The 110,442-nt window shown below is 67.3% G+C and carries 112 protein-coding genes, 2 tRNA genes and 2 pseudogenes (1 of these 116 only partly in view); 27 read left to right on the top strand and 89 right to left on the bottom strand.

Annotation, left to right across the window (positions count from 1 at the left end; genetic code table 11):
* The 13 genes from dapF to ruvA form a co-directional block, all read right to left on the bottom strand.
* Nucleotides 1–87: the start of a diaminopimelate epimerase gene (gene dapF, locus ABD767_RS03740; protein WP_344868288.1), read on the bottom strand. It extends 771 nt beyond the left edge of the window; only the first 87 of its 858 coding nucleotides appear in the window; it begins with the start codon at nucleotides 85–87; the stop codon falls past the left edge of the window.
* On the bottom strand, nucleotides 84–914 hold the full coding sequence (nadE, locus tag ABD767_RS03735; RefSeq protein ID WP_103044245.1) for an ammonia-dependent NAD(+) synthetase: 831 nt from the start codon (nucleotides 912–914) through the stop codon (nucleotides 84–86). The genes dapF and nadE overlap by 4 nt, the downstream gene beginning before the upstream one ends.
* 10 nt (nucleotides 915–924) lie before the next feature.
* Nucleotides 925–2,187, bottom strand: a complete 1,263-nt coding sequence (locus ABD767_RS03730; protein ID WP_103044244.1) for a type III PLP-dependent enzyme domain-containing protein — start codon at nucleotides 2,185–2,187, stop codon at nucleotides 925–927.
* Between the two features lie 162 nt (nucleotides 2,188–2,349).
* On the bottom strand, nucleotides 2,350–3,573 hold the full coding sequence (locus ABD767_RS03725; protein ID WP_103044243.1) for an LL-diaminopimelate aminotransferase: 1,224 nt from the start codon (nucleotides 3,571–3,573) through the stop codon (nucleotides 2,350–2,352).
* Nucleotides 3,574–3,583: 10 nt separating this feature from the next.
* Entirely contained in the window at nucleotides 3,584–5,050 is a 1,467-nt protein-coding gene (locus tag ABD767_RS03720) for a glutamate synthase small subunit (protein WP_103044242.1), read from the bottom strand.
* Between the two features lie 25 nt (nucleotides 5,051–5,075).
* Entirely contained in the window at nucleotides 5,076–9,806 is a 4,731-nt protein-coding gene (locus ABD767_RS03715; protein ID WP_103044241.1) for a glutamate synthase-related protein, read from the bottom strand.
* A 282-nt stretch (nucleotides 9,807–10,088) separates the two neighbouring features.
* The gene (locus ABD767_RS03710) at nucleotides 10,089–11,378 is read right to left on the bottom strand and encodes an ammonium transporter (RefSeq protein ID WP_103044240.1); all 1,290 of its coding nucleotides are present in this window, start codon (nucleotides 11,376–11,378) and stop codon (nucleotides 10,089–10,091) included.
* A complete protein-coding gene (glnK, locus tag ABD767_RS03705) occupies nucleotides 11,375–11,713 on the bottom strand; it encodes a P-II family nitrogen regulator (protein WP_103044239.1) in 339 nt (112 codons plus the stop codon). Before glnK ends, ABD767_RS03710 begins: the two co-directional genes overlap by 4 nt.
* 236 nt (nucleotides 11,714–11,949) lie before the next feature.
* Nucleotides 11,950–13,425: a nitrogen regulation protein NR(I) gene (gene ntrC / locus ABD767_RS03700; RefSeq protein WP_103044238.1), complete on the bottom strand. Its 1,476-nt coding sequence runs from the start codon at nucleotides 13,423–13,425 to the stop codon at nucleotides 11,950–11,952.
* Complete coding sequence (glnL, locus tag ABD767_RS03695; protein WP_344868278.1) at nucleotides 13,412–14,581, bottom strand: nitrogen regulation protein NR(II); 1,170 nt, start codon at nucleotides 14,579–14,581, stop codon at nucleotides 13,412–13,414. Before glnL ends, ntrC begins: the two co-directional genes overlap by 14 nt.
* A gap of 30 nt (nucleotides 14,582–14,611) precedes the next feature.
* Nucleotides 14,612–16,015 (bottom strand): type I glutamate--ammonia ligase, encoded by a 1,404-nt coding sequence (glnA, locus tag ABD767_RS03690; protein WP_103044237.1) that lies wholly within the window; start codon nucleotides 16,013–16,015, stop codon nucleotides 14,612–14,614.
* Nucleotides 16,016–16,188: 173 nt separating this feature from the next.
* Nucleotides 16,189–17,265 (bottom strand): Holliday junction branch migration DNA helicase RuvB, encoded by a 1,077-nt coding sequence (gene ruvB, locus ABD767_RS03685; RefSeq protein WP_103044236.1) that lies wholly within the window; start codon nucleotides 17,263–17,265, stop codon nucleotides 16,189–16,191.
* Nucleotides 17,266–17,275: 10 nt separating this feature from the next.
* Nucleotides 17,276–17,848 carry a Holliday junction branch migration protein RuvA gene (gene ruvA / locus ABD767_RS03680; RefSeq protein ID WP_103044235.1) on the bottom strand — a complete coding sequence of 191 codons (573 nt, stop codon included), beginning with the start codon at nucleotides 17,846–17,848 and terminating at the stop codon, nucleotides 17,276–17,278.
* 50 nt (nucleotides 17,849–17,898) lie between these two features.
* Here ruvA and ABD767_RS03675 point away from each other — a divergent pair, with 50 nt between their 5' ends.
* From ABD767_RS03675 to ABD767_RS03665, 3 genes are all read left to right on the top strand, one after another.
* Nucleotides 17,899–18,846, top strand: coding sequence for a PhoH family protein (locus ABD767_RS03675; RefSeq protein WP_103044234.1), 948 nt, complete (start codon nucleotides 17,899–17,901; stop codon nucleotides 18,844–18,846).
* Nucleotides 18,847–18,858: 12 nt separating this feature from the next.
* Nucleotides 18,859–19,317 (top strand): rRNA maturation RNase YbeY, encoded by a 459-nt coding sequence (gene ybeY, locus ABD767_RS03670; RefSeq protein ID WP_103044233.1) that lies wholly within the window; start codon nucleotides 18,859–18,861, stop codon nucleotides 19,315–19,317.
* A gap of 80 nt (nucleotides 19,318–19,397) precedes the next feature.
* Nucleotides 19,398–20,153 (top strand): TSUP family transporter, encoded by a 756-nt coding sequence (locus ABD767_RS03665; protein WP_103044232.1) that lies wholly within the window; start codon nucleotides 19,398–19,400, stop codon nucleotides 20,151–20,153.
* Between the two features lie 341 nt (nucleotides 20,154–20,494).
* Here ABD767_RS03665 and ABD767_RS03660 read toward each other — a convergent pair whose 3' ends face one another.
* The 3 genes from ABD767_RS03660 to ABD767_RS03650 all read right to left on the bottom strand — a co-directional run bounded on the left by ABD767_RS03660 (nucleotide 20,495) and on the right by ABD767_RS03650 (nucleotide 23,246).
* Nucleotides 20,495–21,697 (bottom strand): diguanylate cyclase, encoded by a 1,203-nt coding sequence (locus tag ABD767_RS03660; protein ID WP_103046163.1) that lies wholly within the window; start codon nucleotides 21,695–21,697, stop codon nucleotides 20,495–20,497.
* Between the two features lie 113 nt (nucleotides 21,698–21,810).
* Nucleotides 21,811–22,281: a D-aminoacyl-tRNA deacylase gene (gene dtd / locus ABD767_RS03655; protein WP_103046164.1), complete on the bottom strand. Its 471-nt coding sequence runs from the start codon at nucleotides 22,279–22,281 to the stop codon at nucleotides 21,811–21,813.
* Complete coding sequence (locus ABD767_RS03650; RefSeq protein WP_103046165.1) at nucleotides 22,278–23,246, bottom strand: cation diffusion facilitator family transporter; 969 nt, start codon at nucleotides 23,244–23,246, stop codon at nucleotides 22,278–22,280. Before ABD767_RS03650 ends, dtd begins: the two co-directional genes overlap by 4 nt.
* Before the next feature lie 65 nt (nucleotides 23,247–23,311).
* Between ABD767_RS03650 and ABD767_RS03645 the strand changes: the two genes are divergently transcribed.
* A complete protein-coding gene (locus ABD767_RS03645; protein ID WP_103046172.1) occupies nucleotides 23,312–24,793 on the top strand; it encodes an AMP nucleosidase in 1,482 nt (493 codons plus the stop codon).
* Between the two features lie 9 nt (nucleotides 24,794–24,802).
* Here ABD767_RS03645 and ABD767_RS03640 read toward each other — a convergent pair whose 3' ends face one another.
* From ABD767_RS03640 to ABD767_RS03625, 4 genes are all read right to left on the bottom strand, one after another.
* Nucleotides 24,803–26,044, bottom strand: a complete 1,242-nt coding sequence (locus ABD767_RS03640) for an acetate/propionate family kinase (RefSeq protein ID WP_103046166.1) — start codon at nucleotides 26,042–26,044, stop codon at nucleotides 24,803–24,805.
* A 28-nt stretch (nucleotides 26,045–26,072) separates the two neighbouring features.
* Complete coding sequence (locus ABD767_RS03635; RefSeq protein WP_103046167.1) at nucleotides 26,073–27,509, bottom strand: bifunctional enoyl-CoA hydratase/phosphate acetyltransferase; 1,437 nt, start codon at nucleotides 27,507–27,509, stop codon at nucleotides 26,073–26,075.
* Nucleotides 27,510–27,563: 54 nt separating this feature from the next.
* Nucleotides 27,564–29,387: a PHA/PHB synthase family protein gene (locus tag ABD767_RS03630; RefSeq protein WP_344868266.1), complete on the bottom strand. Its 1,824-nt coding sequence runs from the start codon at nucleotides 29,385–29,387 to the stop codon at nucleotides 27,564–27,566.
* Nucleotides 29,388–29,520: 133 nt separating this feature from the next.
* Nucleotides 29,521–31,116, bottom strand: coding sequence for a choline dehydrogenase (locus ABD767_RS03625; protein ID WP_103046169.1), 1,596 nt, complete (start codon nucleotides 31,114–31,116; stop codon nucleotides 29,521–29,523).
* 98 nt (nucleotides 31,117–31,214) lie between these two features.
* Here ABD767_RS03625 and ABD767_RS03620 point away from each other — a divergent pair, with 98 nt between their 5' ends.
* Nucleotides 31,215–32,063, top strand: coding sequence for a 3-hydroxybutyryl-CoA dehydrogenase (locus tag ABD767_RS03620; RefSeq protein WP_103046170.1), 849 nt, complete (start codon nucleotides 31,215–31,217; stop codon nucleotides 32,061–32,063).
* Between the two features lie 171 nt (nucleotides 32,064–32,234).
* Here the strand turns inward: ABD767_RS03620 and ABD767_RS03615 are convergent, their stop codons facing one another.
* From ABD767_RS03615 to ABD767_RS03520, 20 genes are all read right to left on the bottom strand, one after another.
* Entirely contained in the window at nucleotides 32,235–32,468 is a 234-nt protein-coding gene (locus tag ABD767_RS03615; protein WP_344868261.1) for a hypothetical protein, read from the bottom strand.
* Nucleotides 32,469–32,694: 226 nt separating this feature from the next.
* A tRNA-Met gene (locus ABD767_RS03610) sits at nucleotides 32,695–32,771 on the bottom strand.
* A gap of 21 nt (nucleotides 32,772–32,792) precedes the next feature.
* Nucleotides 32,793–33,185, bottom strand: a complete 393-nt coding sequence (rplQ, locus tag ABD767_RS03605; protein WP_103045889.1) for a 50S ribosomal protein L17 — start codon at nucleotides 33,183–33,185, stop codon at nucleotides 32,793–32,795.
* Between the two features lie 91 nt (nucleotides 33,186–33,276).
* Nucleotides 33,277–34,269, bottom strand: coding sequence for a DNA-directed RNA polymerase subunit alpha (locus ABD767_RS03600; RefSeq protein ID WP_103045890.1), 993 nt, complete (start codon nucleotides 34,267–34,269; stop codon nucleotides 33,277–33,279).
* A gap of 113 nt (nucleotides 34,270–34,382) precedes the next feature.
* Nucleotides 34,383–35,006, bottom strand: a complete 624-nt coding sequence (gene rpsD / locus ABD767_RS03595; protein WP_103045910.1) for a 30S ribosomal protein S4 — start codon at nucleotides 35,004–35,006, stop codon at nucleotides 34,383–34,385.
* Between the two features lie 94 nt (nucleotides 35,007–35,100).
* A complete protein-coding gene (rpsK, locus tag ABD767_RS03590; protein WP_103045891.1) occupies nucleotides 35,101–35,505 on the bottom strand; it encodes a 30S ribosomal protein S11 in 405 nt (134 codons plus the stop codon).
* A 16-nt stretch (nucleotides 35,506–35,521) separates the two neighbouring features.
* Nucleotides 35,522–35,887 carry a 30S ribosomal protein S13 gene (rpsM, locus tag ABD767_RS03585; RefSeq protein WP_103045892.1) on the bottom strand — a complete coding sequence of 122 codons (366 nt, stop codon included), beginning with the start codon at nucleotides 35,885–35,887 and terminating at the stop codon, nucleotides 35,522–35,524.
* A 22-nt stretch (nucleotides 35,888–35,909) separates the two neighbouring features.
* The gene (rpmJ, locus tag ABD767_RS03580; protein ID WP_003050535.1) at nucleotides 35,910–36,023 is read right to left on the bottom strand and encodes a 50S ribosomal protein L36; all 114 of its coding nucleotides are present in this window, start codon (nucleotides 36,021–36,023) and stop codon (nucleotides 35,910–35,912) included.
* Between the two features lie 149 nt (nucleotides 36,024–36,172).
* A complete protein-coding gene (gene secY / locus ABD767_RS03575; protein WP_344868253.1) occupies nucleotides 36,173–37,486 on the bottom strand; it encodes a preprotein translocase subunit SecY in 1,314 nt (437 codons plus the stop codon).
* A 20-nt stretch (nucleotides 37,487–37,506) separates the two neighbouring features.
* On the bottom strand, nucleotides 37,507–37,938 hold the full coding sequence (gene rplO / locus ABD767_RS03570) for a 50S ribosomal protein L15 (protein WP_344868251.1): 432 nt from the start codon (nucleotides 37,936–37,938) through the stop codon (nucleotides 37,507–37,509).
* A 10-nt stretch (nucleotides 37,939–37,948) separates the two neighbouring features.
* On the bottom strand, nucleotides 37,949–38,131 hold the full coding sequence (gene rpmD, locus ABD767_RS03565) for a 50S ribosomal protein L30 (RefSeq protein WP_103045895.1): 183 nt from the start codon (nucleotides 38,129–38,131) through the stop codon (nucleotides 37,949–37,951).
* 14 nt (nucleotides 38,132–38,145) lie between these two features.
* Nucleotides 38,146–38,667 (bottom strand): 30S ribosomal protein S5, encoded by a 522-nt coding sequence (rpsE, locus tag ABD767_RS03560; protein ID WP_103045896.1) that lies wholly within the window; start codon nucleotides 38,665–38,667, stop codon nucleotides 38,146–38,148.
* A 15-nt stretch (nucleotides 38,668–38,682) separates the two neighbouring features.
* Nucleotides 38,683–39,048, bottom strand: a complete 366-nt coding sequence (gene rplR, locus ABD767_RS03555; protein WP_103045897.1) for a 50S ribosomal protein L18 — start codon at nucleotides 39,046–39,048, stop codon at nucleotides 38,683–38,685.
* An 11-nt stretch (nucleotides 39,049–39,059) separates the two neighbouring features.
* Nucleotides 39,060–39,593, bottom strand: coding sequence for a 50S ribosomal protein L6 (rplF, locus tag ABD767_RS03550; protein ID WP_103045898.1), 534 nt, complete (start codon nucleotides 39,591–39,593; stop codon nucleotides 39,060–39,062).
* A 25-nt stretch (nucleotides 39,594–39,618) separates the two neighbouring features.
* The gene (gene rpsH / locus ABD767_RS03545) at nucleotides 39,619–40,014 is read right to left on the bottom strand and encodes a 30S ribosomal protein S8 (protein ID WP_103045899.1); all 396 of its coding nucleotides are present in this window, start codon (nucleotides 40,012–40,014) and stop codon (nucleotides 39,619–39,621) included.
* Nucleotides 40,015–40,034: 20 nt separating this feature from the next.
* Nucleotides 40,035–40,340 (bottom strand): 30S ribosomal protein S14, encoded by a 306-nt coding sequence (gene rpsN / locus ABD767_RS03540; RefSeq protein ID WP_103045900.1) that lies wholly within the window; start codon nucleotides 40,338–40,340, stop codon nucleotides 40,035–40,037.
* A 10-nt stretch (nucleotides 40,341–40,350) separates the two neighbouring features.
* Nucleotides 40,351–40,890 (bottom strand): 50S ribosomal protein L5, encoded by a 540-nt coding sequence (gene rplE, locus ABD767_RS03535; RefSeq protein WP_103045901.1) that lies wholly within the window; start codon nucleotides 40,888–40,890, stop codon nucleotides 40,351–40,353.
* Nucleotides 40,891–40,899: 9 nt separating this feature from the next.
* Complete coding sequence (rplX, locus tag ABD767_RS03530; protein WP_103045902.1) at nucleotides 40,900–41,220, bottom strand: 50S ribosomal protein L24; 321 nt, start codon at nucleotides 41,218–41,220, stop codon at nucleotides 40,900–40,902.
* Nucleotides 41,221–41,231: 11 nt separating this feature from the next.
* Complete coding sequence (gene rplN / locus ABD767_RS03525; protein WP_103045903.1) at nucleotides 41,232–41,600, bottom strand: 50S ribosomal protein L14; 369 nt, start codon at nucleotides 41,598–41,600, stop codon at nucleotides 41,232–41,234.
* 163 nt (nucleotides 41,601–41,763) lie between these two features.
* Complete coding sequence (locus tag ABD767_RS03520; RefSeq protein WP_344868245.1) at nucleotides 41,764–43,389, bottom strand: glycerol-3-phosphate dehydrogenase/oxidase; 1,626 nt, start codon at nucleotides 43,387–43,389, stop codon at nucleotides 41,764–41,766.
* A gap of 129 nt (nucleotides 43,390–43,518) precedes the next feature.
* Between ABD767_RS03520 and ABD767_RS03515 the strand changes: the two genes are divergently transcribed.
* The 3 genes from ABD767_RS03515 (at nucleotide 43,519) to proC (ending at nucleotide 46,716) form a co-directional block, all read left to right on the top strand.
* Complete coding sequence (locus ABD767_RS03515; protein WP_103045905.1) at nucleotides 43,519–44,286, top strand: DeoR family transcriptional regulator; 768 nt, start codon at nucleotides 43,519–43,521, stop codon at nucleotides 44,284–44,286.
* Nucleotides 44,287–44,312: 26 nt separating this feature from the next.
* A complete protein-coding gene (gene glpK, locus ABD767_RS03510; protein ID WP_103045906.1) occupies nucleotides 44,313–45,812 on the top strand; it encodes a glycerol kinase GlpK in 1,500 nt (499 codons plus the stop codon).
* 67 nt (nucleotides 45,813–45,879) lie between these two features.
* Entirely contained in the window at nucleotides 45,880–46,716 is an 837-nt protein-coding gene (proC, locus tag ABD767_RS03505; protein WP_344868241.1) for a pyrroline-5-carboxylate reductase, read from the top strand.
* 15 nt (nucleotides 46,717–46,731) lie between these two features.
* Here proC and ABD767_RS03500 read toward each other — a convergent pair whose 3' ends face one another.
* The 7 genes from ABD767_RS03500 to recG all read right to left on the bottom strand — a co-directional run bounded on the left by ABD767_RS03500 (nucleotide 46,732) and on the right by recG (nucleotide 53,977).
* Entirely contained in the window at nucleotides 46,732–47,559 is an 828-nt protein-coding gene (locus tag ABD767_RS03500; RefSeq protein WP_344868239.1) for a hypothetical protein, read from the bottom strand.
* Between the two features lie 70 nt (nucleotides 47,560–47,629).
* Entirely contained in the window at nucleotides 47,630–48,523 is an 894-nt protein-coding gene (gene ubiA, locus ABD767_RS03495) for a 4-hydroxybenzoate octaprenyltransferase (RefSeq protein WP_344868237.1), read from the bottom strand.
* 238 nt (nucleotides 48,524–48,761) lie between these two features.
* A complete protein-coding gene (locus tag ABD767_RS03490) occupies nucleotides 48,762–49,289 on the bottom strand; it encodes a Dps family protein (protein ID WP_344868235.1) in 528 nt (175 codons plus the stop codon).
* 99 nt (nucleotides 49,290–49,388) lie between these two features.
* A complete protein-coding gene (locus tag ABD767_RS03485; protein ID WP_344868233.1) occupies nucleotides 49,389–50,390 on the bottom strand; it encodes a LysR substrate-binding domain-containing protein in 1,002 nt (333 codons plus the stop codon).
* A gap of 164 nt (nucleotides 50,391–50,554) precedes the next feature.
* Entirely contained in the window at nucleotides 50,555–51,031 is a 477-nt protein-coding gene (locus ABD767_RS03480) for a type II toxin-antitoxin system VapC family toxin (protein ID WP_344868231.1), read from the bottom strand.
* Nucleotides 51,028–51,795 (bottom strand): hypothetical protein, encoded by a 768-nt coding sequence (locus tag ABD767_RS03475; protein ID WP_344868229.1) that lies wholly within the window; start codon nucleotides 51,793–51,795, stop codon nucleotides 51,028–51,030. Before ABD767_RS03475 ends, ABD767_RS03480 begins: the two co-directional genes overlap by 4 nt.
* 52 nt (nucleotides 51,796–51,847) lie before the next feature.
* The gene (gene recG / locus ABD767_RS03470) at nucleotides 51,848–53,977 is read right to left on the bottom strand and encodes an ATP-dependent DNA helicase RecG (RefSeq protein ID WP_344868348.1); all 2,130 of its coding nucleotides are present in this window, start codon (nucleotides 53,975–53,977) and stop codon (nucleotides 51,848–51,850) included.
* A 74-nt stretch (nucleotides 53,978–54,051) separates the two neighbouring features.
* Here recG and ABD767_RS03465 point away from each other — a divergent pair, with 74 nt between their 5' ends.
* From ABD767_RS03465 to ABD767_RS03455, 3 genes are all read left to right on the top strand, one after another.
* Nucleotides 54,052–55,302 carry a cyclic di-GMP phosphodiesterase gene (locus ABD767_RS03465; RefSeq protein ID WP_344868227.1) on the top strand — a complete coding sequence of 417 codons (1,251 nt, stop codon included), beginning with the start codon at nucleotides 54,052–54,054 and terminating at the stop codon, nucleotides 55,300–55,302.
* Between the two features lie 82 nt (nucleotides 55,303–55,384).
* Entirely contained in the window at nucleotides 55,385–56,500 is a 1,116-nt protein-coding gene (gene queA, locus ABD767_RS03460) for a tRNA preQ1(34) S-adenosylmethionine ribosyltransferase-isomerase QueA (protein WP_344868225.1), read from the top strand.
* 3 nt (nucleotides 56,501–56,503) lie between these two features.
* On the top strand, nucleotides 56,504–57,379 hold the full coding sequence (locus ABD767_RS03455; protein ID WP_344868223.1) for a DMT family transporter: 876 nt from the start codon (nucleotides 56,504–56,506) through the stop codon (nucleotides 57,377–57,379).
* A gap of 120 nt (nucleotides 57,380–57,499) precedes the next feature.
* On the opposite strand, the gene ABD767_RS03450 is transcribed toward ABD767_RS03455, so the two are convergent.
* From ABD767_RS03450 to trpE, 8 genes are all read right to left on the bottom strand, one after another.
* Nucleotides 57,500–58,219 (bottom strand): uracil-DNA glycosylase, encoded by a 720-nt coding sequence (locus ABD767_RS03450; RefSeq protein WP_103044545.1) that lies wholly within the window; start codon nucleotides 58,217–58,219, stop codon nucleotides 57,500–57,502.
* A complete protein-coding gene (locus tag ABD767_RS03445) occupies nucleotides 58,216–60,882 on the bottom strand; it encodes a diguanylate cyclase domain-containing protein (protein WP_103044544.1) in 2,667 nt (888 codons plus the stop codon). The genes ABD767_RS03450 and ABD767_RS03445 overlap by 4 nt, the downstream gene beginning before the upstream one ends.
* Nucleotides 60,883–61,007: 125 nt before the next feature.
* A complete protein-coding gene (trpC, locus tag ABD767_RS03440) occupies nucleotides 61,008–61,808 on the bottom strand; it encodes an indole-3-glycerol phosphate synthase TrpC (protein ID WP_103044543.1) in 801 nt (266 codons plus the stop codon).
* A gap of 5 nt (nucleotides 61,809–61,813) precedes the next feature.
* Nucleotides 61,814–61,966, bottom strand: coding sequence for a hypothetical protein (locus tag ABD767_RS03435; protein ID WP_344868217.1), 153 nt, complete (start codon nucleotides 61,964–61,966; stop codon nucleotides 61,814–61,816).
* Nucleotides 61,963–63,006: an anthranilate phosphoribosyltransferase gene (trpD, locus tag ABD767_RS03430; protein ID WP_103044542.1), complete on the bottom strand. Its 1,044-nt coding sequence runs from the start codon at nucleotides 63,004–63,006 to the stop codon at nucleotides 61,963–61,965. The genes ABD767_RS03435 and trpD overlap by 4 nt, the downstream gene beginning before the upstream one ends.
* A 52-nt stretch (nucleotides 63,007–63,058) precedes the next feature.
* The gene (locus ABD767_RS03425) at nucleotides 63,059–63,640 is read right to left on the bottom strand and encodes a glutamine amidotransferase-related protein (RefSeq protein WP_103044541.1); all 582 of its coding nucleotides are present in this window, start codon (nucleotides 63,638–63,640) and stop codon (nucleotides 63,059–63,061) included.
* Nucleotides 63,637–63,978 (bottom strand): chorismate mutase, encoded by a 342-nt coding sequence (locus ABD767_RS03420; protein ID WP_103044540.1) that lies wholly within the window; start codon nucleotides 63,976–63,978, stop codon nucleotides 63,637–63,639. Before ABD767_RS03420 ends, ABD767_RS03425 begins: the two co-directional genes overlap by 4 nt.
* A complete protein-coding gene (gene trpE / locus ABD767_RS03415) occupies nucleotides 63,975–65,474 on the bottom strand; it encodes an anthranilate synthase component I (RefSeq protein WP_103044539.1) in 1,500 nt (499 codons plus the stop codon). The genes ABD767_RS03420 and trpE overlap by 4 nt, the downstream gene beginning before the upstream one ends.
* A gap of 360 nt (nucleotides 65,475–65,834) precedes the next feature.
* Here trpE and ABD767_RS03410 point away from each other — a divergent pair, with 360 nt between their 5' ends.
* Entirely contained in the window at nucleotides 65,835–67,604 is a 1,770-nt protein-coding gene (locus ABD767_RS03410; RefSeq protein ID WP_103044538.1) for a methyl-accepting chemotaxis protein, read from the top strand.
* Nucleotides 67,605–67,651: 47 nt separating this feature from the next.
* Here the strand turns inward: ABD767_RS03410 and gph are convergent, their stop codons facing one another.
* Nucleotides 67,652–68,395, bottom strand: a complete 744-nt coding sequence (gph, locus tag ABD767_RS03405) for a phosphoglycolate phosphatase (protein WP_344868210.1) — start codon at nucleotides 68,393–68,395, stop codon at nucleotides 67,652–67,654.
* A gap of 58 nt (nucleotides 68,396–68,453) precedes the next feature.
* Between gph and ABD767_RS03400 the strand changes: the two genes are divergently transcribed.
* A complete protein-coding gene (locus ABD767_RS03400; RefSeq protein WP_344868208.1) occupies nucleotides 68,454–68,834 on the top strand; it encodes a hypothetical protein in 381 nt (126 codons plus the stop codon).
* 9 nt (nucleotides 68,835–68,843) lie between these two features.
* Here the strand turns inward: ABD767_RS03400 and rpe are convergent, their stop codons facing one another.
* A complete protein-coding gene (gene rpe / locus ABD767_RS03395) occupies nucleotides 68,844–69,527 on the bottom strand; it encodes a ribulose-phosphate 3-epimerase (protein WP_344868206.1) in 684 nt (227 codons plus the stop codon).
* A gap of 70 nt (nucleotides 69,528–69,597) precedes the next feature.
* Between rpe and apaG the strand changes: the two genes are divergently transcribed.
* The 5 genes from apaG to thiL are packed head-to-tail and all read left to right on the top strand — an operon-like array spanning nucleotide 69,598 to nucleotide 75,394.
* Entirely contained in the window at nucleotides 69,598–70,005 is a 408-nt protein-coding gene (gene apaG, locus ABD767_RS03390; RefSeq protein WP_103044535.1) for a Co2+/Mg2+ efflux protein ApaG, read from the top strand.
* Nucleotides 70,002–72,011, top strand: a complete 2,010-nt coding sequence (locus ABD767_RS03385) for a site-specific recombinase (protein ID WP_344868203.1) — start codon at nucleotides 70,002–70,004, stop codon at nucleotides 72,009–72,011. Before apaG ends, ABD767_RS03385 begins: the two co-directional genes overlap by 4 nt.
* Nucleotides 72,008–73,270, top strand: a complete 1,263-nt coding sequence (locus ABD767_RS03380; protein ID WP_344868201.1) for a cation:proton antiporter domain-containing protein — start codon at nucleotides 72,008–72,010, stop codon at nucleotides 73,268–73,270. Before ABD767_RS03385 ends, ABD767_RS03380 begins: the two co-directional genes overlap by 4 nt.
* Nucleotides 73,267–74,397, top strand: a complete 1,131-nt coding sequence (locus ABD767_RS03375) for a YbdK family carboxylate-amine ligase (protein ID WP_344868198.1) — start codon at nucleotides 73,267–73,269, stop codon at nucleotides 74,395–74,397. Before ABD767_RS03380 ends, ABD767_RS03375 begins: the two co-directional genes overlap by 4 nt.
* 10 nt (nucleotides 74,398–74,407) lie before the next feature.
* Entirely contained in the window at nucleotides 74,408–75,394 is a 987-nt protein-coding gene (thiL, locus tag ABD767_RS03370; RefSeq protein ID WP_103044531.1) for a thiamine-phosphate kinase, read from the top strand.
* 12 nt (nucleotides 75,395–75,406) lie between these two features.
* Here thiL and ABD767_RS03365 read toward each other — a convergent pair whose 3' ends face one another.
* The 6 genes and pseudogenes from ABD767_RS03365 to ABD767_RS03340 all read right to left on the bottom strand — a co-directional run bounded on the left by ABD767_RS03365 (nucleotide 75,407) and on the right by ABD767_RS03340 (nucleotide 84,032).
* On the bottom strand, nucleotides 75,407–76,600 hold the full coding sequence (locus tag ABD767_RS03365) for a GIY-YIG nuclease family protein (RefSeq protein ID WP_103044530.1): 1,194 nt from the start codon (nucleotides 76,598–76,600) through the stop codon (nucleotides 75,407–75,409).
* Nucleotides 76,590–78,680 carry a DEAD/DEAH box helicase gene (locus ABD767_RS03360; RefSeq protein ID WP_103044529.1) on the bottom strand — a complete coding sequence of 697 codons (2,091 nt, stop codon included), beginning with the start codon at nucleotides 78,678–78,680 and terminating at the stop codon, nucleotides 76,590–76,592. The genes ABD767_RS03365 and ABD767_RS03360 overlap by 11 nt, the downstream gene beginning before the upstream one ends.
* Before the next feature lie 96 nt (nucleotides 78,681–78,776).
* Nucleotides 78,777–79,836, bottom strand: a pseudogene (locus ABD767_RS03355) (PDDEXK nuclease domain-containing protein).
* Nucleotides 79,829–82,624 (bottom strand): DNA methyltransferase, encoded by a 2,796-nt coding sequence (locus ABD767_RS03350; RefSeq protein WP_103044528.1) that lies wholly within the window; start codon nucleotides 82,622–82,624, stop codon nucleotides 79,829–79,831. Before ABD767_RS03350 ends, ABD767_RS03355 begins: the two are co-directional and overlap by 8 nt.
* Before the next feature lie 370 nt (nucleotides 82,625–82,994).
* Nucleotides 82,995–83,070, bottom strand: a tRNA-Arg gene (locus ABD767_RS03345).
* A 341-nt stretch (nucleotides 83,071–83,411) separates the two neighbouring features.
* Nucleotides 83,412–84,032: a TetR family transcriptional regulator gene (locus tag ABD767_RS03340; protein WP_103044526.1), complete on the bottom strand. Its 621-nt coding sequence runs from the start codon at nucleotides 84,030–84,032 to the stop codon at nucleotides 83,412–83,414.
* Nucleotides 84,033–84,187: 155 nt separating this feature from the next.
* Between ABD767_RS03340 and ABD767_RS03335 the strand changes: the two genes are divergently transcribed.
* The 4 genes from ABD767_RS03335 (at nucleotide 84,188) to ABD767_RS03320 (ending at nucleotide 90,692) form a co-directional block, all read left to right on the top strand.
* A complete protein-coding gene (locus ABD767_RS03335; protein WP_103044525.1) occupies nucleotides 84,188–85,468 on the top strand; it encodes an efflux RND transporter periplasmic adaptor subunit in 1,281 nt (426 codons plus the stop codon).
* An 18-nt stretch (nucleotides 85,469–85,486) separates the two neighbouring features.
* Nucleotides 85,487–88,633, top strand: a complete 3,147-nt coding sequence (locus ABD767_RS03330) for an efflux RND transporter permease subunit (RefSeq protein WP_344868192.1) — start codon at nucleotides 85,487–85,489, stop codon at nucleotides 88,631–88,633.
* 23 nt (nucleotides 88,634–88,656) lie between these two features.
* The gene (locus ABD767_RS03325) at nucleotides 88,657–90,084 is read left to right on the top strand and encodes an efflux transporter outer membrane subunit (RefSeq protein WP_425549890.1); all 1,428 of its coding nucleotides are present in this window, start codon (nucleotides 88,657–88,659) and stop codon (nucleotides 90,082–90,084) included.
* 71 nt (nucleotides 90,085–90,155) lie between these two features.
* Nucleotides 90,156–90,692 carry a c-type cytochrome gene (locus ABD767_RS03320; protein ID WP_103044522.1) on the top strand — a complete coding sequence of 179 codons (537 nt, stop codon included), beginning with the start codon at nucleotides 90,156–90,158 and terminating at the stop codon, nucleotides 90,690–90,692.
* 154 nt (nucleotides 90,693–90,846) lie between these two features.
* Here ABD767_RS03320 and ABD767_RS03315 read toward each other — a convergent pair whose 3' ends face one another.
* The 10 genes from ABD767_RS03315 to ABD767_RS03270 all read right to left on the bottom strand — a co-directional run bounded on the left by ABD767_RS03315 (nucleotide 90,847) and on the right by ABD767_RS03270 (nucleotide 98,638).
* Nucleotides 90,847–91,374 carry a DUF2946 family protein gene (locus tag ABD767_RS03315; protein ID WP_103045764.1) on the bottom strand — a complete coding sequence of 176 codons (528 nt, stop codon included), beginning with the start codon at nucleotides 91,372–91,374 and terminating at the stop codon, nucleotides 90,847–90,849.
* Between the two features lie 97 nt (nucleotides 91,375–91,471).
* Entirely contained in the window at nucleotides 91,472–91,888 is a 417-nt protein-coding gene (locus ABD767_RS03310; RefSeq protein WP_103045763.1) for a F0F1 ATP synthase subunit epsilon, read from the bottom strand.
* Between the two features lie 91 nt (nucleotides 91,889–91,979).
* Entirely contained in the window at nucleotides 91,980–93,401 is a 1,422-nt protein-coding gene (atpD, locus tag ABD767_RS03305; protein WP_103045762.1) for a F0F1 ATP synthase subunit beta, read from the bottom strand.
* 18 nt (nucleotides 93,402–93,419) lie between these two features.
* On the bottom strand, nucleotides 93,420–94,286 hold the full coding sequence (gene atpG / locus ABD767_RS03300; protein WP_103045761.1) for a F0F1 ATP synthase subunit gamma: 867 nt from the start codon (nucleotides 94,284–94,286) through the stop codon (nucleotides 93,420–93,422).
* 18 nt (nucleotides 94,287–94,304) lie between these two features.
* Nucleotides 94,305–95,864 (bottom strand): F0F1 ATP synthase subunit alpha, encoded by a 1,560-nt coding sequence (gene atpA, locus ABD767_RS03295; protein ID WP_103045760.1) that lies wholly within the window; start codon nucleotides 95,862–95,864, stop codon nucleotides 94,305–94,307.
* Nucleotides 95,865–95,908: 44 nt separating this feature from the next.
* Nucleotides 95,909–96,439: a F0F1 ATP synthase subunit delta gene (locus tag ABD767_RS03290; protein ID WP_103045759.1), complete on the bottom strand. Its 531-nt coding sequence runs from the start codon at nucleotides 96,437–96,439 to the stop codon at nucleotides 95,909–95,911.
* A gap of 11 nt (nucleotides 96,440–96,450) precedes the next feature.
* Nucleotides 96,451–96,921: a F0F1 ATP synthase subunit B gene (locus ABD767_RS03285; protein ID WP_103045758.1), complete on the bottom strand. Its 471-nt coding sequence runs from the start codon at nucleotides 96,919–96,921 to the stop codon at nucleotides 96,451–96,453.
* Between the two features lie 38 nt (nucleotides 96,922–96,959).
* Nucleotides 96,960–97,208 carry a F0F1 ATP synthase subunit C gene (gene atpE / locus ABD767_RS03280; RefSeq protein WP_011803767.1) on the bottom strand — a complete coding sequence of 83 codons (249 nt, stop codon included), beginning with the start codon at nucleotides 97,206–97,208 and terminating at the stop codon, nucleotides 96,960–96,962.
* A 54-nt stretch (nucleotides 97,209–97,262) separates the two neighbouring features.
* The gene (gene atpB / locus ABD767_RS03275) at nucleotides 97,263–98,126 is read right to left on the bottom strand and encodes a F0F1 ATP synthase subunit A (protein WP_103045757.1); all 864 of its coding nucleotides are present in this window, start codon (nucleotides 98,124–98,126) and stop codon (nucleotides 97,263–97,265) included.
* A 26-nt stretch (nucleotides 98,127–98,152) separates the two neighbouring features.
* The gene (locus ABD767_RS03270) at nucleotides 98,153–98,638 is read right to left on the bottom strand and encodes an ATP synthase subunit I (RefSeq protein ID WP_103045756.1); all 486 of its coding nucleotides are present in this window, start codon (nucleotides 98,636–98,638) and stop codon (nucleotides 98,153–98,155) included.
* A 150-nt stretch (nucleotides 98,639–98,788) separates the two neighbouring features.
* Between ABD767_RS03270 and ABD767_RS03265 the strand changes: the two genes are divergently transcribed.
* Both ABD767_RS03265 and lipB read left to right on the top strand, forming a co-directional pair.
* On the top strand, nucleotides 98,789–99,067 hold the full coding sequence (locus ABD767_RS03265; RefSeq protein ID WP_103045755.1) for a DUF493 family protein: 279 nt from the start codon (nucleotides 98,789–98,791) through the stop codon (nucleotides 99,065–99,067).
* 1 nt (nucleotide 99,068) lies between these two features.
* Nucleotides 99,069–99,761: a lipoyl(octanoyl) transferase LipB gene (gene lipB, locus ABD767_RS03260; RefSeq protein WP_344868182.1), complete on the top strand. Its 693-nt coding sequence runs from the start codon at nucleotides 99,069–99,071 to the stop codon at nucleotides 99,759–99,761.
* 40 nt (nucleotides 99,762–99,801) lie between these two features.
* Here lipB and ptsP read toward each other — a convergent pair whose 3' ends face one another.
* The 3 genes from ptsP to ABD767_RS03245 are packed head-to-tail and all read right to left on the bottom strand — an operon-like array spanning nucleotide 99,802 to nucleotide 102,289.
* A complete protein-coding gene (gene ptsP / locus ABD767_RS03255) occupies nucleotides 99,802–101,550 on the bottom strand; it encodes a phosphoenolpyruvate--protein phosphotransferase (protein ID WP_103045754.1) in 1,749 nt (582 codons plus the stop codon).
* A gap of 56 nt (nucleotides 101,551–101,606) precedes the next feature.
* Nucleotides 101,607–101,876 carry an HPr family phosphocarrier protein gene (locus ABD767_RS03250; RefSeq protein ID WP_103045753.1) on the bottom strand — a complete coding sequence of 90 codons (270 nt, stop codon included), beginning with the start codon at nucleotides 101,874–101,876 and terminating at the stop codon, nucleotides 101,607–101,609.
* Entirely contained in the window at nucleotides 101,873–102,289 is a 417-nt protein-coding gene (locus tag ABD767_RS03245; RefSeq protein ID WP_103045752.1) for a PTS sugar transporter subunit IIA domain-containing protein, read from the bottom strand. The genes ABD767_RS03250 and ABD767_RS03245 overlap by 4 nt, the downstream gene beginning before the upstream one ends.
* Before the next feature lie 215 nt (nucleotides 102,290–102,504).
* On the opposite strand from ABD767_RS03245, the gene ABD767_RS03240 reads away from it, so the two are divergent.
* The 3 genes and pseudogenes from ABD767_RS03240 to ABD767_RS03230 all read left to right on the top strand — a co-directional run.
* A complete protein-coding gene (locus ABD767_RS03240; protein WP_103045751.1) occupies nucleotides 102,505–103,008 on the top strand; it encodes a redoxin family protein in 504 nt (167 codons plus the stop codon).
* A 143-nt stretch (nucleotides 103,009–103,151) separates the two neighbouring features.
* On the top strand, nucleotides 103,152–103,595 hold the full coding sequence (locus ABD767_RS03235) for a GNAT family N-acetyltransferase (protein ID WP_425549889.1): 444 nt from the start codon (nucleotides 103,152–103,154) through the stop codon (nucleotides 103,593–103,595).
* Nucleotides 103,596–103,836: 241 nt separating this feature from the next.
* Nucleotides 103,837–104,271 (top strand): annotated as a pseudogene (locus ABD767_RS03230) (flagellin N-terminal helical domain-containing protein); the annotation flags it as partial.
* Here the strand turns inward: ABD767_RS03230 and ABD767_RS03225 are convergent.
* The 13 genes from ABD767_RS03225 to ABD767_RS03165 form a co-directional block, all read right to left on the bottom strand.
* A complete protein-coding gene (locus ABD767_RS03225) occupies nucleotides 104,259–104,777 on the bottom strand; it encodes a redoxin family protein (protein WP_103045749.1) in 519 nt (172 codons plus the stop codon). The pseudogene ABD767_RS03230 and the gene ABD767_RS03225 overlap by 13 nt on opposite strands.
* 100 nt (nucleotides 104,778–104,877) lie before the next feature.
* Entirely contained in the window at nucleotides 104,878–105,147 is a 270-nt protein-coding gene (gene rpsQ, locus ABD767_RS03220; RefSeq protein WP_103045748.1) for a 30S ribosomal protein S17, read from the bottom strand.
* Between the two features lie 13 nt (nucleotides 105,148–105,160).
* The gene (gene rpmC, locus ABD767_RS03215; protein WP_103045747.1) at nucleotides 105,161–105,358 is read right to left on the bottom strand and encodes a 50S ribosomal protein L29; all 198 of its coding nucleotides are present in this window, start codon (nucleotides 105,356–105,358) and stop codon (nucleotides 105,161–105,163) included.
* An 11-nt stretch (nucleotides 105,359–105,369) separates the two neighbouring features.
* A complete protein-coding gene (rplP, locus tag ABD767_RS03210; RefSeq protein ID WP_103045746.1) occupies nucleotides 105,370–105,786 on the bottom strand; it encodes a 50S ribosomal protein L16 in 417 nt (138 codons plus the stop codon).
* Nucleotides 105,787–105,788: 2 nt separating this feature from the next.
* Nucleotides 105,789–106,643, bottom strand: coding sequence for a 30S ribosomal protein S3 (gene rpsC / locus ABD767_RS03205; RefSeq protein WP_103045745.1), 855 nt, complete (start codon nucleotides 106,641–106,643; stop codon nucleotides 105,789–105,791).
* Nucleotides 106,644–106,658: 15 nt separating this feature from the next.
* The gene (gene rplV, locus ABD767_RS03200; RefSeq protein ID WP_103045744.1) at nucleotides 106,659–106,991 is read right to left on the bottom strand and encodes a 50S ribosomal protein L22; all 333 of its coding nucleotides are present in this window, start codon (nucleotides 106,989–106,991) and stop codon (nucleotides 106,659–106,661) included.
* A gap of 9 nt (nucleotides 106,992–107,000) precedes the next feature.
* Entirely contained in the window at nucleotides 107,001–107,276 is a 276-nt protein-coding gene (gene rpsS / locus ABD767_RS03195) for a 30S ribosomal protein S19 (protein WP_103045743.1), read from the bottom strand.
* A 10-nt stretch (nucleotides 107,277–107,286) separates the two neighbouring features.
* The gene (rplB, locus tag ABD767_RS03190) at nucleotides 107,287–108,111 is read right to left on the bottom strand and encodes a 50S ribosomal protein L2 (protein ID WP_103045742.1); all 825 of its coding nucleotides are present in this window, start codon (nucleotides 108,109–108,111) and stop codon (nucleotides 107,287–107,289) included.
* Nucleotides 108,112–108,114: 3 nt separating this feature from the next.
* Nucleotides 108,115–108,450 carry a 50S ribosomal protein L23 gene (rplW, locus tag ABD767_RS03185; protein WP_103045741.1) on the bottom strand — a complete coding sequence of 112 codons (336 nt, stop codon included), beginning with the start codon at nucleotides 108,448–108,450 and terminating at the stop codon, nucleotides 108,115–108,117.
* Nucleotides 108,447–109,067, bottom strand: coding sequence for a 50S ribosomal protein L4 (gene rplD / locus ABD767_RS03180; protein WP_103045740.1), 621 nt, complete (start codon nucleotides 109,065–109,067; stop codon nucleotides 108,447–108,449). Before rplD ends, rplW begins: the two co-directional genes overlap by 4 nt.
* Nucleotides 109,067–109,741 carry a 50S ribosomal protein L3 gene (gene rplC, locus ABD767_RS03175; protein WP_103045739.1) on the bottom strand — a complete coding sequence of 225 codons (675 nt, stop codon included), beginning with the start codon at nucleotides 109,739–109,741 and terminating at the stop codon, nucleotides 109,067–109,069. Before rplC ends, rplD begins: the two co-directional genes overlap by 1 nt.
* Before the next feature lie 237 nt (nucleotides 109,742–109,978).
* A complete protein-coding gene (gene rpsJ, locus ABD767_RS03170; RefSeq protein ID WP_103045738.1) occupies nucleotides 109,979–110,290 on the bottom strand; it encodes a 30S ribosomal protein S10 in 312 nt (103 codons plus the stop codon).
* 26 nt (nucleotides 110,291–110,316) lie between these two features.
* Nucleotides 110,317–110,442: EF-Tu C-terminal domain-related protein (locus ABD767_RS03165; RefSeq protein WP_076887029.1), on the bottom strand; the 126-nt coding region annotated here is incomplete at its 5' end.

The raw sequence follows: 110,442 nt of genomic DNA, 5'->3' as shown, positions 1-110,442 counted from the left end.
TGCCTTGCGCGTCGCGTCGATCACCACGAAGTCGTTGCCCAGGCCGTGCATCTTGGCAAAGCGCAGTGCCGGGCGGTGCGCCGTCATGGCGTGGCGGGCAACGCGCGCTTGTGGCGCGTGGCCTCGAAGGCGCGCACGATGCGTTCGAAGTCGCCCGCATCGACGCTCTGGCCGTGCAGAAAGGCGTCGATTGCCGCGTAGCGCACGCCGTGCGCCGCCTCGTCGGGCAGGCCGGGGCGGCCGTCCTCCAGGTCGGCCGTCGGCACCTTGCGCACCAGGTGTTCGGGCGCGCCCAGCGCCTCGCCGATCGCGCGCACCTGGCCCTTGACCAGGCCGGCCAGCGGTTCCAGGTCGCAGGCGCCGTCGCCGTGCTTGGTGAAAAAACCCATGACTGCCTCGGCCGCGTGGTCGGTGCCGATGACCAGACCGTTGGTGGCGTTGGCAATCGCGTACTGCGCGACCATGCGCACGCGTGCCTTGATGTTGCCCAGCACGCTGTCGTGCTGGGGCGTGGCCAGCGGCTGCAGCAGGTCGGCCAGCGGCGCAGCCAATGCCGTGACCGCGCCTTCGATGGCTACGGTGCGCACCTCGTCGGGGCGGATGAAAGCCAGCGCCGCCTGCGCGTCGGCCTCGTCGAACTGCGCCCGGTACGGCAGGCGCACCGCGATGAAGCGCCAGCGCCCGTCGCCGGTCTCGGCACGCAGCCCTTCGGCCGCCAGCTGCGCCAGCCGCCCGGCGACCGACGAGTCGACGCCGCCGCTGATGCCCAGCACCAGCGTGCGGGTGTGGCTGGCGCGCAGCTGCGCCTGGATGAAGGCGACGCGCCGCGCGATCTGCGCCTGCACGTCGGCGGGGCCGGCAAACGGCGGGGTGACCCGCAGGCTGTCGATGATGGCTTGTTGTGTCGGGTGCATGGCGGGCTCCTCAGCGTGGCGGCCAGGTGTCGGGCGGGAAGTCCAGCGTAGCAAAGTGGTCTTGCAGCGTCTCGGCGCGGCGAATGCGCTCGACGCGCCCGTCACGGGTGAGCAGCAGTTCCTGCGGGCGCAGCCGCCCGTTGTAGTTGAAGCCCATCGCGTGGCCGTGCGCGCCGGTGTCGTGAATGACGAGCAGGTCGCCGTCGTCGATGGACGGCAGCGGCCGCTGCACCGCGAACTTGTCGTTGTTCTCGCACAGCGCGCCGACCACGTCGACCGGCACGTCGCCCGCCCCGGCCGGTTTGCCGGGCACGTCGATGTGGTGGTAGGCGCCGTACATGCCCGGGCGCATCAGCGCCGACATGCAGGCGTCGACGCCGACGTACTCGCGATAGCTGTGCTTGTGGTTGATCGCCCGCGTGACCAGCACGCCGTGCGGGCCGGTGACGTAGCGCCCGCTCTCCATGTGCAGCGCCGGCGCCCAGCCGTGCTGCGCGCGAAACTGCGCGAACAGCCCGGCCGCCTGCGCGCCCAGCGCCTCGACGTCGAACTCCGCCTGATGCGGCTGGTAGGGAATGCCCAGGCCGCCGCCCATGTTGACGAAGTCAAAACGGATCGCAAGCCTGTCGCTGAGCGTCTGCACGACCGACAGCAGCATGGCGATGGTCTCGACCATGTAGCGGTAGTCCAGCTCGTTGGACGCCAGCATGGTGTGCAGGCCGAAGCGTTTTGCACCGCGGGCGATGGCCGCGCGGAATGCGTCTTCGATTCTCTCGTGCGGCACGCCGTACTTGGCCTCGACCGGGTTGCCGATGATGGCGTTGCCACTGCGCGCCGGTCCCGGGTTGTAGCGAAAGCAGATCCGCTCGGGCATGCGCGGCAGCTTGGCGACCAGACTGACGTCGTCCAGGTTCAGGATGCTGCCGCCGTCCGCCAGCGCCGCGTCGAACTCGTCGGGCGCGGTGTTGTTGGAGGTGAACATCAAATCGTCGCCACGCGCACCAATGCCGCGCGCCAGTTGCAGCTCGGCCACCGAGCTGCAGTCAAAGCCAAACCCCAGCTCGCGCGCGATTGCCAGGATGCGCGGGTTGGGCAGCGCCTTGGCCGCGTAGTACTCGCGAAAGCCGGGCACGCCGGCAAAGGCGCGGTTCAACCGCTCGCCAGTGGTACGGATGCCGGCCTCGTCGTAGAGGTGGAACGGCGTGCCGAAGTGCTCGGCGATCTGGGGCAGCAGCGGGTACAGGCGCTGGCGCAGGGAGGGAGATGCGGGCATATCGGGCTTTCGGATCAGTGGATGGCTGTCTTGCACCTTCCCCCTTTGGGGGAAGGTGGGGATGGGGGCCGGTGGAGCGCCGGCGTCCTGCCGGCATGGTGGCGCGGGCGTCGCCGGCCCCCACCCCTGCCCTCCCCAGAGGGGGAGGGAGTTGGCACCAGATCACGCCAGCGCGCGGGCGATGCGCTGCATCGCGGCCTCGACGTTGGCCTGGCTGTTGAACGCGCTGATGCGCACATGCCGCTGGCCGCAGCGGCCGAAGCCTGCGCCCGGGGTGCAGACGACGGCGGCCTTGTCCAGCAGCAGATCGAAGAACGCCCAGGCGTCGCGGCCGGTGTCGACCCAGATGTAGGGCGAGTTGTCGCCGCCGGTGCAGGGCAGGCCCAGCGCCTGAAAGCCGGCGCGGATCGCCTGCGCGTTGCGCAGGTAGCCGTCGGTCAGCGCGCGGGTCTGCTGCCGGCCTTCGGGCGAGTAGACCGCCTCGGCGGCGCGCTGCACCGGGTAGGACACGCCGTTGAACTTGGTCGTGTGCCGGCGCGTCCACAGGCCGTGCAGCGCCACCGGCTCGCCCGTGTCGCACCAGGCCATGCAGTCCCGTGGCACGACGGTGTAGGCGCAGCGCAGACCGGTGAAGCCGGCGGTCTTGGAGTAGCTGCGCATCTCGATGGCGACCTCGCGCGCGCCCGGGATCTCGTAGATCGAGTGCGGCAGGCCGTCGTCGCGGATGAAGGCTTCGTACGCCGCGTCGAACAGAATCAGCGCCTTGGCCGCACGCGCCCAGTCCACCCAGGCCTGCAATTGCGCGCGTGTCATCGTCGCGCCGGTGGGGTTGTTGGGCGAGCACAGGTAGATCAAGTCCACCGGCTGGTCGGGCAGCTGCGGCACATAGCCGTTGGCCGCCGTGCATGGCAGGTAGACCAGGCCTTGGTAGCGGCCCTGCACCGCGGCGCCGGTGCGCCCGGCCATCACGTTGGTGTCGACGTAGACCGGGTAGACCGGGTCCGGAATCGCGACGCGGATGTCGGTGGCGAAGATCTCCTGGATGTTGCCGACGTCGCACTTGGCGCCGTCGCTGACAAAGACCTCGTCGGCATCGATCTGCGCGCCGCGCGCCTGGAAGTCGTGGCGCGCGATCGCCTCGCGCAGGAAGTCGTAGCCCTGCTCGGGGCCGTAGCCGCGAAAGGTGTCGGCCTGCGCGAGCTCGTCCACGGCCGCGTGCAGCGCGGCAACGCAGGCGGGCGGCAGCGGTTCGGTCACGTCGCCAATGCCCAGGCGGATCAGCCCGGCGTCCGGGCGGCGCTGCTGGAAGGCGCGCACGCGCTGCGCAATATCGGCGAACAGGTAGCTCGCCTGCAGCTTCTGGTAGTGCGGATTGATGCGGATCATGGCTGCTTTCTCAACGAGGAAGATGGGTCTGGCCCATCAGATAGAAGTCGATGGCGCGCGCGGCCTGGCGGCCTTCGCGGATCGCCCAGACGACGAGCGACTGGCCGCGACGCATGTCGCCTGCGGCAAACACGCCGGGCACGCTGGTGGCGTAGCCGGTCGCGTCGTCGGTGCCGGCACGGGCGTTGCCGCGCGCGTCCAGCGCCACGCCAAAGCTGGCAAGCACGCTGGCCACCGGGTTGGTGAAGCCCATGGCCAGCAGCACCAGGTCGGCCTGCCAGAGCTTTTCGCTGCCCTCGACCTCAACGAACTGGCCGCCTTCGCGGCGCAGCTGCACCGTCTTGAGCGCAGTCAGCCGCCCGCCCTCGCCGATGAACTCCTTGGTGGCAATCGCAAACTCGCGCTCGCAGCCCTCCTGGTGGCTGGACGAGGTGCGCAGCTTGTACGGCCAGTACGGCCAGGTCAGCGCCTTGTCCTCGTGCAGCGGCGGCATCGGCATCAGCTCGAACTGCACCACGTCGGCCGCGCCCTGGCGGCGCGCGGTGCCAACGCAGTCCGAGCCGGTGTCGCCACCGCCGATGACGATGACGCGCTTGCCCCGCGCGACGATCTGCCCGGCCACCGCGCTGCCGGCGTTGACGCGGTTTTGCTGCGGCAGGTATTCCATCGCGAAGTGCACGCCGGCCAGCTCCCGCCCCGCTACCGGCAGGTCGCGCGACTGCTCGGCGCCGCCGGTCAGCAGCACGGCATGAAATTCCTGCTGCAGCTGCCGGGCGCTGACGGTCTCGGTCGCGCCGTTGGTGACCTTGCTGTCTGCCGGCCAGTCGCCGACCAGCGTGTGGGTGCGGATCTGCACGCCTTCTGCGACCAGTTGCTCGACGCGGCGGTCGATGTGCGACTTGTCGAGCTTGAAGTCCGGAATGCCCAGGCGCAGCAGGCCGCCGACGCGCTCGTTCTTCTCGAACAGCACCACCTCGTGCCCGGCGCGCGCCAGTTGCTGCGCGGCGGCCAACCCCGCGGGGCCGGAGCCGACGATGGCGACGCGCCGGCCGGTACGCACCCGGGGCGGCTCGGGGCGCACCCAGCCCTCGGCCCAGCCGCGGTCGATGATGGCGTGCTCGATGGACTTGATGCCCACGGGCTGGGCGTTGATGTTGAGCGTGCACGCCGCCTCGCACGGCGCGGGGCAGATGCGGCCGGTGAACTCGGGGAAGTTGTTGGTGGACTGCAGCACCTGCAGCGCGCGCTTCCAGTCGTCGCGGTACACGAGGTCGTTGAAGTCCGGAATGATGTTGCTGACCGGGCAGCCGCTGCTGCAAAACGGCGTTCCGCAGTCCATGCAGCGCGCGCCCTGCTGGCGCGCCTTGTCAGCGGCCAGCGGGTATACGAACTCCTTGTAGTGGCGCACGCGGGCCTCGACGGGCTCATACGTCTCTTCGATGCGCTCCAGTTCCAGGAAGCCGGTGATTTTTCCCATGGTGTTCTCGCTTTCTGCGTTCTGCTCAGGCCGCTGCGGGCAGGGGCTGCTCTGCGGCGCGCAGCATGTGCGCCTGCAGCGCGTGCCGGTATTCGTGCGGAAAGACCTTGACGAAGCGCGCGCGGGCGGCGGGCCAGTCGGCCAGGATGGCGCGGGCGCGGGCCGATCCCGTCCACTGCGCGTGAGAGCGCAGCAGCGACAGCAGCAGCAGCTCGTCGGCCAGATCCTGGTGCAGCGGGATGTCCGCCGCGGCCTGCGCCGGCGCGGCAAGCACGGGGGCTAGCGCCACCTGCGCGGTGTTGCAGCGTGCGGCGAACGCGCCGTCCTCGTCGTACACATAGGCGATGCCGCCCGACATGCCGGCCGCAAAGTTGCGCCCTGTGGCGCCCAGCACCACGGCGGTGCCGCCGGTCATGTATTCGCAGCCGTGGTCGCCCACGCCCTCGACGACAGCGCTGGCGCCCGACAGGCGCACGCCGAAGCGCTCGCCGGCAACGCCGCAGAAATACGCCTCGCCCGAGGTCGCGCCGTACAGCACGGTGTTGCCGACGATGATGTTGCGCGTCGCGTCACCCGCAAACGTGCTGCCCGGGCGCACCACGATGCGCCCGCCCGACAGGCCTTTGCCGGTGTAGTCGTTGGCCTCGCCGGTCAGGCGCAGCGTGATGCCTTTGGCGAGAAAGGCGCCGAAGCTCTGGCCGCCGGTGCCGCTGGCCTCGATGCGCACGCGGTCGTCGTCCAGGCCGTCGGGGTGCAGCCGGATCAGCTCGCCCGACAGCAGCGTGCCTGCGGTGCGGTGCACGTTGCGCACCTCGGCGTCGATGCGCACCTGGCCGCCGCGGGCAAGGCCGGCGCGCATCGCGTCCATCCACTCCATGTCGATCGCGCGCCCAAGCTGGTGGTCCTGCTGCTCCTCGTGGCGGCGCGCCACGCTGTCGGGCGCGGTGGGCAGCGCCAGCACGCGGCTGAAGTCCAGCCCGCGCGCCTTCCAGTGCGTGATGCCGGCGCGGGTGTCGAGCAGGTCGGCGCGGCCGATCAGCTCGTCGAGCCTGCGCACGCCCAGCTGCGCCATGATGCGCCGCGCCTCCTCGGCGACGAAGAAGAAGAAGTTGACCACGTCCTCGGGCGTTCCGGTGAAGCGCTGGCGCAGCACCGGGTCCTGCGTGGCCACGCCCACCGGACAGGTGTTCAGGTGGCACTTGCGCATCATGATGCAGCCCGACGCGACCAGCGGCGCGGTGGCAAAGCCGAATTCGTCCGCGCCCAGCAGCGCGCCGATGACGACGTCGCGCCCGGTCTTGAGCTGGCCGTCCACCTGCACGCGCACGCGCCCGCGCAGGCGGTTCAGGACCAGCGTCTGCTGCGTCTCGGCCAGGCCCAGCTCCCAGGGCGTGCCGGCGTGCTTGATCGACGACCAGGGCGAGGCGCCGGTGCCGCCGTCGTGGCCGGCGATCACGATGTGGTCGGCCTTGGCCTTGGCAACGCCCGCGGCCACGGTGCCCACGCCGACTTCGGATACCAGCTTGACCGAGACGTCGGCGCGCGGGTTCACGCTCTTGAGGTCGTGGATCAGCTGCGCCAGGTCTTCGATGGAATAGATGTCGTGGTGCGGCGGCGGCGAGATCAGCCCGACACCCGGGATCGAGTGGCGCAGCCGCCCGATGTAGGGCGAGACCTTTTTGCCCGGCAGCTGCCCGCCCTCGCCGGGCTTGGCACCCTGCGCCATCTTGATCTGGATCTGGTCGGCCGACACCAGGTAGCCGGTGGTCACGCCAAAGCGCCCGGACGCCACTTGCTTGATGCGCGAGCGCAGGCTGTCGCCGTCCTGCAGCGCGTAGTCGGCCTCGACCACGCCGCCCAGCACCTGCGACAGGCGCGTGCCCTTGGTGATCGAGATGCCGCGCATCTCGCCCTGGTAGCGCGCCGGGTCTTCGCCGCCCTCGCCGGTGTTGCTCTTGCCGCCGATGCGGTTCATCGCGATCGCCAGGTTGGTGTGCGCCTCGGGCGAGATCGAGCCCAGCGACATGGCACCGGAGGCAAAGCGCTTGACGATCTCGGCCGCGGGCTCGACCTCATCGAGCGCAATGGCCTTGGCCGGGTCGATGCGCAGCTCGAACAGGCCGCGCAGCGTCATGTGGCGCCGGCTCTGGTCGTTGATGATGGCTGCGTACTCCTCGAAGGTCTCGTAGCGCCCGGCGCGCGTGCCGTGCTGCAGCAGGGCGATGGCGTCGGGCGTCCACATATGCTCCTCGCCGCGCGCGCGCCAGGCGTATTCGCCGCCATCGGGCAGCATGCCGTCGCGCAGCACATCGCCGCCAAACGCGAGCCGGTGGTTGCGCAGCATTTCCTCGGCCAGGTCGAAGATGCCGATGCCGCCGATCTGGCTGGTCGTGCCGGCAAAGTGGGCGCGCACCAGCGATTCATGAAGGCCGACGGCCTCGAAGATCTGCGCGCCGCAGTACGACATATAGGTGCTGATGCCCATCTTGGACATGGTCTTGGACAGGCCCTTGCCGACCGCGTGGGTGAAGTTCTCCACCGCCGCTTGCGCGCTCACGCCCTGCGCGGGCGCCAGGTCGGCCACGGTCTGCAGCGCCAGCCAGGGGTGGACCGCCTCGGCGCCGTAGCCGGCGAGCACCGCGAAGTGGTGCACCTCCCAGGCGCTGCCGGTCTCCACCACCAGGCCGGCCGCGGTGCGCAGCCCGGTGCGCACCAGGTGGTGGTGGATGGCGGACAGCGCCAGCAGCGCCGGAAGCGCCACATGCTCGCGGTCCATGTGCCGGTCGGTCAGGATCAGGATGTTGCAGCCCGACTCGATGGCCTCGGCCGCGCGCGAGCACAGTGCGGCCAGCCGCGCCTCGATGCCCTGCGCGCCCCAGGCGGCGGGATAGGTGATGTCGATCTCGCCGCTGCGCAGCTTGCCGCCGGTATGGCTGGCAATCGCGCGCAGCCGCGCCATGTCGGCAAAGTCCAGCACCGGCTGCAGCACTTCCAGGCGAATCGGCGGGTTGACCGCGTTGATGTCCAGCAGATTCGGGCGCGGGCCGATGAACGAGACCAGCGACATCACGACCGCCTCGCGGATCGGGTCGATCGGCGGGTTGGTCACCTGCGCGAACAGCTGGCGGAAATAGTCGTACAGCGGCTTGCTGCGCTCGGACAGCACGGCCAGCGGCGCGTCGTCGCCCATGGAGCCCATGCCCTCGCCGTCGCCGCGCGCCATCGGCGCGAGCAGCAGCTTCAGGTCTTCGCGGCTCATGCCGAAGGCCTGCTGGCAGTCCAGCAGCGGCGCGGGCAGCGCCGGCTCTGCATCGGCAGCTTCCACCGCAATGCCGTCGAGCCGGATGCGCACGTTGTCTATCCACTGGCGGTAGGGGCGCGCCGACGCGTAGAGGTTCTTGATCTCGTCGTCCTCGACGATGCGGCCCTGCTCCAGGTCGATCAGAAACATGCGCCCGGGCTGCAGCCGCCACTTGCGCACGATGCGCTCGTCGGGAATCGGCAGCACGCCGGCCTCGGACGCGAGCACGACCAGGTCGTCGTCGGTGACGACGAAGCGCGCCGGGCGCAGGCCGTTCCTGTCCAGCGTCGCGCCGATCTGGCGCCCGTCGGTGAAGACCATCGCTGCCGGGCCGTCCCAGGGTTCCAGCATCGCGGCGTGGTACTCGTAGAAGGCGCGGCGCTGCGCGTCCATCAGCGTATGTTGCTCCCAGGCCTCGGGAATCATCATCATCACCGCCTGCGCCAGCGGGTAGCCGGCCATCACCAGCAGCTCCAGCGTGTTGTCGAAGGTGGCGGTGTCGGACTGGCCGTCCAGCGTGATCGGGTAGAGCTTGCGCAGATCCGCGCCCAGCACCGGCGAGCGCATCTGCCCCTGGCGCGCGCGCATCCAGTTGAAGTTGCCCTTGACGGTGTTGATCTCGCCGTTGTGCGCCACCATCCGATAGGGGTGGGCCAGCGGCCACGAGGGGAAGGTGTTGGTCGAGAAACGCTGGTGCACCAGCGCCAGTGCCGACACCACGCGCTCGTCCTGCAGATCAAGGTAATAGCGCCCGACCTGGCCGGCCAGCAGCAGGCCCTTGTAGATCACGGTGCGGCACGACATGCTGGGCACGTAGTACTCGGCGCCGTGGGTCAGCGCCAGCGCGGTGATGCGCGCCGACGCGGTCTTGCGGATCACGTAGAGCTTGCGCTCGAGCGCGTCGGGCACCAGGATGTCGGCGCCGCGGCCGATGAAGACCTGGCGCATCACCGGCGCGCTTGCACGCACCGCGTCCGACATCTCCAGCGTGTCGTCCACCGGCACCTCGCGCCAGCCCAGCAGCACCTGGCCTTCGGCGTGCACCGCGCGCTCCAGCGCATCGATGCAGGCCTCACGCGAGGCGGCCTCCTTGGGCAAGAAGATCATGCCCACGCCGTACTCGCCCGGCGGCGGCAGTTCCACGCCCTGCGCGTGCATCTCGGCGCGGTAAAAGGCGTCGGGAATCTGGATCAACAGGCCCGCGCCGTCCCCCATCAGCGGGTCGGCGCCCACGGCGCCGCGGTGGTCCAGGCTTTTCAGAATGCGCAGGCCCTGGGCGACGACGGCATGCGACTTGACGCCCTTGATGTGCGCAACAAAGCCGACGCCGCAGGCGTCGTGCTCGGCCTGCGCGTACAGGCCCTGCGCGTGGGCGGTGCGGATTTCTTCGGGGCTGGCCGGTGCAACGGGCTGCGCTGCGCCGGCGCTTCGGGATTGGGGATCCACCTGGGTCATGGTCGGGCCTTCTGAAAATGCGAACAGGTCTCGTGTCCAGCGGGCGCCGCCACCGCGGCACCCCTGCCCGATTCCTGTTGCAAAGACCGTGCCAGGCCTGCGCGGCGCACCACGCCAGGGCGGCGCACCGGCAATGGGCCCGCCGCCGGGCCGCATCGCGCACCAAAACAGTGCATTCGTGCATCAAGAGCGCGCGCCGCGCTGGTGCAGGCACCGAAAGCAAAACGCCGCAGCCATTGGCCGCGGCGTTTTGCGTACCGGTAGTCCGACAGACTCCCAGCGTCAGCTGCTGTACGCGCGCTCGCCGTGCGAGGCGATGTCCAGCCCCTCGCGCTCGGCCTCCTCGGGCACGCGCAGGCCGACCAGCAGGTCGGCCACCTTGAAGGCCAGCGCCGCGGCGGCGCCCGACCAGACCAGCGTCAGCAGCACGCCCTTGATCTGGATCCAGACCTGCGCGGCCATGGCAAAGTCCGCAGCGCCGGTGCCGCCCAGCACCGGCGCGGCAAACACGCCAGTCAGGATGGCGCCGGCAATGCCGCCCACGCCATGTACGCCGAATACGTCGCAGGCGTCATCCACACGCAGCAGGCGCTTGAGGCCGCCCACGCCCCACAGGCACAGCGGACTGACGACCAGGCCCATGGCGAGCGCGCCCATCGGCCCGACGAAGCCCGCCGCCGGCGTGACCGCAACCAGCCCGGCGACCGCGCCCGAGGCCGCGCCCAGCATCGACGCCTTGCCCTTGTGCAGCAGGTCGCCCACCATCCACGACAGCGTGGCCGCGGCCGTGGCCAGCACCGTGTTGATGAAGGCCAGGCCCGCCGTGCCATTGGCCGCACCGGCCGAACCGGCGTTGAAGCCGAACCAGCCCACCCACAGCAGCGACGCGCCCACCATGGTCAGCGTCAGGCTGTGCGGCGTCATCGCCTCCTTGCCAAAGCCGATGCGCCTGCCCACCATGGCCGCGCCCACCAGCGCCGCCATGCCGGCGTTGATGTGCACCACGGTGCCGCCGGCAAAGTCCAGCGCGCCGTCGCGCCCCAGCAGGCCACCGCCCCAGACCATGTGCGCCATCGGCACATAGCTGAGCGCGAACCACAGCGCCGAGAAGACCAGCACGGCCGAGAAGCGGATGCGCTCGGCGAACGCGCCGACGACCAGCGCGACGGTGATTGCGGCAAACGTGCCCTGGAAGGCGACGAACACGTATTCGGGCACCGTCGGCAGCATGGCCGAGAGCGTGTCGGGCGCGATGCCCTTCAGGAACAGCCGGCCCGCGTCGCCCAGGAACAGCCCCTCGCCGCTGAAGGTGAAGCTGTAGCCGAACAGCGCCCACAGCACGCTGACCAGCGCGAAGACGACGAAGACCTGCACCAGCACCGACAGCATGTTCTTGGCGCGCGCCAGGCCGCCGTAGAACAGCGCCAGGCCCGGAATCGTCATCAGGATGACGAGCAGCGTGGAGGTCAGCATCCAGGCGGTGTCGCCCGAGTCGAGCCGGGGCGCGGGCATGTCGTCTGCGCGGGCGAGCGACGCCAGCGACAGCAGCACGAAGGCAATCGGTATCCTCATAGCGCGTCCCCGCCTTCCTCGCCGGTGCGGATGCGCACGACCTGGGCCAGCTCCGAGACGAAGATCTTGCCGTCGCCGATCTTGCCGGTGCGCGCCGCGCCCTCGATCGCCTCGATCACGTGCTCGACGCGCGCGTCGTCGACCGCGGCCTCGATCTTGACCTTGGGCAGAAAGTCGACGACGTATTCGGCGCCGCGGTACAGCTCGGTGTGGCCCTTCTGGCGCCCGAAGCCCTTGACCTCGGTCACCGTGATGCCCTGCACGCCGATGTCCGACAGCGCCTCGCGCACCTCGTCGAGCTTGAAGGGCTTGATGATGGCGGTCACCATTTTCATAGGGTGGCCCTCCCGGTGGCGGGGGCGCCGGTGAAAAGGGCAGGCGCCGGAGTGGCGAAGATGCGGTCTTGCATGGTCTCTCCTGTGGTCAAAAGCTTGTGCTTGCGACCTAGCGAGATTCATGCCAGTTCTGCGGCGCCGGCGCTTCCCGTGCGCGCCTGTGCGCCAGCGTGCAAAGAGCGGCCCGCGTGCGCGATGGCGGGGCAGCGCCCGCACCAGCACGGGGCAACGCCACGTCAATCCTGGGGCACGTCGTCGGGCACGTCGTCGGGTGCCGCATCGCCCAGACCCAGCTCCCGGATCTTGCGCGTCAGCGTGTTGCGCCCCCAGCCCAGCAGCGCGGCCGCGTCCCTGCGCCCGCCGGCGGCGTGCTGCAGCGCGGCGCCGATCAGCGTGCGCTCGAACGCCGGCAGCGCCTGCTGCAGCAGGTCGTGGCGGCCCTGGGCCAGCGCGTCGGTGGCCCATTGCGCCAACGCGCGCTCCCAGTCCTGCGCGAGCGCGCCGGTGGCGTCGCCGGCACCTGCTGCGCCGCCCTCGCCGGCGGGCGGGTGCAGCAGCTCTGGCGGCAGGTCGCCCACGTGCACCTCACGGCTGGAGGCCATCACCGTGATCCAGCGGCAGGCGTTCTCCAGCTGGCGCACATTGCCCGGCCAGGGCAGCTGGGCCAGGTGGCGCTGCGTGGCCGGCAGCAACACGCGCGGCTCCATGTGCAGCTCGGCGGCGGCCTTGTGCAGAAAGAAGTCGGCCAGCCGCAGGATGTCCTCGCGGCGCTCGCGCAGCGCCGGCAGCTGGATGCGGATGACGTTGAGCCGGTAGAACAGGTCTTCGCGAAAGCGCCCCTGGCGTACCAGCGCCTCCAGCTTCTGGTGCGTGGCGGCAATGATGCGCACGTCGGCGCGCACGCTGGCCACGCCGCCCACGCGGTGAAAACTCCCCTCGGAGAGAACGCGCAGCAGGCGCGTCTGGGCGTCCAGCGGCATGTCGCCGATCTCGTCGAGAAACAGCGTGCCGCCGTGGGCCTGCTCGAAGCGCCCCTGGCGCTGGGCGGTGGCGCCGGTGAACGCGCCCTTCTCATGGCCGAACAACTCCGACTCGATCAGCTCGCGCGGAATGGCCGCGACGTTGAGCGCGACCAGCGGCCCCTGGCTGCGCGGGCTGTGGCGGTGCAGCGCGCGCGCCACCAGCTCCTTGCCGGTGCCCGACTCGCCATTGATCAGCACCGTGATGTCGGACTGCGACAGCCGCCCGATGGTGCGAAACACCTCCTGCATCGCCGGCGCCTCGCCGATCAGCCGGTCGATCTGCGAGATGGCCCGCACCGCCGCGGCCGGGCTGCTCTCGCGCGCATGGGCGACGGCGCGGCGCACCAGCGCCACTGCCTCGTCCACGTCGAAGGGCTTGGGCAGGTATTCGAAAGCGCCGCCCTGGTAGGACTGGATTGCGCTGTCCAGGTCGGAATGCGCGGTCGTGATGATCACCGGCACCTGGGGGCAGGCGCTGCGCAGGTGCTCCAGCAGCGCCAGGCCGTCCATGCCCGGCATGCGGATGTCGCTGACGATGGCCTGCGGCCAGGCGCCGGGCGGCTGCTGCACCACGGCGTCGGCGCTGTCGAAGCTGCGCGTGGCCAGCCCCGCCTGCTGCAACGCCTTTTCCAGCACCCAGCGGATGGATTTGTCGTCGTCGATGATCCAGACGAGGTCAGGTGCGGGCATGCGTTGCGGCTCCAGGGTTGCGGTGGTCGGGCGGCGGGCCGAACGGCACCAGTATCTTGAAGACGGTGCGCCCGGGGCGGCTGTCGCATTCGATGAAGCCGCCGTGCTGCTGCATGATGGACTGCGCGATCGGCAGGCCCAGGCCGGTGCCCTGCGAGCGGCGGCCGATCACCATCGGGTAGAACAGCGTCTCGCGCAGCGCCTCGTCGATGCCCGGGCCATTGTCCTGCACCTCGACCAGGCACAGCAGCGGGTGGCGCTGGGTGCCGATGGTGAATTGCCGCAACACGCGCGAGCGCACCGTGATGCGCGGCGGCTGGCCGTCCGGCGCGGGCGGCATCTCCAGCAGGGACTGCGCCGCGTTGCGCGCGATGTTGAGCACGACCTGGATCAGTTGGTCGGCGTCGGCCCAGACCTCGGGCAGGCTGGGGTCGTAATCGCACACCCAGGCAATCGCACTGCCCACCTCGGCCTGCAAAATCATGCGCACCCGCTCCAGCACCTGGTGGATGTTGACGCTGCGCAGCCGCGGCGGCTTGCGCACGTCCAGCATGCGGTCGGCCAGGTCGCGCAGGCGGTCGGCCTCGCTGATGATGACCCGCGTGTACTCGCGCAGCTCGGCGCTGGCAAGCGCGCGCTCGAGCAGCTGCGCCGCACCGCGTATGCCGCCCAGCGGGTTCTTGATCTCGTGCGCCAGGCCGCGCACCAGTGCGCGCGTGGCCTGGTTGGTGGTGAAGAGGTTGTCCTCGCGGTGGATGTGGATGCGCCGATCCAGCGGCTGCAGCTCGATGAGCAGCAGCGAAGGCGCGCCCGGCGCCGCGGGCAGCGGCGGCACCGGCGTGACGGTGTAGTCCACCGTCGCGCTCAGCGTGCTGCCCGGGCTGCGCAGCTGCACCTGGCGCTGGGTATAGGGCTGCTGCGTGGCCAGCGCCTGGCGCAGGTGCTCACCGTCCCAGTCCGCGCGCGCAAAAAAAGCCGCCAGCGGCTGCTGGCGCAGCTGCGGCAGGCTGGTGGCCAGCAGCTGCTCGGCGGCGTGGTTGGCCCACTGCACGTGCAGCTGCGCGTCCAGCAGCAGCACGGGCGTGGACTGGTGCTCCAGCAGGTGCGCGTGCAGCGCGAGTTCTGGAGAAGCAACACCCTGCTGTGCATCCGTCACGCCCACGACCGCCACCCCAGCCCTTGTTGTTCAAAGGCTATAGTACATGTCGAATTCCACTGGATGCACCGCCTGGCGCAGGCGATCGACCTCCTCCATCTTGCAGTCCACATAGGCCTGCAGCATGTCCTCGGTGAACACGTCCCCCTCCAGCAGAAACCGATGGTCGGCCTGCAGCGCCAGCAGCGCCTGGTCCAGGCTGTGCGCCACGCGCGGAATGTTCGCGGCCTCCTCGGGCGGCAGGTGGTAGAGGTTCTTGCTCATCGCGTCGCCCGGGTGCAGCCGCCGGCGAATGCCATCCAGCCCCGCCATCATCAGCGCCGCAAAGCACAGATAGGGGTTGGCCGTCGGGTCGGGAAAGCGGCATTCGATGCGCTTGGCCTTGGGGCTGGCGACGAACGGAATGCGGATCGACGCCGAGCGGTTGTTGGCCGAGTACGCCAGCATCACCGGCGCCTCGTAGCCCGGCACCAGGCGCTTGTAGGAGTTGGTGCCCGGGTTGGTGATGGCGTTGAGCGCGTGGGCGTGGTGGATGATGCCGCCGATGTAGTGCAGCGCCAGCTCCGACAGGTCGGCATAGCCCGGGCCGAAGAACAGGTTCTTGCCGTCCTTGAACAACGACTGGTGCACATGCATGCCCGAGCCGTTGTCGCCCACCAGCGGCTTGGGCATGAAGGTGGCGGTGCGGCCCGCCGCGTGCGCCGCGTTGTGCACGCAGTACTTGAGGATCTGCACCTCGTCGGCCTTGGCGACCAGGGTGTTGAACGCAACGCCGATCTCGCACTGCCCGGCCGTGGCCACCTCGTGGTGGTGCACCTCGATCTTCAGGCCCATGGCCTGCATGGCGGTGCACATGGCGGTGCGCACGCCGCTGAGCGAGTCCACCGGCGGCACCGGAAAGTAGCCGCCCTTGACGCGCGGGCGGTGGCCGCTGTTGGCGCCGTCGGCCTGCGCGCTGGCCCAGGCGCCCTCGGCCGAGTCGATCGCGTAGCTGACGCCCTGCATCTGGGCGTTCCAGCGCACCGCGTCGAAGACGAAGAACTCGGGCTCGGGCCCGAAGTAGGCCGTGTCGGCAATGCCGGTGGAGCGCAGATAGACCTCGGCGCGGCGGGCGATCGAGCGCGGGTCGCGCGAGTAGCCCTGCATGGTCGCGGGTTCAAGCACGTCGCTGCGCACGATCACCGTGGGCTCCTGCGCAAACGGATCCATCACGGCGGTGCCGTCGTCGGGCATCAGCACCATGTCGGACGCCTCGATGCCCTTCCAGCCGACGATGGACGAGCCGTCGAACATCTTGCCGCTCTCGAAAGCGTCTTCGTCCATGGCTTCGGACGGAAAGGTCACGTGGTGTTCCTTGCCCAGCGTGTCGGTAAAGCGCAGGTCAACCCAGCGCGCGCCTTGCTCTTGGATCAGGGATTGGGTCTTGGATGGCATGGCCGTGTTTCCATTGAAAGAAAAGGAGGTGCTTTCTTCAATGCAACAACCATGCCACTACCGGCCACGGCGCCGGGGCCAACGGCCGCGCCCGGTGCGGGCGTGCGTTCGCGGCCCATCGTGGTGCATGGCGGCGCGCCCGTGCACCACGATGGGGCACGGGCGCGGTACCGTCAGCCTCCGAACAGATCCGCCCCGCCGCGCCCGGCCGGCGCCTGCAGCCCCAGGTGGCGAAACGCCGCCAGCGTGGCCACGCGTCCGCGCGGGGTGCGCTGGATGAAGCCCTGCTGGATCAGATAGGGCTCGATCACGTCCTCGATGGTGCCCGCCTCCTCGCCGATGCTGGCGGCGATGTTGTCCAGCCCCACCGGCCCGCCGTCGAAGCGATGGATCACCGCCTCCAGGAACTTGCGGTCCATCACGTCGAAGCCCATCGGGTCGACGTCGAGCATGGCCAGCGCGCGCTGGGCGATCTCCTGCGTGATGCGGCCGTCGCCCTTGACGTCGGCGTAGTCGCGCACGCGGCGCAGCAGCCGGTTGGCGATGCGCGGCGTGCCGCGCGAGCGGCGGGCGATCTCGGCGCTGCCTTCGGCGTCGATCGGCGCCTGCATCAGGGAGCTGGAGCGCGTGACGATGCGCGCCAGTTCCTCGGGCGTGTAGAACTCCAGCCGCGCGACGATGCCGAAGCGGTCGCGCAGCGGGTTTGTGAGCATGCCGGCGCGCGTGGTCGCGCCGACCAGCGTGAAGGGCTGCAGGTCGAGCTTGATCGAGCGCGCCGCCGGCCCCTCGCCGATCATGATGTCGATCTGGTAGTCCTCCAGCGCGGGGTAGAGGATTTCCTCGACCACGGGTGAGAGACGGTGGATCTCGTCGATGAACAGGACGTCGTTCCTCTCCAGGTTGGTGAGCAGCGCCGCCAGATCCTTGGGTTTTTCGAGCACCGGGCCGCTGGTCTGGCGCAGGTTCACGCCCAGCTCGTGCGCGATGATGTGCGACAGCGTCGTCTTGCCCAGCCCCGGCGGGCCGAACAGCAGCACGTGGTCGAGCGCCTCGAAGCGCTTGCGCGCCGCGCCGATGAAGATCTCCAGCTGCTCGCGCGCCTTGGCCTGGCCCACGTATTCATCCAGCAGCTTGGGGCGCAGCGCGCGCTCCAGCGCCTCTTCCTGCCCGCCGGCGGCGCTGGCCGAGATGACGCGCTGCGCGGGCGCAGCGGCGGGTGCGGGCGCGAAGTCGTCGGTGTGGATGCTCATCGCCAGCCCCTCACCTTGCCAGCGCCTTGAGCGCCAGCTTGATGCCCTCGCTCACGCCCACGTCGGCCGGCAGCGCCTTGAGCGCGGCGGCCGCCTCCTTGTCGTTGTAGCCCAGCGCCAAGAGCGCCTGCAGGATGTCCGCCTGCGCTTCGCTCGCCACCTGGGGGCGCACGCCAATGTCGGCGCCCAGCTTGCCCTTGAGTTCGAGCAGCAGCCGCTCGGCGGTCTTCTTGCCGATGCCCGGCACCTTGACCAGGCGCGCGCCCTCCTGCAGCGTCACCGCCTGCGCCAGATCGGATACGCCAATGCCCGACAGAATGGCCAGCGCGGTGCGCGGGCCCACGCCGCTGACCTTGATCAGCTCGCGAAACGTCTGGCGCTCGGGTGCGGTGGCAAAGCCGTACAAAATCTGCGCATCCTCGCGCACGATGAACTGGGTCAGCAGGCTCACCGCCTCGCCCACGCCGGGCAGGTTGTAGAAGGTGCTCATCGGCACCAGCACCTCATAGCCCACGCCGTGGCAGTCCACCAGCACCTCGGGCGGGCTTTTGTCCAGCAGGGTTCCTGTCAATTTGCCTATCATTCCTGTCCTTTGTTGCAGTTTTTGCAACAGCTATCCAGGGAATTATCCGCGTGATCCTGCGCCACGACTTCACCCCCCACAACAACCAGCGCCTGGCCCACCTGTGCGGCCCGGCCGACGCCCACCTGCGCACCATCGAGGCGGCGCTGCAGGTGCGCATCGCCCACCGCCACGAGCAGTTCAAGGTCGACGGCGCCAAGGCGCGCGCGCAGCAAGCCATGGAACTGCTGCAGGCGCTGTACGAAATGGCCGAGCGGCCGATACGCGACGAACAGATCCAGCTGATGCTGGCCGGCGACGCGCAGATGGTCGAGGCAGGCGACGGCGCCATCGTGCTCAACACCCGCCGCAGCGACCTGCGCGCGCGCACGCCCAACCAGAGCGTTTACCTGGCCAACATCGCCACGCACGACATCACCTTCGGCATCGGCCCTGCCGGCACGGGCAAGACGTATCTCGCCGTCGCCTGCGCCGTCGATGCGCTGGAGAGAAGCGCCGTGCAGCGCATCGTGCTCACGCGCCCGGCCGTCGAAGCCGGCGAGCGCCTGGGCTTTCTGCCCGGCGACCTGACGCAGAAGGTCGACCCCTATCTGCGCCCGCTGTACGACGCGCTGTACGAGCTGATGGGCTTCGACAAGGTGCAAAAGGCCTTCGAGCGCAACGCGCTGGAGATCGCCCCGCTGGCCTTCATGCGCGGCCGCACGCTGAACAACGCCTTCGTCATCCTGGACGAGGCGCAGAACACCACGCCAGAGCAAATGAAGATGTTCTTGACCCGCATCGGCTTTGGCAGCCGCGCCGTGGTCACCGGCGACGTCAGCCAGGTCGACCTGCCCAAGGGAGCGCTCAGCGGCCTGGTCGACGCCGAGCGCGTCTTGAAGCGCGTGCAGGGCATTGCCACGACGCGCTTCACCAGCGCCGACGTGGTGCGCCACCCGCTGGTCGCGCGCATCGTCGACGCCTACGACGCGCAGCGCAGCCGCCGCGGCGCCGACTGAAAGGAAAGCGCCATGGCCACCCGATTGAGCCAGCTTGCGCTGTCGCTGCAGTTCGCCCGCGACGCTGGCGCCCACCGCTCCGTGCTGGCGCGCCACAAGGTAGCGCGCTGGATACGCCACGCCCTGGCCGTCGACGCCGAGATCACGGTGCGCATCGTCGGCGAGGAAGAAGGCCGTCGGCTCAACCACGACTTTCGCCACAAGGACTACGCCACCAACGTGCTGACCTTCGACTACCAGCAGGAGCCCACCGTGCTGGCCGACCTGGTGCTGTGCGCCCCCGTGGTCGAACGCGAGGCGCGCGAGCAGAACAAGACGCTGGAAGAGCACTACGCCCACCTGCTGGTGCACGGCGCGCTGCACGCCCAGGGCTGGGACCACGAAACCAGCGAACAGGATGCGCAGGAGATGGAAGCCTACGAGAGCGCCATCCTGCAGGAACTGGGGTTTGCCGATCCTTATATGCAGTGACGTCAGGCCCCGGACGCGGGCAAAGCAGTTGCAACCCCGGCAACGCCAATCGCGCCCATGCGGGCTCTTACCATCGGCAGATGCTTGAAACCACCCTCCTCCTGGTCGCCGCGTTTTTTGCCGGCACGCTCAACGCGGTTGCCGGCGGCGGCAGCTTTCTGACGCTGCCGGCGCTGATCTTCGTCGGCGTGCCACCGGTAGTGGCCAACGCCACCGGCACCGTGGCGCTGCTGCCCGGCTACGTGGCCAGCATCTTCGGATCGCGCGAGGACATGGAGCCCGCGCCCGGCCTGACACTGCGCGCAGTGGTGCTGATCTCGCTGGTCGGCGGCGTGCTCGGCGCGGCGCTGCTGCTGGTCACGTCGGACAAGGCGTTCAACCGCCTGATCCCCTGGCTGCTGCTGCTGGCCACGGCCATGTTCGCCTTCGGCCCGCAGCTGCGCCAATGGGCCACGCGCCAGCGCAGCGCCAATGCACATCCGTCGCGCGCCAGGGCCGTCGCCGGCCTGCTGCTCGTGTCGGGCTATGGCGGCTACTTCAACGGCGGCATGGGCATTCTGATGCTGGCGCTGTTCGGCCTGCTCGGGCAGACGCGGCTGAACGCGATGAACGCGATCAAGAACCTGGTCTCCACGCTGCTCACCGCGATTGCGGTCGCCATCTACGCCGCCGGCGGCATCGTGCAGTGGAAGGAGGCGCTGATCATGATGGTCGCCGCCACCCTGGGCGGCTACCTGGGCGCGCGCGGCGCGCGCCGGCTGCCGCCGGCGGTGCTGCGCTGGAGCATCGTCGGCATCGGGCTGGTGATGACGGTGCTGTTCTTCCTCAGGGGCTGAGAATAAGTCGGCCGTGCCCGAGAGGCGCACCAAAACGCACCCAATCGAGGCTGAGTGCTGCGGCTCCAACAGTGCCTGCACACTGCTGGACGGCACGAAGAAGGTCAGCCTCTGGCTGGCCTGCGCCCTGCAAGGGCAAAACGCAGTGCAATAGCTCGGGCCATGGCGAGCATTTGCAACGATGAGTGGGAGTGTCTGGGCGTGCAAAGCGGGCATGGTGAATCTCTTCCCGACCTCTCATTCCATTTCTATATCGATCGAGTACGCGAAGGTGAAGCGCAGACAGTGCTGTAGCACGACAAGCGAAGCCGACAAAGTAATCGGTTGATATAGAAATGGAATCAAGCAATGACGGCCGGCGAAGGCGCGGCCTGCTGCAGCGCCCCGCCATGCGCCCACTCGATCCGGTTGCGCCCTGCCTTCTTGCCCCGGTAGAGCGCGGCATCGGCCTCCTGCAGGGCGGCCTCCACCCCATCCACGCCGCGCAAGACCTGCGAGATCCCGATGGTCACGGTGCAGCGCAGCGGCCCTTGCGCCCCCGATCGTGAAACGGCCTGCTGCGCGATGGCCACGCGCAGCCGCTCGGCCAGGCGCATCACGCCTGCGTCGTCCGCATCGGCGCAGACGACGACGAACTCCTCCCCGCCGGTGCGGCTGGCCAGGTCGCCATGGCGCAGCGTCTGGCGCAGCGCCTCGGCCACGTGGCACAGCACCTGGTCGCCGGCCTGGTGGCCATGGGTGTCGTTGATGCGCTTGAAATGGTCGATGTCCAGCAACAGCAGCCGCACATGCCCGGCGGCGCGTGCGCTGAAATGCCCCTGCAGCCCGGCCAGCAGGCCGCGCCGGTTGAGCAACTGGGTGAGCGGATCGCGTCCCGCCGCATCGCGCAGCGCATCGGTCAGGCGGCGCAGCACCAGCCAGATCATCGATGGCGCCAGCACCGTGGCCAGAAAAGTCATGTAGACGTAGAACACGATCTGTAGGCGCTGGCCCATGTCCAGCGCCTGCAGCCCGTCCCGGGCCACCAGCACACCCTTGGCGACGTTGAGCAGACACAGCCCGCCAATCAGCAGCGCAAACAGGCCCATCTCCACCCGCAAATCCCGGGCGACGCCACGCATGGCCTGCACCACGGCCGCGGTCATGGCGAGAAACGCCAGCGCCGAGACGAACGACAGCATGGCGTAGCGCGCCACCGGCCCCGCCAGCCACTGCACCAGCACCTGCGCCGCCGTATAGGCCAGCGCCCACCACAGCAGCGGCCGGAGCAAAGGCGCCGCGCGGCCAAAGAACCGCAGTCCGCCGACCACGTACACCAGGGGCACGCACAGGGTCAGCGTGTGGTTGAGCGCGCTCGCCGCGTTCCAGCCCGGCGGCCCGCCCAGCAGTTGCAGCACATAGGCGAAGCCCAGCATGGCGTTGCCGGCGGCAAACGCACCCATGCCCAGTTTGTCGCCCTGCAGGCGCGTGCTGATGAGCCAGAACATGACGGCAAAGCACAGCAAGTGCGTGCACAGCATGCCGACGATGAAGGTTGCAACCATGGGTCAAACAAGCAAAGAAGGGGATGGGCGCAACGCGAGGGCAAGGTCAGACTTCCGATGGGGAATGCCTTTTCTTCCTGGTGGCAAACCGCATGGGGCTATTTTCCCGAGGGTCAATCGCCGCCCGCCGGCGCAATGCGCAGCGGTATCGTCACCGGCCCGTCGTTGACCAGGTGCACCTGCATGTCGGCGCCAAAGCGCCCGGTGGCCACCTGCGGGTGCGCGGCGCGCGCCCGGGTCACGAAGTGGTCGTACAGGCGCTCGCCCTCGGCTGGCGCCGCCGCCTGGCTGAAGCCGGGGCGATTGCCGCTGCGCGTGTCGGCGGCCAGGGTGAACTGGCTGACGATGAGCAGGCCGCCGCACGCTCCCTGCCCGTCCAGATCCTGCACGCTGCGGTTCATCTTGCCGGCGTCGTCGGCAAAGATGCGCAGCTTGAGCACCTTGGCCAGCAGCCTGTCGGCCTCGGCCTCGGTGTCGCCCTGCTCGGCGCACACCAGCACCAGCAGGCCGGGGCCGATCCGGCCGACGGCCTGGCCGTCCACCTCCACGCGCGCCTGGCTCACGCGCTGCAGCACACTGATCATGGGGCGTCCTTCTGCTGGGCGCCCGGGCCATCCTGCGCCTCGGTCTGCTCGAACACGGTTTCCGCGCCCTCGGGCAGCAGCTCGATGGTGGCGTACAGGCCGGGGACCAGCGCCATCAGCTCGGCCTCGACCTCGGCGCGCGCGGCCGCCGCGCGCCCCAGCGTCCAGTGCGCCGGCACGTGCATGTGCAGGTCGAGGAAGCTGCGCGCGCCGGCACGCCGCGAGGTCAGGTTGTCGAAGTACAGGTGGCCGCCGGCGGCCTGGCTGCGCCGCGCCAGCGCCGCCTCCACTGGCGCCAGCAGCTTCTGCTCCATCGCCTCGTCCATCAGTCCTTGCGAGGCCTGCCAGACCAGCGCGCCGCCCTCCTTCAAGATATTGAGCGCCACGCCGACGGCCACCAGCGGGTCGAGCCACAGCCAGCCGGTGGTGTTGGCCGCGACCAGCCCGACGACGACGCCCGCCGAGGTCCAGACGTCGGTGATCAGGTGGCGCGCGTCGCCCGCCAGCGCCACCGAGCGGTGCACGCGCGCCGCGCGCAGCATGACCCAGGCGAGCAGCCCGTTCATGCCGGTGCTGACGATGGACAGCGCCAGGCCCCAACCCAGCTGCTCCAGCGGCTGCGGGTGCAGAAAGCGCAGCGCCGACGCCCACAGGATGGCGATGCTGGCGCCGACGATCAAAATGCCCTCGAAGCCGGCGGAGAAATACTCGGCCTTGTGGTGGCCGTAGGGGTGCTCGGCGTCGGCCGGGCGCGCGGCGATCGTCACCATCGCCAGCGCGAACATCGCACCGGCGAGGTTGACGAAGGATTCGAGCGCGTCCGACAGCAGGCCGACCGAGCCGGTGACCCACCAGGCCAGCGTCTTGAGCACGATGGTGAGCACGGCCACGGCCACCGAGGCGCGCAGCAGGCGGTGCGGCGTGAGCCAGCGCACCAAGGGAGTGGCGGTCGCAAAGTCAGGCATGGCCGCGATTACACCAGAGCCGCCGCGTCACGCCAGCGTCACATGAAGCGTGGACAATGGCGCCCATGCCGCTCACGCCCGACTTCATCGCCCCCTCGCGCCACAGCGACCCGGCCGCCGCGCTGGCGCAGATCCAGCACATCTACCAGCAGCAGGTGGCGCACCTGCGCCTGGCCATGCAGCGCTTCGTCGCCGGCGAGACGCCCTCGCAGCCGGTGCGCGCCTGCTACCCCTTCGTGCGCGTGCACACGCACACGGTGGCGCGCGCGCCCTCGCGCCTGGCCTATGGCTTCGTCGAGGGACCGGGGCATTACGAGACCACGCTCACCCGCCCCGACCTGTTTGCCAGCTACTACCTGGAGCAGCTCTCGCTGCTGCGCGCCAACCACGGCGTGGATCTGGAGGTGGGCACCAGCGCGCAACCCATCCCGATCCACTTCTCGTTCTCCGAGCACGACCATGTCGAAGGCCAGCTCTCGCCCGAGCGGCGCCAGCTGATGCGCGACCTGTTCGACCTGCCCGACCTGGCGGCCATGGACGACGGCATTGCCAACGGCACCTGGCAACCGCACCCGGGCGAGGCGCTGCCGCTGTCGCTGTTCACTGCGCCGCGCGTGGACTATTCGCTGCACCGGCTGCGCCACTACAGCGGCACCCAGCCCGAGTGGTTCCAGAACTTCGTGCTGTTCACCAACTACCAGTTCTACATCGACGAATTCGTGCGCCTGGGGCGCGAGGAGATGGCCAACCCGGCAAGCGAATACACCGCCTTCGTCGAGCCGGGCAACGTCGTCACACGCCGCGTGGGCCTGCCAGCCGAGGCCGCCGACGCGCTGGGCGCCGCCCCCGCGCGCCTGCCGCAAATGCCCGGCTACCACCTGGTACGCCCGGGGCATGCGGGCATCACCATGGTCAACATTGGCGTGGGACCGGCCAACGCCAAGACGATTACCGACCACATTGCCGTGCTGCGTCCGCACGCCTGGCTGATGCTGGGCCACTGCGCCGGCCTGCGCCACACGCAGCAGCTGGGCGACTATGTGCTGGCCCACGCCTACGTGCGCGAGGACCATGTGCTGGACGAGGAGCTGCCGCTGTGGGTGCCGCTGCCGGCGCTCGCCGAGATCCAGGTGGCGCTGGAGCAGGCGGTGGCCGACGTCTCGCAGGTGGCGCCCGAGCAGCTCAAGCGCATCATGCGCACCGGCACCGTGGCCAGCACCGACAACCGCAACTGGGAGCTGCTGCAGGGCAACCTGCCGCAGCGGCGCTTCAGCCAGAGCCGCGCGGTGGCGCTGGACATGGAGAGCGCAACGATTGCCGCCAACGGCTTTCGCTTTCGCGTGCCCTACGGCACGCTCTTGTGCGTCAGCGACAAGCCGCTGCACGGCGAGATCAAGCTGCCCGGCATGGCCGACCAGTTCTACCGCGACCGCGTCGACCAGCACCTGCGCATCGGCATGCGCGCCATCGACATCCTGCGCGCCGGCGGCGTCGACCGCCTGCACAGCCGCAAGCTGCGCAGCTTTGCCGAAGTGGCGTTCCAGTAGGCGCTTTGGTCAGGCGGAGATCGGCTGCTGCGCCGCCAGCAGCGCCGCCGCCTCGCGCGCGGCGACGCGCCCCTCGTCGGTCGGCACCACCCACACTTCGATGCGGCTGTCGGCCGCGTGGATGGCCATGGACGCCGCGCCATTGCCATGCCCCTTGTCGTGGCCGCTGGCCAGGCGGTTGCGGCCCGCGTCGATGCGCAGCCCCATCCAGCCCAGCTGGGCGCAGACCTGCGCGCGCAGCACGGCGTCGTTCTCGCCAATGCCGCCGCTGAAGGCCAGCAAGTCCATGCCCTGCAGGCAGGCGGTGAGCGCCCCCGTCTCGCGCACCACGCGGTGGGTGAACAGGTCGATGGCGCGGTGCGCGTCGTCGTTGCCGTCGGCGGCCTCGGTGCGCAGGCGGCGCATGTCGGCCGAGATGCCCGACACGCCAAGCAGTCCCGACTGCTTGTACAGCAGTGCCTCGATCTGCGCGCGCTCCCAGCCCTGCTCCAGCAGGTACAGCAGCACGCCGGGATCGAGCGCGCCGCTGCGCGTGCCCATCATCAGCCCGTCGAGCGCGGAAAACCCCATGGTCGTCGCCACGCTCGCGCCGTCGCGCACCGCGCACAGGCTGGCGCCGTTGCCCAGGTGGGCCATCACGACGCGCCCGCTCGCGCGCAGCGTCTTCTTCTGCAGCACCGACAGGATGTACTGATAGGACAGCCCGTGAAAGCCGTAGCGGCGCACGCCCTGCTCGCGCACGCTGGCGGGCAGCGCAAACATGGCCGCCACCTCGGGCATGTGGGCGTGAAAGGCGGTGTCGAAGCACGCCACCTGCGGCACGCCGGAAAACGCCGCGCGCAGCCGCCGTATGCCCAGCAGGTTGTGCGGCTGGTGCAGCGGCGCCATCGAGTTGAAGCGCGCCAGCTGCTCCAGCACCGCGTCGGTCACCAGCACGCTGCCCGTGTACACGCCTCCGCCGTGCACCACGCGGTGGGCCACGGCCTGCATGCGTGCGCCCGCGCCCTCGAACGTGGTCAGCAGCTCGCCCAGGCGCTGCAGCGCGGCGGCGAACGCCTGCTCGGGGTCGGTGGGGGGCAGCGTCTCATGGTGGTGCAGGCCGCGCAGCTGCCAGTCCAGCGCGGGCGTGCCGCCGGGCTCCAGGCCCTGGACCTGGCCCGACAGGATGTCGGGCAGCACCTCGCCGTTTTTCAAAGGATGCAGCGAGAACTTGAGCGAGGACGAACCGGCGTTGACGGCAAGAATGGCCATGTTGAATCGTGTGCAAAGTTGGAGGGAATCAGCCCTGCTTCCAGGCGTCGGCCTGGCGCTGCCGGCGCTGGGCGTGGGCGACCAGCAATGCCAGCACGGCCGACGAGGCGCGGGCGCGCTCGCCGTCGGCGCGGCTGGTCAGCGCAATGGGCACGCGCGCGCCCAGCACTAGGCCCGAGCCGCTGGCGCCGGCCAGGTATTCGAGCTGCTTGGCCAGCATGTTGCCGCTCTCCAGATCTGGCGCGACCAGGATGTCGGCCTGGCCGGCGACGGACGAGGTAATGCCCTTGATGCGCACCGCGTCCATCGACACCGCGTTGTCGAACGCCAGTGGCCCATCCAGCAGGCCGCCGGTGATCTGGCCGCGGTCGGCCATCTTGCACAGCGCGGCCGCGTCCAGCGTCGAGGCGATGGCGGGCGTCACCGTCTCGACGGCCGACAGAATGGCCACGCGCGGCTGCTCCTCGCCCATGACGCGCACGAAGTCGATGGCGTTCTGCACGATGTCGACCTTGTCCTGCAGGCTGGGCGCGATGTTGATCGCTGCGTCGGTGATGTACAGCGGCTTGGCGTACAGCGGAGCGTCGAAGCGGAACACGTGCGACAGGCGCCGGCCGCTGCGCAACTGCGGCTGGGCCAGAACGGCTTTCAGCAGCTCGTCGGTGTGCAGGCTGCCCTTCATCAGCATCTCGACCTCCTGGCGCGCGGCCATTTGCGCGGCCAGATCGGCCGCGGCGTGGCTGTGCTCGACGGCGATGACCTGCACGCCCTCCAGCGACAGCCCGGCCTCGTCCGCCGTGCGGCGGATGCGCCCCTCGGGGCCGATCAGCACCGGCACGATCAGACCGTGCGCGGCGGCGCTCAAGGCGCCCTGGAGGGAACCCGCGTCCACCGGATGCACGACGGCGCAGCGCGCGGCCGGCAGGCCCTTGGCCTGGCCCAGCAGCGCGTTGAAGCGCGCCTCGGGGTCGAACAGCTGCAGGTGCGGCGCGTTGATGCGCTGCACGCGCTCCTTGTGCTGGGGCGGCAGCAGGTGTGCCTCGCCGTGCAGCACCAGGTCGCCATGCTGGTTGGTCACCTGGCAGTCCATCACGACGTGTTTCTTCTCGTCGTCCCTGGACTTGACGGTGGCCTGCACCGTGAGCGTGTCGCCCACGTGCACCGGCTTGGTGAACCACAGCTGCTGGCCCAGGTAAATCGTCCCCGGCCCGGGCAGCTGCGTGCCCAGCAGCGCCGAGATCAGCGACGCGCACAGCATGCCGTGGGCGATCACGCCGTGGAACAGCGTGGCGTTGGCGTACTGCGGGTTCAGGTGCGCGGGGTTGATGTCGCCCGAGACGGCGGCAAAGGCCAGGATGTCGCGCTGCGTGACGGTGCGCACCAGGCGCGCGCTGCGGCCCACGGCCAGCTCGTCGTAGGTGACGCTCTCCATCCAGTCCCGTGCGGTATCGGTTTCGCTGCTCATGGCGTCTGTTCTTTCGTTGCGGGTTGGGTTGAAGAAGGCGGTGCGGCGCCGTTCTCAGTCGGCGTAGCGCACCATCACGTAGTCGCCCGGTGCGTCGGCCAGCGCGTGCGCCGGGTCGATCGGCCTGGCCGCCACCGGCTTGCCCGAGCGCTCGGCGATCCAGGCGTGCATGGCCTCCCACCACGATCCCTGCACCGTCGGCGCGTGCTGTTTCCAGTCCTCGGGGTCGACCCAGCCCTGGTTGCTGCATTCGGTGCAGTCGATCTGGTAGCTGCGCCGCGGATGGCCGGGCTCGCTGACGATGCCGGCGTTGTGCCCGCCCTCGGCCAGCACGAAGGTCAGCTGGGTGCTGGTCTGCAGGTGGATCTTGTAGACCGACTTCCAGGGCGAGACATGGTCGCGCGTCGTCGCCACGACCAGCATGGGCGCGTCAATGTCCATCAGCGCCACGGTGGAGCCGGCAAAGCGGTACTGGCCCGAGGCCAGCGCGTTGTTCAGGAACAGCGCGTCCAGGTACTCGGCGTGCATGCGCGCGGGCAGGCGCGTGGTGTCGGCGTTCCAGCTCATCAGGTCGAAGCTGGCGTCGTCCTCGCCCATCAGGTAGCGGCGCGTGTTGCGCCCCCACAGCAGGCTGCGCGCGGCAAGGTAGATGAAGGAGCCGCCCATCTGCCGCCCCGACATGTAGCCGCGCTCGTTCATGCGCTGGCGCAGCGTGGCCAGCTGCTCGGCGTCGATGAACACGCCCAGCTCGCCGGGATCGCTGAAGTCGGTCTGCGCCGCCAGCAGGATGACCGAAGCCAGCTCGGGCAGGTCATCCGGGATCAGCTCGCGCTCGCGCTCGGTGCGCGCCTTCCTTGGCTTGTGCGCCAGCCGCCCCAGCGTTGCCGCGACGATCGCGAGGAACGTGCCGCCCAGGCAGTAGCCCAGCGCATGCACGCGCGGGCGGCCACTGAGCTGCTTGACCGCGGCCAGCGCAGCCAGCACGCCGCTGGAGAGGTAGTCCTGCATCTTCAGGTCGCGGTCGCCGGCGTCGGGGTTGCGCCAGGAGATGACGAAGACCGTGTGGCCCTGGCCAACCAGGTACTTGACCATGGAGTTGTGCGGCGACAGGTCCAGGATGTAGTACTTCATGATGCACGAGGGCACGATGAGCACCGGCTCGGGCAGCACCTTGCCGGTCGTGGGGCTGTACTGGATCAGCTCGATCAGGTGGTTGCGAAACACCACCTTGCCCGGCGTCACCGCCACGTCGCGCCCCACGGCGTAGGGCAGCGGCTCCAGCCGCCCGGACGACGGATCGGAGCGTGCGTTGAAATATTCCTGCAGATCCTGCAGAAAGTACTGGTAGCCATCGAGCAGCGATCGCCCGCCCGTCTCCTGCGCCAGGCGCAGCACCTCGGGGTTGGTGAGCAGCCAGTTGGACGGCGACAGCGCATCGAGCGCCTGCCCGGTGAAGAAATTCACCATGTGCTGGTGGTGCTTGGACATGCCGCCGCACTGCTGCGCGGCCTCGCGCCACCACGCGTCGCTGGCCTGGTAGCCGGCCTTCAGCCAGCGGTAGGGCCACTGGTTCCACAGCGGGTCGGCAAAGCGCGCGTCCTTGTCGGGCTCGTCGCCTGGCAGTGCCATCACGCCGTGCTGCCAGGCCTGGGCGCCCAGCTCCCAGGCGCGCTGCGCCAGCACCGACTGGCGCCCCGGCGAGGCCATCAGGTGCATCGCCCAGTCGGCCTGCGCCAGCGCCAGCGCAATCGGCGACAGGCCGCCGGCGGCGCGCGCCATGCGGCCCTTGACGCTGGCGTCCATCGCGTGCGCGGCTTCGTGCTGGCGTTGGCGCACCTCGTCGAACAAAGGCATTTGGGCGGGAATGTGTTCAGGCATGGCGGCAGGCTCCTATTTCCTATCGGGCAGGGGTTCCGACCTGCCTTTATTGCATTGCAACAAAACCCCTGCGGCTGTCCCCTGTTTGACAGGCCTCGGCATTACCGCCATCTGCGGGGCGAAAGCGCCGGGATCAAGCGGCCTGCCGGCAGATCATGTCGGCCGCCTTCTCGGCAATCATCACCGTCGGCGCATTGGTGTTGCCGCTGGTGATGCGCGGCATGACCGAGGCGTCCACCACCCGCAGGCCTTGCACGCCGTGCACGCGCAACTGGGCGTCGACCACGTCCAGCGCGCCCGGCCCCATGCGGCAACTGCCGACCGGGTGGTAAATCGTGTCTGCCTTGTCGCGGATGAACCGGGCAATGGCCTCGTCGGTCTGCGCCTGTGCCGAATACTCCAGCTCGCGCCCGCCCAGTGCGGCCAGTGCCGGCTGGCGCAGGATGTCGCGCATCAGATGCACTCCGCGCACCATGCGCTGCAGGTCGCGCTCTTCCTGCAGAAAGGCCGGATCGATCAGCGGCGCGGCCAGCGCATCGGCGCTGGCCAGCTGCACGCTGCCGCGGCTGTCGGGCTGCAGCAGGCAGACATGGCAGGAATAGCCATGGCCCCAGCTGGGCGTGCGCCCGTGGTTGATCAGCTTGCCGACGACGAAATGCAACTGCAGGTCGGGCACGGCCAGCGCCGGGTCGCTCTTGAGAAAGCCGCCCGCCTCGGCAAAGTTGGTCGTCAGCAGCCCGGTGCGCTCGCTGCGCCACTGCAGCACGGCGCGCAGCAGGTTCCACGCGCCCCTGGGCGACACGCCAAAGGTATCGGTCAGGCGCGGTGCGCTCATCACCTGCACCACGTCCGGGTGGTCGTGCAGGTTCTGGCCCACGCCCGGCAGGTCGTGCACCACGGCCACGCCGTGGCGCTGCAGCAGATCGCCCGGCCCCACGCCCGACAGCTGCAGGATGTGCGGCGAACGCAGCGCACCGGCGCACAGCAGCACCTCGCGCGTGACCTGTTCGCGGTGCACCTGGCCGTCCTTCAGGTACTCGACGCCGGTGGCGCGCCGCTGCCCGTCGAACAGAATGCGCGTGACATGGGCGCCAGTGACCAGGGCCAGGTTGGAGCGCCCCAGGTGCGGCGTGAGATAGCCCTTGGCCACGCTGTGGCGCTCGCCATTCTTGTGCGTGACCTGGTACAGGCCCACGCCTTCGAGCCGGGCGCCGTTGAAGTCATCGTTGCGCGCGTGGCCGGCCTGTACGCCGGCCTCGACGAAGCAGCGACTGACCCGCCTTGGCGAGCGCAGGTCGGCCACGTGAAGCGGGCCACTGTCGCCATGCCAGTCGTCCAGCCCGCGCTCGTTGCCCTCGGCGCGCTTGAACCAGGGCAACACGTCGGCCCAGCCCCAGCCGGGGTTGCCCTCTGCGGCCCAGTAGTCGTAATCGCTGGCGTGGCCGCGCATGTAAATCATCGCGTTGATCGAGCTGGAGCCGCCCACCACCTTGCCGCGCGGCTGGTAGCCCCGGCGCCCGCCCAGCCCCTCTTGCGCCACCGTCGTCTCGCCCCAGTTGAAACTGCCGCGCGCGGCCATCACGGCCAGGCCCGCGGGGCAGTGAATCAGCACGCTGTCGTCGCGCGGGCCGGCTTCGAGCAGCAGCACGCGCACGCCGCGCTCCTGCGTCAGCCGCCCGGCCAGCACGCTGCCGGCCGACCCGGCACCGATCACGATGTAGTCGTACATACGTTCTCCTGAGGATGTCACCTGTGATGCTGCACCGCACGATAAACGGGCTAACATCGCACGATTGATTGGCTTTTTAACATCGGGCAGGGGTTGACATGACGATTTCGACAGTGGGCATCATCGGCGCGGGCACCATGGGCAACGGCATCGCCCAGGCATGCGCGGTCAAGGGCATCGACGTGGTGATGGTGGACATCTCCGATGCCGCCGTGCAAAAAGGCATCGCCACCGTGGCCGCCAGCCTGGATCGGCTGATCAAGAAGGAAAAAATCACCGCCGCCGACAAGGACGCGGCGCTCGCACGCATCAAGGGCAGCACCCAGTACGACGCGCTGAAGACCGCGCAGCTGGTCATCGAGGCCGCCACCGAGAACGAGACGCTCAAGGTCAAGATCCTGCAGCAGGTCGACGCCCTCGTCGCACCCGAGGTCATCATCGCCTCCAACACCTCGTCGATCTCGATCACCAAGCTGGCCGCCGCCACCAGCCGCGCAGAGCGCTTCATAGGCATGCACTTCTTCAACCCGGTGCCGATGATGGCGCTGGTGGAAATCATCCGCGGCCTGCAGACTTCCGACGACACGCACGACCGCGTCAAGGCACTGGCCGAGCGCCTGGGCAAGAGCCCGATCACCGTGAAGAACGCCCCGGGCTTCGTCGTCAACCGCATCCTGGTGCCGATGATCAACGAGGCCTTCTTCGTGCTGGCCGAGGGCCTGGCCACGCCCGAGGACATCGACGCCGGCATGAAGCTGGGCTGCAACCACCCCATCGGCCCGCTGGCGCTGGCCGACATGGTCGGCCTGGACGTGTGCCTGGCCGTGATGGACGTCTACCTGCAGGAATTTGGCGACAGCAAATACCGCGCCTGCCCGCTGCTCAAGGAATACGTCGCCGCCGGCCGCCTGGGCCGCAAGACGGGGCGTGGGGTGTATCAGTATTGAGCCGAGCGAGCGCTGCCGCTCATGGAAAGCGAATCTGAGAAAGATACGTCTCGCAGTGGCCGAGTTGAGCGAGCCGCCAATTGTCCTTGGAATGGTGTCGTGATCTTGGCCGATTTGACACCATTGGCCTCAAAAGCAATGACATAAGTGCTGTGGGCGCTGGGCGCCGAGTCATTCGCCAGCCGGGGCCCGGCGTACAGGCCCGAAGGCTGGCTCGCGCAAATTCAGGAGCCTTGCCATACGCGCGTTTGCGAGCAGTTCTTCGCTGCAGCGCATCAACAGCTCGCGCAGTGTCATGGACTCTGCCTCGCTGCGATCGATGAAGATGCCGCGCCGCATCTCAGGCTCGATGGTGGCGGCCCAATCCTGGGCGTCGCGCTTGCTCTCGAAGGTGCCGCTGGCCACTTTAAAGCCCCTGCGCCGCACGATAGCCTGATACTGGAATTGCCTGTTTACGGACTGCCGGCTTGCGCCGGCGATGAATTGTCCGTCTACACAAATTCTGTACACCCTCGGATCTCCCGATAGCCCTACATGAAGGATTCGACGGCAAGGCACGAGGAGGATTCAACACTTTACGAGAACATAACCAAAAAAAAGCTTACGACAAATCGTAAGCCTTTGATTTTATTGGTTGCGCGAGAAGGATTTGAACCTCCGACCTTTGGGTTATGAGCCCAACGAGCTACCAGACTGCTCCATCGCGCGATATAGATTATACCCTAGCTTTTAGGCGTTCGCCTCAGCTTCCGCATTTTTATCTTCAGCACGGTCAACCAGCTCGACATAGGCCATCGGAGCGTTGTCGCCCACGCGAAAACCCATCTTCAAAATGCGCGTGTAACCACCGGGACGGGCATTGAAGCGCGGCCCCAGGTCGTTGAACAGCTTGGTGACGCTGTCGCGGCTGCGCAGGCGGTTGAATGCCAGGCGGCGGTTGGCCAGGCTGTCGGTCTTGGCCAGCGTGATCATCGGCTCGATGACGCGGCGCAGTTCCTTGGCCTTGGGGACAGTGGTCTTGATGGCCTCGTGCTCGATGAGCGAGTTCATCATGTTCTGCAGCATCGCCAGGCGGTGCGCGCTGGTGCGATTGAGTTTGCGAAGGCCATTTCCGTGGCGCATGGTGCTTTCCTTTTACTTCAATTAATACGGGCAGCCGTATCAGGTACTGCCCGCTGCACTGACTCTCGAAGTGAGAGCCCAAGATTATATATCAGCGCTTTTCCAGACCGGCGGGCGGCCAGTTCTCCAACTTCATGCCCAGGGTCAGGCCACGCGAAGCCAGCACTTCCTTGATCTCGTTGAGCGACTTGCGGCCCAGGTTCGGGGTCTTGAGCAGCTCATTCTCGGTACGCTGGATCAGATCGCCGATGTAGTAGATGTTCTCTGCCTTCAGGCAGTTGGCCGAGCGCACCGTCAGCTCGAGTTCGTCGACCGGGCGCAGCAGGATGGGGTCGAAGGTCGACGCACCACGCTGGCTGCTGCCCTGCGCAGCGAAGATGTCTTCGCCGCCCTCGAGCTGAGCAAACACGGCCAGTTGCTCGACCAGAATCTTGGCCGAGGCGCGCACTGCGTCTTCGGCGGTGATCGCACCGTTGGTCTCGATGTCCAGCACCAGCTTGTCCAGGTCGGTGCGCTGTTCGACGCGGGCGCTCTCGACCGTGTAGCTCACACGCTTGATCGGCGAGAACGAAGCGTCCAACACGATGCGGCCAATCGACTTGGATGCCTCATCCGCATAGCGGCGCAGGTTGCCGGGTACGTAGCCGCGGCCCTTCTCAACCTTGATCTGCATGTCGAGCTTGCCGCCCTGGGACAGCGTGGCGATCAGGTGTTCCGGGTTGACGATCTCGACGTCGTGCGGCGTCTGGATGTCATGCGCCGTGACCACACCTTCGCCGTCCTTGCGCAGAGAGAGCGTTACTTCGTCGCGGTTGTGCAGCTTGAACACCACGCCCTTGAGGTTGAGCAGGATGTTGACCACGTCTTCCTGGACGTTGTCGATCGACGAAAACTCATGGACGACACCGGCGATCGTCACTTCAGTGACTGCATACCCGATCATGGACGAGAGCAGAACGCGGCGGATAGCGTTGCCCAGCGTATGGCCGTAGCCGCGCTCAAAAGGCTCCAGCGTGACTTCGGCGCGGTTGGCGCCGAGTTGCTCGACACTGATGGTCTTGGGCTTGAGCAAATTGGTTTGCATGCAGACTTCCTCTCAATACCCCCGGCTCGTTACACCGGTAAGGCTGATGAAGCACCCGCAGCGCAATGCCTTGCGGTGCGGGCGCGTTTTTGGAGTGATCTCAGGATTCAGAATCAACGCGAGTACAACTCGACGATCAGCGATTCGTTGATATCCGCACCAAACTCGTCGCGGTCGGGAGCCTTCTTGAAGACGCCTTCGACCTTCTCGGCGCTGACCTCAACCCAGGCGGCGATGCCCACTTGCTGGGCAAGCTGCAGGGCCTCGACGATGCGCGCCTGCTTCTTGGACTTCTCGCGCACTGCGACCACGTCGCCAACCTTGACCAGGTAGGAGGCGATGTTCACGCACTGGCCGTTGACGGTGATGGCCTTGTGCGACACCAGCTGGCGCGCTTCGCCACGGGTCGAGCCAAAGCCCATGCGGTAGACGACGTTGTCCAGGCGGCTTTCCAGCAGACCCAGCAGGTTGGCACCCGTGTTGCCCTTGCGGCGGTCGGCCTCTTCGAAGTAACGGCGGAACTGCTTTTCCAGCACGCCGTACATACGCTTGACCTTCTGCTTCTCGCGCAGCTGCAGACCGTAATCGGAGGTGCGCTGGCCCGAGGTGCGGCCGTGCTGGCCGGGCTTGGAGTCGAACTTGGCCTTGTCCGCGATTGAGCGGCGAGCGCTCTTGAGGAACAGGTCGGTGCCTTCACGGCGGGAGAGCTTGGCCTTGGGGCCGAGATAACGTGCCACTTGGTTTTCCTTGTCAATCAACTACCGCTGCCATGCAACAGCGGGAGCCACCAACGCGCAAGGCGTTTGGTGGCGGTGGGCTTCAAAAAAAGAATTAGATACGACGGCGCTTTTGAGGGCGGCAGCCGTTGTGGGGAACCGGCGTCACGTCGGAGATCGACGTGATGCGGATGCCCAGCGCACCCAGCGCGCGCACCGAAGACTCACGACCCGGGCCGGGACCCTTGATCTCGACATCCAGGTTCTTGATGCCCTGCTCCATGGCGGCGCGGCCAGCCACTTCCGAGGCCACCTGGGCAGCAAACGGCGTGGACTTGCGCGAACCCTTGAAACCCTGGCCGCCGGAGGAGGCCCAGGACAGGGAGTTGCCCTGGCGATCGGTGATCGTGATGATGGTGTTGTTGAACGAAGCGTGGACGTGAGCAACACCGTCAGACACGTTCTTGCGCACTTTTTTGCGAACGCGCTGCGCTGCGTTACTGGCAGGAGACTTGGCCATTGTGTTCTTTCAGTCCTTATTTCTTCAGTGCCGCTGCGCCCTTGCGCGGACCCTTGCGGGTGCGGGCGTTGGTGCGGGTGCGCTGGCCGCGCATGGGCAGGCCGCGGCGATGGCGGAAGCCCCGGTAGCAGCCGATGTCCATCAGGCGCTTGATGTTCATCGTGGTTTCGCGGCGCAGATCGCCTTCCAGCGTGAAATGCGCCAGCTGATCACGGATTTTTTCCAAGTCGGCGTCGGTCAAATCCTTGACCTTCTTGGAGTATTCGATGCCGCATGCTTCGCAGATCTTGCGTGCACGCGAACGCCCGATGCCGAAGATGGCCGTCAGACCAATCTCAGCATGCTGATGGGGCGGGATGTTGATACCAGCGATACGAGCCATGTGTGTCCTCTTTAAATCAGAATCAACCTTGGCGCTGCTTGTGGCGCTGGTCGGTGCAGATCACACGTACCACACCCTTGCGGCGGATGATCTTGCAGTTGCGGCAAATTTTCTTGACTGAGGCCGAAACTCTCATTGCATTCTCCTAAGCTTGTCCAATCGTTTCCGGCTTGCGGCACGGAAATTTCATACCAGTGCCCGCGACGAAACGATGGGCATCTCTTGATTGCAATTTCTGGCGAACCGAAGATTATAGGGCATACGCCAAAAATTGCGTTGGCAGTTTCACAGTGTCGTCTTGAAATTGGCTTTCTTGAGCAACGACTCGTACTGCTGGCTCATCATGTAGTTCTGCACCTGCGACATGAAGTCCATCGTGACGACCACGATGATCAACAGCGACGTTCCACCGAAATAGAACGGCACGTTATATTTCAGGATCAGGAATTCGGGCAGCAGGCACACCAGCGTGATGTAGATCGCACCCACCAGCGTCAGGCGCACCAGGATCTTGTCGATGTAGCGCGCCGTATGCTCTCCGGGGCGGACCCCGGGGATGAAGGCGCCACTCTTTTTCAGGTTGTCCGCGGTTTCCCGGCTATTGAAGACCAGGGCCGTGTAGAAGAAGCAGAAAAAGATGATGGCAGCCGCATACAGCAGCACATAGATCGGCTGTCCGGGTGTCAGCATGCCGGCCATGTCCTTGAGCCAGCGCATCGACTCACCCGCACTGAACCAGTTCACCACGGTGGCCGGCAGCAGGATGATGGACGAAGCGAAGATCGGCGGAATCACACCTGCCATGTTCAGCTTCAAGGGCAGGTGCGACGATTGTCCGCCATAGACCTTGTTGCCGACCTGGCGGCGCGCGTAGTTGACCAGGATCTTGCGCTGACCACGCTCGATGAACACCACGAAGTAGGTCACGAGCGCCACGATGGCGATGATCAGGATGGCCGCGATGACACTCATTGCACCGGTGCGCACCAGCTCCAGCATCCCACCGATCGCACTGGGCAGGCCCGCCGCGATACCAGCAAAGATCAGGATGGAAATGCCGTTGCCCAGACCACGCTCGGTGATCTGCTCGCCCAGCCACATCAGGAACATGCTGCCCGCCGTCAGACTGACCACTGCCGTCAGGCGAAAGCCAAAACCCGGGCTCAGCACCAGGCCTGCCGAGCTCTCCAGCGCCACGGCAATGCCGAGCGACTGGAAGATGCACAGGCCCAAGGTGCCATAGCGTGTGTACTGCGTGGTCTTGCGTCGGCCCGCCTCGCCCTCTTTCTTCAGTTGCTCGAACGTCGGAACGACGTAGGTCATCAGCTGCATGATGATCGACGCCGAGATGTACGGCATGATCCCCAGCGCGAAAACCGTGAAGCGCGACAGCGCTCCACCCGAGAACATGTTGAAGAGGTTGAGGATTCCGCCCTGCTGGCCGCTGAACAGCTGCTGCAGTTGGTTCGGGTCGATTCCCGGAACGGGAATGTGCGCACCGATGCGGTACACGACCAACGCGAGCAACAGGAAGACCAGGCGACGGCGCAGATCGCCGTACTTGCCCGTCTTTGCCAGTTGAACTGCGTTCGTAGCCACGTTTGTCCTTTACGCAGGTATCAGGCGACGCTGCCGCCAGCGGCCTCGATGGCCGCCTTGGCGCCAGCGGTCGCACCGATGCCGGTCAGCTTGACCGCCTTGGTGATCTCGCCGCTCTTGACGACCTTGACCACGCGGATCAGGTCGCCGACCAGGCCAGCGCTCTTGAGCGCCAGCAGATCGATCTCGGGCAGGCCCAGGCGGTCAAGCGTCGAGAGCGTGATCTCGGCGTTGAACTTGATCGTCTGCGACTTGAAGCCACGCTTGGGCAGGCGACGCTGCAGCGGCATCTGGCCGCCTTCGAAGCCCACCTTGTGGTAGCCGCCCGAACGCGACTTCTGGCCCTTGTGGCCACGACCCGCGGTCTTGCCCAGGCCGGAGCCGATGCCGCGGCCGACGCGGCGCTTGGCGTGCTTGGCGCCGTCTGCGGGCTTGATGCTATTGAGTTCCATCATCAATCCTTTACAGAACCTTCACCAGGTAGGCGACCTTGTTGATCATGCCGCGCACCTCAGGCGAATCCTTCAACTCGCTGATGCTGTTGAGCTTGCGCAGGCCCAGGCCGCGCACGGTCGCGCGGTGCGACTCCTTGGTACCGATGATGCTGCGCACCAGCTGCACCTTGATGGTTTGTTGGGTTGTCATGCAATACCTTCCTGTCAGGCGTTGAACAGGTCTTCGACCTGCTTGCCACGCTTGGAAGCCACTTCAGCCGGGGTCGTGGAATTGGCCAGAGCGTCCAGCGTCGCACGCACCATGTTGTAGGGATTGGACGAACCATGGCTCTTGGCCACGATGTCGGTGATCCCCATCACTTCGAACACGGCGCGCATCGGGCCGCCGGCGATGATGCCGGTACCCTTGGGAGCGGGAGCCAGCATGACGCGGGCGGCACCGTGGTGGCCGTTCACGTCGTGGTAGATCGTCCCGTCGCGCAGCGACACCTTCATCAGCTTGCGGCGTGCTTCTTCCATCGCCTTTTGCACGGCGGCGGGCACTTCCTTGGACTTGCCCTTGCCCATGCCAATACGGCCATCACCGTCGCCCACCACGGTCAGCGCAGCGAAGCCGAGGATACGACCACCCTTCACGACCTTGGTGACGCGGTTGACCGCGATCATTTTTTCGCGCAGACCGTCGTCACGACCTTCGTCTTGCACCCTGGGAGAAAATTTCGCCATTGTTATCTGCTCCGCTTAGAACTGCAGGCCCGCTTCGCGGGCGGCTTCTGCCAATGCCTTGACACGGCCGTGGTAGGCGTAGCCTGCACGGTCGAAAGCCACCTTCTCGATGCCGGCGGCCTTGGCCTTCTCGGCAATGCGCTTGCCGATGGCAGTGGCCGCGGTGGCGTTGCCGCCCTTGCCGGCGCCGCCGATGGCCTGGCGCACCTCGGCCTCCAGCGTGGAGGCACTGGCCAGCACCTTGGTGCCATCGCTGGAGATCACATTGGCGTAGATGTGCAGATTGGTACGGTTCACCGTCAGACGTGCCACGCCCTGCTGTGCAATGCGGATGCGCGTTTGACGCGCGCGGCGCAGACGCTGCTCTTTCTTGGTCAACATGCTGCAGTTCCTTACTTCTTCTTGGTCTCTTTGATCACGACGCGCTCATCCGCATAGCGGATGCCCTTGCCCTTGTAGGGCTCGGGCGGGCGAACGGCGCGGATCTCGGCGGCCAACTGGCCGACGCGCTGACGGTCGGCACCTTTGATCACGACTTCGGTCGGCGTCGGGCAGGCCACGGTGATGCCCGCGGGCATCTCGAAGTCCACCGGATGCGAGAAGCCGACGTTCATGTTCAGCTTGGAGCCCGAGGCCGAGGCCTTGAAGCCCACGCCGATCAGCGACAGCTTTTTCTCGAAACCCTTGCTCACGCCGACGACCATGTTGTTCACCAGCTGGCGCACGGTGCCGCTCATGGCGTTGGCTTCACGGGAAGCGTCGACCGGCTCGAACGACAGCTTGCCGTCGTTGCTGGTCACCTTGACCAGCGTGTTCTGGGCCATGGCCAGCGAACCGCCGGCGCCCTTCACGCTGATCTGTTGTGCATCGATGGCCACATCCACGCCTGCGGGGATCTGGACCGGCATTTTTGCTACGCGAGACATTTCAGTATTTCTCCTTCAATGCCCGTCAGGCCACATAGCACAGCACTTCGCCGCCGACACCGGTGGCACGCGCCTTGCGGTCGGTCATCACACCCTTGGGGGTGGTGACGATGGCCACGCCCAGGCCGTTCATGACCTGTGGAATGGCGCCTGCACCCTTGTACACGCGCAGGCCGGGGCGGCTCACGCGCTCGATGCGCTCGATCACCGGGCGACCGGCGTGGTACTTCAGGGCGATTTCAAGTTCGGACTTGCCGGCTTCGGTCTTGACCTGGAAGCCGTCGATATAGCCCTCATCCTTGAGCACCTGCGCGATGGCGATCTTCACCTTGGAAGAAGGCGCCGAAACGGTGGCCTTGGACACCATTTGCGCATTGCGGATGCGGGTCAGCAAGTCAGCGATGGGATCACTCATGCTCATATTGTTCTCTCCTGCTTCGCTTACCAGCTGGCCTTGGTGACGCCGGGAATGTCGCCGGCGAACGCCAGTTCACGGATCTTGGAGCGACCCAGACCAAACTGACGGAAGGTGCCACGCGGGCGGCCGGTGATTTCGCAACGGGCGCGCTGGCGCGTCGGGTTGGCGTTGCGCGGCAGCTTCTGCAGACCCAGGCGGGCTGCGTCGCGCTCTTCGTCGCTGCGCTTGGCATCGCCGGCAATCGCCTTCAGTTCTGCGTACTTGGCAGCGTACTTGGCGGCCAGTTTTTCGCGCTTGAGTTCGCGCTGGATCAAAGATACTTTAGCCATTGCGCTGCCTTCAGTTCTTGAACGGGAAACGGAAACCAGTCAGAAGCGCCTTGGCTTCCTCGTCGTTCTTGGCCGTCGTCGTGATGCTGATGTTCAGGCCACGCAGGGCGTCGACCTTGTCGTACTCGACCTCAGGAAAGATGATCTGTTCCTTGACGCCGATGTTGTAGTTGCCGCGGCCGTCGAACGCACGCCCCGAAATACCGCGGAAGTCACGCACGCGCGGCAGGGCCACGGTGACGAAACGGTCGAGGAATTCGTACATGCGCACACCGCGCAGCGTGACCATGCATCCAATGGCCTGGCCTTCGCGGATCTTGAAGCCAGCAATGGCCTTGCGCGCCTTGGTCACCACGGGCTTCTGGCCGGCGATCTTGGTCAGATCGGCAACCGCGTTGTCCATGATCTTCTTGTCGGCAACGGCCTCGCTCACGCCCATGTTCAGGGTGATCTTGGTCAGGCGCGGGACTTCCATGATCGATTTGTAGCCGAACTTTTCCTTCAGTTCGCCCGCGATCTTTTCACGATAGAGTTTTTGCAGTCGTGCCATGTTTACCCCTTAGGCAGCCTTGATTTCGGCGCCGCTGGACTTGAACACGCGCACGCGCTTGCCATCGTCCTGCACCTTGATACCCACGCGATCGGCCTTGCCCGTGGTCGCGTTGTAGATGGCGACGTTGGACTGATGGATCGGCATGGCCTTTTCCACGATGCCGCCCGTCGTACCCTTCATCGGGTTGGGCTTGACGTGCTTCTTCACCTGGTTGATGCCTTCGATCACCAGGTGGGTGTCGTCCTTGCGCAGCAGCACCGTGCCACGCTTGCCCTTGTCACGGCCGGCAATGACGATGATCTCGTCGCCCTTGCGAATCTTGTTCATGTCGCGCGTCCTCAGAGAACTTCAGGAGCCAGGGACACGATCTTCATGAAGCGCTCGGAGCGCAGTTCACGCGTCACGGGGCCGAAGATGCGGGTGCCGATGGGCTCCAGCTTGGCGTTGAGCAACACTGCAGCGTTGCCGTCGAATTTGATGAGCGAACCGTCAGGGCGGCGCACGCCCTTGGCCGTGCGCACCACCACCGCGCTGTAGATCTCGCCTTTCTTGACGCGACCACGCGGAGCGGCTTCTTTCACACTCACCTTGATGATGTCGCCGACACCTGCATAACGCCGCTTGGATCCGCCCAGCACCTTGATGCACTGAACAGACTTGGCGCCGGTGTTGTCGGCAACCTCTAAACGAGATTCTGTCTGGATCATTTCAATATTCCCAACTTGCTCCAGCGGGCCATTCACCGGACCGCCGGTCAGTCTTGGTCCCGTCGTCCATGCCGCAAACCACTTGCAGCACTTCCCGCTGGGAAGAAAACTCCGCACGCAATTAGTGCGAAGCCGCGTATTCTCGCAGTATTTTTCTGGCCCGTCAAACAGTTGCAGCATCCGCCGGCGACGGAACATGGCTGTACTGTTGCGCCAACGCCTCGAACTCGGCCAGCGCCGGCCGTTGCACGCCCTCGCTGCGCAGAATGTCTGCCACCTGCGGCGCCAATTGCGCCGCCTGGCGCGCATCGAGAAACAGCAGGCGGCAGCGCCGCGCCAGCACGTCCTCGACGGTGCGCGCATATTCGTAGCGCACCGCAAAGCGCACCATGGCCTCGCTCAGCCCGGGCGCAAGCCACTGGCTGGCGCCCGGCAGCGCCTGCACCTGGTCGGCCTCGCTGCCATAGGAATGCAGGCCCTGGGCGTCGCACATGCGGTGGCGCACCGGCTGCGATGGCGCGCCGACCAGCGGCAGATCCACCGTGATGCCCGCCGGGCGCTGTGCCAGCAGCCGCTCATCCATGCATTTTTGCAGCACGTCCTCGGCCATCGCCCGGTAGGTGGTCCACTTGCCGCCCGTGACCGTGACCAAGCCGCTCGCGCTTGCCAGCACCGTGTGCTCGCGGCTGATGGCCTTGGTGTTGCCGCCCTCGTCGTCGGCTGGCTTGACCAGCGGACGCAGCCCCACCCAGATGCTGCGCACATCGGCGGCAGTCGGCGCGCGGCGCAGGTATTTGGCCGCCTCGCCCAGGATGAATGCGACTTCCTCGGGGAAGGCCTGCGGCTCGCGCGCATGGTCCTGGCGCGGGCTGTCGGTCGTACCCAGGATGACTTTGCCCAGCCACGGCACGGCGAACAGCACCCGTCCGTCGGCGGTCTTGGGCACCAGCAGCGCATGGTCGGACGGCAGAAAGTCGCGGTCGACCACGATGTGCACGCCCTGGCTGGGCGCCACCATGGGCTTGAGCGTGCGGCCCGCGGCCTGCGCGTCCAGCGCGCGCACCTCATCGACCCACACGCCGGTGGCGTTGACCACGGCGCGTGCGCGCACCGTCAGGCGCCGGCCGGTTTCAAGATCCTCGCAGACCGCGCCACTCACCTTGCCGCCCTCGTGCAGCAGCTCGCGCACAGGGCAGTAGTTGACCAGCAACGCGCCGCGCTGGGCCGCGCTACGCGCCAGCGCCAGCGCCAGGCGCGCATCGTCGAACTGGCCGTCCCAGTACTTCACCGCGCCCTTCAGGCCCTCGGCCTGCACCGTGGGCAGGCATTGCAGCGTCTGCATGCGGCCGAGAAACTGCGTCGCGCCCAGGCCCGCGCGGCCGGCCAGCGCGTCGTAGGCCACCAGGCCGGCGCCATAGAACGGCGTTTCCCACCATTTGTAGGATGGCATCACGAAGGCCAGCGGCTGCGCCAGGTGCGGCGCGTTGTGCAAGAGCGTGGTGCGCTCGTGCAGCGCCTCGCGCACCAGACCGATGTTGCCCTGCGCCAGGTAGCGCACACCGCCGTGCACCAGCTTGGTGGCGCGCGACGAGGTGCCCTTGGCAAAGTCCAGCGACTCCAGCAGCACCACCGAGAACCCGCGCGCCGCGGCGTCCAGCGCCACGCCCAGGCCGGTGGCGCCGCCGCCGATGACGAGCAGGTCATAGGTCTGCGGCTGCGCCAGGCGCTGCAGCAGGGCGGCGCGGTCGGTGGGCAATGCCGATGGCGTGGGTTGCTCGGTTGCAATCATCGTGGTCTTCCTGTGGTGCGCGGTGCGCGACGCCTGTTACGCTTTCAAAGGTTCGGTCGAACAAATTCGTTTATGTTCGTTTTGCTTCGTTTTTGATTATATTCCGTGCTTTCCTTCGACGCACCCGCCATGAACCACAACCCGCGCCAGCTCCGCCTGCTGCACACCGTGCAGCAGAACCAGTCGGCCAGCGTCGAGCACCTGGCCGATCTGCTGGGCGTGACGCTGCAGACCGTGCGCCGCGACATCCAGCGCCTGTCCGAGCAGGGGCTGCTGGTGCGCTTTCACGGCGGCGCGCGCGTACCCGGTTCCACGGTGGAAAACCTGGAGCACACGCAGCGCGAAACCCTCAACGCCGAGGGCAAGCGCCGCATTGCGCAGGCCGTGGCACAGGCCGTGCCCCACCACTGTTCGCTGATCCTGAACATCGGCACCACGACCGAGGCGATTGCCCGTGCGCTGGTGCACCACCAGGGCCTGCGCGTGATCACCAACAACCTGAACGTGGCGGCCACGCTGTCGAGCAATCCCGACTGCGAGGTCATCGTCGCCGGCGGCGTGGTGCGCTCGCGCGACCGCGGCATCATCGGCGAGGCCGCAGTCGACTTCATCCGCCAGTTCCGCGTCGACATCGCATTGATCGGCATCTCGGGCATCGAGTCCGACGGCACGCTGCGCGACTTCGACCTGCGCGAGGTCAAGGTGGCTCAGGCCATCATCGGCCAGTCACGCGAGGTGTGGCTGGCGGCCGATCACAGCAAGTTCAACCGACCGGCCATGGTCGAAGTCGCCACGCTGGCGCAGGTCGACCGCCTGTTCACCGACGCGCCGCCGCCCAAGCCCTTCCCAGCGCTGCTGCAGGAATCCGAGGTGCGGTGCACCATCGCCCAGCCCTGAACACATCCAAAAACCCGACACCCGCCATGACCTACCTGCTTGCCCTCGACCAGGGAACCTCCAGCTCGCGCAGCATCGTGTTCGACGAGCACGGGCGCATCGTCGCGCTGTCGCAGCAGGAGCTGCCGCAGATCTTTCCGCAGCCCGGCTGGGTCGAGCACGACCCGCGCGTGATCTGGCACACCCAGCTGGCCACGGCCGCGCAGGCGCTGGCGCAGGCCGGCCTGCGGGCGGGCGACATCCGCGCGCTGGGCATCACCAACCAACGCGAGACCACGGTGCTGTGGAACCGTGCCACCGGCCAGCCGGTGCACCACGCCATCGTCTGGCAGGATCGGCGCGCCGAGCCGCTGTGCGCCCAGCTGCGCGAGCAGGGCCACGGCCCGCTGATCCAGCAGAAAACCGGCCTGCTGATCGACGCCTATTTCTCGGCCACCAAGCTGCGCTGGCTGCTGGACAACGTGCCCGGCGCGCGCGAGGCGGCCGAGCGCGGCGAGCTGGCGTTTGGCACCGTCGACAGCTGGCTGATCTGGCAGCTGACCGGCGGGCGTCGCCACGTGACCGACGTCTCCAACGCCAGCCGCACCATGCTGCTGAACGTGCACACCAACCAGTGGGACGACGAACTGCTGGAGCTGCTGTGCATCCCGCGCGCGCTGCTGCCCGAGGTGCTGCCCTCCTCGGGCGACTTCGGCACCACCGATGCCAGCGTGCTGGGCGCGCCGATCGCGATCGGCGGCGTCGCCGGCGACCAGCAGGCAGCGCTGTTCGGCCAGGCCTGCTTTGGCGCCGGCATGGCCAAGAACACCTACGGCACCGGCTGCTTCATGCTGATGCACACCGGCGACCAGTTCCAGACCAGCCACAACGGCCTGCTCACCACCAGCGCCGCACAGACCGGCAGCGCACCGCAATACGCGCTGGAGGGCAGCGTCTTCGTCGGCGGCGCCGTCGTGCAATGGCTGCGCGACGGCCTGCGCGCCATCGAGCACAGCGGCCAGGTGCAGCAGCTGGCCGAGAGCGTGCCCGACTCCGGCGGCGTGATGCTGGTGCCGGCCTTCACCGGTCTGGGCGCGCCCTACTGGAAACCCGACGCGCGCGGCACCATAACCGGGCTCACGCGCGGCAGCACGCTGGCGCACATCGCGCGCGCCGCGCTCGAATCGATTGCCTACCAAAGCGCCGCGCTGCTCACCGCGATGGGGCGCGACGCCGTGGCCGCCGGCGGCCACCCGGTCAGCGAATTGCGCGTGGACGGAGGCGCCTGCGTCAACGACCTGCTGATGCAGTTCCAGGCCGACCTGCTGGGCATTCCGGTGGTGCGTCCGGCCTGCATCGAAACCACCGCGCTGGGCGCCGCCTACCTGGCCGGCCTGGCCAGCGGCGTGTACCGCAGCACCAGCGAGATTGCCCAGCTGTGGCAGGCGCAGCGGCGTTTCGAGCCGACGATGGCGCGTGGCCAGGCCCAGGCGCTGATGCAGCGCTGGGAACACGCCGTCGCCCAGGCGGCACTGGAGCGTGCATAGCGCAAGCGGCGCAGCCCGCGCTGGCCACCCGAGCGACTATCTTCCCCCCCTTTTTTCGAGGCCTTCGATGCCAACGCACACCACAACAACGCACCTCACCATTGCCTTCATCGGCGGCGGCAACATGGCCAACGCCTTGATCGGCGGACTGATTGCCCAAGGCCAGCCTGCCGCGCAAATCGAGGTGGTCGAGCCCTGGGACGAGGCGCGTGCGCGCTTGTTGCAAAGCTTCGGCGTCACCGCGCAGGCCGCGCCCGGTGCGGCGCTTGCACGCGCCGACCTGGTGGTCTGGGCCGTCAAGCCGCAAACCTTTCGTGACGCCGCGCACGCCGCTGCCCCGCACCTGCCCACAACAGCACTGCACCTGAGCGTGGCCGCCGGCATTCCCACGGCCAGCATCGCGCGCTGGCTGGGCAGCGACCGCATCGTGCGTGCCATGCCCAACACGCCGGCACTGGTGCAGCGCGGCATGACCGGCTTGTTTGCCTGCCCTGAAGTGGACTCAGCCGGCCGCGCACAAGTCGAGCAGGTGATTGCCACCACCGGCCAGTGGCTGTGGGTTGAGGCCGAGGCGCAGCTTGATGCAGTCACCGCGCTGTCAGGCTCGGGCCCGGCCTATGTGTTCTTGTTTCTTGAGGCCATGGAGCAGGCCGGCATCGCCATGGGACTGCCGGCGACGCAGGCGCGCCAGCTGGCCGTGGCCACTTTTCAGGGCGCGTCGGCGCTGGCGGCGCAGTCCCATGAAGCGCCCGAGGTGCTGCGCCAGCGCGTAACCAGCAAGGGCGGCACGACGCACGCGGCCATCAGCCACATGCAGGCACAGGGGGTGCCCGAGCATTTCATCGCCGCCATCCGCGCCGCCGAGCAACGCGCGCGTGAACTGGCGCAGGAGTTTGGCGAATAGTCAGACGGACCTGGTTCAGCCCTGGCCGCGGCGGCAGCCAGGGATGTCGTTGTCCCAGCGCTTGCCGTCGGGCACGCATTTCCAGAAGGTGGCCGGCCCCTCGATGAAGCAGACGGGGCGCATCAGCAAGCTGGCGCCGTCGCAGGTTGTTACCTTGGCCGGTTCCGCATGGGCCACGGGCGGCGCCGTATGCACGCGGGCAGCCGGGGCGGGCACCACCGCTGCCGGAGCCCGCGACACCGCGGCTGGCGCGGCAGCCACAGCCGGCGCCTCGGTACGCGCAGGTGTCGGGCCGGGCGTCACCTCGGGCGCATGCTCGGTCTCAGGCCCAGGGCCAGGCTCTGCAGACGATGCGGGTGCCGCTGCGCCATCGCGAATGGCCCAGAACGCGGGCGGCTGCTCCACCCGGGGCGCAGCAGGCGGGCCAGCCACCTCTTTGAGCGCTTTGGGCTCTTGGGATATTTCCACGCGCTCCATCTCTGCATGCGCCGGCACGACTCCCAAATCCTCCTGTGGCGCCGGCTGTGCAACCGGCGCCGCGGCGTCCGGTTGCGGTGCATCGGCCGCCACCTCGTCGCTCCCCTGCATCCAGGCATAAGCCGCCAGCAGCAGCGCGAGCCCGGCTGCCACCGCCACGGCCCTGGCGCGCCCCGTGGCCTTGCCGGGCGGCTGGGCACCGCCCTCCTCTTGCCCAGCTTCTGCGCCAAAGCTGCTGGATCCGCCCTCTTCCAGCAGAGCCTCGGGGGGCATCGGGCGGGTGGGCGCATCGGCGCCGGTGCGCTCCAGCGGCTGCGTGGGCGCAAAGCCATCGGCCGGCATGCCGGCGTCAAGCGGAACCCGCACGCCGCAATGCACAAAAGCTGCCATGGTAGCGCCCGGGCCCGCCGGCGCCGGGCCCGCGCCAGGGGCCGCCTCAGCGCAGCGCATAGCCCAGCGCCACGCCGGCAAACAGCGCCACGCCCATGTAGTGGCTGTTGCTGAACGCGACGAAGCAACCCTCGCGCGTACGTGCGCGGATCAAGGTGAAATGCCATGCCACCTGCGCCGCCGCCGCGCCCAGGCCCAGCACCAGCGGCCAGCCCAGGCCCAGCGGCCAGAGCACGGCAGCGGTGAGCAGCAGGCAGGCGACGAAAAACCCCACCACGCCCGCCACGTCGAAGCGCCCCAGCGTGATGGCCGAGGTGCGCATGCCGATCTTGAGATCGTCGTCGCGGTCGACCATCGCGTATTCGGTGTCGTAAGCCAGCACCATGCACAGATTGGCCAGCCACAGCAGCCAGCCCTGCAGCGGCACCTGCCCCTGCACCGCGGCAAAGGCGATGACGATGCCGAAGTTGAATGCAATGCCCAAAAAGGCCTGCGGCATCGCAAAAAACCGCTTGGTGAATGGGTAGAGGATAGTGAAGGCCACCGCCGGCACCGACCAGGCGACTGCCTCCCAGCGCGTGGTCAGCACCAGTGCCAGCGCCAGCAGCGCCAGCACCGCGCCGACCAGCGCCGCCTCCGCCACCGACAGCTCCCCGCTGGTGATGGGGCGCGCCGTGGTGCGCTTGACGTGGCGGTCGAAGTCCCGGTCGGCAATGTCGTTGATGGTGCAGCCGGCACTGCGCATCAGCACCGTGCCCAGCACGAAGACGATGAGCAGATGCCAGCCGGGAAAGCCGTCCGACGCCACCCACAGCGCCACCAGCGTGGGCCAGACCAGCACCAGCCAGCCGGCCGGGCGGTTGAAGCGGATCAGGTCGAGGTACAGCGCCAGGCGCGAGCGCGGCGAGCGCGCAGGGGCAATGGAGGAGGAGTCAGCCATGGCGGAAATTGTCGCGGCAAATCCGGCCAGCGCGGCGCGACGGGCCTATTTCGCCGCGCACGCGCGCCCCACCTGATCGCAAAAACGCCCGCACGAGGCGGGCGCTTGTCACGGCGATGCGCGCGGATGGCCGCTTATTCCATTTCCATATCAACCGATTACTTTGTCGGCTTCGCTTGTCGTGCTACAGCACTGTCTGCGCTTCACCTTCGCGTACTCGATCGATATAGAAACGGAATTATTCGAGCAGCGAGCGCAGCATCCAGGCGGTCTGCTCGTGCACCGTCAGGCGCTGGGTCAGCAGGTCGGCGGTGTTCTCGTCGTTGGCCTTGTCGGCCAGCGGGAACAGCTCGCGCGCGGTGCGCACCACGGCCTCGTGATCCTGCACCAGGATGCGCACCATCTCCAGCGCGGCCGGCGGCTCGGACGGCGCGTCGGGCAGCGAGGTGAGCTTGGCAAACGCGCCGTACGAGCCGGGCGCCACATGGCCCAGCGAGCGGATGCGCTCGGCCACCGTATCGAGCGCGTTCCACAGCTCGGTGTACTGGCCCATGAACATTTCATGCAGCGTGTTGAACATCGGGCCGGTGACGTTCCAGTGGAAGTTGTGCGTCGTCAGGTACAGCGTGTAGGTGTCGGCCAGCAGGCGCGACAGGCCTTGTGCAATGGCGGCGCGGTCTTTTTCGCTGATGCCGATGTTGATCATCGGCGCGCCGCTGGTGCTGCGCACGGCGGCTTTCTTGACGGTTGAGGGGGCTTTGGCCATGGTATTCACTCCTTGTTCCAATGCGGCTTCACGGGGTGCGAAGCGATAGTTCATCCTAGCGCAATCAATTGCTATCGGCGCAAAACACGATGACATATATCAATCGTGCCCATAGCCCGAAACCGAGACCGCCTGCGCGAGCGGGGTGACGCCCGGCAGCGCGCAGGACTGCACGACATTGCACAGCGCGGCAATCGCCTCATAGCGCGTGAAGCTGCGCCGCCACACCAGCACCACGCGGCGGCTGGGCGCGGCGTGGCCGTCGTCCTCGTCGATCGGCAGGTAGCGGACGAGCTCGTCGTCGTCCTGGCGCCGGTGGGGGCCGCGCGGGGCCAGCGCGCTCTCGGGCACCGACAGGCGCGGCACCAGCGTCACGCCCATGCCGGCCGACACCATGTGCTTGATGGTCTCAAGCGAGCTGCCCTCGAAGCTGCGGCGAATGCCCTCGGCGTTGCTCGCGTAGCGCGCGAACTCGGGGCAGACCTGCAGCACGTGGTCACGAAAACAGTGGCCCGCCCCCAGCAGCAGCATGGTCTCGTTCTTGAGCTCGGTGGCCGACACCGACGCCCTGCTCGCCAGCGGGTGGCTGGCCGGCACCGCCGCCAGGAACGGCTCGTCATACAGCGGCGCCACCGCCAGTCCCGCATCGGGAAAGGGCTCGGCCAGGATGGCGCAGTCGATCTCGCCGGTGCGCAGCATCTCCAGCAGCCGCACCGTGAAATTCTCCTGCAGCATCAGCGGCATCTGCGGCGCCATCGCAATCGCCTTGTGCACCAGCGCGGGCAGCAGATAGGGGCCGATGGTGTAGATCACGCCCAGCGTCAGCATGCCGGCCAGCGGATCCTGGCCGCGCTTGGCGATCTCCTTGATCTCGGCGGCCTGCTCCAGCACGCTTTGCGCCTGGCGCACGATCTCCTGGCCCAGCGGAGTCACCGTGACCTCGGTGGCGCTGCGCTCGAAGAGCTTGACCTCCAGTTCTTCTTCCAGTTTCTTGACGGCCACCGACAGCGTGGGCTGCGAGACGAAGCAGGCCTCGGCCGCACGGCCAAAGTGCTTCTCGCGAGCGACGGCGACGATGTATTTGAGTTCGGTGAGCGTCATGGTGGTGCAGGCGTTGAAGATCGAACCGTAACACTTTCTACCGAAAAATTCACCGCCCGGCTGGTGGTTCAGCGCGCCACGGCGCGCATGGCTTCAGTGATGGCCTGAGCCTGCGCGCTGACGGTGGTTGAGGTAGTCGTTGATGAGAAGTTGACTCACGGTTTTCAGTCGAGCAACGGCCTCTGCCCGTTCTGGAACCAGGACACATCGAATCCCTGCGCCAACACGATGGCCCGGGCAGACAGCTGGCCTTGCTCGCGCAGGCGATCGAGGTATTTCACCAGCGTGTTTACGTCCTCCGTCAGGATGTGCGTGATGGACTCGCACACCATCTGGGCCAGCAGCTTGATGTCGTCCTTGACGGCGACGCGGTCATCCCCCCGGTCGCGCTGCAGCAGGCGCATGAGGTTGCCGGCGGTCATCGCATGGTCGATGTTGAACGGCAGCACCTGGAGGTTGCGCAAGGGCAGATCCGTCACGGCCTGCCCCACCTGGAACTCGGACGCGACGATGGCCGACAGGTACAGCGGACAACCCTGTGCCAAGGCTTCGCGCAGGTAGCGCGTCGCGGTGTCATGCTGGGGCCGCGCGGGATCAGCCAGGGTGATGAGGTAGCTCGTATCCAACAGGATGGAGATCAAGTCGCGCTCCCTCGCAAGGCATCGACCCAGGCGCTGGCCCCGGGTACGTCACGCCAGGCCTTGGCGCCGCGCTCGGTCAGGCGTGCCAGTTGGGCCTCGTCGAGCGTTTGCTGGTGCTCCTCGAACCCGAGCAGGCGCGCATTGCGGTATTTGCGTGTGACCACGTTGTATTCGGCGCGGATGCGCGCCATCGCGATCTTGTAGAGACGGTTCACCTTGTCGGCGCGGAACACCTCGCGCTCCGATTCGACCGGAATCAGCGTGCCATCCTGCAGGCGGATATGGGCATTGACCTTCTTGAGCCCTCCCATTTCTACGATCTCACCCTGCAGGTAACGCTCCACCAGCACCCACTGGTCGGCATCGTCCGCATGGAAATCGGTGGCCACAGTAACGCGCACCTGTGCCAAGCCAGGCGCCGTGATGCCGAAGACGCAGCGGCGGGCACTGCGGGCCAGCTTTTGCCAGCGTTCGATCACTTCGCGGCGTTTCTTGTCCAGCCCATCGAGCCGTTCCGACGAAGCCAGCTGGCGCATGTCGCGCCACAGGCCAGGGGCGGCAATCGGGGCGGTCTGAATGGCCAGCGATCCGGTGACGATGCTCACCTCCAGGGCGCTCACGTCCACCTCGGTGCCATCCCCGCGCAGCAGATCCTCGACGTCCTTGGCAAACGCGCGCAGCACCGCCATCGGCACCCGTTGCGGGGATACCTCGTACCCGGAGGAATCTTCCTCCAGGGTGAAAAGAAGGGGTTGCGCGTCCATGCAGCAGATTTTAGGCATTTGCCCGGCGATCGCTCTGGGAAGCGCTCCAGCATCACGCCTTCAAAAAATCCGCCCGCCCTCCCAGCCAACGCTGCAGGTGCGCCTGCGCCAGCTGCGGGTGGGTATCGAGCATGCGCGGCGCACTCTCGCGCGCCCAGGTGAGCAGCGCGCCGTCCTGCGCCAGGTCGGCAAAGCGCAGGAGCGCGTCGCCCGACTGGCGCGCGCCCAGAAATTCTCCCGGGCCGCGGATCTCCAGGTCGCGCCGCGCGATCTCGAAGCCGTCGGCGGTCTCCAGCATGGCCTTGAGACGCTCGCGCGCGCTCTCGCCCAGGCGGCCGTTGTCGCCCACGCTGTAGAGCAGCACGCAGGCCGATGCCGCACTGCCACGCCCCACCCGCCCGCGCAGCTGGTGTAGCTGCGACAGGCCAAAGCGCTCGGCGTGCTCGATCACCATCAGGCTGGCGTTGGGCACGTCCACGCCGACCTCGATCACGGTGGTGGAGACGAGCACGCCCATCTGCCCGGCCTTGAAGGCGTCCATCACCGCCTTTTTCTCGGCCGCGGGCATGCGCGAGTGCAGCAGGCCGACGGCCACGCCCGGCAGCGCCTCGGACAGCTCGGCGTGCGTGGCGGTGGCGTTGGTCAGGTCAAGCGCCTCGCTCTCCTCGATCAGCGGGCAGACCCAGTAGACCTGGCGCCCGGCGGCCAGTTGCAGCGCAATGCGCTGCACCACCTCGTCCCTGCGGCTGTCGGCGATCAGCTTGGTGACCACGGGCGTGCGCCCGGGCGGCAGCTCGTCGATGGTGGAGACGTCCAGGTCGGCGTAGTAGCTCATCGCCAGCGTGCGCGGGATGGGCGTGGCGCTCATCATCAAGAGGTGGGGCTCGCGCCCCTGGTGGTCCAGCTTCTTGCGCAGCTGCAGCCGCTGGGCCACGCCAAAGCGGTGCTGCTCGTCGATCACCGCCAGGCCCAGGCGGGCGAACTGCACCTGCTCCTGGATGACCGCGTGCGTGCCGACGACCAGCGCCGCCGCGCCACTGGCGACCAGCTCCAGCATGGCGGAGCGCTCCTTTTTCTTCTGCCCGCCGGCCAGCCACGCAACACACTGGCCGCGCGCGGCCAGCAGCGGCGCCAGCCAGTCGACCAGCTTGGCAAAGTGCTGCTCGGCCAGGATTTCGGTCGGCGCCATCAGCGCGCACTGCCAGCCGGCGTCGATGCACACGCAGGCGGCCAGCGCCGCGACGATGGTCTTGCCCGAGCCGACGTCGCCCTGCAGCAGGCGGTGCATGGGGCGGTGGTCGGCCAGGTCGGCGGCGATCTCGCGCACCACGCGCTCCTGCGCGCCGGTCAGCGCAAACGGCAGCAGCGCGCGCAGCTGGGCGCCCAGCGCGCCGTCGCCCGCCGCGGCGCGCAGCTGCGGCGCCTGCAGGCGCTCGCGCGCACGGCGTGCGGTCAGCTGCGCCAGCTGCTGGGCCAGCAGCTCCTCGGCCTTCAGGCGCTGCCAGGCCGGGTGGCTGTGGTCCTGCAGCGTGGCCAGCGCCACGTCGGGCGTGGGGTGGTGCAAAAATATGAGCGCGTCGCGCAGCGTCCAGCCGCCGGCGCCCGCACTGCCCCAGCCGGGCAGCGGCGGCGCCAGCGCGTGGGGAACGGTCTCGGGCAGCTGCACGCGGGCCAGCGCCGTGGCAATGGCGCGGCGCAGATAGGCCTGCGGCAGCTGGGCCGTCGTCGGGTAGACGGGGGTGAGCGCGCTGGGCAGATCGCCGCCGGCCTTGCGAAACGCCGGGTGCAGCATTTGCCGCCCCCAGAAGCCGCCCTTGACCTCGCCGCGGATGCGCAGGCGCTCGCCCACGGCCAGCGCCTTGCGGTGCGAGGGGTAGAAGCTGAAGAAGGTCAGCTCGCAGGTGGCACTGCCATCGTCGACCATCACCTTGAGCATGCGCCGCGGGTGCAGCTGCACCTCGCTGGCGGTGACCACCGCCTCGATCTGCGCCACCTCGCCAGTGCGCGCGCTGGCAATCGCCGTGATGCGCGTCTCGTCCTCGTAGCGCAGCGGCAAGTGCAGCGCCAGGTCGATGTCGCGCGTCAGCCCCAGCTTTTCCAGCGCCTTGCGCGCCGGGCTGGCCGCCGCGGCCGCGCCGGCGCGGGCCTTGCCGGCAGGTGCGGCCGGCGTGGCGGCGGGGATGGAAGAGGCGTTTTGGGGCACGGCAAAAAGGCTAACATGGTTGGCACCACCCACAACGCCTGCCTGCGCCTTTCATGCTCAAGCGCATCCACGTGCATGACCTGACCCTTGGTATGTTCATCCATGAGTTCTGCGGCTCGTGGATGGAGCATCCGTTCTGGCGCACGCGCTTTCTGCTCACCAGCGCCCAGGACTTGCAGCGCATCCGCGCGACGACCATCCAGGAGGTGTGGATAGACACCACGCGCGGGCGCGACACCGCCGCCGGCGCGGCCGCCGTCACCCGCGACCAGGCCAGCGCCGACGCGCAGGCGCTGCTGGAGCAGTCGCAGCAGCTGGCCGCACAGGCCGCGGCGCCCCCGCTTGCGCCGACGACGATGGCGCAGGAGTTGCAGCAGGCCATCGCCATCTGCAGCGGCACGCGCGCGGCGGTCGCCGACATGTTTCACGCCGCACGCATGGGTCAGGCGGTGGACGTGGCGGCGACGCCCCGGCTGGTCGACGGCATTTCCGCGTCGATGGCGCGCAACCCCCATGCGCTGATCAGCCTGGCGCGGCTGAAGACGGCCAACGAATACACCTATATGCACTCGGTGGCCGTGTGCGCGTTGATGGTGGCGCTGGCACGCCAGATTGGGCTGGACGAGGCGACGACGCGCCTGGCCGGCCAGGCCGGCCTGCTGCACGACCTGGGCAAGGCGCGCGTGCCGCAGCAGTTGCTGGACAAGCCCGGCAAGCTGACCGACGCCGAGTTCGACGTGGTGCGCCGCCACCCGGTGGCCGGCAACGAGCTGCTGGCGGGCAGCGGCCTGCACCCGCAGGTGCTCGACGCCTGCCTGCACCACCACGAGAAGATCGACGGCAGCGGCTACCCGCACCGCCAGGCGGGCGCGGGCATCAGCCTGCTGGCGCGCATGGCCGCCGTCTGCGACGTGTACGACGCGATCACCTCCGACCGCCCCTACAAGCGCGGCTGGGACCCGGCGCTGGCGCTGCACCGCATGGCCGAGTGGTCGCGCTCGCACTTCGACAACCTGCTGTTCCAGGCCTTCGTCAAGGCCATCGGCATCTACCCGGTCGGCGCGCTGGTGCGCCTGCAGTCCGAGCGCCTGGGCGTGGTGGTGGCGCAGTCCGAGGGAGCGCTGCTGGCGCCGCACGTCAAGGTGTTTTTCTCGACGCGCACCGGCAGGCGCATTCCCGAGGAATTGGTCGACCTGGCGCAGCAGCGCGCCGGCGACAGGATTGCCGCGCGCGAAGATCCGCGGCACTGGCCCTTCGGCGACCTGGCCCAGCTGTGGAGCGGCCGGCCCAGCCTGCGCTGGTGACCCGGGCCACGGCAGACGGGCAGGCGCGGTGCGACAATCACCGGTTTGCTTTGGAACGGGCCCGTCCGGCCCTCAGGCACCCATGTCCGCACACGCTACCAACGCCCCCCCGCACCGTACATTCACGCTCAGCGACTTCGACTTCGACCTGCCCGCGCCGCTGATCGCCCAGCACCCCACGGCCCAGCGCAGCAGCTCGCGCCTGCTCGACGGGCGCGCGGCCTCCCCGGTCGACCGCATTTTTCGCGAACTGCCCGACCTCTTGAACCCGGGCGACCTGCTGGTCTTCAACGACACCCGCGTCGTCAAGGCGCGCCTCTTTGGCGAGAAAGCCAGCGGCGGCAAGCTCGAGCTGTTGATCGAGCGCGTGCTGGCGCAGGGCGCGGGCAACGAGGTGGTCGCCCACATGAAGGTGAGCAAGAAGCCGCCGCCCGGCGCACGCCTGCACCTGGCCGGTGGCGCCGCGCATGGCGGCTTTGACGCAACGCTGCTCTCGCGCTGGCCCGACGCCGATGGCCCGCTGTTTCGCCTGGCGCTGCACGGCCCGGCGGGCGAGACGCCGTGGCAGCTGATGGCGCAGCACGGCCACCTGCCGCTGCCGCCCTACATCGAGCGCCAGCAGAACGCCGGCCACGACCCCGACGCCGAGGAAGACGCCGAGCGCTACCAGACGGTGTTCGCCCGCGCGCCCGGCGCCGTCGCCGCGCCGACGGCGGCGCTGCACTTCGACGAAACGGTGCTGACGCAATTGGCCGTGCGCGGCATCGAGCGTGCCAGCGTCACGCTGCACGTGGGCGCCGGCACCTTCCAGCCGGTCAAGACCGAGAACCTGGCCGAGCACCACATGCACAGCGAGTGGTACGACATTCCGCTGGCCACGCTGGCCGCGCTTGAGCGCTGCCGCCAGCGCGGCGGGCGCGTCGTTGCCGTCGGCACGACCACGGTGCGCACGCTCGAATCGTGGGCCAGGAGCGGCCAGACGCAAGGCGACACCGACATCTTCATCACCCCGGGCTTCGACTGGCGTGTGGTCGACCTGCTGGTGACCAACTTCCACCTGCCCAAAAGCACGCTGATGATGCTGGTCAGCGCCTTTGCCGGCTACGACCACGTGATGGGGCTCTACCGCCACGCGGTGGCGCAGCACTACCGCTTCTTCAGCTACGGCGACTCGATGCTGCTGCAGCGCGCCGGCTGAACCATGGCCGTCCCCGAGCCACCGCGCGCGCTCACCGGCATTGCCCTGAGCATTGCCGCCTGCGCCTGCTTTGCCATCCTTGACGCTTCGACCAAATACGTCGCCGCCGCGCTGCCGCTGTTCATGGCGCTGTGGCTGCGCTACCTGTTCCAGTCACTGCTGACCACGGCCTACGTGCGCCGCAGCCTGGGCACCTGGCTGCCGCGCACCGCCCACCTGCGCTACCAGTGGCTGCGCGCCGTGCTGTTTGCCGCCACCAGCCTGTTCGGCTACTTCAGCCTGCGCTTCATGCCGCTGGCCGAGTTCACCGCGATCGTCGCCGCCATTCCGCTGTGCGTCACGCTGGCCGCGGCGCTGTGGCTGCGCCACCCGGTCAGCCGCGCGCGCTGGACACTGGTGCTCACGGGCCTGGCCAGCGTGCTCATCATCCTGCGCCCGGGCAGCGGCATGTTCGGCTGGGCGCTGCTGCTGCCGCTGGCCATGCTGGCCATGGGCACCGGCTACCAGGTGCTCAGCAGCCTGATGGCGCGCCGCGAAGACCCGGCGACGACGCAGTTCTACACCGGCTGGCTCGGCACGCTGCTGATGTCTCTCGGCGCGCCGCTGGTGTGGACCGCCGTGCCCAGCGTGTGGCTGTGGCTGGGCACCTTCGTGATGGGGCTGTCCAGCGCCTGCGGCCACTTTCTGCTGCTGCGCGCCTACAGCCATGCGCAGCCGGCAACCATCACGCCATTTCTGTACAGCCAGATCGGCTTTGCCGTGATCGCGGGCTGGCTTTTCTACGGCCAGGTGCCCGACGGCTGGTCGCGCGTGGGCATGCTGCTGATCGCGCTCAGCGGCGCCGCCAGCGCGTGGCTGACGGTGCGCGAGTCGCGCTAGTGCCAGGGCCGTGCGAAATCGTCGGCATGCAGCGCAAGACGCGGGCCGCAGCACCGCAATGCGTGGCGAGGACAAGTGCAAACCGGTATTTGGTGGGCGTTGACGCGACACGAGGAGCCATCAGCCACGGCCTTCCTGCGCCTGCCGGAACGCCCGCGCCTGGCCAAAGTGCCCGCAGCCGATGAAGGGCCGCGGCGGGCGCAGCGCCGACAGCGGCGAGGGATGGTTGGCGCACAGCACCAGGTGGCCGCGGTCGACAGGGATGAGCGCGCGCTTGGCCTGCGCATGGCTGCCCCAGAGCATGAAGACCACGGGCCGCTCGCCCTCGGCCACGTGGCGAATGACGGCGTCGGTCAGCCGCTCCCAGCCCTTGCCCGCGTGGCTGGCGGGGCGACCCTCCTCCACGGTCAGGCAGGTGTTGAGCAGCAGCACGCCGTGCTGCGCCCAGCGCACCAGCGAGCCGCCTGGCTGAGGAAAGACGGGCGGCGCCACGCCCAGGTCGCGCTGCAGCTCCTTGAAGATGTTGCGCAGCGATGGCGGCAGCGCGACGCCGGGCGCGACGGAGAAGGCCAGCCCCTCGGCCTGGCCCAGGCCGTGGTAGGGATCCTGCCCCAGGATGACGACACGCACCGCCTCGGGCGCGGTCAGCTCCAGCGCGCGCAGCGGTCGGGGGGGAAAGATGCGCGCACCGGCGGCGAGCCGCGCCTGCAGGAAGTCCAGCAACTGCCGGCCGGGCGCAGCAGTAAAAAAGTCGTGCACCAGCGATTGCCAGCCGGGCGCGACCGGCCAGTCCAAAGGGTTCGCGCTTTGCAGTTGTGTAGGTGGGTCGAAGACGGTCATGGCGCCATTGTGGCGGGCGCGCCGCCGTCGTCGATGCGGTTGCGCCCGCCGCGCTTGGCGCGGTACAGCCGCTCGTCGGCCAGCGCCAGCAAGGCAGCGGGGTGGGTGTCGACGTCGGGCACCTGGCTGGCCACGCCGGCGCTGAGCGTGACCACGGGCGCCACCGGCGATCCCGCGTGCGCCAGCGCCCGCGCGCGCACCGCCTCCAGTAGCGCCTGGGCCTTGGCATTGGCGCCGGCCAGGTCGCACTCGGGCAGCAGGCAGACGAACTCTTCGCCGCCGTAGCGCGCCACCAGGTCGTAGGGGCGCGACAGCCCCTGCTGCAGCACCTCGGCCACGGCCTTCAGGCATTCGTCGCCCTGCGGGTGGCCGTACAGGTCGTTGTAGGCCTTGAAATGGTCGATGTCCATCATGACCACCGCCAGCGCGGTGCCGTTGCGCTGGCAGCGGCTCCACTCGGCCTGCAACTGCTCGTCGAACTGGCGCCGGTTGGCAATGCCGGTCAGTCCGTCGATGTAGGCCAGGCGGTGCAGCAGCTGCGCCTGGGCCTGCTGCTCGGTCTGGTCGACGAAGGTGGCCAGGAAGTGGTCGCCAAAGACGATGCCGCCAATGCGCATGGTGCGCTGCGTGCCGTGGCGGGTCCAGACGCGGTACAGCTGCTCGTCCATCACGCCGCTGCCCGCGCGGGCGCGCTGCTGGATCTCGCTCCACTCGGCCATGACCTGGGCGCGGTAGTCCGGGTCGGGGTAGACCTCCAGCCACCAGCGCTCAAGCGTCAGCAGCTCACCCTCACCGTAGCCAAAGATCTCGGCAAAGCGGCGGTTGCGGAAATACAACAAGCCGGTGTGGTCGGCCATGCACAGCGCCAGCGGCATCAGCTGCATCACATGCTGGAGCATGGCCTGCGTCTGCTGCAGCGCGATGTCGCGGTGCTTGGACTCGGTGATGTCCTGGACGTAGCCCGACCACAGCGTGCCGCCGTTGGCCAGGCGCTCGGGCACCGCGTCGCCGCGCAGCCAGCGCTCACCGCGCATAGGCAGCAGCACGCGAAATTCTGCCCGCCAGACGGTCAGGTCGCGCGCCGACGCCTCCACCGCCGGCCAGCCCTGCGCCAGGTCGTCGGGGTGCAGGCGGGCAAAGACCATGCCCGCGTCGTGGCGCAGCTGGCCGGGCGTGCATTCGTAGATGTCGCGCACGCCCCGGCTGACGTAGGGATAGCGGCTGGAGCCGTCGGGGTCGAGCTGGTACTGGAACAGCAGGCCGGGGACGTTGTCGGCCAGGCGGTCGAGTTTTTCCTGCAGCTGCTGGCGCTCGCTGACGTCGACCTTGACGCCCACCATGCGCAGCGGCCGGCCCTGGGCGTCGCGCTCGGTGATGCGCCCACGGTCGAGCACCCACAGCCAGCTGCCATCGTTGCGCCGCAGGCGGTGCATGCATTCGTACTGGTCGGTGCTGCCTTGCAGGTGGCGCTCCCACTGCTGGCGCACGCGCGGCAGGTCGTCGGGGTGCACGCGCTGCAGCCATTCGTCCAGCCGGTCGCCAATGGCCTGCGCGGTGCTGCCCATCATCTGCGCCCAGATGGGCGAGTAGTAGACATGGCCGCTGCGGCAGTCGTAGTCCCACACGCCCTGGTTGGTCGCCTGCAGCGCGCCCTCCCAGCGCACGCGCAGCATCTGCTCGGTCTGCAGCAGGCCGCGGCGGCGCCGCTGCAAGGCGGCCAGCGCGGCCGCGCTGGCCAGCCCCAGCCCCAGCCAGGCCAACGCCGCCAGCCACAGCTGCCGGCGCCAGGGGGCAAACACGGCGCGCAGCTCGCGCGCGGCGGCAACGTAGAAGGGCTTGTCCATGGCCAGCGCCTCGGGCTGCACCGTGCGCTGCGCCATCAGGTAGGTCTTGCCACCGGGGTCGAGGATGGTGCCCTGCAGCACGGTCTCGCGCTGGCCGCTTGCACGGTGACGGCTCCACAGCGTTCCCGGCTGCGCCAGGCTGACGCCGGCCGCGGCCGGGCCGTCGCCGCTGGCCAGCGCAAAGCGCACGCCGTCGCCGTGCGCAACGGCGGTGACCATGTCGGGGGCGTAGCGCACCGACTGCAGCAGCGTCTGGAACTGCTCGGGCTCCAACGCCGCCGACACCGTGCCGTCCCACTGCCCTTGCGCATCGAAGACGCCGCGCGCCAGCACCACGATCCAGCCGCCGAGCACCGACTCGACCGGCGCGCCCACGACCAGGGTGCCCGCCGCGGCGCTGCGCGCGGCCTTGAACTGCGGCCGGTCGCTGACGTCGGTGCCCAGCAGCGCCGCCTCGCTGGAGGCGATCACCCGTCCGTGGGCATCCTCGCGGTGGATGGAGCGCACGCTGGGCATGGCCTGGACGAAGGACAGCAGGCGCCCGTCCAGCCACTGCGGCAGGTCTTCACGTAGTTGCCAGCGCGGCAGGTCGCCCACAATGGTTTGCAATACATGGTCGATGGCCACCAGCTGGCGCGCCAGGTTGGCGTCGACGGTGCGCACCTGGTGCACCAGGCGCTCGCGCTCGCGCTCCTCGGTTTGCTGATATTCATGCCACAGGCCCAGCGCCAGCAAGGCCGCACAGACCAGCCAGGCAGCCAGCCACCACCACCATTCGCGGCGGGTGCGCTGGGCAGCGGGGACGGACAGGGGTGGCACGCGCGGACTCCTTCGAACCACGGGTCACACTACCGCACTCCGGGCACGGCAGCGCACCGTGGAACGAGCATTATCGGGCTGCGCCATGCAGGCGCCACTCTATCGAGCCCTGGCAGCCGGCGGCGTCAGCCGAACAGTTGCGCCAGCGCAAGCCCCGGATCGGGCGCGCGCATGAAGGCCTCGCCGACCAGAAATGCATGCACGCCGGCCGCGCGCAGCCGCGCCACGTCCGCCTGCGTGGCAATGCCCGATTCGGTCACCAGCAGGCGGTCGGGCGGCACCTCCTTGTGCAGCGCCAGCGTCGTCTCCAGCCGCACCTCGAAGCTGCGCAAGTCGCGGTTGTTCACGCCCACCAGCGGCGTCTTCAGCCGCAGCGCGCGCTCCATCTCGCGCGCGTCGTGCACCTCGACCAGCACCGCCATGTCCAGGCCATGGGCAATCTGCTCGAAGTCGCGCATCTGCGCGTCATCCAGGCAGGCGGCGATCAGCAGCACGCAGTCCGCTCCAAAAGCGCGCGACTCGTAGATCTGGTACGGATCGACCATGAAATCCTTGCGCAGCACCGGCAGCGTGCAGCTGGCGCGCGCCTGCTTCAGGTAGTCGGGCCGGCCCTGGAAGTACTGGCGGTCGGTCAGCACCGACAGGCAGGCGGCGCTCACCTTGCCATCGCCCTCGGCGTAGCTTTGCGCGATGTCGGCGGGGATGAAGTCCTCGCGGATCACGCCCTTGCTCGGGCTGGCCTTTTTCACCTCGGCAATCACCGCGGCCTGGCCGGCGGCGATCCTGGCGCGCAGCGCGCCTTCGAAGTCGCGCGTCAGCACGCGGCTCTCGGCGTCGGCGCGCATTGCCGCCAGCGGCATGCGTTTTTGCGCGGCGGCCACTTCCTCGGCCTTGGTGGCGCAAATTTTCTGCAGGATGTCGGTCATGGCATTCATTCCCTGGGTTCTTGGTTCGGTGGCGGCGCGCGCAGCACCTTGCGGATGACGAAGGACATGGCCACGCCGACGACGATGAACAGCAGCGACACGCCAAGCACGATCCAGGTACCTGCGTCGCGCCAGATGGGGGCGTCGAGCAGGCTCATGCGGCTTGTTGCGCCAGTCGCTGGGTGCAGGCGGCAAACGCTTCCAGGCGCGCCAGCGCGGCGCCGCTGTCCAGCGCCTGCTGCGCTCGCGCCAGGCCGTTGGCAATGCTGTCGGCCACGCCGGCGGCGTACAGCGCGGCGCCGGCGTTCAGGCAGACGATGTCGCGCGCCGGGCCCTGGCTGCCTTGCAGCACGTCCAGCACCATGGCCTTGGACTCTTCGGGCGTCTCCACGCGCAGCGCACGCGTGCCGGCCATGCGCAGGCCGAAGTCCTCGGGGTGGATCTCGTACTCGCGCACCACGCCGTCCTTCAGCTCGCCCACGCGCGTGCCCGCGCCCAGGCTGATCTCGTCGAGGCCGTCGCGGCCGTAGACGACCAGCGCATGCTCGGCGCCCAGGCGCTGCAGCGCGCGCACCTGGATGCCGACCAGGTCCTCGTGGAACACGCCCATCAGGATGTTGGGTGCGCCGGCCGGGTTGGTCAGCGGCCCCAGGATGTTGAAGATGGTGCGCACGCCCAGCTCGCGGCGCACCGGCGCCACGTTCTTCATCGCCGGGTGGTGGTTGGGCGCAAACATGAAGCCGATGCCGACCTCGGCAATGCAAGCGGCGATCTGCGCCGGCGCGAGGTTGATGTGCGCGCCCAGCGCCTCCATCGCGTCGGCGCTGCCGGACTTGCTCGACACGCCGCGCCCGCCATGCTTGCTGACCTTGCCGCCGGCCGCCGCGATGACGAAGGTGGCGCAGGTCGAGATGTTGAAGGTATTGGCACCGTCGCCGCCGGTGCCGACGATGTCCACCAGATGGCGCGTGTCGGCCACCTGCACCTTGGTGGAGAACTCGCGCATCACCTGCGCCGCGGCAGTGATCTCGCCGATCGTCTCCTTCTTGACCCGCAGCCCGGTGATCAGCGCCGCGGTCATCACCGGCGACAGCTCGCCGCTCATGATCATGCGCATCAGGTGCAGCATCTCGTCATGAAAGATCTCGCGGTGCTCGATGGTGCGCTGCAGCGCTTCTTGCGCGGTGATGGGGTTCATGGTTGTCTCTTGCTGTGGCCGTACGGCGCGGTGCAATGCCTGCGCCCACACTTCACGCCTGTTCCAGAAAATTTTTGAGCATCGCGTGGCCATGCTCGGTCAGGATGCTCTCGGGGTGGAACTGCACGCCCTCGACGGCCAGCGTCTTGTGGCGCACGCCCTGGATCTCGCCGTCCTCGCTGGTGGCGGTCACCACCAGGCAGTCGGGCAGCGTGGCGCGCTCGATGACCAGCGAGTGGTAGCGGTTGACCGTGAACTGGCGCGGCAGGCCGGCGAACACGCCTTTCTCGTCGGTGGTGATGACGCTGGTCTTGCCGTGCATCTGCTGGCCCGCGCGCACGATGCGCCCACCAAACGCCGCACCGACGGCCTGGTGGCCCAGGCACACGCCCAGCACCGGCAGCTTGCCGGCGAAATGCCCGATGGCGGCGACCGAGATGCCCGCCTCGGCCGGCGAACACGGCCCGGGCGAGATGACGATGCGCTGCACGCCCTCGCGCTCGACCAGCGCCACCACGTCTTCGAGCGGCTGCTCGTCGTTGCGTACCACCAGCACCTCGCAGCCCAGTTCGCCCAGATACTGCACGATGTTGTAGGTAAAGCTGTCGTAGTTGTCGACCATCAGGACTTTCATGCGTGCTCCTTTTTGGGCGCCAGTCCCGCGGCGCGCAGGCGCGCCAGTTCGTCGTGCTCGTAGGCGATGCTGCACTCCATCAGCGCGCGGTAGATGCGCTCGATCAACGCCGGGTCGCCCCCTTGCGCCAGCGCCTTGGCGCGCACGCGCTGCACGATGGTCTCGATGCGTGCCTCGTCGCGCACCAGGCTCTCGTCGTTCTTCACGCGCGCGGCCTGGGTCATGTAGCCGCTGCGCTCGACCAGCAGCGGCACCAGCAGATCGTCCAGCGCATTCACGCCGGCGCGCACCTCGGCCATGGTGTTGCAGTGCGGCACTTTGTCGATGGCGCGGGTCATTCCAGTCCTTCCTCTACCAGTTCGGCGGCGCGCAAAAGTGCGCGCGCCTTGTGTTCGGTCTCCTTCCACTCCAGCTCGGGCACAGAGTCGGCGACGACGCCAGCCGCCGCCTGCACGTAGAGCATGCCGTCCTTGACGATGGCGGTGCGGATCGCGATCGCCACGTCCATGTCGCCGGCGTAGCTCAGATACCCGCAGGCGCCGCCGTACAGGCCGCGCTTGGTCGGCTCCAGCTGGTCAATCAGCTCCATCGCGTGCACCTTGGGCGCGCCGGTCAGCGTGCCGGCCGGGAAGGTCGCCTTGAGCACGTCCATGCTGGTCATTCCCTCGTTCAGAATGCCCTCGACGTTGCTGACGATGTGCATCACATGGCTGTAGCGCTCGACGGCGAAGGCCTCGGTCACCTTCACGCTGCCTGTCTTTGCAATGCGTCCGATGTCGTTGCGCGCCAGGTCGATCAGCATCACGTGTTCGGCACGCTCCTTGGGGTCGCCCACCAGTTCCTGCTCGGCCGCCTTGTCCTTCTCGGGCGTGCTGCCGCGGGCCCGCGTGCCGGCCAGCGGGCGGATCGTCACCTTGGTGCCCTCCTCCACCGCCTCCTGGCGCACCAGGATCTCGGGGCTGGAGCCGACGACCTGGAAGTCTCCGAAGTCGTAGAAATACATATAGGGCGACGGGTTGAGCGAGCGCAGCGCGCGGTACAGCGACAGCGGCGCCTGCGTGTAGCGCTTGTGGATGCGCTGGCCCACCTGCACCTGCATGAAGTCGCCGGCGGCGATCAGCTCCTTGGCACGCTCCACCGCGGCCAGGTAGTCGGCCTTGGCAAAGCTGCGCTCGGCCGGGTGGTTTTCGCTGGCCTTGACCTGCGGCGCGCTGACCGAGTAGCGCAACTGCTCCTTCAGCGCGCGCAGGCGTTTTTTGCCGCGCGCGTAGGCTTCCGGCTGGCCCGGGTCGGCGTAGACGATCAGGTAGAGCTTGCCCGAGAGGTTGTCGATGACCGCCAGCTCCTCGCACTGCAGCAGCAGGATGTCGGGGCAGCCGAGCTGGTCGGGCGGGCAGCTGCCTTCGAGCTTCTTCTCGATGTAGCGCACCGCGTCGTAGCCGAAGTAGCCCGCCAGCCCGCCGCAAAAGCGCGGCAGACCCGGGCGCAGCGCCACCTTGAAGCGCTTCTGGTAGTCGGCAATGAAGTCCAGCGGGTTGCCTGCGTGGGTTTCGACCACCTGGCCGTCGGTGACGACCTCGGTGCGTGCGGCTGAGCCAAAGCCGCTGGCGCGCAGCAGCGTGCTCGCCGGCAGGCCGATGAAGCTGTAGCGCCCGAAGCGCTCGCCGCCGACGACGGATTCGAGCAGAAAGCTGTTGCGCCCGTCGCCCGCGCCGCGGGCGAGCTTGAGGTAGAGCGACAGCGGGGTTTCGAGGTCGGCAAAGGCCTCGGCGATGAGCGGAATGCGGTTGTAGCCTTGGGCCGTCAGGCTCTTGAATTCGAGTTCGGTGATCACAGGGGGGAGTCTCCCAGATCGGACGGCCCGCCAGGGGCCGCCGGGTTCATTCGGGCAAAGTGGCCGGGGCTAAAGCACGAACGGCGTGCGCCAGGGCCGCGGGTGCACGCTGGTGGCGCGTGCGCTCAGGCAGTCACGACAGCAGGCCACCGCCAGGGCCAGGCCCCCCGGTCGCTGCGACCTGTGATGAACGTGCGGTGAATGAACATGGGCGCAAAGTGTAGCAAAGCACCCCCCGAACAAACGCCGACCCAGGCAAAAGAACGTTGAATCACCGGCTTACCCGCCTCCAGGGATTTCAACGACATGGCACACTTGTTGATACATTTATTTGCAACCAATACAAACAAAGGGATTTCCATGCGATTCAACGACATCAAGGTCAGTACCCGCCTGGCCCTGTCCTTTGGTTTGGTACTGCTGATCACGGCAGTCATCGCCGGTATCGGCATCTGGCGCCTGCAAACCCTGGCCGCCGAAACCCAGCAGCTGACCAGCACCGACAACGAACGCCTCAGGGCCGCGGTGCAATGGCGCCAGGGCATTGACCAGAACTGGATACGCACGCGCGCCGCCCTGCTGGACCAGGACACCGACCGCCTGGCCGCCTGGAATGCGGAAATGACCGAAACCTCCAAGGGCGTGGATGTGGCGCGCAAGGTAGTGGAGCGATTGGTAGAGTCCGACGAAGGGCGCCGCATGCTCGCCGACATCGACAAGGCCCGGGAGGCCTATCGCGCGCCGCGCGCCGAAATATTCAAGCGCAAGGCCGCGGGCGAAAACGTCGCGTCCCTGGTGGACAGCCAACTCAAGTCCCTGTCCGATGCCTATATTCAGGCTCTGACGACCTTCGAGGCGCGCCAGCTGATGCTGTACGAGCAGACCCGCGACCTGGCCGTGGCCGAGGCCTCGCGCGGGCGCATGATCCTCATCGCCGCCGCGGTGCTGGCCCTGCTGCTGGGCGCGGGCGCGGCCTTCGTGCTGAGCCGCTCCATCACCGCCCCGCTGCAGTTGGCCGTGCACCACGCCGGCCAGATTGCCGAGGGCGACCTGACCCAGCCCATCGAGGCCCAGGGCCGCGACGAGGCCGCCGCCCTGCTGGGCGCGTTGCACCACATGCAGGCCAGCCTGATCCGCGTGGTGGCGGGCGTGCGCGGCAATGCCGAGAGCGTGGCCACGGCCAGCGCCCAGATCGCACAGGGCAACCACGACCTGTCTGCGCGCACCGAGTCCCAGGCCAGCGCGCTCGAAGAAACCGCCGCGTCGATGGAAGAGCTGGGCGCCACCGTGCGCCAGAACGCCGACAGCGCAGCCCAGGCCAACCAGTTGGCCATGACCGCCAGCACCGTTGCGGTGCAGGGCGGCGAGGTGGTCGCCGAAGTGGTGGACACCATGCGCGGCATCAACGAATCGAGCCACAAGATCGCCGACATCATCGGCGTGATCGACGGCATTGCCTTCCAGACCAACATCCTGGCGCTCAACGCCGCCGTGGAGGCAGCGCGCGCCGGCGAGCAGGGCCGCGGCTTTGCCGTGGTGGCCAGCGAGGTGCGCAGCCTGGCCCAGCGCTCTGCCTCCGCTGCCAAAGAGATCAAGCAGCTCATCACCGACAGCGTGCAGCGCGTGGAGCAGGGTTCGCAGCTGGTCGACAAGGCCGGCAGCACCATGAGCGAGGTGGTGCACTCGATCCGCCGCGTCACCGACATCATGGGCGAGATCAGCTCCGCCAGCCGCGAGCAAAGCAGTGGCGTAGCGCAGGTGGGCGAGGCCATCACCCAGATGGACCAGGCCACGCAGCAAAATGCCGCGCTGGTGGAAGAAAGCTCTGCCGCCTCCAGCAGCCTGAGCCAGCAGGCGGGCGATCTGGTGCAGGCCGTGTCCGTATTCAAGCTCGCGGGACATGCCCATGCTGCGGCGCCGCACCCGTCGCCATCAGCCACCGCCACACCGGCGCCGGCCGTCGCGCCGCGCACCATCCCAAAGCGCGCACCGCAAGCCGCAGCGCCCGCCAAGCCGACGGTGCGCGCGGCGGGCAAGTCCGCATCCGTGCTGTCCGCGCCTGCCAAGGCGGCCCCGGTCGCTGCCACGCCGGCGACGACTGCCGGGGAGGATGACTGGGAAAGCTTCTGACCCGCGGGCTCCAGCTGCGCGATCCGCGCAGGAAGCCCGCGCAAGCGCTACTCGACGAGCGCGCAGGCCCACATCGGCACCAGCTCCTGGAGCGCGTTCACGTAGCCGTCGGCGTCCACCGCGCGCACCGGCTCGCCGTGGTTGTAGCCGTAGGTGACCAGCACCACCGGGCAGCCGGCGGCGCGCGCAGCCTGCGCGTCGTTGCTGGAGTCGCCCACCATCAGCACCTGCGCCGGCGCAAAACCAAGCGCCTCGCAGGTCTTGATGAGCGGTATCGGGTCGGGCTTTTTCTGCTCGAACGCGTCGCCGCCGAACACATGGTCGAAAAACCCCGCCAGCTCCTTGGCGCGCAGCAGCTGGTGGGCAAACACCGTCGGCTTGTTGGTCAGGCAGGCCAGCGGCAGGCCGGCGGCGCGCAGCGCCGTGAGCCCCTGCACCACGCCGGGGTAGACGCTGGCGTAGCGGCCGTTGATCTCTTCATAGTGGTGCTGATACTGGCGCCAGGCCTGGGGGTAGAGCGCGTCGACCAGCGCGGCGGGCGCGTCGTCGGCGTCGCGCACCTGCAACACCTGCGCCAGCACGCTGCGCAGCAGGTGCTGCGAGCCCTTGCCCACCATGCGCGCGACCTGCTGCGCCTCGATGGCGGGCAATTGCAGGTCGTCCAGCATCAGGCCCAGCGCCTGGACGAAGTCGCCCAGGGTGTCCACCAGCGTTCCGTCCAGGTCGATCATCGCGGCCCGAACGGGCGCGCGGGTGCTGCTTTGCACATCCATCTCCATGTCCTCACTCATGGCGCTACATTGGTAGCAGGTTCAACATACCGACGCTCGAAAACCCTGAGGTTCGATCATGCTTGTGTCACGTCTGTCCCTGATTGTGGCCGCTGCGGCGTTCTCATGCTGCGCCGCAGCACAAAACGCCACGCCGGCGCAAATACAGCAGACCTATGCGCGCGACAAGGCCGCTTGCGAGGCACTGGCGGGTGACGCCCGCGCCACCTGCCTGCGCGAGGCCGGCGCCGCCGACCAGGCCGCGCGCGCCGGCCAGCTCACCAGCGCCGACGCCGCCACCTACCAGGCCAATGCGCTGCGCCGCTGCGACGTATTCAAAAGCCGCGACGACCGCGCCGACTGCCTCGACCGCATGGGCGCAGGCGCCCAGGTCGAGGGCTCGGTGCAGGGCGGCGGCCTGCTGCGCGAGTCGGTGCGCACCATCACGACCCAGCCCTGATACACCCTCTCAGGCCAGCGCCGTGCGCATCGTGTCGATCACCATCTTGTAATCGCTCTTGCCAAAGATCGCGCTGCCGGCGACAAAGGTATCGGCACCGGCATCGGCCACGCGGCGGATGTTGTCCGTCTTGATGCCGCCGTCGACCTCCAGGCGTATGTCCCTGCCCGAGGCCTCGATGCGCTTTCTGGCGGCCTCCACCTTGCGCAGCGTGCTGTCGATGAAGCTCTGGCCACCAAAGCCGGGGTTGACGCTCATCAGCAGGATCAGGTCGATCTCGTCGATCACCCAGTCCAGCACGTCCAGCGGCATGGCCGGGTTGAAGACCAGCCCCGGCTTGCAGCCGGCAGCGCGTATCGCCTGGACGCTGCGGTGCACATGGCCGGATGCGTCTGGATGGAAGCTGATGTAGTCCGCCCCGGCCTGGGCAAACGCCTGCGCCAGCGCATCGACCGGCTGCACCATCAGGTGCACGTCGATCGGCACCGCCTGGCCCTCGCGCGTGACCGCGTGGGGCTTGAGCGCCTGGCAGACCATGGGGCCGAAGGTCAGGTTGGGCACGTAGTGGTTGTCCATCACGTCGAAGTGGATCCAGTCGGCGCCGGCGGCGATGACGTCGCGCACCTCCTCGCCCAGGCGGGCAAAGTCGGCCGACAGAATGGAGGGAGCGATGCGGTAGGTGGAGGGGCTCATGGCCGCAATTGTCGCAGCCTGAGAGCACGCTCTTACCCCGCATGCCCGTGGTGCCATTACCATTGCCGCCATGGCAGTTTCCCGTTTCGAAGCGCATGTGCGCCCCCGCTTTCTGGCAGACCAGTCGTCTCCAGCCGACGGCGTCTACGCCTTCGCCTACACGATTCGCATCACCAACACCGGCAACCAGGCGGCGCAGCTGATTGCGCGCCACTGGGTCGTGCGCGACGCGCGCGGGCGCGTGCAAGAGGTGCGCGGCCTGGGCGTGGTCGGCCAGCAGCCGCTGCTGCAGCCGGGCGAGACCTTTGAGTACACCAGCGGCTGCCAGCTGCAGACGGCCAGCGGCAGCATGCAGGGCAGCTATCTGTGCGTCAGCAGCGAAGGCGAGACCTTCGACTGCCCGGTCGCCGCCTTCGTGCTGGACGCGATGGCCCAGGACGACGCCGACGCGCCCCCTCACGACAGGGTGCTCCATTGAGCCGCGCCGCCCCCGAGCTGGGCCCGCTGCTGCAGGCCATCGATCCGGCGGCCGCGCCCGCCCAGCGCCACCTGCAACTGATTGCGCTGCTGGCCTGGGTGCGCGGCGACGCGCGCAGCGTCGAAGCCGCGGTGCAGCGCGCCGGCCAGCTGGTCACCGCGCTGGAGCAGTCGGCGCCGCTGCGCATTCGCATGCAGGCCTGGTGGGCCGCGGTGGTGCAGGGACTGGACATCACGACGCTGCTGGCCGACTTCGGCTTTGCCCAGCGCACATCGATGGCCAGCGAGATGATGGAGCGCCTGCGCACCAAGCTGCTGCCCACCAGCCCCGACACGCAGGACGCCAGCGAACTGTTCATGCTGGCGCTGGGCCACGCGTTCGACGCGCGCTGGCTGGCGGCGCTGGACGCCGATCTGCTCACCCGCCTGCGCCATACGCTGGCGCCCACGCCCGAGCAGGCGCAGGCCAGCGCCAGCCTGTGGCAGCGCGCGCTGCTGGACGCCATCACCTACTGCGCCGGGCAAATCCTGGCGACCGGCTTTGCGCCCGAGCTGCGCCTGCGCATGAGCGACGAGGCGCGCGCCGAGCAGCCCTTTCACGCGCTGGTGCGCGACGCCGAGAGCCTGCGCGTGGAGGTACTGCACCCGCTGCGCACCAGCGACCGGCTGGAGCAGGCGGTGGCGCAGCTGCGCGAGCACCTGGACGCCTGCCGCGCCGCGGTCAACACGGTGTATGCGCACTTCGAGGACAACGGCATCTCGGTCGGCCTGGTGTTTCGCCTGCGCCAGCTGCGCTCGCGCATCCTGCGCGTGCGCGAGCTGCTCGAATGCCTGCTGTCCGAGCGCCCGCTGGCCACCGGCGCGCGGCTGCTGTCGCACCTGGTCGTCATCGGGCTGGACCGACGCAGCCTGCGCGCGCTGCTGGCGACCAACTCGTCGCTGCTGGCGGCCAAGGTGGCCGAGCGCAGCGCCGAAACCGGCGAGCACTACATCACGCGCACGCCGCGCGAATACCTGGAGATGGTGCGCATGGCCGCCGGCGGCGGCGCGGTCATGGGCTTCACCACGCTGATCAAGTTCGGGCTGATGGCGCTGCCGCTGTCCATCTTCTTCGGCGGCCTGGCCGCGGGCATCAACTACGCGATCAGCTTCGTGCTCATCCAGCTGCTGCACTTCACCATCGCCACCAAGCAGCCGGCGATGACCGCGCCGGCCATGGCCGCCGAGCTCAAGGACTTGAGCAGCGACGAGGCGGTGGAGGAGTTCGTCGACAAGGTCACCTACCTGGTGCGCTCGCAGGTGGCCGCGGTGCTGGGCAACGTGCTGCTGGTGTTTCCGGCCGGGCTGGCGCTGGCCTGGCTGTACGGCCAGGCGACGGGCAAGCCAGCCATCGACGCCGGCCACGCGCTCGACACGCTGGCGTCGCTGCACCTGCTCGGGCCATCGCTCTTGTTTGCCGCGTTCACCGGCGTGCTGCTGTTTGCGTCCAGCATCGTCGCCGGCTGGGTGGAGAATTGGTTCGTGCTGCACCGCCTGGACACGGCGATTGCCTACAACCCGCGCGTCACCCGGGCGCTGGGCGCAAGTCGCGCGCAGCGCTGGGGCCACTATCTGCGCGAGAACATCTCCGGCTTCGCCTCCAACACCTCGCTGGGCTTCATGCTCGGGCTGGCGCCGGCCTTTGCCGGCTTTTTCGGCCTGGGGCTGGAGGTGCGCCACGTCACGCTGTCCAGCGGTCAGATGGGCGTGGCCGCCGCATCGCTGGGCCTGCAGGTGCTGCACGAGCCGCTGTTCTGGTGGGCTGCTGCCATGATTCCCTTCAATGGCGCGATCAACGTCATCGTCAGCTTCTATATGGCATTCCGCGTGGCGCTGCGCGCGCACAATGTGGGCAGCGTCGACCGCTCGCGCATCTACCGGGCGCTGCTGCGTCGGCTGTGGCGACATGCGCCGTCGTTCTTCCTGCCCCTGCGCCAGCGCACCCCCGCCGCGAAGGAAACCGCATGAACGCTTGGACTCATTTCTGGCAGCAGTCGGCCACCGTGCCGCAGCTGGTGGCGCTGCAATGGGCGCTGCTGCTGGCCGCCGCCTGCGCGGGCGGCTACCTGCTGCAGCGCGCCAGCGGCCTGCCCAAGGTGGTGGGCTACACGCTGGTGGGCACGCTGGCCGGCCTGGCCGGTTTTGGCGCGCCGCTGTGGCCGCTGCACGGCATGGCCGCCTTCGTGATCGAGCTGGGCGTGGCGCTGGTACTGTTCGAATGCGCCGGACGCATTCCGCTGCGCTGGTTTCGCCACAACCCCATGGTGCTCGCGCAAAGCCTGGCCGAATCGCTGCTCTCTTTTGCCGCCGTCTACCTGACGATGCGCTGGCTGGCGCTGCCCGCCCAGGTCGCCAGCGCGCTGGCGCTGGTGGCCGTGGCGGCCTCGCCCACCGTACTCACCCGCGTGGTGGCCGACACGCGCGCCTCCGGCCCGGTGACCGAGCGCACCATCGTGTTGTCGACGCTGTCGGCGCTGTACGCGCTGGCCCTGGGCAGCGCGCAGGCGGGCATGGCACTGCACAGCAGCGCCGGCTGGCTGGCCGGCCTGGGCGCGGTGCTCATGGTGCTGGGCGCGTCGGTTGTCGTGGGTGCGGCGCTGGCACTGCTGCTGCGCGCGGCGCTGCGCTTCATGAGCCCGACCAGCGAGAGCACCGCGCTGCTGCTGCTTCTGCTGCTCACGGCGGCCACCGCGCTGGCGCCGGCGCTGGGCGGCTCTGCGCCGCTGGCGGCGCTGCTGGGCGGCATGCTGCTCAAGCAGATCCACCCGCGGCCCTGGGCCTGGCCGCGCCAGATGGGCACGGCCGCGTCGCTGGTCACGCTGCTGATGTTCGTGCTGGTGGCCACCGTCGCCGCGCAGGTCGACTGGAGCGCGCTGGTGGCGGGCGCCGTGCTGGCGCTGCTGGTGGCGCGCCTGGCCGGCAAGGCGCTGGGCGTGGGCCTGGCCAATGTCGGCAGCGGCGCCAGCTGGCGCCAGGCGCTGTGGACCGCCGGAGCGCTGGCGCCGATGTCGGCCGTCGCGCTGCTGGTGACCGCGCAGCGCTACGCCGGCGCCACACCGGCGCACGGCGCGCAGATCGCCGCTGTCGCGCTGCCGGCCATCTTGCTGATGGAGGTGCTGGGCGCCATCGCCGCCGCCGTCGCCATCTACAAGGTGGGCGAAAGCGCCAAGCCCTGGGCCGCGCCGGCGCCCACCGACGGCGCCAACGTGCCGGGAGAACAGCCATGAGCCTGGGGGCCTTTCAACACTCCGAGGCGCTGAGCCTGGGCGTGGAGCTGGAGCTGCAGCTGGTCAACACGCACGACTACGACCTGGCGCCGTACGCCGCCGACATGCTGCGGCTGATGCAGAAAATCGACCTGCCGGGCACCGTCGTGCCCGAGATGACCAACAGCATGATCGAGGTCTCCACCGGCGTATGCCAGTCGGCGAGCCAGGTGCTCACCGAGCTCGCACGCATCCGCGACGCGCTGGTGCAATGCGGCGACAAGCTCAACATCGCGGTGGCCGGCGGCGGCACCCACCCCTTCCAGCAGTGGCACGAGCGGCGCATCTACGACAAGCCGCGCTTCCAGGAGCTGTCCACGCTATACGGCTACCTGTCCAAGCAGTTCACCATCTTCGGCCAGCACGTGCACATCGGCTGCCCCAGCGCCGACGCCGCGCTCTTGATGCTGCACCGCATGAGCCGCTTCATCCCGCACTGCATCGCGCTGTCGGCATCGAGCCCCTTCGTGCAGGCGCACGACACGCAGTTCGACTCGGCGCGGCTCAATTCGGTGTTCGCCTTCCCGCTGTCCGGGCGCGCGCCCTGCGTGCTGACCTGGGACGAATTCAGGCAGTACTTCGAGAAGATGACGCGCACCGGCGTGGTCAAAAGCATGAAGGACTTCTACTGGGACATCCGCCCCAAGCCCGAGTTCGGCACCATAGAAATCCGCGTCTTCGACACGCCGCTGTCGATCGAGCGCGCCGCGCAGCTGGCCGCCTTCGTGCAGTCGCTGGCCGCCTGGTTCCTGGCCGAGCAGCCGTTTGCGCCGCAGGAGGACGACTACCTCGTCTACACCTACAACCGATTCCAGGCCTGCCGCTTCGGGCTGGATGCGGTCTACGTCGACCCGGCCAGCGGCGAGCACCTGCCGCTGCGCGACCACCTGCTGCAGACCTTCGAGCGCATTGCGCCCCACGCCGAGCCGCTGGGCGCGCTGCCCATGCTGCAGCAGCTCAAGGGCGACGTGCAGGCCGGGCGCAACGACGCGCGCTGGCTGCGCGACGTGATGGGCCGCGAGCAGCTGCTGGCCGAAGTCACGCGCCAGGCGGCGCAGCGCTTTCGCGCGCCCCAGGCCCAGGCTTAAATCCAGATTAATGGGCGAGTTCGACCTCATCGCGCGCTACTTCACGCGCCCTGCGCGCCGCGTGGCGCTGGGCGTGGGCGACGACTGCGCGCTGCTGGCGCCGGCGCCCGGCATGCAGCTGGCCGTCTCCAGCGACATGCTGATCGAGGGCCGGCACTTCTTTGCCGACGTCGACCCCGAGGCGCTGGGCCACAAGGCGCTGGCCGTCAACCTGTCGGATCTGGCCGCCTGCGGCGCGCGGCCGCTGGCCTTCACGCTGGCGCTGGCGCTGCCTGCCGCCGACGAGCGCTGGCTGCAGGGCTTTGCCGGCGGCCTGCTGGCGCTGGCCGACGCGCACCAATGTGAGCTGATCGGCGGCGACACCACGGCCGGGCCGCTCACCATCTGCATCACCATTTTTGGCGAGGTTCCCGCGGGCGACACGCTGCGCAGAAGCGGCGCGCAGCCGGGCGACGACCTGTGGGTCAGCGGCGCGCCCGGCCAGGCACGGCTGGCGCTGGGTGCGCTGCGCGGCGAATGGCAGCTGCCCGCTGGCGTGCTGGCGCAACTGCGCCCGCGCCTGGAGCGCCCGACGCCGCGCGTCGCGCTAGGCCTGCAACTGCGCGGCCTGGCCAGCAGCGCGCTGGACGTGAGCGACGGCCTGCTCGGTGACCTGGGCCACATCCTGCGCGCTTCGGGCGTGGGCGCATGCGTCGATGTCGACGCCGCCAGCGCACCGCTGCGCGTCAGCACCGCGCCCTGGAGTACACAAATGTCCGCGCTGACCCAAGACGATTGGCTGCACTGCGCGCTGGCCGGCGGCGACGACTACGAGCTGCTCTTTACCGCGCCGCCGGCACGCCGCGCCCAGGTGCAGGCGGCCGCCCAGCGCAGCGCCACCGCCGTCACGCGCATCGGCGCCATCACCGCCGAGCGCGGCCTGCGGCTGGTCGACGGCCAGGGGGCGCCGGTGGCCGGCCGCTTCGCTTCGTTCGACCACTTCGCGCCGGCGCGCTGAAAACGCCCAAAGTTACCGATCCACCAGCATCGCCCGCTGCGGGTCATAGCGCATACGCGTAATCGAGCCGTCGCGAATGCACGCCACCGCCTGGTCTATGGCCTGCAGCGGCACCAAAAACCACTCGCACGGCTTGACCGGGTGGCCAAAGCGGTCGGCAATCGCCAGGTCGAGCTGCGCCGGGGCAAAAATGCGGTGCAGCAAGGCTTCCAGCCCGGTGCGGCGTATGCCGGCCAGCTTGTAGGTGGCCACAACCTCCACGTCGGCCAGCAGATAGGTGGCGTCGTGCGCGGCGCCGGCAATGCGCGCCGCCACCTTGCCGCCAGTCACGCCAATCTTGTGGATCAGCGCGCGGTGCTCGGCCACGTAGGGGTTGGACGACAGGCTGCGCAGCACGTAAATGGTGCCGCTCTCGCTGTCGCCCTCATCGATCGCATCGGCAAACAGCGGGCCGGCGTCGGGGTCGGTGATGCGCCGTCCGGCGTCGTCCTTGTACAGCGCGCGCTGCAACGAGCGGCGCAGCAGATTGCTTTCGGTGGCGTTGGAATACACCACGCGCAGGCGCGCATCGTTTTCGCCGTTGGGCGCCTTGAGGGTCTCGCCCACCTCGGCGACGTACACCGTCTGCCCGCCCAGAATGAAGAACTGGCCGGCTTCGATGCTCGCGTCGCGGACAAACGGCCGGGTCTGGCGCACGCCGCTTTTCAATTCCTGCTGCACCTGCTCGAACAAAGGCGCAAAGCGCTCGAAGTCGGCGCAGGGTTCGCGCTCGGCCACCTCCTCGGCCGCCTGCACGCTGGCGTGGCTGCGCACGTGGCGCAAGGTGGTGATCTCCTGCGTGGCATCGGCCATGCCGGCCAGATCGGCCAGCAAGGCGTCGTCATCGGGGTCGTCGGGAGCAGCGCCGTCCGCCGCCTGCACGTATGGATCGCCCTGTAACAAGCCCTGGTGGTCCAGCGGCGCCAGCAGCGCGCGGCAGTCGTCCTGCGCGCGCAGGCGCTCCAGGCGCACGGCGTACAGGCGCTCGAAAATGTCGCCATCGGCCCCATGCCGCGGCGCGCGGCCGTGCTGGGCCACAAAGCGCTGAATGTCCTCGAAGCCCGCCACGATGCGTTCCTCGCGCGCGGTGCGCCCGGTCTTCTTGTCGGGCGCGGCAAAGTCGGCCAGCTCGTCGGCCAGCGCGTCCAGATCCATGTCACTGCTCATAGCGCCCCTCTTTCTTGAAGCGCATGAAGGCGGCCGCGCCCTCGGCCATGCGCTGCTCCCAGGCGTCGCTCGATGCGCTGGCGGGCAGGCGCCCGCGCTCGCGCTTGAACTGCGCGGCCCGCACGGCCAGCGCCCGCGCCTCGTCGGGCGTGAGCTGGGTGCGCCGTGCGCCAATGACGGCCGCCACCTGGCGCAGGCTGTCCTCGCTCATGCTCTTGGCCAAAATGGCGTAGGCCTCGCTGAAGGGGTTGATGCGGTCGATCAAGTCCACGTCCAGCTCGCGCACGTCCATGGCAAAGCGGCGCACGCCGTCGATCAGCGCCGTGCTGCCCGCCGCCCCCACCGCGTCCGCCGTGCCGCCCGCCAGCAACAACTGCTTGGCCTGCTGCGTCAGATTCAGCGCCGCCACGGCGTGCTGGCGCACCGCCTCCTGATCTTCGGCGCTCAGTTCGGGGTATTTATCGCGCACGATCTTGCCCATGCGCAGCTGCGTCAGCTCCTCGGGCACCAGCTCGGTGTCAAACAGCCCGCGCTCCACACTGGTCTTGTCCTGCACGAAGCTGGCAATCACCTCGTTCAAGTCTTCGCGGCAAATGCGGCTGGCCTCGGGGCTGGCGGGCGTGACCAGACCCTTGATCTCGATCTGCATCTGCCCCGTCTCAACGTTGAAGCCCACGTTGCACTGGCCCGGTTGATACCCGCCCTCGCCATAGTCCAGGCTCGGCTGCGGCCCGCTGTCCGCACACTTGGGCCGAAACTCGAAGCGCGGCGCCAGCACCTGCTCCATCAGCAGGCTGGCGGCAATGGCCTTGAGCGTGTCGTTCACCGCCTCGGTCACCAGCTGCGCGCTGGCGTCGGGCTCGGCAATCAGGTTGGTGAAGCGCGCCCGCGCCTTGCCCGGCGCATCGCGCGTGGCGCGGCCGATGATCTGCACGATCTCGGTCAGGCTGGAGCGGTAGCCCACCGTCAGCGCGTGCTCGCACCAAATCCAGTCGAAGCCCTCCTTGGCCATGCCCAGGGCGATGATGATGTCCACGTGGTCGCGGTCGTTCTTGCGCGCCGGGTCTTTCAGTGCGGCGGCCACCTTCTCGCGCCTGGCCGGGTCGTCGTCCACCAGGTCGGCAATGCGCAGCACGCGGCCATCAAGCGTCTTGACCAGCTGAAAACCCGTCGCCGGGTCGCTGCCCTGCCACTGGCCCAGTGCCTCGATGAGATGCTCGACCTCGCGGATCTTGTCCTTGCTGCTCTCGCGCGAGTTGACGCTGGGAATGTGGACGATGGTCTTCTCGCCAGGGTCGAGCACCTTCAGGATGTCGTCGGCATACGAGCCCGAGTAAAAGTAGTAGCCGATGTCCAGCCGCTTCAGATGCGCGTAGCCGCTGAGCTGCTCGTAATAGGTGTAGGTCACGGTGTCAAAACGCGCCTCGTCGGCGGGCGAGAGCACGGCCTCGGCGTCGCCGCGAAAGTACGAACCCGTCATGGCGACGATGTGCGCCCGGTCGCGCTCGATGATCTCGCCCAACTGCGCGCCCAGGCGGTTGTCGGGGTTGCTGGAGACGTGGTGAAACTCATCGACCGCAATCAGCCGCTCATCGAACGCCGCCGCGCCAAAGCGCTCCACGGCAAAGCGAAACGTGGCGTGGGTGCACACCAGCACCCGGTCGTCGCCGGCCAAAAACGCGCCCACGGCGCCCACCTTGCCGCCGTCGTCGGTGCCTGGCGCATCGCACAGGTTCCAGCGCGGCTCAACGCGCCAATCGGCCCAGAAGCCAAATTGGCTCAACGGCGCGTAGTGAAAACTGGCGCCAATGGCTTTCTCGGGCACGACGATCAGCGCCTGCTTCAAGCCCTGGCGGTGCAGCTTGTCGAGCGCGATGAACATCAGCGCCCGGCTTTTGCCCGAGGCCGGCGGCGACTTGATCAGCAGGTACTGCTCGCCCCGCTTTTCAAAAGCGCGCTCCTGCATGGGGCGCATGCCCAGCTCGTTGGCCTGGGCAGAGCGGCCGGTGCGGGCGTAGGTGACGGAAACAGAAGGGACGGCATCGGCGCGGCCTGGATGGAGAGAGGATGGCTCAGTCATGGGACAGTTTTGTGAACCTCATGTTCGATTTCGGGGCCGAATCAAACATGAGGGACAGGGTCATGGTGAAGAAACGCGACTTTCTTGACACAAGGTTCATGGGCTCCCACGCTCATCACCATCGTCGTGCATCAGTTCACGCTCGATCTGCTCGATGCTGGGCAGGCTGGTTTGCAGCTCTGCCGGCAGGGATTCAACCAGCTGGTATTCGGCCACACCCAACGGCTGCCGGTTCTGGCGCAGGGCGTACTCGGCCACCACCTTGTTCTTGGTTTTGCACAGCAGCAGGCCAATGGTCGGATTGTCCTGCGGGTGGCGCACCTGCTCATCCACAGCCGTCAGGTAAAAGCTCAATTGGCCCAGATGCTCAGGCTTGAACTTGCCACCCTTGAGTTCAATCACCACATAGCAGCGCAGTTTCAAGTGATAGAACAGCAGGTCGATGAAAAATTCATCCCCGCCCACATCCAGCAACACCTGCCGGCCCACAAAGGCAAAGCCCGCGCCCAACTCCAGCAGGAAGTCGGTGACGTGCTTGACCAGCGCGCCTTCCACCGCGCGCTCCTGCGCTGCATCGCTCAGACCGAGAAAGTCCAGGCGATACGGGTCTTTCAGCGATTCACGTGCCAGGTCGGACTGTGGCCTGGGCAAAGTCAGCGCGAAGTTGGTATCAGCCTTGCCGCTGCGCTCCAGCAAACGGGTTTCAATCTGCATCACCAACACATTGCGCGACCAGTTGTGCTCGATCGCCTTGGCCGCATACCATTTCCGGATTTCTGGGCCGGGCAGCTTGTCCAGCAAAACCAGGTTGTGGCCCCAGGGCAATTTGTGCAACACCTGCTGCACAAATTGCAGATCGGGCCAGCCCAGGGCGAAAGCACGCATGTACTTCAGGTTGCGGACCGAAAACCCCTGCATCTCGGGAAATGCCGAGCGCAAGTCCTGTGACAAACAGGTCGACCACTCTTGCACCCCAGCCCTGCCGGTCTTGCCGCTCCAAAATGGCGTAGCCGATTCTCCAATACAGCATGACCAGCTCAAGATTGAGCGCTTGGGCCGCGCGCTGCTGGGCGTCATGGATTTGCGTTTTCAGTTCAGCCAGCCAGCCCGCGTAGCCGTCGGGCGCGGGGGTCAGTTTGACGGGCTTGTCACTCATGCCACGCTCCCTTTTTTTGCGTCGGTTTGCCGGGCATCCGGCCCACACCCGCCGCCATCTCGGTATACAGCGCAAACAGTTTTTCCAGCCGCTCGGTGTCGTTCTTGAAGCGCCGGCCGATGTAAATGCGCTCCAGCACCTCGTCATTGCGCTCGTGCGCGGCGCGCAGGTTGGCGGGCATGGCGCCTGGTGCGTACAGCTCGGCAATGGTGGCCGGAAAGTGCTCCTCGCGCGCCAGCAGAATGCCCTCGGCGCAGGCCGTCAGGTCGGCCTTGTTTTTTTCGGTGAGCGGGGGCAGGGGGAAGGTGTTCCAGCCCAGGGTGTTGGAGTAGCGAAAGTCGGTTTTCAGCTTGCCGCAAACGGTGGCGATCCAGACCAAGTGCAGGCGCGAGGCGATGAGGGCGAGGTTCCAGAGGGGGGCGTCGAACAAGCCATACACCGCATTCGAAACGATATCGCCCGGCGGAAGCAATCCGACGGGCAAGTACGCGCGCAACTCGCTTGAATGAATCGGCACAATGAGTACAGCCTCCGCTCCGGTTTGCCGTACCTCACCGAAACGGTAGGGCACATGCGCGAGTTCCTTGGTTGTCGGTCGAGATGACGCCATGCGCTGCAGGTAAACCGCATCAAAACGTTTGGCCAACCAGTCGCTTTTCCGTGCGGCGGCGCTACTGCTCTGTGACACCCAAATACAGCGGCGTTCTTTGCCCTGGATAAATTCTTCCGATCCCACGAACCGCCGGATGTATTGACCGTCCACGCCATGCTTTTGGATGGCATCGTTCGCTTCTTGTGCGGTAAGCAAGAGACCGCCACCATCATTCGGCATGCTTCCGAAGTTCATGGAATTAAGTCCGCTCATGGGTTCTGATTGCGCCTCGACTACGACGTCTGCGCCTGCGACCAGATAGGCGTTGATGTGTTCACACTGGCGTTCGGTTGTTTGGCCATCTTCATCCAGCGTAAACAAGCGGCACGGGCTGCGCAGTTGAGTGCTGATGCCAATGATGGCCACCGTCACCCCGGCGTTGTGCGCCGCCAGGTTGGCCCATTTGAAGCTGGTGTGGGCAAAGTCGATCTGGCAGCCGGTGGAGAAGACGGCCGACCACAGTGGTGCGACCTGGCGGCCTTGGCAGACGGAGTTGGTCGAGACAAAAGCCGCAACGGCGGGCGTTCTGTTGCAGTAGTCGGCGGCCTTCATGAACCAGCCTGCCACATAGTCGAGTGACTTCCACCCCTTGGTGTAGCTCTCAAAAATAGCTTGCAGGTCAGCCTTCTGTTCACCTGTTTGCCCTTGACTTCCCTTGTACGGCGGATTACCGCAAATAAACGTCTCGCCGCCCTCGTTCTCGAAGTCGATCTGCGCCTGGTCAAGCGGCGTTGCAAACAAGTCGTCGGCCGTCAGCCTGACGCCGCTGCCCGTCGGCGGGCAAATGCCCAGCCAGTCCAGGCGCAGCGCGTTGCCGCAGGTGATCCAGTTCTGGCTGGACAGGGGCAGAAAGACCATCAGCGCCTCTTGCTGGCCCAGGTAGCGCTCGTCGCACTGGTATTGCGCAATCACCAGCGCCAGGCGGGCGATCTCGGCGGAAAAGTCGGCCAGCTCGATGCCGCGGAAATTGGTCAGCGGAATGCTGCTCTTGCGCCCGGCCTCGCCGCGCCGTTCATGGATGGCGTGCTCGATCTCGCGCAGCTGCTTGTAGGCAATGACCAGGAAGTTGCCCGAACCGCAGGCCGGGTCGAACACGCGGATGCGGGCGATGCGCTTCTTCAGATTGAGCAGGGTGCGCGGGTTGTCGCCCGCCTCGTCCAGCTTGGCGCGCAGCTCGTCCAAAAACAGCGGGTTCAGCACCTTCAGGATGTTGGGCACGCTGGTGTAGTGCATGCCCAGCTGCCCGCGCTCGCCGTCGTCGGCAATGGCCTGCACCATGGAGCCAAAGATGTCGGGGTTGATGCGCGTCCAGTCCAGGCTGCCGATGTGCAGCAGGTAGGAGCGGGCGATGCGCGAAAAGCGCGGCACGGCCAGGGAACCGGAGAACAGCCCACCGTTGACGTAGGGAAAGGCGTCGGCCCAGGGGCGCAGGCCGCTGCGGGTGCGCTCTTGCAGCGGCGTGTTCATGGCGCAAAAGATGTCGCCCAGCACCTGGTGCGTGTCGCTGGCGTCGCGCGCGCTCATTTGCTCGATGGTGCCGGTAAAGCGCCGCTGGCCGTGAAAAATGCCGGTGTCTTCGGCAAAAAAGCAGAAGATGAGCCGCGCCATGAAATGGTTCATGGCGTGGCGTTGCGCGGCGTGGCCCCAGTCGGGGTTGTCCTTGAGCAGCTCGACGTACAGCCGGTTGAGCCGGCTGGTGGCGCGGATGTCGAAGCTGCTTTCGCGGATTTGCGGCGCGGTGCTGATGCCGGCCAGCGGCAGGAAGAAGCCGAAGTGGTTGGGCAGGTCGGTGAAGGCGCAGGCGATGGTCTCGCCGCCGGCCAGTTCCTCGGCTTCCAGCGTGTCGCCGTCGGTGGCCAGGATGAATTTGGCTTTGGCCCGGGTGGTGGCGGGGCTGGCGCGCAGGGCGGCAAGGGTGGCCGTGACCTGGTCTGGGGCGGCGGTGGCGATGTGGATGTTGTTGCGCTGCAAGACGCCTGCGGGCAGATCCGAGGCGTTGGTGCCGCCCTTGCGCAGACGCTTGAGCGTGGTTTCCTTGTTGCCGAAGGCGGCCAGAAAGGCGTAGGCGAACTCGGCCGGGTCAAAGGGCTGCTCGGCCAGCAGGGAGACGGCCTGTTCAATTTCTACGGGGTTCATGGGCGAGAGGGACGGGAGGGGCGAGAGGCATTGCGGCGCCCATTATTGCGGCCGGCAACCGTGCAATGGCGCGCCGCGCGCCAGAGCAAGGGCAAGGGATGCCCTACATAACCCTCGTGAGTCGGTGCCAGCGTAGATCGGGATGGGAAGCAAAGCGCTTTTTTGCTCCCTCCCCCTTTGGGGGAGGGCTGGAGCGGGGGCCAGCGACGCTGGCTCGGGCATGTGCTTGGCTGCCTGCAGGCAGCCCCCATCCCCACCTTCCCCCAGAGGGGGAAGGAGTCTGAGACAGCTTGCTAATCAAGAAAGCGCACGCGGGTTTTAGAAGTGCTGCCGGCGCTCCCCGGCAGGGGTTGAGCGTGAGCTTGGTATTTGGCGCGGCTGGCGGGGATCGAACCCACGACCCTCGGCTTCGGAGGCCGATACTCTATCCACTGAGCTACAGCCGCTGGGAGCGCACGCGGTGCGCCCGTTTGCTGCGCTGGCATTCATGTGAATATCCGCATGGATATTCACATGAATGCAGGCAGCCGCGCATTATTGCACGCCGGTCACCCTAAATTCGGTAGTTGGATGCGCTTGCCAGTGCCGTGATCGGCGCGCCAGGCAAGGCGCGACGACGCAGCGGGCTACTGCCCGCAAGGAGGAGCAACGCCGCATGGTGTGGCGAGCGCGGTGCTGGCGGGTGCATAGCGCGGTTACCCGCAAGGCGAGCCACGCCGTAATCAAAAAACGCTCTATCCACAAGACCTTATCGGAGGTGGCAAGCGGTCAACTGCCGAATTTAGGGTCACAGCGCAAAGCCCAGGCCGCGCAGATAGGCGTCGACGGCGCCGCGGCCGTGGGCACGCAGGGTGAAGCCGGCATCCGACAGAATCCACGCCTGCAGCAATCCGTCGAACAGCCCCTGCAGGCCGATGGCGGCGGCGGCGATGTCTATGGGCAGCTGCACGCCCGCGTCCAGGCTGGCTTGCTGCAGGTTGCGTGCGAAACGCTCGCGCAGGAGCAGCAGGGAGTCGAGGTGGCGCTCGCGCATGGCGCTGAGCTCGCCGACGTATTCCACGCGAAACATGGCAATTTCAAGCACGCGGCGCAGGTGGGCGTCGCCTTCGACGGTGGCGAAGATGCCGTCGATCATCGCGCGCAGGCACTCGAGCGCAGGCACGCCGGGGGCGGGCTCGACGTCCAGATAGTCCAGCGTCAGCGGCTGGCGCAGGCGCTCCATCACGGCATCGAGCAGGTCGAACTTGTCCTTGAAGTGCCAGTAAATGGCCCCGCGCGTCGCGCCAGCGGCTTGCGCAATATCATTGAGCGAGGCTTTGGAGACGCCTTTTTCATGAAAGACGCATTCGGCCGCATCCAGCAAGCGATTGCGGGTGGCATCGGCATCTTCCTTGGTGCGGCGAGCCATGGTTTTGATGTCTCCGAAAACAGTGAAAGCAGTTGAGTATACATTCACGCATGTATGTATAATTGCGCGCTTTCGAACAATGATCTCCGGGTTTGACCTTATGGCAGGCTTCCGGAGTCTGGCCTCTCAGCCTCTGATGCCACCAAAGGACTTGCATGTTCCGCACCAACAACGCCAACCCTCTGCGCACCGGCGCCCTGGCCCTGTCGGCCGCCGCCGCCCTGCTTCTTGCCGCCTGCGGCCAACGCGACGCTGCCCCTCAGGGTGCGGGCGGGCCGCCACCCGCGCCCCAGGTGGGCGTGGTGACCGTGGCGCCCGCGGCGGTCGGCCTGGTCAACGAGCTGCCCGGCCGTCTGGAGGCGTCGCGCGTGGCCGAGGTGCGCGCGCGCGCCGCGGGCATTTTGCAAAAGCGCACCTTCACCGAAGGCAGCGACGTGAAGGCCGGGCAGACGCTGTTTTTGATCGACAGCGCGCCCTACCAGGCGGCGCTTGAGCAGGCACAGGCGAGCGTCGCGCAGGCGCAGGCCAGCCTGGCGCAAAACCGTGCGCTGGCGCAGCGCTACCAGCCGCTGGTGGCGGTCAATGCCGTGAGCCGCCAGGAATACGACAACGCGGTGGCCGCAGAGAAAACCTCCGAGGCCAACCTGGCCGCAGCCAAGGCGGCGGTGACGACGGCGCGCATCAACCTGGGTTACGCCACGGTGACGGCGCCGATTGCCGGGCGCATCGGCCGCGCACTGGTGACCGAGGGCGCGCTCGTCGGCCAGGGCACGCCGACCGAGCTGGCCGTCATTCAGCAGATCAACCCGCTGTACATCAACTTCACCCAGTCGGCGGCCGACGCGCTCAAGCTGCGCGCGGCCATGGCCAGCGGCAAGTACCAGCAGGCGGGCAAGGGCGCGGCGCAGGTCAGCGTGGTGCTGGAGGACGGCAGCATTTATGCCCACAAGGGCCGCCTGCTGTTTACCGACCTGACGGTGGACGCGACCAGCGGCCAGGTGACGCTGCGCGCCGAAGTGCCCAACCCGCAGTACGACCTGCTGCCCGGCCTGTATGTGCGCGTGCGCCTGGAGCAGGCGCAGGTGGACAACGCCATTTTGCTGCCCCAGCAGGCGGTGACGCGATCGGCCACGGCCGACACGGTGATGGTGGTGGGAGACGGCGGGCAGGTGGCGCCGCGCCCGGTCAAGCTGGGCCCCAGCCAGGGCAGCGACTGGGTGGTGCTGGGTGGCCTCAAGGCAGGCGAGAAGGTGATGGTCGACGGCTTTCAGAAGCTGCCGCGCGTGGCGCCCGGCCAGCCGATGGTCGTCCAGCCCGTGGAGGCGGGCGCAGGCAGCGGCGACACGCTGCCGGCCAAGCCGGCCAATGGCAACGCGGGTGACGGCGCGGACGGTAACGCGGACGGCAGCGCAGGCGCTGGCGCCAGCAAGTCCTGACCCACCGGAGCACGCCCCATGGCCAAGTTTTTCATTGATCGACCCATTTTTGCCTGGGTCATCGCCATCTTCATCATGGTGATCGGCGCGGTGTCCATCACCCAGCTGCCCATTGCCCAGTACCCGTCGGTGGCGCCGCCCACCATTCAACTGTCGGTCGCCTACCCGGGCGCCACCGCGCAGACGCTGGAAGACAGCGTGCTGTCGGTCATCGAGCGCGAGATGAACGGCGCCACCGGCCTGGCCTATATGGAGGCGACGGCGCAGGCCAACGGCACGGGCACGGTGGTGCTCAGCTTCGAGCCGGGCACCAACGACGACCTGGCGCAGGTGGACGTGCAAAACCGCCTCTCGCGCGCCACGCCGCGCCTGCCATCGGTAGTGGTGCAGCAGGGCGTGCGCGTAGAGAAGTCGCGCTCGAACTTTCTGATGTTCACCATGCTCACCAGCGACAGTCCGGACGTGAGCGTGGCGGCGCTTGACGACTACGCCGAGCGCAACGTCGTGCCCGAGCTGCAGCGCCTGCCCGGCGTGGGGTCGGTGACGCACTTTGGCGCCGAGCGCGCCATGCGCATCTGGGTCGATCCGGCCAGGCTCAAGGGACTGAACATCTCGCTCGACCAGGTCAACGCCGCCATCCGCGCGCAGAACGTGCAGGTGTCGGCCGGCAGCCTGGGCGACCTGCCCATTGCCGACGGCCAGATGACGACGGCCACCATCGTCGTGCGGGGCCAGCTGTCGACGGTCGAGCAGTTCGAGGACATCGTGCTGCGCGCCAACACCGACGGATCTTCGGTGCGCATGCGCGACGTGGCGCGCGTGGAGCTGGGCACGCAAAGCTATAGCGGCGGCGCCAACCTCAACGGCAAGCCTGCCGCCGCCATGGGCGTGCAGCTGACCTCCAACGCCAACGCGCTGCAGACGGCCAAGCTGGTCAAGGCCAAGTTCAAGGAGCTCGAACCCTTTTTCCCGGACGGAGTGAGCTACGCCATTCCCTACGACACCTCGACCTTCGTCGCCGTCTCCATCGAGAAGGTGGTCGAGACGCTGGTCGAAGCCGTGGTGCTGGTGTTTCTGGTGATGTTTCTGTTTCTGCAGAATTTTCGCTACACCGTCATTCCGACCATCGTCGTGCCCATTGCCCTGCTGGGCACGTTTGCGGTGCTGCTGGCGCTGGGCTTTTCCATCAACGTGCTGACCATGTTCGGCATGGTGCTGGTGATCGGCATCGTGGTCGACGACGCCATCGTCGTCGTCGAGAACGTCGAGCGCATCATGCGCGAGGAAGGCCTGGCGCCGCTGCCGGCCACGCGCAAGGCCATGGGGCAGATCTCGGGCGCCATCATCGGCGTGACCGTGGTGCTGATCTCGGTGTTCGTGCCGCTGGCCTTCTTTGCCGGCTCCACCGGCAACATCTACCGCCAGTTCGCCGCCACCATGGCAACGTCGATCGCGTTCTCGGCCTTCATGGCGCTGTCGCTCACGCCGGCGCTGTGCGGCACGCTGCTCAAGCCCGTCACGGCCGAGGAACACAATAAAAAGGGTTTTTTTGGCTGGTTCAACCGCTCTTTTGCCTCGACCACGCGCGGCTACGAGTCGGGGCTGGCGCGGCTGATTCGCCGCAGCACCCGCATGATGGTCATCTACGCGGCGCTGATCGGCGCGGTGGTGCTGGTCTACAACCGCCTGCCCACGTCCTTTCTGCCCAATGAAGACCAGGGCTTTCTGGTGGGCAACGTGCAGCTGCCGCCGGGCGCCGGCCAGGCGCGCACCGAGGCGGTGATGTCCGAGGTCAGCACTTACATGATGGCCCAGCCCGAGGTGGCCAACGTCGTCACCGTGGCCGGCTTCTCGTTCTCGGGCCAGGGCCAGAACATGGGTATTTCCTTCATCACGCTCAAGGACTGGAGTGAGCGCCCTGGCCCGGCGCACTCGGCCGAGGCCGTGGCCGGCCGCGCCACCGGCGCGCTGTGGGGTGTGCGCGACGCCTTCATCTTCGTCGTCAGCCCGCCGGCCATCCCCGAGCTGGGCAACGCCGCGGGCTTCACCTTCCGCCTGCAAGACCGCTCGAGCAAGGGCCACGACGCGCTGATTGCCGCGCGCAACCAGCTGCTGGGCATGGCCGCGCAGAGCAAGGTGCTGGACGGCGTGCGCCCGGACGGCATGGAGGATGCGCCGCAAATGCAGATCCAGATCGACCGCGAAAAGGCCGCCGCGCTGGGCGTGGGCTTTGACAGCATCAGCAGCGCGCTGTCGACGGCGCTGGGCTCGAGCTACATCAACGACTTCCCCAACCAGGGACGGCTGCAGCGCGTCGTGGTGCAGGCCGACGTGTCGGCGCGCATGCGCCCCGAGGAGGTGCTCGATATTCCCGTGCTCAACAACAAGGGGCAGGTGGTTCCGCTGTCGACCTTTGCCTCCACGCACTGGATCACGGGCGCCATGCAGACGGTGCGCTACAACGGCTATCCGTCGATGAAGATCGCCGGCGCCGCCGCGCCGGGCTTCAGCACGGGAGACGCCATGGCCGAGATGGAGCGCCTGGCCGCCCAGCTGCCCGAGGGCTTTGGCTACGAGTGGACGGGCCAGTCGCGCGAGGAAAAGCTCGCCGGCGGCCAGGCCATGGTGCTGTATGCGTTCTCGCTGCTGGCGGTGTTCCTGGCACTGGCGGCGCTGTATGAGAGCTGGTCGATTCCGTTCTCGGTGATGCTGGTCGTGCCGCTGGGCGTGCTCGGCGTACTGCTGGGCACGCTGCTTCGCGGCATGGACAACGACGTGTATTTCCAGATCGGCCTGATCACCATCATCGGCCTGTCGGCCAAGAACGCCATTCTGATCATCGAGTTCGCCAAGGACTTGCAGGCCCAGGGCAAGAGCGTGGTGGCCGCGGCGCTGGCGGCGGCGCACCTGCGCTTTCGCCCCATCATCATGACGTCGCTGGCCTTCACGCTGGGCGTGATGCCGCTGTTCCTGTCCACGGGCGCAAGCTCGGCCAGCCAGCGCGCCATCGGCACCGGCGTCGTCGGCGGCATGGTGAGCGGCACCCTCCTGGCGGTGATCTTCGTTCCGCTGTTCTTCGTCGTCGTGCGCAGCATGTTCAAGGGCAGCACACGCCAGCATGAGCACGACATGAAAATGGCACAGCACCACGAAAGCACCGAATGAAAGCCCTCATGCCCTCTTCTTTCATGCACACCGCGCCTCGGCTGACCGCCCTGGCCGCGGCCGCCCTGCTGGCCGGCTGCAGCTTCATTCCGACCTATGAGCGCCCGGCCGCCCCGCTGCCCGCCGGCTACACCCTGGCCGGCCCTGCGCTGGCTGCCGACGCCCCGGCGGCCACGGCCATCGACTGGAAGGATTACTTCACCGACGCGCGCCTGCAGCGCCTGGTCGGCATGGCGCTGGCCAACAACCGCGACCTGCGCGTCGCCATGCTCAACGTCGATCAGGCGCGTGCGCAGTTCCAGATCCGACGCGCCGATCAATTCCCCACCGTGAGCGCACTGGCCAATGCCACGCGCCAGCCCAACACCTCCGGCCAGTACGCCAACCAATTCCAGGTCGGCGTGGGCATCACCGCCTGGGAGATCGACTTCTTCGGCCGCATCGCCGCGCTCAAGGAGCAGGCGCTGGCGCAGTACCTGGCCACCGACGAGGCACGCAAGTCGGCCCAGATCAGCCTGGTTTCGGCCGTCGCCTCGGGCTGGCTGACGCTGTGCGCCGACGAGGAGCTGCTCGACCTGTCGCGGCGCACGCTGCAAACGCGCGAGCAGTCGCTGCAGCTCACCCGCCTGCGACTGGACAACGGCATCAGCTCCGAACTCGACTACGCGCAGGCGTTGAGCCTTGCGCAGTCGGCGCGCGCCACGCTGGCGCAGCAGCAGCGCCAGCGCCTGCTCGACGAGAATGCGCTGGTGCTGCTGCTCGGCCAGGCGCTGCCCGAGGACATCCGCGCCAGCCTGACCAGCGCGCGCCTGGAGGACAACTCGCCGATGCAGCCCCTGCCCGTGGGCCTGCCGTCGGATCTGCTGACGCGGCGCCCGGACATCCGCATGGCCGAGCAGCAGCTGATCGGCGCCAATGCCAACATCGGCGCGGCGCGCGCGGCCTTTTTCCCGCGCATTGCGCTGACCGCGCAGTTCGGCTCGGTCAGCTCCGAGTTGTCGGGCCTGTTCAAGAGCGGCAGCTGGGCGTTCTCGCTTGCGCCGCAGGCGGCCTTGCCGATTTTTGACGCCGGGCGCAACCAGGCCAATCTGGACGCCGCCATGGTGGGCCGCGACATTGCGCTCGCGCAATACGAGAAGTCCATCCAGAGCGCTTTTCGCGAAGTCTCCGACGCCCTCGCCGGCCTGGACACGCTGCGCCAGGAGATCGACGCGCAGACGGCCCTGGTCGACGCCAACCGCCGCAGCCTGGAGCTGGCCGACCTGCGCTACCGCAACGGCGTGGCCAGCCACCTGGATCTGCTGGACGCGCAGCGCTCGCTGTTCGGCTCCGAGCAGGCGCTGGTGGCCGCGCGCCTGCAGCAGCAGCTCAACCAGGTGGCGATGTACAAGGTGCTGGGCGGCGGCTGGACGCAACAACCCCAAGGCGAGGAGGACGCACCCCAGTCATGAAGCTGCTGCGCGCCGGGGCACTTCTATAATCGGTGCCCTGTTGATGTAACGCAAAACAAACCGAGGACACCATGAGCACCCCACACGACCAAGCCCACACCGGCCCCATCAAGACTCCTCAGCAATTGCTGGCCGGCGTTGTGCTGGGTTTTGTGCTGCCCATCTTCATCATCATCGGCCTGGCCGTGTACGTCACCTCCGCGCCCAAGCCCGGAGCCGGAGCCGGCAACATGGAAATGGCCATCGCCAAGCGCATCCAGAAGGTCGGCGACGTCACGATCGCCGTCGACGAGGCCGACCGCCCGCTGCATTCGGGCGAAGAGGTCTTCAAGGCCCAGTGCGCCGCCTGCCACGCCACTGGTGCGGCCGGAGCGCCCAAGTACGGCGACGCCGGCGAATGGGGCCCGCGCATCAAGACCGGCTACGACACCCTGCTGAACGCCGCGCTGCACGGCATGGGTGCCATGCCTCCGCAAAGCGGCGGCCAGTTCAACGAGACTGAAATCGCCCGCGCGGTGGTCTACATGGCCAATGCCGGCGGCGCCCAGTTCGACGAGCCCCAGGCACCTGCCGCGGAAGACGGCGACAAGGCGGCCGACGCCAAGTAATTCCGTTTTTATATCAATCGAGTACGCGAAGGTGAAGCGCAGACAGTGCTGTAGCACGGCAAGCGAAGCCGACAAAGTAATCGGTTGATATAGAAATGGAATAAAACCTACGGGCTCCCGAATGCCCCCGCAACCGGCCTCTCGGCCGGTTTTTTCATGCCTGCAACTGCGCGGGACTGAGCACAAAGCCGAACCGCGCCGGCAGCTCGTCGCGGCGCACTTCCCGTACTTCACCGCCCTGCTGCTCGATGCGCCGCGCCGCCAGCTCCATGTCCAGGCTGTGCACCAGGCCGAAGCCCTGCGCACAGTCCAGGTAGAGCCAGCCACGCTCGTCGACCAGCCATCGGGAGGTGCCCGCTGACTGCACTCCGGTGTGCGCGCACGCGCCGCCCTGGGGCTGCAGCCGCCAGACCAGCGGCGCGGCCTCGAGCTCGACGAACACGCGCTGCGGCCCGTTCTGGAAATACCAGCAACCCCGTACGTCGCACGTGTAGTTGCGCTCAATGAAGGCCAGCAGCCCCGGGTGCTCCAGCCGGTCGCCCCGGGCCTGCATGAAGTCACCGCGCGCCTGCGTCTGCGCATCACGCAAATACCAGCGCCCGCGGGCATCCAGGCCCAGCCAGCCATAGCAGTCGGGCACGTTGGGCCACTTGGCCATGGCCTGGATCACGATGTCGTCCATCGGTGCCTCCCTCCGCACGCCGCCGTGGCGGCGCAGACATAAAAAAAGGATGTGCGCAATGCACATCCCTAAGATTTTGCCGTTGTGGCGCGGCAGATCAGCGTTTCTCGCGGTATTTGCGCAGCGCGGCCAGCTGGGCGGCCATGATGGCCAACTCCGACTGCGCGCGAGCCAGGTCGACCTCGCTCTTGGCGTTCTTGAGCGCGTCTTCCGCGGCGGCCTTGGCCTCTTGCGCCTTGTGGTCGTCCAGATCCTGGCCGCGGATCGCGGTGTCGGACAGCACGGTCACCTGGTTGGGCTGCACCTCAAGAATGCCGCCGGCGACGAAGATGAACTCCTCGCTGCCGTCGGCCATCTCGATGCGCACCGAGCCGGGCTTGATGCGCGTGATCAAGGGCGTGTGCTTGGGCAGGATGCCCAGCTCGCCGGCCTCGCCGGGCAGTGCGACAAAGCGCGCCTGGCCCGAGAAGATCGACTCTTCGGCACTGACCACATCAACGTTGATGGTGTTCATGGGACTCCTTCGGTTGGGCGTATGGCGTCTGGCGTCGGGTGCGGGGCGGTCTCACGATGCCCTCCCGCTCCCAACGCTCAACCGGGCGCGATCAGGCAGCCAGCTTCTTGGCCTTCTCGAAGGCCTCGTCGATGGTGCCGACCATGTAGAAAGCCTGCTCGGGCAGGTGGTCGCACTCGCCGGCCACGATCATCTTGAAGCCGCGGATGGTCTCGGACAGCGGCACGTACTTGCCAGGCGCGCCGGTGAACACCTCGGCGACGTGGAAGGGCTGCGACAGGAAACGCTGGATCTTGCGAGCGCGGGCCACGGTGAGCTTGTCCTCGGGGGCCAGCTCGTCCATGCCCAGAATCGCGATGATGTCGCGCAGTTCCTTGTAGCGCTGCAGCGTGCCCTGCACGTCGCGCGCCACCTGGTAGTGCTCGTCGCCGACGACCTGGGGGTCGAGCTGGCGGCTGGTGGAGTCCAGCGGGTCGACGGCCGGGTAGATGCCCAGGGCGGCGATGTCACGCGAGAGCACCACGGTGGAGTCCAGGTGGGCAAACGTCGTGGCGGGCGAGGGGTCGGTCAAGTCGTCGGCCGGCACGTACACGGCCTGGATCGAGGTGATCGAGCCGACCTTGGTCGACGTGATGCGCTCTTGCAGCTTGCCCATTTCCTCGGCCAGCGTCGGCTGGTAGCCCACGGCGGAAGGCATGCGACCCAGCAGAGCGGACACTTCGGTACCGGCCAGTGTGTAGCGGTAGATGTTGTCCACGAAGAACAGCACGTCGCGGCCTTCGTCGCGGAACGACTCGGCAATCGTCAGGCCCGTCAGCGCCACGCGCAGACGGTTGCCCGGCGGCTCGTTCATCTGGCCGTAGACCATGGACACCTTGGACTCGCCCAGGTTCTCCAGGTTCACGACGCCCGAGTCGGCCATCTCGTGGTAGAAGTCGTTGCCTTCGCGGGTGCGCTCACCGACGCCGGCGAACACGGACAGACCCGAGTGCGCCTTGGCGATGTTGTTGATGAGCTCCATCATGTTGACGGTCTTGCCCACGCCGGCGCCGCCGAACAGGCCGACCTTGCCGCCCTTGGCGAACGGGCACACCAGGTCGATCACCTTGATGCCGGTCTCCAGCAGCTCCTGCGAGGGGCTCAGTTCGTCATAGGCGGGCGCCTTGCGGTGGATGGAGGCCGTGAGCGCCTGATCCACGGGGCCGCGCTCGTCGATGGGGTTGCCCAGCACGTCCATGATGCGGCCCAGCGTCGCCTTGCCCACGGGCACGGTGATCGGGTTGGCGGTGTTGGTCACCATCAGACCGCGCTTCAAGCCATCGCTGGAGCCCAGCGCAATGGTGCGCACCACGCCATCGCCCAGCTGCTGCTGCACTTCCAGGGTCAGCGCCGAGCCTTCGAGCTTGAGCGCGTCGTACACCTTGGGCATCTGCTCGCGCGGGAACTCCACGTCCACCACGGCGCCGATACATTGAACAATCTTGCCCTGAACGGGGGTGTTCTCTTGAGCCATTGTGTTTGCTCCAAAAATTTAAACTGCGGCGGCGCCTGCAACGATCTCCGAAAGCTCTTTCGTGATCGCGGCCTGGCGCGTCTTGTTGTAGACCAGCTTGAGCTCGTCGATGACGGTGCCGGCGTTGTCCGTGGCGGCCTTCATGGCCACCATGCGCGCCGACTGCTCCGAGGCCATGTTCTCGGCCACCGACTGGTAGATCAGCGACTCCACATAGCGCACGAGCAATTCATCGATGACCGACTGTGCGTCGGGCTCATAGATGTAGTCCCAGCTGGCGTGTGCCTTGTCCGTCTTCATGTGCTCGTCGGACAACGGCAGCAACTGCTCGACCACCGATTCCTGCCTCATCGTGTTGATGAATTTGGTGTAGGAAAGGTAGACCGCGTTGATCTTGCCCTCGGCGTAGGCATCGAGCAGCACCTTGACCGGACCGATCAGGCGCTCCAGATGCGGCGTGTCGCCCAGTCCGACGGACTGCGCAACCACCCTGGCGCCGATGCGGTTGAGAAAACCCAGGCCCTTGTTGCCAATGGCCACCGCCTGCACCTGATCGCCCGCGTCCTGCAGTTCACGCAGCTTGTTCGTGACCGCTCGCAGCACGTTGGTGTTCATGCCGCCGCACAGGCCCTTGTCGGTCGTCACCACGATGATGCCCGCCGTCTTGGCGTCGTTCACTTTCATGAACGGATGGACATACTCCGGGTTGGCCTGGCCGAGATGGGCGGCGATCGCGCGCACCTTCTCGGCGTAGGGACGGGCGGCGCGCATGCGATCCTGCGCCTTGCGCATTTTGGATGCGGCCACCATTTCCATGGCTTTGGTGATCTTCTTGGTGTTTTCCACCGATTTGATCTTGCCGCGTATTTCCTTGCCTGCTGCCATGTCGTTTCCTCCTTCGAATCAGACGAAGGATTTCTTGAACGCGGTAATGGCTTGCGTCAGTTCGGCTTCGTCCTTGCCTTCCTTGTCGAAGGCGCGGTTGGTGTCCAGGCGCTCCAGCAGCGCGCCGTTGCTCGTCTTGAGGAACTGGTGCAGGCCGGACTCGAACGACAGGATCTTCTTGACGTCGACGTCGTCCAGGAAGCCCTTGTTCACAGCGTACAGCGAGGCCGCCATCAGGCTGATGGGCAGCGGGCTGTACTGGGGCTGCTTGAGCAGTTCGGTCACGCGTGCGCCGCGGTCGAGCTGCTTGCGCGTGGCTTCGTCCAGGTCGGAGGCGAACTGCGCGAACGCGGCCAGCTCACGGTACTGCGCCAGGTCGGTACGGATACCGCCGGACAGGCCCTTGATCAGCTTGGTCTGGGCGGCACCACCGACGCGCGACACCGAGATACCGGCGTTGATGGCGGGGCGGATGCCGGCGTTGAACAGGCTGGTCTCCAGGAAGATCTGGCCGTCGGTGATCGAGATCACGTTGGTCGGCACGAAGGCGGACACGTCGCCGGCCTGGGTTTCGATCACCGGCAGCGCCGTGAGCGAACCCGTCTTGCCCTTGACCTCGCCCTTGGTGAACTGCTCCACATAGTGGGCGTTGACGCGGGCTGCGCGCTCGAGCAGGCGGCTGTGGAGATAGAACACGTCGCCGGGGAAGGCTTCGCGGCCCGGCGGGCGGCGCAGCAGCAGCGACACCTGGCGGTAAGCCACGGCCTGCTTGGACAGGTCGTCGTAGACGATCAGCGCGTCCTCGCCGCGGTCGCGGAAATATTCGCCCATGGTGCAGCCCGAATAGGCCGACACGTATTGCATGGCGGCCGATTCGGAGGCCGAGGCAGCGACGACGATGGTGTAGTCCATCGCACCAGCCAGTTCCAGCGAGCGCACCACGTTCTTGATCGACGACGCCTTCTGGCCGATGGCGACGTAGATGCAGGTCACGCCCTGGCCCTTCTGGGCGATGATGGCGTCGATGGCCACGGCCGTCTTGCCGGTCTGGCGGTCACCAATGATCAGCTCGCGCTGGCCACGGCCGATCGGCACCATCGAGTCGATCGACTTCTGGCCCGTGGCCAGAGGCTGGTCCACCGACTGGCGCGCGATCACGCCCGGAGCGACCTTCTCGATCACGTCGGTCATCTTGGCGTTGATCGGACCCTTGCCGTCGATGGGCTGGCCCAGCGCGTTGACTACGCGGCCGATCAGCTCGGGGCCCACCGGCACTTCCAGAATGCGGCCCGTGCACTTGACGGTATCGCCTTCGGAGATGTGCTCGTACTCGCCCAGAATCACGGCGCCGACGGAGTCGCGCTCCAGGTTCAGCGCCAGGCCATAGCTGGGTTGACCGTCCGAATCGGCGGGGAACTCCAGCATTTCGCCCTGCATCACGTCCGACAGGCCGTGAACACGCACGATTCCGTCGGTGACGGACACCACGGTGCCCTGGTTGCGGATATCGCTGCCCGCCTCCAGACCTTCGATGCGGCTCTTGATCAGTTCAGAAATTTCTGCGGGATTGAGTTGCATGACTCTTTCCTTCTTTCTTTAGTAAGCCCAGACCTCAACCGCCCTCAGGCCGTGAGGGCCGCTTTCATTTGTTCCAGACGGGCCTTGACCGATGTGTCCAGCACTTCGTCACCCACCACCACGCGCACGCCGCCAATGAGCGACTCGTCGATCTGCACCGACAGGTTGAGCTTTTGGCCAAAGCGCTTTTCCAGCGTGGAGCCCAGTTCGACCAATGCCGCGGCATCGATCGGATAGGCGCTGTAGACCACGGCATCGAGACTGCCACGGCCTTGGTTGACCAGTGCGCGAAACTGCGCCGCCATCTCGGGCAGCACCTGCAGGCGGCCGTTGTCGACGACGGTGCGCAGGAAATTCAGCGCCATCGCCGGCAAGTCCTTGCGTACGCCGCTGATGAGCTCAAGCACCTGCTCGCGCGTGACCTTGGGGTCGCCGGCCAACTGGCGCAGCGCAGGATCGGCGGCGATCGCCGCCAGGTCGTCGACCCAGGGCAGGGCCGCGGCGGCATCACCGCCGGCGCAGGCCTCGTACAGCGCCTCGGCGTAAGGGCGGGCAATGGTGGCAAATTCAGCCATGGCGCCTCTCCTTACAGCTCGGTCTTGAGGCGTCCGAGCAGGTCGGCATGGACGCCAGCGTTGACCTCCTTGCGCAGAATCTGCTCGGCACCCTTGACGGCCAGCGCGGCCACCTGCTCGCGCAAGGCTTCGCGGGCGGCAACCACTTGTTGCTCGGCCTCGGCACGCGCTGCAGCGACGATCTTGTTGCCTTCGTCGGTGGCACGCGTCTTGGCCTCTTCGATGATGGCTTGCGCACGGCGCTCGGCGTCGGCCAGGCGCGTGGCGGTTTCGTTGCTGGCGGAGGCCAGTTCCTGCTTGACGCGCTGGTCAGCGGCGGCAAGCTCGGACTTGGCCTTGTCGGCCGCAGCGAGACCATCGGCGATTTTCTGTGCCCGCTCATCGAGTGCCTTCGCGATCGGTGGCCACACGAATGTCATCGTGAACCACACCAGAATCAGGAAGACGACCAGTTGAACGAACAGGGTCGCGTTGATACTCACGGCAACACCTTTCTATTCTTGGGCGTTGATCGGAGTGCTTAGGCCAGGACGAAGGGGTTGGCGAAAGCGAACAGCAGGGCAATGGCCACGCCGATCAGGAAGGCCGCGTCGATCAGACCGGCCAAGATGAACATCTTGGTCTGCAGCTCGTTGATCAGCTCAGGCTGACGGGCCGACGATTCCAGGAACTTGCCGCCCATCAGAGCGATACCGATCGAGGCGCCGATGGCACCGAGACCAACGATCAGACCGCAAGCCAGAGCGACGAGGCCGAGAATGTTTTCCATGATGACTCCTAGGATGAAAAGAAAGAAAGGTTGAAGGAAGGGAAAGGAAAAAGCTCAGTGAGCGTCATGCGCCTGGCCGAGGTAAATCAGCGCCAGCATCATGAAAATAAAGGCTTGCAGGGTGATGATCAGAATATGAAAGATCGCCCAGATCGAGCCCGCGATGATGTGCCCCAGGGGGAGCAACACACCAGAGAGCGACATGGCCGCCGCACCACCCATCAGGGCGATCAGGCAGAACACCAACTCACCAGCGTACATGTTGCCAAACAGTCGCATGCCATGCGAGACCGTCTTGGCAAGGTATTCAATGACTTGCATGGCAAAGTTCACCACGCCCAGGATGGCGGCGAACAGCGGATTCTTGCTGGTGCCGAACGGCGCCGTGAACAGCTCGTGGATCCAGCCGCCCAGGCCCTTGATCTTGATGCTGTAGTAGAAGCACAGCACCAGCACGGCAGTGGACAGGCCCAGCGTGGTCGACAGGTCGGCCGTCGGAACGACGCGCAGATAGGCGTGCGAGTCGCCCAGCGCGCCCTGCCACAGCACGGGCAGCAGGTCGACGGGCAGCAAGTCCATGGCGTTCATCAGGAAGATCCAGACAAACACGGTCAGCGCCAGCGGGGCGATGAACTTGCGGCTTTGTGCGTTGTGGATGTTGGCCTTGGCCTGGTTGTCGACCATCTCGACCAGGATCTCGACCGCTGCCTGGAAGCGCCCCGGGACACCCGAAGTGGCCTTGCGCGCACACGACCAGAACACCAGGAACATGATGGCGCCGAGTGCGACGCTGACGAAAATCGAGTCCAGGTTGAACACCGAGAAATCGACGATGAAGCCCTGCTTGATGTTTTGCAGGTGCTGCAAGTGGTGAACAATGTACTCACTTGCGGTTGGAGCATTCGCCTCAGCAGCCATTGGACAACTCTTCCCTCAAAAAAATATCAACCGTTGCGACGCCGCCCGGACCAGCCCGCCAGGGCAATCCAGTACATCTTCATTACCACCACCATGCCAGCCAGCAAGGCCAGCCAGCTCAGCCCGGCAACCAGCCTGGGCGCAGCCACCAGCATGGCGATGGTCAGGGCAATCTTGACCAGCTCCCAGCCCAGAAACCCGGCGACGACCGCTCCCGCATCGTCGCGCTTGCGCGCCATCGCGCGAGCAAACAAGGTGGAAGGCAGCAGCACGGACAGTGCGCCATAGCCTGCCGACCATGCCACCGACGGCTGCCTCGTCAGCAGCCATGCCACCAGCACGACCAGCACGCCCACCAGAGCCTGCCCTCCCACAATCCTCCAGACCGACAGCGCCGGGTGGCGTTTGCGCCACTCCTGGGCCTCCTGTGGCGTCAGGGGCTTGAAGTCGTCTTGCGCGTCCTCAAATGCCGAGTCACAGGCGTCAGATTGTCTGAACGAGTCCCTCTGCACTTAAGCCCCAAACATTCACAAAGCCCCGCATTATAAGGACAAACCCCTGTTCGGGAACAATGTCGCCCGCACGATGCGTCTTTTGTCACGATGCTGTGCGATTGAGGAGACACCGCCTGCCTTCCTGTTTGACACCTGCAGACCACAGCCATGACCGCTCCCACCTCCCGCCAGGACTCCCTGATCGACTACCCCAGCGCCTTCCCGATCAAGGTGATGGGCGCCAACGTGGACGGCTTCGTGCATGCCGTCACGGCCGTTGCCCGCCAGTTCGACCCGCAGTTCGACGCTTCGACCATCGAGCTGCGGGGCAGCAGCGCCGGCAACTACCTGGGCGTGACCATCACGGTAACGGCCACGAGCCGCGCGCAGCTCGACGATCTGTACCGCGCGCTGACCTCGCACCCGATGGTCAAGGTCGTGCTCTGACATGCAGACCCACATGCTCGGGCTGGCGCCCTATGAAACGACCGTGCAGGCCATGCGCGACTTCACCGAGGCGCGCGACGCCGCCACGCCCGATGCACTGTGGGTATGCCAGCACCCGCCGGTCTTCACGCAGGGTTTTGCTGGCCGGCAGGATCACGTGCTGCACCCGGGCAACATCCCGGTCGTCGCCACCAACCGCGGCGGGCAGGTGACCTACCACGGGCCGGGCCAGGTCGTCGCCTATCCGCTGATCGACCTGCGCCGCGCCGGTTACTACGTCAAGGAATACGTCTACCGCGTCGAAGAGGCCGTGATTGCCACGCTGGCGCGGTTCGGCGTGACCGGCCACCGCGTCGCGTCCGCACCGGGCCTTTACGTGCGCCTGGATGACCCGGGCAGCCACGCCATGCTTGCCCAGCGTCCGCAGCGGCGCGAGCCCGGCAGCGCACCGCCCGCGCCCGACTTCACGGGCCTGGGCAAGATTGCCGCAATCGGCATCAAGGTGTCGCGCTACTGCACCTACCACGGCGTGGCGCTGAACGTGGCGATGGATCTGGAGCCGTTCTCGCGCATCAATCCCTGCGGCTACGCCGGGCTGCGCACCGTCGACCTGGCCAGCCTGGGCTACGAGGTTGCGTGGGACGACGCAGCGCAGGTGCTTGCCGGGCAGCTGGCACGGCGGCTGCAGCCGTAGCGGCGGCGCTTTGCGCCGCGCCTGGACACGACAGGCCGCCTCAAGGCTCTCCCAAGGCCATCAACGCCGCCGGATCGCTGCTGGCCGCCACCTGCGCCGCCCAGGGGGCGAGCACGCGGATGTCGGCACGCAGAATCTCCTGCTTGACCGCCAGGATTTGCGACGGATGCATCGAGAAGCTGCGCAGGCCCAGGCCCAGCAGCAGGCGCGTCATGCCCACGTCGCCGGCCATCTCGCCGCACACCGTGACCTCCTTGCCCTGGCGCTGGCCTTCGGCAATCACGCTGGCCACCAGGCGAAGCACCGCCGGGTGCAGCGGGTCGTACAGGTGCGCGACCGCCTCGTCGGCCCGGTCGATGGCCAGGCAGTACTGGATCAGGTCGTTGGTGCCGATCGACAGGAAGTCGAAGTAGGGCAGGAACTCGCGCACCATCAGCGCTGCGGCCGGCACCTCGATCATCGCGCCCAGCTCGGGCATGCCATAGGCGATGCCGCGCGCGTCCAGCTCGGCGCGCGCCTGGTTGAGCTGCGCCAGCGTCTGGCGGATCTGCGCCTCATGCCCCAGCATCGGAAACAGCAGCTTGACCTTGCCGTGGCCGGCCACGCGCAGCACGGCGCGCAGCTGGGCGCGAAACATCGCCGGCTCCGACAGGCTCCAGCGGATGGCGCGCAGGCCCAATGCTGGGTTGAGCGAATGCTCGCGCCAGCCTTTGTCCAGCGGCTTGTCGGCGCCCACGTCGATGCTGCGAATCGTCACCGGCAGGCCCTGCATGCCCTGCACCGCCTGCAGATAGGCCTGAAACTGCTCTTCCTCATCCGGTAGCCGCCCGCCGCGGCCCATGAACAGGAATTCGGTGCGAAACAGCCCCACGCCCACCGCGCCCGCGCGCACCGCGGCCTGCGTGTCCTGGGGCTGCTCGATGTTGGCCAGCAGCGCCACCTGCTGCGCGTCGCGCGTCACCGACGGCGTGTGGCGCAGCCGCACCAGGCGCTCGCGCGCCAGCAGCGCCTCGCGCCGGCGAAAGCGGTATTCATCGAGCAGCAGCGGAGAGGGATCGACGATGATCACGCCCGCGTCGCCGTCGATGATGACCCAGTCGTCCTGGCGTACCAGCTGGCTGGCGCTGCGGGCGCCAACCACGGCCGGTATGTCCATGCTGCGCGCGACGATGGCCGTGTGGCTGGTGGTGCCGCCCACGTCGGTGACGAAGCCGGCAAACACGCTGTGCTTGAACTGCAGCATGTCGGCCGGTGACAAATCGTGTGCAACCAGCACCAGCGGCACGCGCTCGCTGCGCCCCTGCTCGGTGGGCGGCTGCGCCGGCGCGCCAGCGCCCACGTTGCCCAGTTGCCCGCGCAGATAGCGCAGGATGCGCTCGACCACCTGCTGCAGGTCGGCCTTGCGCTCGCGCAAATACTCGTCCTCCATTTCGTCGAACTGGCGCGAGATGATTTCCAGCTGCGTGGTCAGCGCCCACTCGGCGTTGTAGTGGCGCTCCTCGATCCAGTGCTTGACGCCGTTCTCGAGCATCTCGTCCTGCAGCAGCATCAGGTGCACGTCGAGCAAACCCGACAGCTCGGGCGGCGCGTCGCGCGGCATGTCCGCCTGCAGGCGCTGCAACTCGGCGACGACCGCGTCGCGCGCGCGGCGCAGGCGTGCAATCTCGTCGGCAATCTGCGCTGGCGCGATGAAGTCATGCACCACCTCCATGCGGCTGGAGACCGCCAGCACCGCCCGGCCAATGGCAATGCCGCGAGAAACCGCCAAACCGTGGATGGAAAAAGTCATCAGCTTGCGGCAGCGCCGCCCTCCTACGCCGTCAGGATGGAGCTCGTACCAGCGGGCTATTCACCCTCGCCGAATTTATCCTCGATCAACGCCAACAGTGCGTCCATGGCCTCGCGCTCCTGTGCCCCTTCAGTCTGCAGCAGCACCTGCGACCCCATGCCGGCGGCCAGCATCATCACACCCATGATGCTCTTGGCGTTGATGCGCCGCCCTCCCTTGCTCATCCAGACATCGCAGTCGAAACTGCCCGCCAGCTTGGTCAGCTTGGCCGATGCGCGGGCATGCAGGCCCAGCTTGTTGGCAATCGTCGTGGTCTCTTCAATCATGAAAAAGAAGGAGTGGTTTCCTTGTCCAGCCGCACCTGCATCATGCCCTGCACGCCCCCGGCCAGCGCGCGCGCGACCACGCCGTCCAGCGGCTCCGCGCGGTAGGACAGCGCACGCAGCAGCATCGGCAGATTCACGCCTACGACCAGCTGCGCCTGCGCCATCCCCTGCGCCAGGCGCTGCGCCACATTGCATGGCGTAGCGCCCAGCACGTCGCACAGCAGCAGCGTGGGTGCATCGGCGCTCTGCGCCAGCCGGGCGCGGGCCGCCGCCAGCGTGACCTCGGGCGGGTCGTCGGGAAGCACGTCCAGCGCCAGCACCGCGCCCTCGGCATCGGGAAACACATGCAGCGCGCATTCGCGCAGCGCATGGGCCAGCGGTGCGTGGGCAATGACGACGAGACGGGTATTCATGGCAGATGATTCAAGATCCGGCGGAGGATCGCCAGACACTTTCCGAAACAGGGATTATCGCCCTGCCAGCGCCGCGGCGCCGCTCGACGCAGACGACAACCGGGTGAACTATCCGCAGCCCCGGCAATCTACCGACGGGCATGCAGGCATCTGCGCCCATGCACAATGGCGCCCATGGCGCTGAAACCACCGCCATCCGACCAGGAATCGACCTTATGCAAACCAAGAAATGGCTCGTCGCCGGGGCTTTGGCCATTTGCGCCGCCGTTGGCACGGCCGTCGTGATGAACGCCGGCACCACCAAGGCGCCCGAATCGACCTTTGTGCTGCTCGACGGCTCGCGGCAGACCACGGCCGACCTGCGCGGCAAGGTCACCCTGGTCAACTTCTGGGCCACCAGCTGCACCACCTGCGTGGCCGAGATGCCCGCCATCGTCGCCACCTACGACAAGTACAAGAATCAAGGGTTCGAGACGCTGGCCGTCGCGATGAGCTACGACCCGCCCAGCTACGTCGTCAACTTCACCGAAACGCGCAAGCTGCCCTTCAAGGTCGCCATCGACAACACCGGCGCCGTCGCCCGCGCGTGGGACGAAGTCCAGCTCACGCCAACGACCTACATCGTCAACAAGCGCGGCGAGATCGTCAAACGCTACGTCGGCGCGCCCGACTTTGCCGAGCTGCACCGCCTGATCGAACGCCTGCTGGCCGAGGCCTGAGCGCCGAGCGGCAGCCGGGCAAACAAGCACAGGAGTGCGGCGCGCATCGCGCTACACTGGGCCTTGCCTGACCGAAAGACCAAGACAGCCCCGTGGATCAGCCGCCCTCCATCACCCTGCTCATTCCCACCCAGCCGCACGAAATGGACACCGTGCGCGCGCTCTTTCAAGACTACGCCGACAGCCTGGATGTGGACTTGGCGTTCCAGCACTTTGACGAAGAGCTTGACAGCCTGCCCGGCGACTACGCCCCCCCGCGCGGCGTGATCATGCTGGCCGAAGTGGACGGTAGCCCCGCCGGCTGCTGTGCCATCCGCCCGCTGGACACCGTGGACTACCCCAACGCCTGCGAGATGAAGCGCCTGTTCGTGCGCAAGCCCTTTCGCGGCTTCGGCCTGGGCCGCCAGCTGGCCGAGGCCGCATTGGACGCCGCGCGCCGCGCCGGCTACGCCAGCGTGCTGCTCGATACGCTGGACACCATGGAATCGGCCCGCGCGCTGTACGCCGAACTGGGCTTCGAGGAAATCCCGCCCTACTACCACAACCCCATTGCGGGGGCGCATTACCTCAAGGCGGATATTTACTGATTCACGGCAGAGCCGGATTCAGTGTGAGCGGCCAGGAACAGCGCCGATTCACGCGCCCTTCGTAATCGCGGATCGTTCAGCCAGCTGCGCTACCTCCAGGCGCAGCCCGATCTCCCACGTCGAGCCTAAAAATTACGCCAAAGTATTTAAGTCCCGTCTCCAGGCCGTCGCCCAACATGCATGAAGGCGCCACGGTGGCGCTTGTCACCGAGTCAATCCCTCTTGTATTAGGAGCACTCACATGCTGAGCCTGCACACCAACGCCGCGTCACTGAGCACGCAAAACTCCCTCGCCTCGACCAACAAGGCGCTGTCTTCCTCGATGACCAAGCTGGGCACGGGTTTCCGCGTCAACTCCGCCATGGACGACGCAGCAGGCCTTCAGATCGCCACGCGCCTGAACGCGCAAAGCATGGGCATGAAGGTCGCGCAGAAGAACACGCAAAACGGCATCTCCATGCTGCAGACCGCCGAAGGCGCGCTCAACGAAGTGACCAACATGCTGCTGCGCATGAAGGACCTGGCCACCGAGAAGAGCAACGCCACCACCAGCACCGATGACAAGACGGCGCTGAGCACCGAAATCACCAGCATCATGGCCAACACCACCTTCGGCGGCGAAAAACTGCTGACCGGCGGCAAGCTGGCCGCAGCCATGGACTTTCAAACCGGCGCCGACAAGGTGGCCTGCCCCAGCAGCGTGCCTGCGTCGCTGACATCGAACTTGCCGGGGGCTTCGTTGTTCAGCTGCACCACCTTGCCATCCTTGACCAGCATGGAATACCGGTTGCTGCGCAGCCCCAGCCCCTTGCCTGTCAGATCCAGCGTCAAACCCGTGGCCTTGGCGAATACCGCGTCGCCGTCGGCCAACATGCGCACCTTGCCGGCGGTTTTCTGGTCGCGCCCCCATGCGCCCATCACGAAGGCATCGTTGACCGCCAGGCACCAGATCTCGTCGACACCAGCGGCCTTGAACGCATCGGCCTGCGCCACATAGCCAGGCAGGTGCTGGTTCGAGCAGGTGGGCGTGAACGCGCCGGGGACGGCAAAGATCGCCACGGTCTTGCCGGCCGTGGCCTTCGCCACGTCGACCGGATTGGGGCCGACGCTGCAACCATTGCCCTCGACCTCGACGTATTCCATCAATGTGACGGACGGCAATGCATCTCCAACCTTGATCATTTCAGAACTCCTTCTGGACACAAAAAAACGACCCACATTGTGGGTCGTTTTTTGATTGTTCGCCGGCGAGCAGCCACCAGGGCCGCCGCCTGCGCGGTCTTTACAGCAGACCGGCCTTTTGCACCAGGCGGATGGCCACCCAGTTCTTGGTCTTGGAGATCGGGCGGCTTTCGGCGATCTCGACGGTATCGCCCAGCTTGTATTCGCCGTTTTCGTCGTGTGCGTGGTACTTGCTCGACCGGATCATGATCTTGCCGTAGATGGGATGCATCACGCGGCGCTCGACGAGCACGGTCACGGTCTTGGTACGCTTGTCGCTGACCACCTTGCCAACCAAGGTGCGCTTGAGGGAGGGTTTGGCTTCCGTCATGTTCGCTCCTGGATTACTTGGCGGCTTGCTTTTCAGCAAGAATGGTTTTGGCGCGGGCAATATCGCGGCGCGTAGTGCGCAGCGTATTGGTATTGCCCAGTTGTTGCGTGGCCTTTTGCATACGCAGGCCGAAGTGGGCCTTTTGCAAGGACTTCACTTCTTCCTTCAGAGCGGCAACATCTTTTTGGCGCAGTTCTGCAGCTTTTGTCATGTTGTTACTCCTCAGGCACCAATGTGACGGGACACGAACGTGGTGCGCAGCGGCAGCTTGGCAGCAGCCAGGCGGAACGCTTCACGAGCCAGCTCTTCGGGCACGCCGACGATCTCGAACACCACCTTGCCGGGCTGGATTTCAGCCACGTAGTACTCGGGGTTGCCCTTGCCGTTGCCCATACGCACTTCTGCGGGCTTGGTCGAGATGGGCTTGTCCGGGAACACGCGGATCCAGATGCGGCCACCGCGCTTGACGTGGCGCGAGATGGCACGGCGCGCGGCTTCGATCTGGCGCGCCGTCAGGCGGCCGCGATCGGTGCACTTGAGACCGAAGTCACCGAACGACACGGCATTGCCACGGGTGGCGATGCCGGTGTTGCGGCCCTTTTGCTCTTTGCGGTATTTGCGACGAGCAGGTTGCAGCATATTTATTCTCCTTGACCGTCCGCCGCTGTAGCGGGCGCGGCTTTCACGCGCTTAACGGAATCTGCGCCTGCGCCCAGCGGCTTGTCGCTGCCATCGGCAGGTGCGGCGTTGGTGCCGGCGGGGCGGCGGCCACCACGGCGCTCACCGTCACGGCGGCCATCACGGCGACCGTCGCGGCGCGGGCGGCGCTCGTCTTCACGCGGCGTTTCCACGGCGGGCAGGTCACCCCGGCCCAGCGTGTCACCCTTGTAGACCCAGACCTTGACACCGATGGTGCCGTAGGTGGTGTGGGCTTCGGAGGTGCCGTAGTCGATGTCGGCGCGCAGCGTGTGCAGCGGCACGCGGCCTTCGCGGTACCACTCGGTACGCGCGATCTCGATGCCGTTCAGACGACCCGAGGACATGATCTTGATGCCCTGGGCGCCCAGGCGCATCGCGTTCTGCATCGCGCGCTTCATCGCACGGCGGAACTGGATGCGCTTCTCCAGCTGCTGGGTGATCGAGTCGGCGATCAGCTTGGCATCGATTTCGGGCTTGCGCACTTCCTCGATGTTGACTGCCACGGGCACACCCAGGCGGGTGGCCAGTTCCTTCTTCAGGTTCTCGATGTCCTCGCCCTTGCGGCCGATCACCACGCCCGGACGTGCCGAGTAAATGGTGATGCGGGCGTTCTTGGCGGGGCGCTCGATCAGCACACGCGAGACGGCGGCGTTCTTCAGCTTGGACTTCAGGTACTCGCGCACCTTGATGTCTTCAGCGAGCATGCCGGCGAAGTCGCGGTTGCTGGCGTACCAACGGCTGGCCCAGTTGCGGCTGACCGCAAGGCGAAAGCCGGTAGGATGGATTTTCTGTCCCATAGTCTTCCTCTGGCCTTAATTGCCCACGGTCACATAAATGTGGCAAGTCGGCTTGCTGATGCGGTTGCCGCGGCCCTTGGCGCGCGCGGTAAAGCGCTTGAGCGTGGTGCCTTGCTCGACGTAGATGGTCTTGACCTTCAGCTCGTCGATGTCGGCGCCGTCGTTGTGCTCGGCGTTGGCAATGGCCGACTCCAGCACTTTCTTGACGATGCCCGCAGCTTTTTTCTGCGTGAACGTCAGGATGTCCAGCGCCTGATCCACTTTCTTGCCGCGGATCAGATCGGCTACCAGGCGGCCCTTGTCCACCGACAGGCGCACGCCACGGAGAACAGCACGTGTTTCAGTCATGTTCTTTCCTTACCTCTTGGCCTTTTTATCGGCGGGGTGGCCCTTGAAGGTGCGCGTCAGGGCGAATTCGCCCAGCTTGTGGCCCACCATCTGGTCGGTGACGTACACCGGCACATGCTGCTTGCCGTTGTGCACGGCAATCGTCAGGCCGATGAAATCCGGCAGCACCATGGAACGGCGCGACCAGGTCTTGACGGGCTTTTTGTCCTTGGTGGCGATGGCCTTCTCGGCCTTGGCCAGCAAGTGATGGTCAACGAACGGACCTTTTTTGACGGAACGAGTCATTGCCTACCCCTTACTTCTTGCGACGCGACACGATCATGTTCTGCGTGCGCTTGTTGTTGCGAGTGCGGTAGCCCTTGGTCAGGTTACCCCATGGATCCACGGGGTGGCGACCTTCACCGGTCTTGCCTTCACCACCGCCTTGCGGGTGGTCGACCGGGTTCATGGCAACACCACGCACGGTCGGGCGAATGCCCATCCAGCGCTTGACACCGGCCTTGCCGAGCTGGCGCAGGCTGTGCTCGCCGTTGGCGACTTCACCGATGGTGGCACGGCACTCGATGTGGATGCGACGCACCTCGCCCGAGCGCATGCGCACCTGGGCGTACATGCCTTCACGCGCCAGCAGCGTGGCGGACGTGCCGGCCGAGCGGGCGATCTGCGCACCGGCACCGGGCTTGAGCTCGATGCAGTGGATGGTCGAACCCACCGGGATGTTGCGGATCGGCAGCGTGTTGCCCACACGGATCGGCGCTTCGGAGCCACTGATGATGGTGGCGCCCACTTCCAGGTTGCGCGGAGCGATGATGTAGCGACGCTCGCCGTCGGCATAGCACACCAGGGCGATGTGGGCCGTGCGGTTGGGGTCGTACTCGACGCGCTCGATCTTGGCGGGAATGCCGTCCTTGTTGCGACGGAAGTCGACCACGCGGTAGTGGTGCTTGTGGCCACCGCCCTTGTGGCGCACGGTGATGTGGCCGTTGTTGTTGCGGCCCGACTTCTGGAACTGGGGCTCCAGCAGCGGGGCATAGGCCTCGCCCTTGTACAGGTGGTCGCGCGAGATCTTCACCGCGCCGCGGCGGCCGGCGGAGGTCGGTTTGATTTTGATAATGGCCATGGTTTACGCAGCCTCCCCGGACAGGTTCAGCTCTTGACCTTCCTTGAGCAGCACATAGGCTTTGCGCACGTTGTCACGGCGGCCCATGGACTTGCCAAAGCGCTTGGTCTTGCCTTTGGTATTCACCACGGAAACACCCTTGACCTCGACCTTGAACAGCAGCTCGACGGCGGCCTTGATCTCGGGCTTGGTGGCGTTTTGCAGCACCTTGAACGTCACGGCATTGGCGTGCTCGGCAACCATGGTGGCCTTCTCGGACACGATGGGAGCGACCAGCACCTGCATCAGACGGCCTTCATCGAACGTACGTTCGGCAGCGGTAGGATTGATGCGGCTCATGCGAACATCTCCTTGAGTTGGTCGATCGCAGCCTTGGTGACCAGCACCTTCTTGTAGTGCACCAGCGACACGGGGTCGGCATAGCGCGGCTCGACGACGAACACGTTCTTCAGGTTGCGCGAAGCCAGGTACAGGTTCTCGTCCACCTCGTCGGCGATCACCATCACCGATTCCAGGTTCATGGCCTTGAACTTGCTGGCCAAGGCCTTGGTCTTGGGGCTTTCGACGGTGAGCGAGTCGACGACGGCCAGACGGCCTTCACGGGCCAGCTGCGACAGGATGGAGGCCATGCCGGCGCGGTACATCTTCTTGTTGATCTTCTGCGTGAAGTTTTCTTCAGGCAGGTTCGGGAAGATGCGTCCGCCCCCACGCCACAGCGGCGACGAGGTCATACCGGCGCGGGCATTGCCCGTACCCTTTTGACGGAACGGCTTCTTGGTCGAGTGACGAACCTGCTGGCGGTCCTTCTGGGCACGGGTGCCCTGGCGGCCGTTGGCGCGGTAAGCGACCACGATCTGGTGGATCAGGTCTTCGTTGTACTGGCGATCGAACACGGTCTCGGGCACGTCGATCTTGGACGCGGCCTGGCCTTGTTCATTCAGGAGTTCGAGCTGCATTAGTTCGCTCCTTTGTCAGCTTGTGCCTTGATGGCGGGACGCACGGTGACGAAACCGCCCTTGGAGCCCGGAACCGCACCCTTGATCAGCAGCAGCTGGCGCGCCTCGTCGATGCGAATCACGTCCAGGTTCTGCGTGGTAACGGTGACGTCGCCCATGTGGCCCGTCATTTTCTTGCCGGGGAACACGCGGCCGGGATCCTGGGCCATGCCGATGGATCCAGGGACGTTGTGCGAACGGCTGTTGCCGTGCGAGGCACGCTGCGAACCGAAGTTGTGGCGCTTGATCGTGCCGGCATAGCCCTTGCCGATCGAGGTGCCTTGCACGTCGACCTTCTGGCCCACGGCGAACACTTCGGTCACCGGGACGTTCTTGCCGGCGGGGTACTTGCCGGCAACTTCTTCGGTCACGTGGAATTCACGGATGATTTCACCGGCTTGCACACCGGCCTTGGCCAGGTGGCCGGCGATGGGCTTGGTCACGCGCGACGCTTTGCGCGAGCCATAGGTGACCTGCAGGGCCACATAGCCATCGTTCTCTTGGGTTTTCACCTGGGTCACGCGGTTGTCCGACACATCGAGCACCGTGACGGGAATCGCTTCTCCGTCATCGGTGAACACACGCATCATGCCCACCTTGCGGCCCAGCAACCCCAGGGAGTTGCTCAGACTCATTGGTTTTCTCCAAAACTTTCACCGCCCGGACTGCAATTGGCCCCGGCGTTTGCACCCTCGGCAGGCTTTGCGGGCCATGCACGGGCGCATGAAAGGCGGTTGATAAAACTCCGCGCCAACGCCCACCTCTGGACGCAAAAACGCGAAGCCGCAAAGTATAACGCGGCCTTGCCGATTTGGCAAGGCCGCGTTGAATAGCGGCGCGGCAGCATGCCGCCGCGCAACACCCTGGTGCAATTACTGCAGCTTGATCTCGACGTCCACGCCGGCGGGCAGGTCGAGCTTCATCAGCGCGTCAACGGTCTTGTCGGTCGGGTCGACGATGTCCATCAGGCGCTGGTGCGTGCGGATCTCCAGCTGGTCGCGGCTCGTCTTGTTGACGTGGGGCGAGCGCAGCACGTCGAAACGCTTCATGCGCGTGGGCAGGGGCACGGGGCCCTTGACGATGGCACCGGTGCGCTTGGCGGTATCGACGATCTCGGCAGCGGACTGGTCGATCAACTTGTAGTCGAACGCCTTCAGGCGGATGCGGATTTTTTGCTTGGACATGAATAATTCCCAGTTATCCCGAAGAATTACTCGATGATCTTTGCCACCACGCCGGCGCCGACGGTACGGCCGCCCTCGCGGATGGCAAAGCGCAGGCCTTCTTCCATGGCGATGGGGGCGATCAGCTTGACGGTGATCGACACGTTGTCGCC

The organism is Comamonas faecalis, assembly GCF_039538025.1.
GTDB classification, from domain to species: Bacteria; Pseudomonadota; Gammaproteobacteria; order Burkholderiales; family Burkholderiaceae_C; genus Comamonas_C; species Comamonas_C faecalis.
Note: the sequence above shows the minus strand (reverse complement) of the source record. Positions and strands in the feature narration are given on the sequence as shown.

Coding starts and splice junctions, on each gene's coding strand:
- proC (WP_344868241.1), top strand. CDS start 45,880: ATGCCAACGCACACCACAACAACGCACCTCACCATTGCCTTCATCGGC.
- ptsP (WP_103045754.1), bottom strand. CDS start 101,550: ATGACTTTTTCCATCCACGGTTTGGCGGTTTCTCGCGGCATTGCCATT.
- queA (WP_344868225.1), top strand. CDS start 55,385: ATGTCCGCACACGCTACCAACGCCCCCCCGCACCGTACATTCACGCTC.
- ABD767_RS03465 (WP_344868227.1), top strand. CDS start 54,052: ATGCTCAAGCGCATCCACGTGCATGACCTGACCCTTGGTATGTTCATC.
- ABD767_RS03520 (WP_344868245.1), bottom strand. CDS start 43,389: ATGATTGCAACCGAGCAACCCACGCCATCGGCATTGCCCACCGACCGC.
- rpsN (WP_103045900.1), bottom strand. CDS start 40,340: ATGGCTAAAGTATCTTTGATCCAGCGCGAACTCAAGCGCGAAAAACTG.
- rpsK (WP_103045891.1), bottom strand. CDS start 35,505: ATGGCCAAGTCTCCTGCCAGTAACGCAGCGCAGCGCGTTCGCAAAAAA.
- rpmJ (WP_003050535.1), bottom strand. CDS start 36,023: ATGAGAGTTTCGGCCTCAGTCAAGAAAATTTGCCGCAACTGCAAGATC.
- ABD767_RS03350 (WP_103044528.1), bottom strand. CDS start 82,624: ATGAACCCCGTAGAAATTGAACAGGCCGTCTCCCTGCTGGCCGAGCAG.
- rpe (WP_344868206.1), bottom strand. CDS start 69,527: ATGAGCCCCTCCACCTACCGCATCGCTCCCTCCATTCTGTCGGCCGAC.
- rplD (WP_103045740.1), bottom strand. CDS start 109,067: ATGCAGCTCGAACTCCTGAATGAACAAGGCCAGGCCGCGTCCAAGATC.
- ABD767_RS03250 (WP_103045753.1), bottom strand. CDS start 101,876: ATGATTGAAGAGACCACGACGATTGCCAACAAGCTGGGCCTGCATGCC.
- ABD767_RS03450 (WP_103044545.1), bottom strand. CDS start 58,219: ATGACCGTCTTCGACCCACCTACACAACTGCAAAGCGCGAACCCTTTG.
- atpG (WP_103045761.1), bottom strand. CDS start 94,286: ATGGCAGCAGGCAAGGAAATACGCGGCAAGATCAAATCGGTGGAAAAC.
- apaG (WP_103044535.1), top strand. CDS start 69,598: ATGGCAGTTTCCCGTTTCGAAGCGCATGTGCGCCCCCGCTTTCTGGCA.
- rpsE (WP_103045896.1), bottom strand. CDS start 38,667: ATGGCGAAATTTTCTCCCAGGGTGCAAGACGAAGGTCGTGACGACGGT.
- ABD767_RS03650 (WP_103046165.1), bottom strand. CDS start 23,246: ATGCCTGACTTTGCGACCGCCACTCCCTTGGTGCGCTGGCTCACGCCG.
- glpK (WP_103045906.1), top strand. CDS start 44,313: ATGACCTACCTGCTTGCCCTCGACCAGGGAACCTCCAGCTCGCGCAGC.
- ntrC (WP_103044238.1), bottom strand. CDS start 13,425: ATGCCCGCACCTGACCTCGTCTGGATCATCGACGACGACAAATCCATC.
- rplX (WP_103045902.1), bottom strand. CDS start 41,220: ATGAACAAGATTCGCAAGGGCGACGAGATCATCGTCATTGCCGGCCGT.
- rpsM (WP_103045892.1), bottom strand. CDS start 35,887: ATGGCTCGTATCGCTGGTATCAACATCCCGCCCCATCAGCATGCTGAG.
- atpD (WP_103045762.1), bottom strand. CDS start 93,401: ATGGCTCAAGAGAACACCCCCGTTCAGGGCAAGATTGTTCAATGTATC.
- rplV (WP_103045744.1), bottom strand. CDS start 106,991: ATGACTGAAACACGTGCTGTTCTCCGTGGCGTGCGCCTGTCGGTGGAC.
- ABD767_RS03400 (WP_344868208.1), top strand. CDS start 68,454: ATGCTTGTGTCACGTCTGTCCCTGATTGTGGCCGCTGCGGCGTTCTCA.
- ABD767_RS03340 (WP_103044526.1), bottom strand. CDS start 84,032: ATGGCTCGCCGCACCAAGGAAGATGCCGATGCCACCCGCAATCGCTTG.
- ABD767_RS03515 (WP_103045905.1), top strand. CDS start 43,519: ATGAACCACAACCCGCGCCAGCTCCGCCTGCTGCACACCGTGCAGCAG.
- rplP (WP_103045746.1), bottom strand. CDS start 105,786: ATGCTGCAACCTGCTCGTCGCAAATACCGCAAAGAGCAAAAGGGCCGC.
- ABD767_RS03645 (WP_103046172.1), top strand. CDS start 23,312: ATGCCGCTCACGCCCGACTTCATCGCCCCCTCGCGCCACAGCGACCCG.
- ABD767_RS03640 (WP_103046166.1), bottom strand. CDS start 26,044: ATGGCCATTCTTGCCGTCAACGCCGGTTCGTCCTCGCTCAAGTTCTCG.
- ABD767_RS03600 (WP_103045890.1), bottom strand. CDS start 34,269: ATGCAAACCAATTTGCTCAAGCCCAAGACCATCAGTGTCGAGCAACTC.
- rplF (WP_103045898.1), bottom strand. CDS start 39,593: ATGTCTCGCGTAGCAAAAATGCCGGTCCAGATCCCCGCAGGCGTGGAT.
- rpsQ (WP_103045748.1), bottom strand. CDS start 105,147: ATGACGGAAGCCAAACCCTCCCTCAAGCGCACCTTGGTTGGCAAGGTG.
- ABD767_RS03375 (WP_344868198.1), top strand. CDS start 73,267: ATGAGCCTGGGGGCCTTTCAACACTCCGAGGCGCTGAGCCTGGGCGTG.
- ABD767_RS03325 (WP_425549890.1), top strand. CDS start 88,657: ATGCACACCGCGCCTCGGCTGACCGCCCTGGCCGCGGCCGCCCTGCTG.
- trpC (WP_103044543.1), bottom strand. CDS start 61,808: ATGACCGACATCCTGCAGAAAATTTGCGCCACCAAGGCCGAGGAAGTG.
- rplN (WP_103045903.1), bottom strand. CDS start 41,600: ATGATCCAGACAGAATCTCGTTTAGAGGTTGCCGACAACACCGGCGCC.
- atpB (WP_103045757.1), bottom strand. CDS start 98,126: ATGGCTGCTGAGGCGAATGCTCCAACCGCAAGTGAGTACATTGTTCAC.
- nadE (WP_103044245.1), bottom strand. CDS start 914: ATGCACCCGACACAACAAGCCATCATCGACAGCCTGCGGGTCACCCCG.
- ABD767_RS03475 (WP_344868229.1), bottom strand. CDS start 51,795: ATGGACGCGCAACCCCTTCTTTTCACCCTGGAGGAAGATTCCTCCGGG.
- ABD767_RS03380 (WP_344868201.1), top strand. CDS start 72,008: ATGAACGCTTGGACTCATTTCTGGCAGCAGTCGGCCACCGTGCCGCAG.
- rplQ (WP_103045889.1), bottom strand. CDS start 33,185: ATGCGCCACGGAAATGGCCTTCGCAAACTCAATCGCACCAGCGCGCAC.
- glnA (WP_103044237.1), bottom strand. CDS start 16,015: ATGCCATCCAAGACCCAATCCCTGATCCAAGAGCAAGGCGCGCGCTGG.
- ABD767_RS03490 (WP_344868235.1), bottom strand. CDS start 49,289: ATGGCCAAAGCCCCCTCAACCGTCAAGAAAGCCGCCGTGCGCAGCACC.
- ABD767_RS03660 (WP_103046163.1), bottom strand. CDS start 21,697: ATGGTTGCAACCTTCATCGTCGGCATGCTGTGCACGCACTTGCTGTGC.
- ABD767_RS03635 (WP_103046167.1), bottom strand. CDS start 27,509: ATGAGCAGCGAAACCGATACCGCACGGGACTGGATGGAGAGCGTCACC.
- atpE (WP_011803767.1), bottom strand. CDS start 97,208: ATGGAAAACATTCTCGGCCTCGTCGCTCTGGCTTGCGGTCTGATCGTT.
- trpD (WP_103044542.1), bottom strand. CDS start 63,006: ATGAACCCCATCACCGCGCAAGAAGCGCTGCAGCGCACCATCGAGCAC.
- atpA (WP_103045760.1), bottom strand. CDS start 95,864: ATGCAACTCAATCCCGCAGAAATTTCTGAACTGATCAAGAGCCGCATC.
- ABD767_RS03425 (WP_103044541.1), bottom strand. CDS start 63,640: ATGAAAGTCCTGATGGTCGACAACTACGACAGCTTTACCTACAACATC.
- ABD767_RS03310 (WP_103045763.1), bottom strand. CDS start 91,888: ATGAACACCATCAACGTTGATGTGGTCAGTGCCGAAGAGTCGATCTTC.
- dtd (WP_103046164.1), bottom strand. CDS start 22,281: ATGATCAGTGTGCTGCAGCGCGTGAGCCAGGCGCGCGTGGAGGTGGAC.
- rplR (WP_103045897.1), bottom strand. CDS start 39,048: ATGTTGACCAAGAAAGAGCAGCGTCTGCGCCGCGCGCGTCAAACGCGC.
- rpsJ (WP_103045738.1), bottom strand. CDS start 110,290: ATGTCCAAGCAAAAAATCCGCATCCGCCTGAAGGCGTTCGACTACAAG.
- ABD767_RS03240 (WP_103045751.1), top strand. CDS start 102,505: ATGCAAACCAAGAAATGGCTCGTCGCCGGGGCTTTGGCCATTTGCGCC.
- rplO (WP_344868251.1), bottom strand. CDS start 37,938: ATGGAACTCAATAGCATCAAGCCCGCAGACGGCGCCAAGCACGCCAAG.
- ABD767_RS03725 (WP_103044243.1), bottom strand. CDS start 3,573: ATGATCCGCATCAATCCGCACTACCAGAAGCTGCAGGCGAGCTACCTG.
- ABD767_RS03245 (WP_103045752.1), bottom strand. CDS start 102,289: ATGAATACCCGTCTCGTCGTCATTGCCCACGCACCGCTGGCCCATGCG.
- rpsS (WP_103045743.1), bottom strand. CDS start 107,276: ATGACTCGTTCCGTCAAAAAAGGTCCGTTCGTTGACCATCACTTGCTG.
- rplC (WP_103045739.1), bottom strand. CDS start 109,741: ATGAGTCTGAGCAACTCCCTGGGGTTGCTGGGCCGCAAGGTGGGCATG.
- ABD767_RS03715 (WP_103044241.1), bottom strand. CDS start 9,806: ATGACCCAGGTGGATCCCCAATCCCGAAGCGCCGGCGCAGCGCAGCCC.
- ABD767_RS03360 (WP_103044529.1), bottom strand. CDS start 78,680: ATGACTGAGCCATCCTCTCTCCATCCAGGCCGCGCCGATGCCGTCCCT.
- ABD767_RS03485 (WP_344868233.1), bottom strand. CDS start 50,390: ATGACGCTCACCGAACTCAAATACATCGTCGCCGTCGCTCGCGAGAAG.
- ABD767_RS03290 (WP_103045759.1), bottom strand. CDS start 96,439: ATGGCTGAATTTGCCACCATTGCCCGCCCTTACGCCGAGGCGCTGTAC.
- rplE (WP_103045901.1), bottom strand. CDS start 40,890: ATGGCACGACTGCAAAAACTCTATCGTGAAAAGATCGCGGGCGAACTG.
- ABD767_RS03455 (WP_344868223.1), top strand. CDS start 56,504: ATGGCCGTCCCCGAGCCACCGCGCGCGCTCACCGGCATTGCCCTGAGC.
- ybeY (WP_103044233.1), top strand. CDS start 18,859: ATGGCCACCCGATTGAGCCAGCTTGCGCTGTCGCTGCAGTTCGCCCGC.
- glnK (WP_103044239.1), bottom strand. CDS start 11,713: ATGAAAATGGTGACCGCCATCATCAAGCCCTTCAAGCTCGACGAGGTG.
- ABD767_RS03435 (WP_344868217.1), bottom strand. CDS start 61,966: ATGAGCCTGCTCGACGCCCCCATCTGGCGCGACGCAGGTACCTGGATC.
- rplW (WP_103045741.1), bottom strand. CDS start 108,450: ATGAGCCGCATCAATCCTACCGCTGCCGAACGTACGTTCGATGAAGGC.
- ruvB (WP_103044236.1), bottom strand. CDS start 17,265: ATGAGCATCCACACCGACGACTTCGCGCCCGCACCCGCCGCTGCGCCC.
- ABD767_RS03410 (WP_103044538.1), top strand. CDS start 65,835: ATGCGATTCAACGACATCAAGGTCAGTACCCGCCTGGCCCTGTCCTTT.
- rpsH (WP_103045899.1), bottom strand. CDS start 40,014: ATGAGCATGAGTGATCCCATCGCTGACTTGCTGACCCGCATCCGCAAT.
- ABD767_RS03625 (WP_103046169.1), bottom strand. CDS start 31,116: ATGTACGACTACATCGTGATCGGTGCCGGGTCGGCCGGCAGCGTGCTG.
- ABD767_RS03420 (WP_103044540.1), bottom strand. CDS start 63,978: ATGACCCGCGCCATCGACAAAGTGCCGCACTGCAACACCATGGCCGAG.
- rpsC (WP_103045745.1), bottom strand. CDS start 106,643: ATGGGACAGAAAATCCATCCTACCGGCTTTCGCCTTGCGGTCAGCCGC.
- ABD767_RS03710 (WP_103044240.1), bottom strand. CDS start 11,378: ATGAGGATACCGATTGCCTTCGTGCTGCTGTCGCTGGCGTCGCTCGCC.
- ABD767_RS03720 (WP_103044242.1), bottom strand. CDS start 5,050: ATGGGAAAAATCACCGGCTTCCTGGAACTGGAGCGCATCGAAGAGACG.
- rpmD (WP_103045895.1), bottom strand. CDS start 38,131: ATGACAACCCAACAAACCATCAAGGTGCAGCTGGTGCGCAGCATCATC.
- gph (WP_344868210.1), bottom strand. CDS start 68,395: ATGAGTGAGGACATGGAGATGGATGTGCAAAGCAGCACCCGCGCGCCC.
- ABD767_RS03620 (WP_103046170.1), top strand. CDS start 31,215: ATGACGATTTCGACAGTGGGCATCATCGGCGCGGGCACCATGGGCAAC.
- lipB (WP_344868182.1), top strand. CDS start 99,069: ATGCAGACCCACATGCTCGGGCTGGCGCCCTATGAAACGACCGTGCAG.
- ABD767_RS03365 (WP_103044530.1), bottom strand. CDS start 76,600: ATGAGCAGTGACATGGATCTGGACGCGCTGGCCGACGAGCTGGCCGAC.
- ruvA (WP_103044235.1), bottom strand. CDS start 17,848: ATGATAGGCAAATTGACAGGAACCCTGCTGGACAAAAGCCCGCCCGAG.
- rpmC (WP_103045747.1), bottom strand. CDS start 105,358: ATGACAAAAGCTGCAGAACTGCGCCAAAAAGATGTTGCCGCTCTGAAG.
- rplB (WP_103045742.1), bottom strand. CDS start 108,111: ATGGCCATTATCAAAATCAAACCGACCTCCGCCGGCCGCCGCGGCGCG.
- ABD767_RS03730 (WP_103044244.1), bottom strand. CDS start 2,187: ATGCCCGCATCTCCCTCCCTGCGCCAGCGCCTGTACCCGCTGCTGCCC.
- ABD767_RS03320 (WP_103044522.1), top strand. CDS start 90,156: ATGAGCACCCCACACGACCAAGCCCACACCGGCCCCATCAAGACTCCT.
- ABD767_RS03235 (WP_425549889.1), top strand. CDS start 103,152: ATGGACACCGTGCGCGCGCTCTTTCAAGACTACGCCGACAGCCTGGAT.
- ABD767_RS03225 (WP_103045749.1), bottom strand. CDS start 104,777: ATGATCAAGGTTGGAGATGCATTGCCGTCCGTCACATTGATGGAATAC.
- ABD767_RS03315 (WP_103045764.1), bottom strand. CDS start 91,374: ATGGACGACATCGTGATCCAGGCCATGGCCAAGTGGCCCAACGTGCCC.
- ABD767_RS03265 (WP_103045755.1), top strand. CDS start 98,789: ATGACCGCTCCCACCTCCCGCCAGGACTCCCTGATCGACTACCCCAGC.
- ABD767_RS03630 (WP_344868266.1), bottom strand. CDS start 29,387: ATGCCTGAACACATTCCCGCCCAAATGCCTTTGTTCGACGAGGTGCGC.
- ABD767_RS03330 (WP_344868192.1), top strand. CDS start 85,487: ATGGCCAAGTTTTTCATTGATCGACCCATTTTTGCCTGGGTCATCGCC.
- ABD767_RS03335 (WP_103044525.1), top strand. CDS start 84,188: ATGTTCCGCACCAACAACGCCAACCCTCTGCGCACCGGCGCCCTGGCC.
- ABD767_RS03665 (WP_103044232.1), top strand. CDS start 19,398: ATGCTTGAAACCACCCTCCTCCTGGTCGCCGCGTTTTTTGCCGGCACG.
- ubiA (WP_344868237.1), bottom strand. CDS start 48,523: ATGGCTGACTCCTCCTCCATTGCCCCTGCGCGCTCGCCGCGCTCGCGC.
- thiL (WP_103044531.1), top strand. CDS start 74,408: ATGGGCGAGTTCGACCTCATCGCGCGCTACTTCACGCGCCCTGCGCGC.